This is a genomic window from Bradyrhizobium sp. 2TAF36, from assembly GCF_052114925.1.
GTDB classification, from domain to species: Bacteria; Pseudomonadota; Alphaproteobacteria; order Rhizobiales; family Xanthobacteraceae; genus Bradyrhizobium; species Bradyrhizobium barranii.
On sequence record NZ_JBFRFR010000005.1, the window covers coordinates 54,767 to 137,127 of the forward strand.

At 64.7% G+C, this 82,361-nt stretch carries 81 protein-coding genes and 2 pseudogenes (1 of these 83 cut by a window edge); 39 read left to right on the forward strand and 44 right to left on the reverse strand.

Features of this window, described 5'->3' with window-relative positions; translation table 11 throughout:
- The 5 genes in view from AB4Z51_RS03940 to AB4Z51_RS03960 are tightly spaced (at most 10 nt apart) and all read right to left on the reverse strand, a layout consistent with a single transcriptional unit that may run on beyond the window.
- Positions 1-322 carry the beginning of an amino acid ABC transporter ATP-binding protein gene (locus AB4Z51_RS03940; protein ID WP_439034764.1) on the reverse strand. The gene continues 437 nt to the left of window position 1, outside the view, so only the first 322 of its 759 coding nucleotides appear in the window; it begins with the start codon at positions 320-322; its stop codon lies off the left edge, out of view.
- Position 323: 1 nt separating this feature from the next.
- On the reverse strand, positions 324-992 hold the full coding sequence (locus AB4Z51_RS03945; RefSeq protein ID WP_439034765.1) for an amino acid ABC transporter permease: 669 nt from the start codon (positions 990-992) through the stop codon (positions 324-326).
- Positions 993-999: 7 nt separating this feature from the next.
- The gene (locus AB4Z51_RS03950; RefSeq protein WP_439034766.1) at positions 1,000-1,683 is read right to left on the reverse strand and encodes an amino acid ABC transporter permease; all 684 of its coding nucleotides are present in this window, start codon (positions 1,681-1,683) and stop codon (positions 1,000-1,002) included.
- A 10-nt stretch (positions 1,684-1,693) separates the two neighbouring features.
- Positions 1,694-2,647: an NAD(P)-dependent oxidoreductase gene (locus tag AB4Z51_RS03955; protein ID WP_441268838.1), complete on the reverse strand. Its 954-nt coding sequence runs from the start codon at positions 2,645-2,647 to the stop codon at positions 1,694-1,696.
- A complete protein-coding gene (locus AB4Z51_RS03960) occupies positions 2,647-3,387 on the reverse strand; it encodes a FadR/GntR family transcriptional regulator (protein WP_208086404.1) in 741 nt (246 codons plus the stop codon). The genes AB4Z51_RS03955 and AB4Z51_RS03960 overlap by 1 nt, the downstream gene beginning before the upstream one ends.
- 180 nt (positions 3,388-3,567) lie before the next feature.
- Here AB4Z51_RS03960 and AB4Z51_RS03965 point away from each other — a divergent pair, with 180 nt between their 5' ends.
- The 3 genes from AB4Z51_RS03965 to AB4Z51_RS03975 all read left to right on the forward strand — a co-directional run bounded on the left by AB4Z51_RS03965 (position 3,568) and on the right by AB4Z51_RS03975 (position 5,244).
- Positions 3,568-3,885 carry a hypothetical protein gene (locus AB4Z51_RS03965; RefSeq protein ID WP_208086405.1) on the forward strand — a complete coding sequence of 106 codons (318 nt, stop codon included), beginning with the start codon at positions 3,568-3,570 and terminating at the stop codon, positions 3,883-3,885.
- A 77-nt stretch (positions 3,886-3,962) separates the two neighbouring features.
- Positions 3,963-4,331 (forward strand): GFA family protein, encoded by a 369-nt coding sequence (locus tag AB4Z51_RS03970; protein WP_441268198.1) that lies wholly within the window; start codon positions 3,963-3,965, stop codon positions 4,329-4,331.
- 100 nt (positions 4,332-4,431) lie between these two features.
- Positions 4,432-5,244, forward strand: a complete 813-nt coding sequence (locus AB4Z51_RS03975; RefSeq protein ID WP_208086406.1) for a DUF4886 domain-containing protein — start codon at positions 4,432-4,434, stop codon at positions 5,242-5,244.
- Positions 5,245-5,386: 142 nt separating this feature from the next.
- On the opposite strand, the gene AB4Z51_RS03980 is transcribed toward AB4Z51_RS03975, so the two are convergent.
- Both AB4Z51_RS03980 and AB4Z51_RS03985 read right to left on the reverse strand, forming a co-directional pair.
- Positions 5,387-6,163 (reverse strand): exodeoxyribonuclease III, encoded by a 777-nt coding sequence (locus AB4Z51_RS03980; protein ID WP_208086407.1) that lies wholly within the window; start codon positions 6,161-6,163, stop codon positions 5,387-5,389.
- 68 nt (positions 6,164-6,231) lie between these two features.
- Positions 6,232-6,612, reverse strand: a complete 381-nt coding sequence (locus tag AB4Z51_RS03985; protein WP_208086408.1) for a hypothetical protein — start codon at positions 6,610-6,612, stop codon at positions 6,232-6,234.
- 50 nt (positions 6,613-6,662) lie between these two features.
- Here AB4Z51_RS03985 and AB4Z51_RS03990 point away from each other — a divergent pair, with 50 nt between their 5' ends.
- Positions 6,663-6,887, forward strand: coding sequence for a cysteine rich repeat-containing protein (locus AB4Z51_RS03990; RefSeq protein WP_071914679.1), 225 nt, complete (start codon positions 6,663-6,665; stop codon positions 6,885-6,887).
- Between the two features lie 150 nt (positions 6,888-7,037).
- Here the strand turns inward: AB4Z51_RS03990 and alr are convergent, their stop codons facing one another.
- On the reverse strand, positions 7,038-8,315 hold the full coding sequence (gene alr, locus AB4Z51_RS03995) for an alanine racemase (RefSeq protein WP_441268837.1): 1,278 nt from the start codon (positions 8,313-8,315) through the stop codon (positions 7,038-7,040).
- Between the two features lie 46 nt (positions 8,316-8,361).
- On the reverse strand, positions 8,362-9,870 hold the full coding sequence (locus AB4Z51_RS04000; protein ID WP_063983703.1) for a replicative DNA helicase: 1,509 nt from the start codon (positions 9,868-9,870) through the stop codon (positions 8,362-8,364).
- 1,057 nt (positions 9,871-10,927) lie between these two features.
- Here AB4Z51_RS04000 and AB4Z51_RS04005 point away from each other — a divergent pair.
- From AB4Z51_RS04005 to AB4Z51_RS04015, 3 genes are all read left to right on the forward strand, one after another.
- On the forward strand, positions 10,928-11,890 hold the full coding sequence (locus tag AB4Z51_RS04005) for a hypothetical protein (protein WP_441268197.1): 963 nt from the start codon (positions 10,928-10,930) through the stop codon (positions 11,888-11,890).
- A 108-nt stretch (positions 11,891-11,998) separates the two neighbouring features.
- Positions 11,999-12,595 carry a TetR/AcrR family transcriptional regulator gene (locus AB4Z51_RS04010; protein ID WP_441268196.1) on the forward strand — a complete coding sequence of 199 codons (597 nt, stop codon included), beginning with the start codon at positions 11,999-12,001 and terminating at the stop codon, positions 12,593-12,595.
- Positions 12,596-12,605: 10 nt separating this feature from the next.
- Entirely contained in the window at positions 12,606-13,073 is a 468-nt protein-coding gene (locus tag AB4Z51_RS04015; protein ID WP_441268195.1) for a PaaI family thioesterase, read from the forward strand.
- Between the two features lie 36 nt (positions 13,074-13,109).
- Here AB4Z51_RS04015 and rplI read toward each other — a convergent pair whose 3' ends face one another.
- The 4 genes from rplI to rpsF all read right to left on the reverse strand — a co-directional run bounded on the left by rplI (position 13,110) and on the right by rpsF (position 15,618).
- A complete protein-coding gene (rplI, locus tag AB4Z51_RS04020) occupies positions 13,110-13,712 on the reverse strand; it encodes a 50S ribosomal protein L9 (protein WP_063983702.1) in 603 nt (200 codons plus the stop codon).
- A 48-nt stretch (positions 13,713-13,760) separates the two neighbouring features.
- On the reverse strand, positions 13,761-14,738 hold the full coding sequence (locus tag AB4Z51_RS04025) for a hypothetical protein (protein ID WP_063983701.1): 978 nt from the start codon (positions 14,736-14,738) through the stop codon (positions 13,761-13,763).
- A gap of 128 nt (positions 14,739-14,866) precedes the next feature.
- The gene (gene rpsR / locus AB4Z51_RS04030; RefSeq protein ID WP_007592020.1) at positions 14,867-15,106 is read right to left on the reverse strand and encodes a 30S ribosomal protein S18; all 240 of its coding nucleotides are present in this window, start codon (positions 15,104-15,106) and stop codon (positions 14,867-14,869) included.
- A 5-nt stretch (positions 15,107-15,111) separates the two neighbouring features.
- Positions 15,112-15,618: a 30S ribosomal protein S6 gene (gene rpsF, locus AB4Z51_RS04035; protein WP_014495806.1), complete on the reverse strand. Its 507-nt coding sequence runs from the start codon at positions 15,616-15,618 to the stop codon at positions 15,112-15,114.
- A 344-nt stretch (positions 15,619-15,962) separates the two neighbouring features.
- Between rpsF and AB4Z51_RS04040 the strand changes: the two genes are divergently transcribed.
- The 9 genes from AB4Z51_RS04040 to gmk all read left to right on the forward strand — a co-directional run bounded on the left by AB4Z51_RS04040 (position 15,963) and on the right by gmk (position 24,569).
- Positions 15,963-16,667 carry a TetR/AcrR family transcriptional regulator C-terminal domain-containing protein gene (locus tag AB4Z51_RS04040; protein ID WP_282522315.1) on the forward strand — a complete coding sequence of 235 codons (705 nt, stop codon included), beginning with the start codon at positions 15,963-15,965 and terminating at the stop codon, positions 16,665-16,667.
- Positions 16,668-16,670: 3 nt separating this feature from the next.
- The gene (locus AB4Z51_RS04045) at positions 16,671-17,696 is read left to right on the forward strand and encodes a fatty acid desaturase family protein (RefSeq protein ID WP_441268194.1); all 1,026 of its coding nucleotides are present in this window, start codon (positions 16,671-16,673) and stop codon (positions 17,694-17,696) included.
- 172 nt (positions 17,697-17,868) lie between these two features.
- Positions 17,869-18,828 (forward strand): ACP S-malonyltransferase, encoded by a 960-nt coding sequence (fabD, locus tag AB4Z51_RS04050; protein WP_441268193.1) that lies wholly within the window; start codon positions 17,869-17,871, stop codon positions 18,826-18,828.
- A gap of 12 nt (positions 18,829-18,840) precedes the next feature.
- On the forward strand, positions 18,841-19,578 hold the full coding sequence (gene fabG / locus AB4Z51_RS04055) for a 3-oxoacyl-[acyl-carrier-protein] reductase (RefSeq protein ID WP_028147729.1): 738 nt from the start codon (positions 18,841-18,843) through the stop codon (positions 19,576-19,578).
- Positions 19,579-19,885: 307 nt separating this feature from the next.
- Positions 19,886-20,125, forward strand: coding sequence for an acyl carrier protein (locus AB4Z51_RS04060; RefSeq protein ID WP_441497068.1), 240 nt, complete (start codon positions 19,886-19,888; stop codon positions 20,123-20,125).
- Between the two features lie 108 nt (positions 20,126-20,233).
- Complete coding sequence (gene fabF / locus AB4Z51_RS04065) at positions 20,234-21,499, forward strand: beta-ketoacyl-ACP synthase II (protein ID WP_135215283.1); 1,266 nt, start codon at positions 20,234-20,236, stop codon at positions 21,497-21,499.
- Positions 21,500-21,624: 125 nt separating this feature from the next.
- Positions 21,625-22,902 (forward strand): endolytic transglycosylase MltG, encoded by a 1,278-nt coding sequence (gene mltG / locus AB4Z51_RS04070; RefSeq protein ID WP_441268192.1) that lies wholly within the window; start codon positions 21,625-21,627, stop codon positions 22,900-22,902.
- Positions 22,903-23,018: 116 nt separating this feature from the next.
- Complete coding sequence (locus AB4Z51_RS04075) at positions 23,019-23,906, forward strand: YicC/YloC family endoribonuclease (RefSeq protein ID WP_071914661.1); 888 nt, start codon at positions 23,019-23,021, stop codon at positions 23,904-23,906.
- Positions 23,907-23,909: 3 nt separating this feature from the next.
- Positions 23,910-24,569, forward strand: a complete 660-nt coding sequence (gmk, locus tag AB4Z51_RS04080) for a guanylate kinase (RefSeq protein ID WP_063983694.1) — start codon at positions 23,910-23,912, stop codon at positions 24,567-24,569.
- Here gmk and AB4Z51_RS04085 read toward each other — a convergent pair.
- The 17 genes and pseudogenes from AB4Z51_RS04085 to lptF form a co-directional block, all read right to left on the reverse strand.
- Positions 24,502-25,752, reverse strand: coding sequence for a hypothetical protein (locus AB4Z51_RS04085; protein WP_441268191.1), 1,251 nt, complete (start codon positions 25,750-25,752; stop codon positions 24,502-24,504). The genes gmk and AB4Z51_RS04085 overlap by 68 nt on opposite strands.
- Before the next feature lie 151 nt (positions 25,753-25,903).
- Entirely contained in the window at positions 25,904-26,410 is a 507-nt protein-coding gene (locus tag AB4Z51_RS04090) for a hypothetical protein (protein ID WP_441268190.1), read from the reverse strand.
- A gap of 28 nt (positions 26,411-26,438) precedes the next feature.
- Positions 26,439-27,785 (reverse strand): caspase family protein, encoded by a 1,347-nt coding sequence (locus tag AB4Z51_RS04095; RefSeq protein ID WP_441268189.1) that lies wholly within the window; start codon positions 27,783-27,785, stop codon positions 26,439-26,441.
- Positions 27,786-27,974: 189 nt separating this feature from the next.
- Positions 27,975-28,196 carry a hypothetical protein gene (locus tag AB4Z51_RS04100; protein ID WP_441268188.1) on the reverse strand — a complete coding sequence of 74 codons (222 nt, stop codon included), beginning with the start codon at positions 28,194-28,196 and terminating at the stop codon, positions 27,975-27,977.
- Positions 28,197-28,256: 60 nt separating this feature from the next.
- Complete coding sequence (locus AB4Z51_RS04105; RefSeq protein WP_441268187.1) at positions 28,257-28,433, reverse strand: hypothetical protein; 177 nt, start codon at positions 28,431-28,433, stop codon at positions 28,257-28,259.
- 34 nt (positions 28,434-28,467) lie between these two features.
- Entirely contained in the window at positions 28,468-28,659 is a 192-nt protein-coding gene (locus AB4Z51_RS04110) for a hypothetical protein (protein ID WP_063983688.1), read from the reverse strand.
- A 106-nt stretch (positions 28,660-28,765) separates the two neighbouring features.
- Positions 28,766-28,981: a DUF6894 family protein gene (locus AB4Z51_RS04115; RefSeq protein ID WP_441268836.1), complete on the reverse strand. Its 216-nt coding sequence runs from the start codon at positions 28,979-28,981 to the stop codon at positions 28,766-28,768.
- A 48-nt stretch (positions 28,982-29,029) separates the two neighbouring features.
- Complete coding sequence (locus AB4Z51_RS04120) at positions 29,030-29,740, reverse strand: Crp/Fnr family transcriptional regulator (protein ID WP_441268186.1); 711 nt, start codon at positions 29,738-29,740, stop codon at positions 29,030-29,032.
- Between the two features lie 242 nt (positions 29,741-29,982).
- A complete protein-coding gene (locus tag AB4Z51_RS04125; RefSeq protein WP_028157550.1) occupies positions 29,983-30,219 on the reverse strand; it encodes a hypothetical protein in 237 nt (78 codons plus the stop codon).
- 72 nt (positions 30,220-30,291) lie between these two features.
- A pseudogene (locus AB4Z51_RS04130) lies at positions 30,292-30,454 on the reverse strand (Flp family type IVb pilin).
- A 168-nt stretch (positions 30,455-30,622) separates the two neighbouring features.
- Positions 30,623-31,681 (reverse strand): alcohol dehydrogenase, encoded by a 1,059-nt coding sequence (locus tag AB4Z51_RS04135; protein ID WP_441268185.1) that lies wholly within the window; start codon positions 31,679-31,681, stop codon positions 30,623-30,625.
- Between the two features lie 22 nt (positions 31,682-31,703).
- Positions 31,704-32,561 (reverse strand): 16S rRNA (adenine(1518)-N(6)/adenine(1519)-N(6))-dimethyltransferase RsmA, encoded by an 858-nt coding sequence (rsmA, locus tag AB4Z51_RS04140; protein ID WP_085402860.1) that lies wholly within the window; start codon positions 32,559-32,561, stop codon positions 31,704-31,706.
- On the reverse strand, positions 32,561-33,595 hold the full coding sequence (gene pdxA / locus AB4Z51_RS04145; protein ID WP_441268184.1) for a 4-hydroxythreonine-4-phosphate dehydrogenase PdxA: 1,035 nt from the start codon (positions 33,593-33,595) through the stop codon (positions 32,561-32,563). Before pdxA ends, rsmA begins: the two co-directional genes overlap by 1 nt.
- Entirely contained in the window at positions 33,595-34,530 is a 936-nt protein-coding gene (locus tag AB4Z51_RS04150; RefSeq protein WP_439034779.1) for a peptidylprolyl isomerase, read from the reverse strand. Before AB4Z51_RS04150 ends, pdxA begins: the two co-directional genes overlap by 1 nt.
- A 68-nt stretch (positions 34,531-34,598) precedes the next feature.
- Complete coding sequence (locus AB4Z51_RS04155) at positions 34,599-37,085, reverse strand: LPS-assembly protein LptD (RefSeq protein ID WP_441497069.1); 2,487 nt, start codon at positions 37,083-37,085, stop codon at positions 34,599-34,601.
- The gene (gene lptG, locus AB4Z51_RS04160; protein ID WP_063983680.1) at positions 37,085-38,182 is read right to left on the reverse strand and encodes an LPS export ABC transporter permease LptG; all 1,098 of its coding nucleotides are present in this window, start codon (positions 38,180-38,182) and stop codon (positions 37,085-37,087) included. Before lptG ends, AB4Z51_RS04155 begins: the two co-directional genes overlap by 1 nt.
- Entirely contained in the window at positions 38,179-39,348 is a 1,170-nt protein-coding gene (gene lptF / locus AB4Z51_RS04165; protein ID WP_135215292.1) for an LPS export ABC transporter permease LptF, read from the reverse strand. Before lptF ends, lptG begins: the two co-directional genes overlap by 4 nt.
- A 341-nt stretch (positions 39,349-39,689) precedes the next feature.
- On the opposite strand from lptF, the gene AB4Z51_RS04170 reads away from it, so the two are divergent.
- From AB4Z51_RS04170 to AB4Z51_RS04195, 6 genes are all read left to right on the forward strand, one after another.
- Entirely contained in the window at positions 39,690-41,189 is a 1,500-nt protein-coding gene (locus AB4Z51_RS04170; RefSeq protein WP_441268182.1) for a leucyl aminopeptidase, read from the forward strand.
- Positions 41,190-41,195: 6 nt separating this feature from the next.
- Positions 41,196-41,648 (forward strand): DNA polymerase III subunit chi, encoded by a 453-nt coding sequence (locus AB4Z51_RS04175; RefSeq protein WP_441268181.1) that lies wholly within the window; start codon positions 41,196-41,198, stop codon positions 41,646-41,648.
- Positions 41,649-41,814: 166 nt separating this feature from the next.
- Complete coding sequence (locus AB4Z51_RS04180; protein ID WP_441497070.1) at positions 41,815-42,303, forward strand: hypothetical protein; 489 nt, start codon at positions 41,815-41,817, stop codon at positions 42,301-42,303.
- A 483-nt stretch (positions 42,304-42,786) separates the two neighbouring features.
- Positions 42,787-45,636 (forward strand): beta strand repeat-containing protein, encoded by a 2,850-nt coding sequence (locus AB4Z51_RS04185; protein ID WP_441497071.1) that lies wholly within the window; start codon positions 42,787-42,789, stop codon positions 45,634-45,636.
- Positions 45,637-45,663: 27 nt separating this feature from the next.
- Positions 45,664-47,796: a type I secretion system permease/ATPase gene (locus tag AB4Z51_RS04190; protein WP_441268179.1), complete on the forward strand. Its 2,133-nt coding sequence runs from the start codon at positions 45,664-45,666 to the stop codon at positions 47,794-47,796.
- Complete coding sequence (locus tag AB4Z51_RS04195; RefSeq protein WP_441497072.1) at positions 47,783-49,231, forward strand: HlyD family type I secretion periplasmic adaptor subunit; 1,449 nt, start codon at positions 47,783-47,785, stop codon at positions 49,229-49,231. Before AB4Z51_RS04190 ends, AB4Z51_RS04195 begins: the two co-directional genes overlap by 14 nt.
- A gap of 106 nt (positions 49,232-49,337) precedes the next feature.
- Here the strand turns inward: AB4Z51_RS04195 and AB4Z51_RS04200 are convergent, their stop codons facing one another.
- The 3 genes from AB4Z51_RS04200 to AB4Z51_RS04210 form a co-directional block, all read right to left on the reverse strand.
- Positions 49,338-51,200, reverse strand: a complete 1,863-nt coding sequence (locus tag AB4Z51_RS04200; protein ID WP_208086444.1) for an ABC-F family ATP-binding cassette domain-containing protein — start codon at positions 51,198-51,200, stop codon at positions 49,338-49,340.
- A gap of 57 nt (positions 51,201-51,257) precedes the next feature.
- Positions 51,258-51,431, reverse strand: a complete 174-nt coding sequence (locus AB4Z51_RS04205; RefSeq protein WP_441268178.1) for a hypothetical protein — start codon at positions 51,429-51,431, stop codon at positions 51,258-51,260.
- A gap of 216 nt (positions 51,432-51,647) precedes the next feature.
- Entirely contained in the window at positions 51,648-51,902 is a 255-nt protein-coding gene (locus tag AB4Z51_RS04210) for a hypothetical protein (protein ID WP_014495771.1), read from the reverse strand.
- A gap of 310 nt (positions 51,903-52,212) precedes the next feature.
- Between AB4Z51_RS04210 and ndk the strand changes: the two genes are divergently transcribed.
- The 4 genes from ndk (at position 52,213) to AB4Z51_RS04230 (ending at position 57,385) form a co-directional block, all read left to right on the forward strand.
- Complete coding sequence (gene ndk / locus AB4Z51_RS04215; protein ID WP_027535388.1) at positions 52,213-52,635, forward strand: nucleoside-diphosphate kinase; 423 nt, start codon at positions 52,213-52,215, stop codon at positions 52,633-52,635.
- 41 nt (positions 52,636-52,676) lie between these two features.
- Positions 52,677-53,537, forward strand: a complete 861-nt coding sequence (locus tag AB4Z51_RS04220; RefSeq protein ID WP_135215298.1) for a TerC family protein — start codon at positions 52,677-52,679, stop codon at positions 53,535-53,537.
- 623 nt (positions 53,538-54,160) lie between these two features.
- Positions 54,161-56,206: a TonB-dependent receptor gene (locus AB4Z51_RS04225; protein WP_441497073.1), complete on the forward strand. Its 2,046-nt coding sequence runs from the start codon at positions 54,161-54,163 to the stop codon at positions 56,204-56,206.
- A 12-nt stretch (positions 56,207-56,218) separates the two neighbouring features.
- Complete coding sequence (locus AB4Z51_RS04230; protein WP_441497074.1) at positions 56,219-57,385, forward strand: PepSY-associated TM helix domain-containing protein; 1,167 nt, start codon at positions 56,219-56,221, stop codon at positions 57,383-57,385.
- A 97-nt stretch (positions 57,386-57,482) separates the two neighbouring features.
- On the opposite strand, the gene ppx is transcribed toward AB4Z51_RS04230, so the two are convergent.
- The 4 genes from ppx to AB4Z51_RS04250 all read right to left on the reverse strand — a co-directional run bounded on the left by ppx (position 57,483) and on the right by AB4Z51_RS04250 (position 62,670).
- On the reverse strand, positions 57,483-58,985 hold the full coding sequence (gene ppx / locus AB4Z51_RS04235; RefSeq protein WP_041957841.1) for an exopolyphosphatase: 1,503 nt from the start codon (positions 58,983-58,985) through the stop codon (positions 57,483-57,485).
- Between the two features lie 15 nt (positions 58,986-59,000).
- Entirely contained in the window at positions 59,001-61,193 is a 2,193-nt protein-coding gene (locus AB4Z51_RS04240) for an RNA degradosome polyphosphate kinase (RefSeq protein WP_247311566.1), read from the reverse strand.
- A gap of 144 nt (positions 61,194-61,337) precedes the next feature.
- Positions 61,338-62,015, reverse strand: coding sequence for a chromosomal replication initiator DnaA (locus tag AB4Z51_RS04245; RefSeq protein WP_441497075.1), 678 nt, complete (start codon positions 62,013-62,015; stop codon positions 61,338-61,340).
- A 112-nt stretch (positions 62,016-62,127) separates the two neighbouring features.
- Complete coding sequence (locus tag AB4Z51_RS04250; protein WP_063983669.1) at positions 62,128-62,670, reverse strand: CDP-alcohol phosphatidyltransferase family protein; 543 nt, start codon at positions 62,668-62,670, stop codon at positions 62,128-62,130.
- 154 nt (positions 62,671-62,824) lie between these two features.
- Here AB4Z51_RS04250 and purM point away from each other — a divergent pair, with 154 nt between their 5' ends.
- Together purM and purN are read left to right on the forward strand one after the other, a co-directional pair.
- Positions 62,825-63,898: a phosphoribosylformylglycinamidine cyclo-ligase gene (purM, locus tag AB4Z51_RS04255; protein WP_354179782.1), complete on the forward strand. Its 1,074-nt coding sequence runs from the start codon at positions 62,825-62,827 to the stop codon at positions 63,896-63,898.
- Positions 63,899-63,912: 14 nt separating this feature from the next.
- Positions 63,913-64,566, forward strand: a complete 654-nt coding sequence (gene purN / locus AB4Z51_RS04260) for a phosphoribosylglycinamide formyltransferase (protein WP_038957360.1) — start codon at positions 63,913-63,915, stop codon at positions 64,564-64,566.
- 94 nt (positions 64,567-64,660) lie between these two features.
- On the opposite strand, the gene AB4Z51_RS04265 is transcribed toward purN, so the two are convergent.
- Entirely contained in the window at positions 64,661-64,867 is a 207-nt protein-coding gene (locus AB4Z51_RS04265; RefSeq protein WP_007591938.1) for a cold-shock protein, read from the reverse strand.
- 372 nt (positions 64,868-65,239) lie between these two features.
- On the opposite strand from AB4Z51_RS04265, the gene AB4Z51_RS04270 reads away from it, so the two are divergent.
- Positions 65,240-66,394, forward strand: coding sequence for an autotransporter outer membrane beta-barrel domain-containing protein (locus AB4Z51_RS04270; protein WP_441497076.1), 1,155 nt, complete (start codon positions 65,240-65,242; stop codon positions 66,392-66,394).
- A gap of 20 nt (positions 66,395-66,414) precedes the next feature.
- Here AB4Z51_RS04270 and AB4Z51_RS04275 read toward each other — a convergent pair whose 3' ends face one another.
- Positions 66,415-67,455, reverse strand: a complete 1,041-nt coding sequence (locus AB4Z51_RS04275; protein WP_071914600.1) for a LysR family transcriptional regulator — start codon at positions 67,453-67,455, stop codon at positions 66,415-66,417.
- A gap of 71 nt (positions 67,456-67,526) precedes the next feature.
- Here AB4Z51_RS04275 and AB4Z51_RS04280 point away from each other — a divergent pair, with 71 nt between their 5' ends.
- The 4 genes from AB4Z51_RS04280 to AB4Z51_RS04295 are packed head-to-tail and all read left to right on the forward strand — an operon-like array spanning position 67,527 to position 69,546.
- Positions 67,527-68,144, forward strand: coding sequence for a hypothetical protein (locus tag AB4Z51_RS04280; RefSeq protein WP_208086453.1), 618 nt, complete (start codon positions 67,527-67,529; stop codon positions 68,142-68,144).
- Positions 68,131-68,751, forward strand: coding sequence for a GNAT family N-acetyltransferase (locus tag AB4Z51_RS04285; RefSeq protein ID WP_063983664.1), 621 nt, complete (start codon positions 68,131-68,133; stop codon positions 68,749-68,751). Before AB4Z51_RS04280 ends, AB4Z51_RS04285 begins: the two co-directional genes overlap by 14 nt.
- Before the next feature lie 25 nt (positions 68,752-68,776).
- Entirely contained in the window at positions 68,777-69,340 is a 564-nt protein-coding gene (locus AB4Z51_RS04290; protein WP_441497077.1) for an isochorismatase family protein, read from the forward strand.
- A gap of 17 nt (positions 69,341-69,357) precedes the next feature.
- Positions 69,358-69,546 (forward strand): hypothetical protein, encoded by a 189-nt coding sequence (locus tag AB4Z51_RS04295; RefSeq protein ID WP_441497078.1) that lies wholly within the window; start codon positions 69,358-69,360, stop codon positions 69,544-69,546.
- 30 nt (positions 69,547-69,576) lie between these two features.
- On the opposite strand, the gene AB4Z51_RS04300 is transcribed toward AB4Z51_RS04295, so the two are convergent.
- The gene (locus tag AB4Z51_RS04300; protein WP_441497079.1) at positions 69,577-71,169 is read right to left on the reverse strand and encodes an FAD-dependent monooxygenase; all 1,593 of its coding nucleotides are present in this window, start codon (positions 71,167-71,169) and stop codon (positions 69,577-69,579) included.
- 100 nt (positions 71,170-71,269) lie between these two features.
- The gene (locus tag AB4Z51_RS04305; RefSeq protein WP_208086455.1) at positions 71,270-72,016 is read right to left on the reverse strand and encodes an IclR family transcriptional regulator; all 747 of its coding nucleotides are present in this window, start codon (positions 72,014-72,016) and stop codon (positions 71,270-71,272) included.
- A gap of 155 nt (positions 72,017-72,171) precedes the next feature.
- Here AB4Z51_RS04305 and AB4Z51_RS04310 point away from each other — a divergent pair, with 155 nt between their 5' ends.
- Positions 72,172-73,503, forward strand: a complete 1,332-nt coding sequence (locus AB4Z51_RS04310; RefSeq protein WP_208086456.1) for an MFS transporter — start codon at positions 72,172-72,174, stop codon at positions 73,501-73,503.
- Positions 73,504-73,698: 195 nt separating this feature from the next.
- A complete protein-coding gene (locus tag AB4Z51_RS04315) occupies positions 73,699-75,081 on the forward strand; it encodes an aspartate aminotransferase family protein (protein WP_208086457.1) in 1,383 nt (460 codons plus the stop codon).
- 255 nt (positions 75,082-75,336) lie between these two features.
- Here AB4Z51_RS04315 and rnd read toward each other — a convergent pair whose 3' ends face one another.
- Positions 75,337-76,506 (reverse strand): ribonuclease D, encoded by a 1,170-nt coding sequence (rnd, locus tag AB4Z51_RS04320; protein WP_085402881.1) that lies wholly within the window; start codon positions 76,504-76,506, stop codon positions 75,337-75,339.
- Between the two features lie 353 nt (positions 76,507-76,859).
- Positions 76,860-77,756, reverse strand: coding sequence for a LysR family transcriptional regulator (locus tag AB4Z51_RS04325; RefSeq protein ID WP_441497080.1), 897 nt, complete (start codon positions 77,754-77,756; stop codon positions 76,860-76,862).
- Between the two features lie 103 nt (positions 77,757-77,859).
- Here AB4Z51_RS04325 and AB4Z51_RS04330 point away from each other — a divergent pair, with 103 nt between their 5' ends.
- Positions 77,860-78,849: a zinc-dependent alcohol dehydrogenase family protein gene (locus AB4Z51_RS04330; RefSeq protein ID WP_441497081.1), complete on the forward strand. Its 990-nt coding sequence runs from the start codon at positions 77,860-77,862 to the stop codon at positions 78,847-78,849.
- Between the two features lie 30 nt (positions 78,850-78,879).
- Here the strand turns inward: AB4Z51_RS04330 and AB4Z51_RS04335 are convergent, their stop codons facing one another.
- Positions 78,880-79,557, reverse strand: coding sequence for a FadR/GntR family transcriptional regulator (locus tag AB4Z51_RS04335; protein WP_259257836.1), 678 nt, complete (start codon positions 79,555-79,557; stop codon positions 78,880-78,882).
- A 250-nt stretch (positions 79,558-79,807) separates the two neighbouring features.
- Here AB4Z51_RS04335 and AB4Z51_RS04340 point away from each other — a divergent pair, with 250 nt between their 5' ends.
- The 3 genes and pseudogenes from AB4Z51_RS04340 to AB4Z51_RS04350 form a co-directional block, all read left to right on the forward strand.
- Entirely contained in the window at positions 79,808-80,947 is a 1,140-nt protein-coding gene (locus AB4Z51_RS04340; RefSeq protein WP_441497082.1) for an ABC transporter substrate-binding protein, read from the forward strand.
- A 66-nt stretch (positions 80,948-81,013) separates the two neighbouring features.
- Entirely contained in the window at positions 81,014-82,078 is a 1,065-nt protein-coding gene (locus AB4Z51_RS04345; protein WP_441497083.1) for an ABC transporter ATP-binding protein, read from the forward strand.
- A gap of 11 nt (positions 82,079-82,089) precedes the next feature.
- Positions 82,090-82,361: pseudogene (locus tag AB4Z51_RS04350) on the forward strand (ABC transporter permease); the annotation flags it as partial.

An 82,361-nucleotide genomic window follows, 5' to 3' on the forward strand; every position in this document is an offset into this window, starting at 1 on the left:
TGTTCTGTTCGATGGTGAGGTGCGGAAACAGATTGTAGCTCTGGAACACAATGCCGACGTCCTGGCGCAGCGCGCGCAGATCGACATCAGGGCGGTCGACGCGATGCCCGCACACAACGATCTCGCCGCCGTCCACCTTCTCGAAGCGGTCGATGCAGCGCAGCGCCGTGCTCTTGCCGGAGCCGGAGCGGCCGATCAGTGCCAGCACCTCGCCGCGTTCGACGGCAAAGGAGACGCCATCGAGCACCCGGAGCGGGCCAAAGCTCTTCTGCACGTCGCGGAGCGACACGATCGGTTCGGAGGAGGAGGGGTTTTTCTGCATGTCAGGCTGGTGCGAGGTTGGACCTGCCACGCCCCATCCGCCGTTCCAGCTTCTGGCTGAACAGGGATAGGGGATAGCACATGGCGAAATAGACGACGGCGATGATCGCGTAGATGGCGAACGGCTCGAACAGCGAGTTGTTGACGATCTGGCCCGACCGCATCAGCTCGACGAAGCCGACCACGGAGGCGAGCGAGGTATTCTTGATGATCTGCACCATGAAGCCGACGGTCGGCGGCGTCGCGATGCGGATCGCCTGCGGCAGGATCACCTTCAGCATGCGCTGGGTCCGGCTCAGCGCGAGTCCTTCGGCGGCCTCCCATTGCGGCTTCGGCACCGACTGGATGCAGCCGCGCCAGATCTCGCCGAGATAGGCCGAGACATAGAGCGTGAGCGAAGCGCCGGCGGCAGCTAACGGCGAGACCTTGAGGCCGATCGCGGCGAGGCCGAAATAGCCGAGGAACAGGATGACGAGCAGCGGCGTACCCTGGATCAGCTGGACGTAGACGCCGCTAGCGATCCGCACCGATTTGAGCGGCGAGATGCGCGCGAGCGCGATCACGAAGCCGACGATGCCGCCGCCGATCAGCGCGATCACGGACAGGCCAATCGTCCACAGCGCGCCCTGGCCGAGGAACATCAGATGATTGATGTTGAGATGTCCGCCCATGGTCATCTCACAACGGCGTGCCGAGCCGGCGCCGGCGCGGAAACAGCGCGAGGCCGAGGCCCCAGAAGCCCGCGCGCATCACCAGCGACAGGATGACGTAGAGCACGGCGACGATGATGTAGGTCTCGAACGCGCGATAGGTGTCCGACTGGATGTAGTTGGCGACGGCGGTGAGTTCTTCCGCCGAGATCTGCGAGCAGACCGAGGAGGCCAGCATCAGCAGCACGAACTGGCTGGTCAGCGCCGGATAGACCTTCTCGATCGCCGGCAGCAGGATGATGTGCCAGTAGATTTGCAGGCGCGACAGGGCCAGTCCTTCGGCGGCCTCGATCTGTCCGCGCGGGATCGCTTCGAAGCCGGCGCGCATGATCTCGGCAGTGTAGGCGCCGACATTGATCGTCAACGCGGCCACCGCCACGGTGAAGGCGGAGAATTTCAGGCCGAGGCTGGCGAGGCCGAAATAGACCAGGAAGATCTGGACCAGCAGCGGCGTGTTGCGGATGGTCTCGACATAGACTTTGCAGGCGCCCGCGATCAGCGAGCTTCGCGAGCCGCGGCCGACGGCCGCGAGCGTGCCGAACAGGGCGCCGAGCACCGTCGCAAAGGCCGCCAACTCCAGCGTCAGCGCCGCGCCGGCCAGAAAATTCGGCCAACGCTCCAGCACCGCGGGAAAGTCGAGTTGGAGGCTCATCGTATCGGCTTCAGCCCGTCACCTGGTTGGTCATGCGGTCATAGACGCGGAACAGCGCTTGATTGCCGTTGCTGCCTTCGCCATGGGCGCGCGCATCGACATATTGGCTGGTGACGAGCGCGGTGCCGGGCAGCGGCACGCTCAGCACCTGTGCGTGCTCCTGCACCAGGCGGAGATCCTTGAGTTGGAGATCGATCCGGAAGCCGGCGGAGACGTCGCCCGCGATCATTGCGGGGCCGAGCTTGTCAAGCATCCAGGACGCGGCGGAGCCGCCGAGCAGAACGCGACGCAGCAGATTGAGATCGATGCCGGAAGCGCGCCCGAGCGCTAGTGCCTCGCAGATCGCCTGGATGTTGATGCCACAGATCAACTGATTGCAGAGTTTCACGGTCTGACCGGCGCCGGCCGCGCCGACATGCGTGATGGTCGTGCCCATCGCGCGGAAGAACGGTTCGGCCTGGGCGAAAGCGGCCGCATCACCGCCGGCCATGATCGAGAGCGCGGCGTTCTTGGCGCCCACCGGCCCACCCGAGACCGGTGCGTCGATGAAGCTGACGCCGGCCTTTTGCAGGTCGGCATGGATGCGGCGGACGGCGACCGGCGAGATCGTGCTCATGTCGACGATCAGCTTGCCGGGCGGGGGAGACTTCAGGAGACCATGTTCGCCGTAAACGGTCGCCTCGACATGAGGCGTGTCGGGCAACATGGTGATGACGATGTCAGCGCCTTGCGCGGCGTCGGCGGGGCTGTTGGCGCCGGCCGCGCCTTCCTTGACGCTGTCGGCCAAGGCTGCTTCGTTGAGATCGAAGACACGAACCGCATGCCCGGCCACCAGGAGGTTGCGCACCATCTCGCGGCCCATCGTGCCGATGCCGATGAAGCCGACATTGCCCTTGTCGTTCCGTCCCATGTCAGTCGTCCGTTTCTTGGTTGATTGGTTTCTTGCTTGTTGGCCTGCCGCGATCAGCCTGAGGCGCTGGTCTTGTCGATGTCGCCGACGACGGCGCGCCTGCGGTATTCGTCGCCGATGGCAAAATGCTTGCGCAGCGTCGCATCTGCTCGCTCGGGGTCGCGCGCGATGATCGCGTCGAAGATGCGCCGGTGGTCGTCGATCAGGTACGTCTTCATCGACGGGAAGGCCTGCACCAGCTCGCGGCGGCTGCGATGCGAATGCGTCAGCAGTCCCGCCAGCGAACCGTGCAGGACCGTCAGCGTTTCCGAATGCGATGCCACGACGATGGCGCGATGGAATTCGAAGTCGGCCATGCCGCCGGCATCCGCCTCGTCGATCGTCTCTCCGATCTTCGCGAGCGCACGCTGCAGGCGTTCGAAATCGGCGATGTTGGCGCGCTCGCAGGCGAGCCGGATCGCCTGACACTCGATCGCGACGCGCGCCTGCATGACGTCATCGAGCATGTCGGCCTGCTGGGCGAGCGCGAAGGTGAAGAAGTCGTTCAGCACTGAGACGTCCGGCTGTGTCACCACAGTGCCGATGCGGTCGCGGATCTCGACGATGCCGAGCACGGTGAGGGCGCGCAGCGCTTCGCGGACGATCGGCCGGCTGACGCCGAGGAGGGTCGCCAGCTCGCGCTCGGAAATCAGGCGGTCGCCGGGCTTGAGCGAGCCCGCAAGCAGGCGTTCGCGCAGGAAGGCGAACACCTTCTCGAACCCTTTTTCGCCCTCAGCGGCCCGCTTCACTTCCATCCCGGTCTCTTTTTGGTCTGATCTTGGTCAGACCAGTAGGCTAACCAGAGCGTCGGCGTCAAGAGCCTTGGTTAATTGCGGGTGTCGCAGGCGCGGCCAATCCGATCGGTTCCCCGGCCGGATCCTTCAAATTTGAGGCGTATTGATCGGAGCGCTCACTCAAAGAACTTGAGGTCCGCGATGCCCGATCATCGTTCTTTCTCCGCCCTCGACCGTCATGCGGCGCTCAGCGGATCCGACAACGGCTTTCCCTGGTATGCGAGCGCGATGCTCGCGGTCGAAGCGAGCGAGGTGGTGCGGCTGCGCTGCGAGAAGCTCAGCCACGGCGACGAGGGCGCCCGGCAGGAGGCCGCGCTGATGGTCAGCGAGAAGATCGCCGCGGCTTTCGAGGCGGCCGCGAGCCTGCTTGCGGGAGCAACGCCGGCCGCCATCGTCCAGCGCTATCGCGAGCACGTGGCCGCGAACGCCAGGCGGCTGTCCGCGAACGAGGCTCCATGACCGAGTTGCGCTGCTGACAGCATGTTGGCAGCAGGGGCAGGCTACGACCATCTCCTGACAAAACGGAGAGCGGGTCCATGCCGATCGAGGCAAGCTGTCATTGCGGTGAGACGGTGTTCGAGGTGACGGAGGTGCCGGCGAGCGTGACGCGCTGCACCTGCTCACTCTGCGTCAAGCGGGGCGCGTTGTGGGCCTATTACACGCCGGCGCAATTTCGCCTGCTGTCGCCGCCGGAAAATGTCGCGACCTATCTCTGGGGCAGCCGCACGGTCAAACATCATTTCTGCGCGAGCTGCGGCTGCGGTACCTATTCGGAGTCGCCGGACTGGTCGACCGGCAAGGCCGATTTCGACAATCCCAAGGTTGCCGTGAACGCGCGGCTGTTCGACGATTTCGATCTCGATGCCGTGCCGGTGAATATGATCGACGGCAGGAATTTGTGGTGAGCATGCAGGGCGCGCGCATGTCCGCTGCGCGTTTGTGACCTTGAGGCGATTTTGAAAAGCTGATTTGGTCCGGCCCCAGAGAAAAAGGGGGGAAGCCACGATGCGTCTTTTTGCGCGAGTGATGCTCGCAATGTGTCTGGCCGTTGCAGCCGGCTTCAACGCGCAGGCGCAGACCAAACCGAAGGTCACGACATCGGGACCTGACTTCCTCAAGGCCGCGCTGTTCGTCGGCAACAGCTTCTTCTACTACAACAACGGCATGCCCGGGCATCTCTCCTTCATGGAGCGCGCGGCTGATGCTGACAACAAGGCGGCGTACCGCAACACCATGGCCACGATCGGCGGCTCCGGCCTCGATTGGCACGACATGGACAACCTGCTGCGGCCGGGCGGCATCGGCGCCTATTCCTTCGACGACCAGAACAACGTCGTCTTCAACAAGCCGGGCAGGCAGTTCGATGCCGTCGTCATGATGGATTGCAGCCAGTGCCCGATCCATCCGCAATTGAAGGACGCGTTCGCGACCTTCGCCAAGAAGGACAGCGAGATCGTCCGTGCCCACGGCATGCGGCCGGTGTTCTTTATGTCCTGGGCCTATGCCGACAAGCCGGAGATGACCGAGGCTCTGGCCGAGGCCTATACGACCGCGGGCAATGCCAACGATGCGCTCGTGATCCCCGCAGGCCTCGCCTTCGCGCGCGTGCGCAAGCTCCAGCCGGAACTCAATCTCTATGCGCCGGACAAGCGGCACCCGAGTCCGGCGGGCACGTACCTCGCAACCTGCGTGACCCTCGCCGCGCTGACCGGGCGCTCGCCGGTCGGCAACTCCTATACGATAGGCTTGGATGCGGAGACCACCCAACTGCTGCAAAAGGCGGCGTGGGATACGGTGCAAGACTATTACGGGCGGTGATCTCGGGTGATCTCGTAGGGTGGGCAAAGCGACTTGTCCACCGTAGCTCGAAGAGCGAAGGCGGAAGCGTGCCCGCCACCTTACTCGCGATAGAAGATGGTGGGCACGGCGCGAGAGCGCCTTTGCCCACCCTACGGCACCGTCAACGCTCCTTCAGCACCACCCACGCCGGCGCGTGATCGCTCGCACCATCTTCGCCGCGCACCTTCTTGTCGACACCTGCCCTGGCCAGCCGCGAGACGAGGGCAGGGCTGAGCAGGAGATGATCGAGCCGCAGGCCGGCATCGCGCGGCCAGCGGTTTCGCTTGTAGTCCCAGAACGTGTAGATGCGCTTGTCCGGATTCAGTTCGCGGATCGCATCACACCAACCCTGTTCAATGAGCGAGGCAAATGCAGCGCGGCTCTTCGGCTGAATCAAGGCATCCTTGTCCCATGACCGCGTCGGATAGATGTCGATCTCATCAGGCGCGACGTTGTAGTCGCCGGCGAGCACCACGGGCAGATCCTGCTTGATGAAGGTCTTGGCGTGGCGCTTGAGCCGCGCGAACCAGTCGAGCTTGTAGTCGAATTTCGGTCCCGGCTGCGGATTGCCGTTCGGCAGGTAAATGCTGGTGACGATGATTCCGCGCACGGCGGCCTCGATGTAGCGGGCTTCGCGATCATCAGGCTTTCCCGGCAAGCGATCGCGCGTGAGAATGGGCTCGGCATTGCGGGCGAGGATGGCGACGCCGTTCCACGTCTTCTGTCCACACCACACCGCGCCGTAGCCGGCCCTTTCGATGGCTGCCGCCGGAAATTCGCCGTCGGCTGCCTTCAGTTCCTGGAGCGCGACGACATCAGGCTTCGCCGCGCTCAGCCAACGCAACAGGTTGGGCAGGCGGCGGTTGACATTGTTGATGTTGAACGTCGCGATCCTCATGGGCCCAACGACTGGAAATCTTCAGAAATGACTCGCAACCGTTGTCATCGGCGTTCCACGATGTATGCTTACAACCCAAAATTGCCGATCGACACGATGGAGGTTTGACGATGACCAAGCTTTGCCTTGCCGTAGTCGTGGCCGCAACCGCATTTTCCGGAGTGGCTCTTGCTGCCGAGAAAATGGAAATCGCCTGTAGGGTGGAATATTTCAAATACTGCCCCAGTGTCGTGCCGGGGGGCGGGCGCATTGTTGCTTGCCTGAACAGGTACAGGAGCCATATCGGCAACGCGTGCAAAGAGAGCATGGATGCGTGGGTTATCGATAACAAGGTGCGCGGATAATCGAGCGCGATGAGATCGACGAAGCGTCATCGCCCCTAGCGACATCAGGCTTCGCCGCGCGGTCGTAGGACAGATTCGGTTGACGTTGAGTGCCGCAATCTTCATGTAGAGATTGCGGCCGCGGTCGTTTGCGCCGCCACCGGAGATCCAAATCCATGTTGAAGTCCAGTCTGAGCCTCGCCATCGTCGCATTCGTCGTCGCGTTCTCCGGTGTCTCGTCGGCACAATCGTCCGATCCACGCGGCGCGTGCAAGGCGGACTATGACAAATTCTGCGCCGGCATCGCGCCCGGTGGCGGCAAGATCATCGCCTGCCTCAACGCCAAGCGCGATCAGCTCAGCGCGTCCTGCAAGACGGCGCTCGACAGCCGGAAGAAGTAAGTCTCGTGTCCCGGACGCGGCGCAGCGTGTGACGCTGCTCCGCAGAGCCGGGACCCAGAAAGCGACAGAGTACGGTGCAAGGAGATGGCCCCGGCTCTGCAGCGCATTGCTGAAGGAGCGCTGCGCCGCGCCCGAAGAACGGTCGCGTCCCTAACTCGGCAGCGGCGGCGGGCTCGCGGGCTGCTCGATCGGCGGCGGGGAGGGCGGCTGCTCGGCCGTCGGCGCGGGCTCCGGCTTGACCAGCGGCTCCACCTCATTGCCGCCCTTGTAGACGCGGGCGTAGCGGTGGCCGAGGCTGGTCAGCACCTCGTAGCCGATCGTACCGAAATGATGCGCGAGCTCGTCGACGGTGATGCCTTCGCCGAGCAGCGTCACCATGTGGCCGCGCCGCGCCGCATTCGGGGCCAGGTCGGTGATGTCGATCGCGATCAGGTCCATCGAAACGCGGCCCGCGACCGGGCAGCGCTTGCCGGCGACAACGACCTCGGCGCCGCGGGTGCCGTCATTGGAGCTGGCGGCGCGGAAATAGCCGTCGGCATAGCCGACCGCGATGATCGCGAGTTTTGTCGGCCGCCGCGCGGTCCAGGTGCCGCCATAGCCGACGGTCTCGCCGCGCTCGACATTGCGGGTTTGCACGATGCGCGCCTTGAGGTCGACCACGGGCTGCATCGGGTTGTCGGCCTCAGGCGTCGGGTTGACGCCGTAGAGCGCTGCGCCCGGCCGCACCAGGTCGAACTGGAAGGGCGCGCCGAGGAAGATTCCGGAGGAATTGGCAAGCGCAGCCGGCACGCCGGAAAATTCGCTGGCGATACTGCGGAAGGTTGCCAGCTGTTTTGCATTCACGGGACTGTTGAGCTGCTCGGCCGAGACCAGATGGCTCATCACCAGCGTGATGCCGTGATCGCCGGCGTTGATGCGGGGGATGATGGCCTGCGCGTCCGCAAGCGTCAGCCCGAGCCGGTTCATGCCGGTGTCGATGTGAACAGCGGCGCCTCCGGTCCAGCCGGTGCGGCGGCAGAACACGTCCCATTCGGCAAGCTCGTTGAGATCGCCGATCACCGGCCGGCAATTGATCCTGGCGTAGTGCTCGCCGGTGTTCTGGAAATAGCCGCCGAGCACGTAGATCGCGGCCTCCGGCACGGCTTCGCGCACAGTGCGCGCTTCCTCGATGGTGGCGACGAAGAAGGTCTTGCAACCGGCCTTGCTAAGGGCCCGCGAGACCTGCGCGGCGCCGCAGCCATAGGCATCGGCCTTGATCACGGCCGAGCATTCGGCCGGCACGGCCGTCTTCTCAAGCTTGCGCCAATTGGCGATGATGGCGTCGAGATCGACGGTGAGCACGCCGCCATAGGCTGCGAGCGCGGCAGCCTGATTGGCCTCCGCGGAGAGGAGGCCGGATTGCGGGATCATTTTCGGGTCGGACGCCATTGTCATGGCGCCGTTTTACGCAAGAGGCCGGTCTGGTTCAAGGAACTCAGTAGTCGTTGCCGCTGCGAACCGGCAACTGACTGTCAGGCGCGAGGTCGCCGAACCTGGTGACCGAGGCTTCGAACGCCAAATCGACGGTGCCGGTCGGGCCGTGGCGCTGCTTGCCGATGATGACCTCGGCTTTTCCGTGCGCAAGACTCATGTCAAGCTGCCACTTCTCGTGTTCAGGCGTGCCTGGGCGGGGCTCCTTCATCGCGAGGTAATATTCCTCGCGGTAAACGAACAGGACGACGTCGGCGTCCTGCTCGATTGATCCGGATTCACGCAAGTCGGAGAGCTGCGGCCGTTTGTCGTCGCGGGATTCGACTTGGCGTGAGAGCTGGGACAGCGCGATCACGGGAACGTTGAGCTCCTTGGCCAGCGCCTTCAGGCTGGTCGTGATCTCCGTGATTTCCTGTACTCGGTTGTCACTCCGCTTGCCGGATCCGGAGAGCAACTGGATGTAGTCGATCACGAGGAGATCGAGGCCCTTCTGCCGCTTCAGCCGGCGCGCGCGTGCCATCAGCTGCGCGATCGACAGGCCGCCGGTCGCGTCGACATAGAACGGCAGCGACTGCAGCTCGATCGAGACTTCCCGGATCTTGTCGAAATCGGCTTCCGAGATGCCGCCGCGGCGGATGTGGGAGGAGGGAATGCCGGTGCGCTCGGCGACGATACGCGTGGCGAGCTGGTCGGCCGACATTTCGCAGGAGAAGAAGCCGATCACGCCGCCATTGGCGGCCTTCATGGTGCCGTCAGCCTGGACCTCGCCGACATAGGCCTTGGCGACGTTGTAGGCGACGTTGGTCGCCAGCGAAGTCTTGCCCATGCCCGGGCGTCCGGCCACAATGATGAGGTCGGAGTGCTGGAGGCCGCCCATCTTGGTGTCGAGGTCGCGCATGCCGGTCGAGATGCCGGACAGCTTTCCATCGCGCTGGAACGCTTTGGCCGCGAGATCGACCGCGACCGCCAACGCCTGCGAGAATTTCTGGAAGCCGCCGTCATAACGGCCGGATTCGGCGAGTTCGTACAGGCGGCGCTCGGCGTCCTCGATCTGCGCCCGCGGTGCGAAGTCGACCGGCGCGTCATAGGCGACATTGACCATGTCCTCGCCGATGCCGATCAGGTCGCGTCGCAGCGCCAGATCATAGATGGTGCGGCCGTAGTCCTGGGCGTTGATGATGGTGGTCGCTTCCGCCGCGAGCCGCGCCAGATATTGCCCGATGGTCATGCCGCCGACATCGGTGTCGGCCGGGAGGAACGTCTTCAGCGTGACGGGCGTGGCGATCTTGCCCATCCGGATCAGGCTGCTGGCCGTCTCGTAGATGGTCTGATGCAGCGGCTCGAAATAATGCTTCGGCTCGAGGAAGTCGGAGACGCGGTAGAAGGCGTCGTTGTTGACCAGGATCGCGCCGAGAAGGCTCTGTTCCGCCTCGATATTATGCGGCGCGCTCCGATACGCCGGAGTTCCGGGCTCGGGCGCGAGTTTGAGGACGTTCGAATCAGTCAGGGCCATGGTCGAGCGTTAGCAATTTTCTGGGGCGGATACGGGGCCGGGATAAAGCGCCGCCTCAGGCCAAAGCGGAAGCAAAAGCTGACCGCTATCAACCGCTCAGTTAAAATGGTGGATGATTGGCAGCCGCGGCACGCGCCGCGCTTGACGGTTTTTGCGGAACTCGCCCGTCCCGGAAGCGGCCGTGACCGCCCCACGGAAAACTCCGGGTGACATGAACCTAATGGATTGGCGCGCAGACGTATCAAGAAGCGCGCGAAATGACGCACGCCGGGAGCTTTGGGCTCGGATTCAGACCAGCAGGAGGTAGACCAGCGCAACCAGGGCCGCTCCGACGCCGGTGGCGATCAGGGCGTAATCGGTGCGGAGGTCGTCCTGCACGTCGAATGAGGTTTGGGTCCGCTTGCTCATGGCGACGGTCTAAGCCGGGCCCGACGAGACTTATGTGAAACAGATCACATCTCCCCGGATTCTTTCGGGGTACGACCCGGAACAGGAAGGCGGGCGGGGGGTTGTCTCCCGCCACCAGGGAACGAGGCGAGCGATGCGGCCAGAACGGCAGCAGAATTGGCGAAGCGAGGCGGCCAGCCGGCTTTGGCTGTCGTGCCTCATCGCGGCCATGCAGCACGCCGAGCGGCCCGAAGTGCGGCGCGAGCCGGTCTCGCCCGAGACTCTTGCGGAGCTGAGGGCGCAGCTGGCGTTAACAGCCTCTTTCCGATCGTCCCAGATCTCGACCCTGCGTCATTAGGATTCATTCACCAACCAGCGTCAGGCCCGGGTTCGGCGTTGCCTTCGCGCGCACGATGACGGGTGTCTGCGGCGTCGTGACTTTGCGACGATGTGCCGCTTCCGACAGGCGACGCGTCGTCTCACGAGGCCACCGGCACTCGAACGAGCTGCAGCGCTATTGCGCTGTGATCACAGCCGATATTCCAAAAGCGCTTAATCACATCCTTGCGTATGGAGGCTGCTTCCATTCGCGGCTCAATCCGCTAAAAGGTGACCCGCCGCCGCGCCTTATGCCGGCTGCATTCGCGTAAATTCAATGGAGATGATGGGAATGTCGAGCCGAGCGCTCAGCCTCGCGACGGTATTGCTTCTGATCGGCTTCGGCGCGACCGATACCGTCCTTGCGCAGGCGACGAACCTCGAGGCCGGCAAGGCCCCATCCCAGCTTTTCGCGCAGACCTGCAGTGCCTGCCACAAGAGCCCGCGCGGCCTGTTGAAGACGGTGGCGCCGGGCTCGCTGCCAGGCTTCTTGCGCCAGCACTACACGACCAGCTCCGACATGGCCGGCGTGCTCGCGTCCTATCTCGTCTCCAACGGTGCCACCGACACCCGCTACCAGGCCAAGGACGGCAAGGACAAAAAGGACGGCGCCAAGGAGAAGGAAGCCAATACCGCGCCGGACCATCAGGGGCGCCGCCAGCGCTCCCAGGACGCAGCCAAGCCGGACGGCGAGGCTGCCGCTCCCGCGTCCGAGGGGGCGCGTCAGAAGCGCGCGGCACGGCCACCCGAGGAGGGATCGAAGGAAGGTGCGAGGCCCGAGGGCCAGGCAGCGCCCGAGGGACGCAAAGCTAAGCGTCGCGCCAAGCCCGGGACCGAGGAAGCACCGAAGGTCGACGCCGCCGCGCCGGCCATTGAAGACAAGAAGAGCGAGCCGAAGGCCGAGACCAAGCCCGACACGGCCAAGGTCGAGCCCGGCCGTGACGAGGCGAAGCCCGAGAACAAGCCGGCGGAGAAGCCGGCTGAGGCCAGGCCGGATAGTGCCAAGGTCGAGCCGCGCGGCAGCGATACTCCGGCGCTGCGGCCCGATCCGGTACCGCAGGTCACGCCTGCTGCACCGTCTGCCGCCGCGAAGCCCGCCGAGGCCAAGCCGGCGGAGGAGGCTGCTCCCAAGCCGGCCGCGAGCTCCGAACCGGCAGCCAAGCCGCAGGAGCCTGCACCGCCCGCGACCGCTGCGGCCCCGCCCGCGGCGCCAGCCGACTCGTCCGGTCCGCCCACACCGCCGATTTCGCGCTAAGCGAGCCAGATTTTCCGTCGATTTGCGAAGGCCGCACGCATCGTGGCCTTCGCATCGTCTTGACCACAATTGGAGCGTTACTCTAGAGTAATGCTCTAGGAGGCGTCGATGACGACGAGCGTGCGTGACGACCTGTTGGCGGCCGGGCTTTTCGTGTTCGACCGCGTCGGCTTCGAAGCCGCGACGGTGGCAGCGATCCGCGCCCGGGCACGCGCCTCCAACGGTAGCTTCTTTCATGTCTTCGGATCGAAGAAGGAACTGGCCGGTGCGCTGTTCCTGGAGGTGCTGCGGCACTATCACGCCGCGGTGCTGGCCGCGCTCGATCCGATGCCCAGTGCCGGGCAGGGCATCGATCGGTTGATCCGGGCCCATCTCGACTGGGTGGTGTCGAGCCGGCGCGAGGCCCGCTATCTCTTCGAGATATCGCGCAGCGAATGGAGCGAGGACGTCCGCGACGCTCAGCGCGCRCAGAATGCGCGCCTTGCCGAAGGCATCGAGCGCTGGCGCGCGCCGTTGGTTGCCGGTGGCGAGCTTTTGCCGATGACGCCGGTGATGTTCGTCAGCCAGCTCATCGGCCCTGCCCAGATATTCTGCCGCGCCTTTCTCTCGGGACGTGACCGCGCCGATCCGCGCTGCGAAGCCGACACGCTTGTCGCCTGTGCCAACCGTGCGCTTCGCCCGCCCGATCGCATCCACAAGCAATAGGAGAAGCCGCATGCGAGCCGAAGCAGATCCCGAATTCGGTCCGATCGCCGAGCGCATCCACGCCAATGTCGGCCGGCAGGGGTTTATGAACCTGGTGGGMGCCGAGCTCTCGGAATTGTCGCGCGGCACCTGTACGATTGCGGTCGCGCGCCGGCCCGAGCTGCTCCAGCAGCACGGCTTCTTCCATGGCGGCGTCACCGCCTTCCTGGTCGACAACGCCACAACGATCGCAGCGGCGACCTCGCGCGGCCAGCCGGCGTTGACGGCGGAATACAAGCTCAATCTGTTGTCGCCGGCAATCGGCGAGAAACTGATCTGCCGGGCCAGGGTGATCAAGCCGGGCCGCCAGGTTTCGGTGGTCGCGGCCGACGTGTTTTGCGTCAACGACGGTGTCGAGAAGCATACGGCAACTGCGCTCGCCTCGATCGCGATGCTGAGCGAGGACGTCGCCGCGAAAACAAAAAGCCCGGCCGCCTGAGGCGGCCGGGCGTCGCAACCTGCGCGAACGCGGGTCTTACTTCTCGGTCTCGTCCGCAGCCGGCGCCGGCTCGTCGTCCTGCTGGGCTTCCGGATCGAAGAACTCGCCGGCGGCGGCGATCGCTTCGGCGGCCGCATCGCGGTCCTCGTTGCGGGTCGAGATGTCCTCGCCGCGGTTGATGCGCTCGGCCTCGTCCTGGCTGCGCGCAACCGTGACGGAAACCTCGACCTCGACCTCGGGGTGAACGGCGACGGTGATGGTGTGCTTGCCGATGGTCTTGATCGGCGCGTCGAGCTGCACTTGCGGGCGCTCAAGCGAGACACCGTCGGCTTCGAACGCAATGACGACGTCGCGCACCGTGACCGAGCCGAACAGCTGGCCGGCTTCGGAAGCCTGACGGATCACGATGATGTTCTTGCCTTGGATCTTCTCGGCGACCTTGGACGCCTCGCCCTTGGACTGGAGGTTGCGAGCCTCGAGATCGGCCTTCATGCCGTCGTACTTGGCGCGGTTGTCGGCGGTGGCGCGCAGCGCCTTGCCGCGCTTGAGCAGGAAATTGCGGGCATAGCCGTCGCGAACCTTCACGACTTCGCCCATCTGGCCGAGCTTGCTCACGCGTTCCAGCAAAATGACTTCCATATTCGTTCTCCTTTGAAGTGTTGAGTGAGTTGGGTTTTGGGGTTGAACTTAAGAGGTTGGCAGCGGCGGTGGCTGGCGGCTGCGCAGGAAGCGCTCGCGGAAGCCGAACACGGCATCCGCAAGGCCGAGGATCACCATCGCGATGACGGGCCAGCCGAACACCACGACGACGGCATAGGTCGAACCGAGCCAGAAGGTGCGGCTCTTCAGCGCCAGCGTCAGCGTATGCAGCACGGCAAATCCGGTCAGCGCATAGCCCATCATCAGCGCCGCCGTCGTGATCTGCGCGACCATCGCGAGCAACCCGCCGGTGAAGCAGAACGCGAGCGCGATGCAGAGCGCCACCAGCGTCATCGGCGGCAGCTCGGCCGTCATCATGTCCGGCCACGGACGCAGCAGGCGGCCCGATGTCGCCGTTATCTTGCCGCTGAGCCAGAGATTGAGGGTGAGCGTCATCATCGCGACGATGGTGGCGGCGGCCGGAGCGATGAGCACCAGCGCGTCGACGAACTGACCGGCTTCGCCTGACGTCTGCGGGTCGGCGGTGCGGAGCAGGCGCATCAAGCCGCGCCGCAGCGTGCCGGTGATGGTCTCGGCGTCGGTGCCGAGGGTGAGCAGGGCGGCGATCGTGGTCAGCGCGGCGAAGCCCGCGATCCACAGCAGGATGCGGCCGACCGGATACCATTCGAGCTCGGGCTCGGCCGGCGGCTCGGTGGTGGCTTCCGGCGCGACGGGTCCAACCCGCCGGCTGAGCAGGACGAGATGGCCGAGCCACCACGCGGGCAGCGCGACGGTCACGGCAAAGGCGATGCAGTAGGGCAGGCCGAACAGGGCCCCGAGGCCGATCGCAGCTGCGATGCCGCCGAGGCTCGCGCAAAGCGGGCCCCAGCCGATCGAGGCGACCATCAGCGGTAGCGGCGCGAGATAGAACAGGACGAGCGAGATCAGCGCGCCCGATACGATCGAGGCGAACATCAGGGCCGACGCAGCGCCGGCGATCAGAGCTATCAGTCCAAGAGTCATCATCAGCTGTCCCGCTCCCTTCGAGCGGTTAGAGGCATCTTGCCCCAACCATCGGCGACCGGACGACCCGGAAGCCTTATGAAACCAAAAAAGCGCGGCCGGCGGCGATGTCGCCGCCGGCCGAATTCGTCTTAGCGAATGACGTAGGGCAGCAGGCCCAGGAAGCGCGCGCGCTTGATGGCGCGGGCGAGCTCACGCTGCTTCTTGGCCGACACCGCGGTGATGCGGCTCGGCACGATCTTGCCGCGCTCGGAGACGTAGCGCATCAAGAGCTTGGAGTCCTTGTAGTCGATCTTCGGAGCATTTGCGCCCGTGAACGGGCAGCTCTTGCGACGACGGAAAAACGGACGGCGTGCACCAGCTTCAGCCATTGATCTTACTCCGCATCCGGCGTTGTCGTTTCAGCTTCGTCGCGCGGACGGCGCGGACCGCGGTCACCGCGGAAGCCACCACCGTCGCGATCGCCGCCACGGAAACCACCCTCGCGGTCGCCACGGAATCCACCGCCTTCACGATCGCCGCGGAAGCCGCCGCCACGGTCGTCACGCTCGCGGTCACGGTCAGCCTTGCGCATCATCGCCGACGGACCTTCCTCGAGCTCCTCGACGCGAACGCTGAGATAGCGGATCACGTCTTCGCTGATGCGCTCCTGGCGCTCGATCTCGGCAATCGCCGCGGACGGCGCGTCGATGTTGAGCAGCACGAAGTGCGCCTTGCGGTTCTTGTTCATGCGGTAGGTGAGGGAGCGAACGCCCCAATTCTCGGTCTTGGTGACCTTGCCGCCGAGACCCTCGACGATGCCGGTCATCTGCGCAGTCAGCTCTTCGACCTGCTGCGTGCTCGCGTCTTGGCGCGCGAGAAAAACATGCTCATAGAGAGCCATAATGGTCCTTTCCTCATGTTGGCGCATCGCCCGGCGTCAAGCCCTTAAGAGGCCTTCGGAAAGGACTCTGGGATTAAGCTCAGAAGGCGGAAACACGGGACGACGGGCCGACTGGCCCTGCCACACCAAAATCACGAATGATTTGCTGAGACCGTCCGTTCAGCTCCCGGCCGGGGTCTGCGGATGGCGCGCTTATACGGATTTTGGCCGGCTTTGCAAGGTTGGAGGCCGTGCTTTCGGCCCGGATGGTTCCGGTGCGGGCAGCGGGACCGGTCCTCCCGGGCCATACCAGCTTGATTTGTTTGTTTGTATAGCATACAAATAAATCAACGCAGAGGACCCCGATGGCGGAAAAGTCGGTCCATGAGCCGTTCGAGGCGGCTGGCGACCCCAAGCATGCGGCACGGGCCACACGTTCGGCCGGCCGCAAGATGCGGTCGCTGCTGTTGGATGCGGCGAGCCCGCTGTTCAGGGAGCGGGGGCTGTCCGGCACGGCCATCACCGACATCGCCGCCGCCGCGGACGCGTTCCCGAGCCAGATCACCTATTACTTCCGCACCAAGGAGGCGCTGTTCGTCGAATGCGCCTGCCGCGAGCTGCTGTATCTGGCGCGGGCGACGGAGCAGGCGGCGCTGAAAGCGCGCACGCCGCGGGACTACACCCGTGCGCTGGCCGAGACCGTGACGGCGAGCGATTCGGTCGCCTTCTTCGCCGAGGCGCTGACGCTGACCCGGCGGCGCCAGGATCTTGCGCCGCTGGTCGAGCGCACCATCGAGCGCCTGCACGGTGAAGGCGCACGCGCCTATGCGAGCCAGGTCGCGCGGCACGGCTGGCGCTCCCTGCGTGCGCCCGACGAAAGCTCGCGGCGGTTCTGGGCCGTCGCCATCGGCGTCATTCTCGAGGGGTACGCGATGGGCCGGTCGCCGGATGAATTGTGCGCCGAGATGCTGCGTGTGCTCGGCGAGCAGGCGAAATCAGCCAGCGACACGGCGCGGCTCCGTCTGGTCGACGAGCGCGACGCATCTGGCAGTTCAAATGAGGAGGGTTAGGCCATGACCGCACTTCGCATGCGTGCCCGCGATTTGCTGACCGACGACCAGCTCGCCGACGTGCGCCAGCGCGTGACCTGGAAAGGCGTCGCGCTGATCGCCCACGCCTGGGCACTCATTGTCGCAGCGATCGCGTTGGTCGCGTGGTGGCCCAACCCGATCACCTACATTCTCGCCGTAGCCATCATCGGTTCGCGCCAGCTCGGGCTCGCGATCCTGATGCATGACGGCGCGCATGGCTGCCTGTCCGCTGACGAGAAGACCAATCTGGCCCTGAGCCAATGGTTCTGTGCCTATCCTCTCTTCGCGGAGACGCGCAGCTATCGGCGCTACCACCTTCAGCATCACGCGCGCACCCAGCAGGAGGACGACCCCGATCTCGTGCTGTCGGCGCCGTTTCCGATCACCAGGCTGAGCTATCGTCGCAAATTCATTCGCGACATCACCGGGCAGACCGGCTACCAGCAGCGCAAGGCGCAACTGCTCAATGCGCTCGGGCCGAAGGACTGGACGTTGCGGCAGCGCGCGGCGCATTTCTGGGAGAAACTCGGCCCGCAATGTCTCGCCAACGCCGCGATGTTCGCAGCGCTCGCGGCAGCCGGCGTATGGTGGGCCTATCCGCTGCTATGGCTGGTGCCGCTATTGACCTGGATGATGGTCATCACCCGTATCCGCAACATCGCCGAACACGCCGTCGTGCCCGACAGCAGCGATCCCTTGCGCAACACCCGCACCACGCATGCGAATTTCCTCGAGCGGCTGTTCATCGCGCCGTACTACGTGAACTATCACCTCGAGCATCATCTCTTGTTCTACGTGCCCTGCTACAATCTGCCGAAGGTGCATCGGCTGCTGAGTGCGAGCCGGCACGCAGATCGCATGGAGGTGCAGCCGGGCTACGCCGCGGTGCTGCGGCTGGCGACCGCGAAGCCGGACCGGGATGACCGGCCGGGGCAACTCGTGAACAGCGCGCGCCGCGCGCAGGCAGGGGCGGCGGTCGACGCCAATCAGACCAATGGTGGATTTTAGGGCCAGCATTCCCCGTTGAATCCCGGGCGAAGTTCCTATCTTGGCTTGACATTCCGGCCCCGGACAGTGTCTACGGCCCCCTTTGGAGCATGATCCGGAACCATGGCCTAAGGCCGTGCGTCATCGGCTGCCGGTTCTCGCAGGGATCACGCCCGACAAGCAGGGAGCGCCGATGACGGCAGCATTCACATTTCCAGGGCAGGGGTCCCAGGCGGTTGGCATGGGCAAGGCCCTGGCCGACGCCTTTCCGGTGGCGCGCGCCGTGTTCGACGAGATCGATGCCGCGCTTGGGGAGAAGCTGACGGCGATCATCTGGGATGGTCCTGCAGAAACGCTCCAGCTTACAGAGAACGCCCAGCCGGCGCTGATGGCGGTATCTGTCGCCACCCTGCGCGTGCTGGAGGCCGAAGCCGGGTTTTCCGTGGGACGGGACGCGGCCTTCGTCGCCGGCCACTCGCTCGGTGAATATTCGGCGCTGGCTGCGGCCGGCAGCCTGACGATCTCGGATACCGCGCGGTTGCTTCGCACCCGCGGTCTCGCAATGCAAAAAGCCGTGCCGGTCGGCGCCGGCGCGATGGCCGCTCTCCTTGGTCTCGACTACGAGGCCGCCATGGAGGTCGCAGGCGAGGCGGCACAGGGCCAGGTCTGCCAGGCCGCCAACGACAATGGTGGCGGGCAGGTTGTCGTCTCCGGCGACAAGGCTGCGGTCGATCGCGCCGTCGAGATTGCCAAGACCAAGGGTGCCAAGCGCGCAATGCTGCTGCCGGTGTCCGCACCGTTCCATTGCAAGTTGATGCAGCCCGCCGCCGACGCCATGGCGGAGGCGCTGGCGAAGGTCACGATCAAGGCGCCGGCGGCGCCGCTGGTGTCGAACGTGCTGGCGAGCGCCATCACCGATCCCGACGAGATCCGTCGCCGCCTGGTCGAGCAAGTCACCGGCACAGTGCGCTGGCGCGAGTCGGTTGCCTATATGGCAGGGCAGGGCGTCAACCGCTTCTTCGAGATCGGCGCTGGCAAGGTGCTGTCTGGTCTCGTCAAGCGCATTGCGGACGGCGCTGTCGGCGTGTCGGTCGGTGGTCCCAACGACATTGCCGCCGCCAAGGATGCATTGGCCGCTGCGAAGCAGGCCTAGAGGAGTTTTTCAATGTTCGACCTGACTGGCAAAAAGGCGCTCGTCACCGGCGCGACCGGCGGCATCGGCGGTGCGATCGCGCAGGCGCTGCACGCGCAGGGTGCTACCGTTGCGATTTCCGGAACGCGCAAGGAAGTGCTGGATGAGCTTGCCGGCAAGCTCGGCGAGCGTACCCATGTGCTGCCCTGCAATCTCTCCAAGGCCGACGAGGTCGAGGCGCTGGTGCCCGCTGCGGAAGCCGCGATGGGACAGGTCGACATTCTCGTCGCCAACGCCGGCATCACCCGCGACAATCTCTTCGTCCAGCTCCGTGACGAGGACTGGGAGGAGGTCATCAACATCAATCTGACCTCGACCTTCCGCCTGGCGCGCGCCGCGACCAAGCTGATGATGCGCAAGCGCTTCGGCCGTATCATTGCCATCACGTCGATCGTCGGCGTCACCGGCAATCCCGGGCAGGGCAACTACACGGCATCGAAGGCCGGCCTGATCGGCATGATCAAGACGCTCGGTGCCGAATACGCCAAGCGCGGCGTGACCGCGAACTGCATCGCGCCGGGCTTCATCAAGACGCCGATGACCGATGCGCTCAACGACAAGCAGCGCGAGACGATTCTGGCCAAGGTTCCGGCTGCCCGCCTGGGGACGCCGGAGGACATCGCAGCCGCCGCCGTCTACCTGAGTTCGAACGAAGCGGCCTACGTCACGGGACAAACCATCCACGTCAACGGCGGCATGGCCATGATCTGACGTCTCCTTCCGCACTGCCCACATGGGCGGTGCGGGATGCGGCAAACGGCCGTTTCCGGTGCGAAATGAGGCTTGTAGTCAAGGCAGTTGAAGTATGATAACCGGACGCTCAACGGATGGGCAAAGAACGCCATTGCAGGTTTTTGAAACCCTGTATATTGGCGATGCGGAGCCTTGGCCGTCTCGCCGGGCCTGCATCGGTTAAGATGGGGCCAATCAAAGTTCGTAAGCGAAGGCAGTCAACGACCACGACGGCTCGTATCGTCCCGGGGGGTCGGGTCTACAGGGAACAACACGAGGTTATGCAATGAGTGACATTGGCGAGCGGGTTAAGAAGATCGTGGTCGAACACCTTGGTGTTGAACCCGAGAAGGTTGTCGACGCTGCGAGCTTCATCGACGACCTCGGCGCCGACAGTCTGGACACCGTCGAGCTGGTGATGGCGTTCGAAGAAGAATTCGGTTGCGAGATTCCGGACRACGCCGCGGAGACGATTCTCACCGTCGGCGACGCCACGAAGTTTCTCGAGAAGAACGCGAAGAGCTAAGGCTCTTCATTTTCGCGGGGACAACATTGAAACCGGACGGGCCGCTGACCAGCGGTCAGCCGGTTTCTTGTTATTGGCCGTGAATCTTTCGATGCGGAGTTTTCGAATATGAGGCGGGTTGTCGTCACTGGTCTCGGCATGGTGTCGCCGCTCGGCTGCGGCGTCGAACCGACCTGGAAACGCATCCTCAACGGCGAAAGCGGCGCACGCAGGATCGAGAGCTTCGATGTCTCCGATCTTCAGACCAAATACGCCTGCACCGTCGTGCGCGGCGACGGCACGAACGATACTTTCAATCCCGATACCTGGATGGAGCCGAAGGACCAGCGCAAGGTCGACGACTTCATCATCTTCGGCATGGCCGCAGCCGGCCAGGCGCTCGATGATGCCAACTGGCATCCCGAGACCGAAGAGGACAAGTGTGCGACCGGCACCATGATCGGTTCCGGCATCGGCGGCCTCACCGGCATTGCCGAAACCGCGATCCTCCTGAAGGAGCGCGGACCGCGCCGGGTGTCGCCGTTCTTCATTCCGGGCCGCCTMATCAATCTTGCCTCCGGCTACGTCTCGATCGCGCACGGCCTGAAGGGGCCCAACCATTCGGTGGTCACGGCCTGTTCGACCGGTGCACATGCGGTCGGCGACGCCGCCCGTCTGATTGCGCTGGGCGATGCCGACGTCATGGTTGCCGGCGGCGCCGAGTCGCCGATCAGCCGGATCGGCATTGCCGGCTTCAATGCCGCGCGCGCGCTCTCGACCGGCTTCAACGAAACGCCCGAGAAGGCATCGCGCCCCTACGACAAGGACCGCGACGGCTTCGTGATGGGCGAGGGCGCCGGCGTCCTCGTCCTGGAAGAACTCGAGCACGCTCAGCGTCGCAGCGCCAAGATCTACGCCGAGGTGATCGGCTACGGTCTTTCGGGCGATGCCTATCACATCACCTCGCCGTCGCCCGATGGCGATGGCGGCTTCCGCAGCATGGCGGCAGCGCTCAAGCGCGCCGGCCTCACGGCATCCGATCTCGACTACATCAACGCCCACGGCACCTCGACACCGCTCGGCGACGAGATCGAGCTCGGTGCGGTCGAGCGGCTGCTCGGCAACGCCGCTTCCAAGGTCGCGATGTCCTCGACCAAATCCTCGACCGGCCATCTCCTTGGTGCCGCCGGCGCGATCGAGGCGATCTTCGCCATTCTCGCGATTCGCGATAATGTCGTGCCGCCGACCATCAATCTGGACAATCCGTCGGTGGAGACTGCGATCGATCTCGTGCCGCACATTGCGAAGCAGCGCGAGGTCAACGTCGCGTTGTCGAATTCTTTTGGTTTTGGCGGTACCAACGCGTCGGTGATCTTCCGCCGTCTGGTTCATTAGTTTGCGTTTGAAACGAATCCACCGTTTTGCCGTATTCAGCGATAGTCATACCCCGTGGGCGCGTGCATTGGCTCGACAAGCGATTGTCTGGCCGCGATTGAACCGGCAGGATTCAGGTTGCTTCGATGAGTGAAAGGCCGCCCATTTCGCCCCGGAGTCCGCGGGCAGCGCTGGAGCCCGAGCAGGTTCCGCCGCCGCCGAGGCGATCGGACCGGGCGCGCAATCCCTTCGTGATCGTCGGCAACGCCATCATCACCCTTCTGCTGATCGCCATGCTCGGCGCCGGCGGCGTCTACTATTACGGCCGGCAATTGCTCGAGGCGCCGGGGCCGCTGAAGGAAGACAAGATCGTCAACATCCCGCAGCGGGCCGGCAAGCGCGACATCGCTGAGACGCTGAACCGGGAAGGCGTGGCCGACGTCAATCCGTGGGTGTTCATCGCCAGCGTCGCCGCGCTGAAGGCGAGCTCGGACCTGAAGCCGGGTGAGTATTCGTTCCAGAAGAACGCCTCCTTGCGCGACGTCATCGCCACCATCGTCGAGGGCAAGGTGGTGCAGCATTCCGTCACGATCCCGGAAGGCCTGACCTCCGAGCAGATCGTGGCGCGGCTGTCCGACAACGACATCTTCACCGGCAGCGTCCGCGAATTGCCGCGTGAAGGCACGCTGCTGCCCGAGACCTACAAGTTCCCGCGCGGGACCCCGCGCGATCAGGTGATCCAGCGCATGCAACAGGCGCACAAGCGCGTGCTGGCCGAGATCTGGGAGCGCCGCAGCCAGGACATTCCGGTGAAATCGCCGGAGCAACTGGTGACGCTGGCCTCGATCGTCGAGAAGGAGACCGGCAAGCCGGACGAGCGAAGCCGTGTCGCTGCCGTATTCGCCAACCGGCTCAAGCAGAAAATCAAGCTGCAGTCCGATCCGACCATCATCTACGGCCTTGTCGGCGGCAAGGGTACGCTCGGCCGTCCGATCAAGCGCAGCGAGATCACGCAGCCTTCGCCCTACAACACCTATGTGATCGAGGGACTGCCGCCCGGGCCGATCTCCAACCCCGGCCGCGCCTCGCTGGAAGCCACCGCCAACCCGGCCCGCACCCGCGACCTCTATTTCGTCGCCGACGGCACCGGCGGGCATGCCTTCACCGAAACCTACGACGCGCACCAGAAGAACGTCGCCAAGCTGCGCGCGATGGAGAAGCAGATCCAGAACGACACGGTCGAGCCGGTCGAGGATGCGCAGCCGCCGGCAGCCGCCGCGCCCGGCGCTGCCGCGGATCCGCCGACCGCGACCACGCCGGCGCGGCCCAATCAGCAGAAAAAGCCGCCAGCCGCTCGCCCCGCTGGTCCCGCGCCCGCCCGCCAGGGCGCGGTGCAGCCGTCGCCGCCGGTGGTCCAGCGCTAGGTTCGCGCAGACCTGCCTGCGGGACTTTGCGGATTCCACTTTCCTGCAAAATAGTCTTAAGATTCGCGTGGCCTGATGGGCCTCGCGAATCCTGTGTTTCCGGAGAAATTGACCTGATGGCGCTGTCGTCCATGACCGGCTTTGCCCGAAGCCACGGCGCTAGCGGGCCGTATACGTTCGAATGGGAATTGAAGTCGGTCAACGCCAAGGGCTTTGACCTCAGGGTGCGGTTGCCGCAGGGGTTCGACGAGCTCGAGGCCCACGCCAAGAAGCGCGCCGGCGAGCTTTTGTCGCGCGGCACCGTCTACGCCAATCTCAACGTCAAGCGTGCCAACGCCGCAGCCTCCGTCCGCGTCAACGAGGACGTGCTCAACGCCGTCCTGAAGGCGGCCGCGATGATCGCCGGCAAGGTCGACGCGGTTGCGCCGAGCGTCGACGGCCTGCTCGCCATCAAGGGCGTCGTCGAGGTCGCCGAGCCCGAGGGTGACGAGGAGGAGGACAAGGCCGCGCGTGCCGCGGCCGCGGAGGCCTTCGACAAGGCGCTCGCCGATCTTGTCGAGATGCGCAAGCGCGAGGGCACGTCGCTCGGGCAGATCCTGACCCAGCGGGTCGACGAGGTCGAGGCGCTGGCGAGGAAGGCGGAAGCTGCGCCTGGCCGCAAGCCCGAGGCGATCAAGGCGAGGCTCGCCGAGCAGATCGCGACCCTGCTCGACACCTCCGACCGTTTCGATTCCGACCGCCTGATGCAGGAGGCGATCCTGATCGCCACCAGGGCCGACATCCGCGAGGAGCTCGACCGCATCGCCTCCCACATCGCGCAGGCGCGCGAGCTGATCGGCAAGGGCGGCCCGATCGGCCGCAAGCTCGACTTCCTGGCGCAGGAGTTTCATCGCGAGGTCAACACCTGCTGCTCGAAGTCGAACGACATCGAGCTGACCAATACGGGCCTGGCCATGAAGAACGTGGTCGAGCAATTCCGCGAACAGGTCCAGAATCTGGAGTGATCGATGACGACGGGCGGTCACGGAACTGACGGTGTCGAGCGGCGTGGTTTGATGTTCGTGCTGTCCTCGCCGTCGGGCGCGGGCAAGACGACGCTGTCGCGTCTACTGATCGACCGCATGCCCGGCCTGCGGATGTCGGTCTCCGCGACCACGCGGGCGATGCGGCCGGGCGAGGTCGACGGCCGCGACTACCTGTTCGTCGACAAGGCCAGGTTCGGCGCGATGGTGAAGGGCGACGAGCTGCTGGAATGGGCGACGGTGTTCGACAACAGCTACGGCACGCCGCGTGCGCCGGTCGAGGCGGCGCTGTCGGCCGGGCAGGACGTGCTGTTCGACATCGACTGGCAGGGCACGCAGCAGCTCCGCGAGAAGGCGCGCGCGGACGTCGTCAGCGTCTTCATCTTGCCGCCCTCGGCCGCCGATCTCGAGAAGCGGCTGCATTCGCGCGCGCAGGATTCCGACGAGGTGATCCGCAAGCGCATGAGCCGCGCCAGCCACGAGATGAGCCACTGGGCCGAGTACGACTACATCGTCATCAACCACGCGGTCGACGAGGCGTTTGCCGAAGTGCAGTCGATCCTGAAGGCCGAGCGCCTCAAGCGCGAGCGGCGGACTGGCCTCGTTGGTTTCGTACGAGGTTTGCAAGGCCAGCTTCAAGGTTAGGCTTCGCGAGGCGCGGTCCTTCCTGCGCCAGCCGTTCCAGCATCGCCGTGATCACGTCGACGTCGACGGCATCCTCGATCTGCACATCGTCATCGCGATCGGCCGACCCCTTGTCATTGATGTCGTTGGCCGCGAGCCGGGGGGCCGATGCCTCGATCTCGAACTCTCCGTTGAACATGTTGGCCTCGTCGAGCTCTGCGACCTCGTTGCGGGCTTGGGGCGCCCGCTGATCGACGGCATCGATCGCGTGATCGATCGCCTCGAGCTGCGCGGCTTCGCGCTGAGTGGCTTCGCGTTGGGGGGCTTGGCGACGCGCGGCCGCCTGGGGACGGGCGGCATCGAAATCCACCGGGCGCGGCTGCTGCGCGCGCGGCGCGGCAGTCGGCATCGCCTCCTCGAGCCAGGGTGCGCGGCCGTCGTCGTGCGGCTCCCGATTGTCCCAATTGACGCGACGATCCTGGACGCGGACGCGTCGTCCGCCTGCGAAGCGATAGATGATGCTGGCGAGGAGGCCGGCGAGCGCCAGCGCGCCACCGATCACGAGCAGCAGCGTCTGGAGCGAGCCGGTCGCTTTATCGGTGGTGGCATCTGCTGCGGCAAGCGCGACCGGGGCAGGGGATTTTGACGGCTTCGCGCTCGGCGGTGCCGGCGAGGCGACAGGAGCGGGCGCAGCCTGCGGTGCGGGCGACGGAGCCGCGGCGGAGGCATCGGGCCAGCGCGTGGCGACCGGGGGCTGCTGCGCGTTGCTGTCGGCGGAGGGAGTGGCAGCTTGTTGCATCGGCGCCGGTTTCGCTGGTGCGGGCGCATTCGGCGTCGTCGGCGCGGTATTGCCCTGCGGCGTCAGATATTCGGCGCGTGCGTCCTGCACTGGGTGCTGCTGCTGCGGCGCTGCTGAATCTGCCGTCGGTGCATCGGGCGCAGCCTGCGCGGTCTGCACGGCCTTGGCGCTGTCCTTGCTGCCTTCGGCGCGCAGATACCAGCATTGCCGCTTGCTCCCGCGCTCCAGGCGATAGTACCAATGCTGCCCCTGCGGCGCGACGCCCTTTGGCGAGGCGAGGCAGTCGCTGGCGGCATTTGCCGAGCTCGTTGCCTCCGGCGCATTCTGCGACACGGCGGCCAGTGGTGCGCCGGCGATGATGCTGCCGACAAGCGCAGATATGAACTTCGCGGTGCGGTTGCCCATCCTGGTCTCCCGATTACGCATAACGCAACTCTTTACCTTCCCTTTGTCATCAAAGACTTGGGTGGCAATGAGCCGCAAATCCGGAGAGGATGTGGCTTGAATCGGGCCTGCGCGGCGTTCGTTCCGCTGCGAATTCAGGCGTTTCCGAGGGCTATTGCTTCGCCGAACTCCAGGTTCCGCCGCAGCCGTCGGAGCGGCGCCACGTTCCGGAACCACTGCGGCCCGAGAGCCGGCCTGTGCTGGTGAAGGTCACGCCCTGGCCCTGGCCGAACGTGCTGACCGAGCCGCCCGTGCTGACGGTTCCGCGAACGCCTTCGCCGATGATCTTGCCCGAGCTCACGACGACAGCGCCGCTCGTGCTGCCGCCGCAACCAACGCTGACGACCGCCCAGGCACCGTCGAAACCACCGCCGCCACCTCCACCTCCGCTTCGCCGAGGCGACGAGCGTTCCTCGGTCGCCGGCTTGCTCCGGCGTGAGGGCGCGGCCGGTTCGGCCGAGCGGCCTGAAGAAGTATCCTGGCGCGAGCCGGACAGCGACTTTTCGTCGTTGCCGATCGAGCCGCCGGCGCTGCCGGACTGCGCGAAGGCGGACGACGAGGCGAGGGCGAGGTTGAGGAGGGACGCAAGGGCGATCGTACGGACGACGGCATTGGGCATGAGGAAACAATCCGAAATGAAAAAGGTATCAGCGGCCGGAGCCGTCGGCGCAGACGGATCCGATAATGCGGCAAGCTTTGCCAGCCTTGCCGCATTCGTCAAGCGCGGCATCCCTGGCGTGCTGGATGCTGTCGCGCTGGACCAACGACCAGGATTTGTCTGATATCGCGAACGCGCCGCAGCGGTTGCCGTAGAAGGAGAGCTCGATCGGACATTTGGCGCCGGCGCAATTGCCGCGCGCATCCGCCACCGCCGCGCGCCGCGAGGCGTGGTTCCACGATATGCCCCATTTGCTGCTGTCGGGACCGTACACGATCGAGCCCCACGGCTTCAGATCCTCCATCTTGCGCATCCGCAGCAGCAGGCCTTCGGTTGCCTCGCCCGTCGGCGCCATCGAGATCCGCTGCTGGAGCTTGGTGATCGCACGGGTCAGTCCATCGGGCGTGTCAGGATCGAAATTGAGCTCGTAGAGCCGCTCGCTCAATTCGCTCAGCAGCGCGGCATCGCGCAGCGGCACGCGATCGGGATCGGCGCGCAGCCGATCCGCCGGCAGCGGATCGGGCTGCATCGCGGCGACCTGCGGCGGCGGGCTTTGCGTCGGCGGCACGAAATAGAAGGTGCCGTCGATCGGCGAGGACGACACCCAGGGCTGCTGCGCGCCTGATGTGGCGCGCTTCACGGCGAGGCCGACCTGGTTGAAGGTCTGGAACACGTCGAGGCCCGCGGTCCGGACCGTCGCCGCCAGCGCCTTGGTGTAGGGGCTGTGGCCGTCGCTGCCGTCCTGCGCGACGTTGCCGGGCTGCGTCGCGTAGGAGATCAGCGTGCCCTCCGGCGCGCGCATCTGCGCAAGGCCGCCGTCGGAGGATCGCAGGCCGCGCGAGCCAAACGGGTTGTTGCGGCAGGCGTCGAGGATCACGAGGTTGAGGCGCGTACCCGATCCCTGCATCTGCCGCAGCACGAGGTTGACGTCGGTCATCTGGAAATCGACATCGGCCTCGCGCGTCGGATTGGCGCCGACAGGCACGAGATAGTTGGAGCCGGCGACTTGCACGCCGTGGCCGGCATAATAGAACAGCGCGACGTCGGCGCCCTGGACCTGCCGGCCAAAGCTCTGCACCGCGATATCCATCGCGCCCTTGTCGAGATCGAGCTGGGGTCGCCCGCCGACCAGCGTGAAGCCGAGCGCGCCAAGCGTCTCCGCCATCAGGCTCGCGTCCTTGGACGGGTTGTCGAGCGGCGTGATGTTCTTGTAGGCGGAGTTGCCGACGACCAGCGCAATGCGCTTCTCGGCCGAGGCCGGCGCCGCCCCGGCGACAAGCAGGGCTGCAGCCAGCGCCGCCAGCCCCACGACGCGATTGAAAATCCTCGCGCGCATGAAAACCCCCAAAGCGAAAACTCTTCAAGGCAATGACGCCAATCTACCAGCCCGGCGCCCCGGCGAAAAGCGGTGCGACATTCTGTGCAGGGCAATCGCATGGGAGCGTTGCAGGCCGTCATGCCCGGGCTTGTCCCGGGCATCCACCCCGGGCCACGCACGCCGGAATGATGAGGGATGGATCGGTGTTTACTTCCAGACCCGCGCCAGCGTCAGCGCTAGACACCCCAGCGCAGTGCCGATCAGCCCCACCATCGCGTAGGACTGCGCGAATACGCCGGTCTGGATGAAGACCTGACAGGCGATGGCGATGCAGATCGCGGCCAGCAGCAGGCAGGCGCAGCTGACGATGGTCGACAGATAGCGCATCGCGGTTGCGACGGGCCCTGCGGGTGATGCGGGATCGTTCATGCGGGGATACAACGGCGCGGCCGGCGGCGGTTACTCCGCCGCGGCGTGCACGCAAGAGCATCAGTCGCGGGCGCAGCAATCGACAAGTGCGCGCCAGATGCGGCGAACTTCGATGGTCCGCTGCAGCTCAAGGACGTGGTTCTCGCTTGCATCAGAGGATTTTTCCTCCAGTCGTGATTCACGTGGTGCGATCCAGCGCTCGGATATCGGATCGTACCATTTGCCGAGATCGACCAAGTTCGTGTCTCCTCTCTTCGATCCCCCTGGTCTTTTAGCCCATGCGCCTGTTCGTGGTGTTCTGGGTGATGTTGCCGTGCTCGGCCTGTTCGCGAATGTTCTGCTTCTCGTCGTCGCGATGGCCCTTGGTGGTGTCGAGCGGAATTGACGGCGTGCTGCCGGGACCCTTGTGGCTCTGGTTCTCCGCGGGAACAGGCTTGACCGTTTTCGTCAGCGGCTTCGTCATGGGCTTTGACTCCGTCGTTGCCTCACGAGATGCCAACGCATGGGACATTCGCGGCGTTCCAATTGGTGGTCTGATGTGATCGGTGCGGAGGCGACGGGAAGGGCTGTCAGCGAAACCGCCGTGTCACCATTGCAAGCACGAAGACAGGCTCGCTTCCGTCAAACACGCTGAGCGTCCAGCTGTCGCCGGGGCGCAGCGCATGCTCGACGTCGCGGGAGAGGTGGACGGCTTCGCGCCAGGCGGCATCGTCGTCGAGGAGCGTTTCACCGGTCGTGTCGGTGTGAGGTTGCTGGCCCTCGAAATGAAAGAAGTACCGCGCCATGTCGGGCAATGCGGGCCACGCGAATATGTTCCGGCTGCGCGGATTGTTCTAGCCCGCCGAGCGTCCCAGCACTTCGCGAAAGTGCTTCTTCACCGCGCCGTTGCAGGTGCAGGCGCTTGTCTCGAGTGCCGGCGCATCGAGAATCAGGATGGCGCCGCGGCGGGTCGCGAGGATGCGCCTGGCCTTGAACGTCTGGATGACGCGGCTGGCATAGCTGCGGGAGACGCCGAGCATGCCGGCGAGCTGCTCATGGGTAAGGCGGATTTCGTCGCTGCCGATATGCTCTCGGGCCGCAATGATCCATTTCGCCGCGCGTTGCTCGATCGAATGCGCCGCGTTGCAGGCCGCGGTCTGGAGCAGCTGTGCGAACTGGCAGGCTGCGTAGCGCGAAAAAATCTCATGCATGCTGGGCGATCGCTGCTGCGTCTGCTCGAGCGCGCGCAGCGGCAGGCGGACCAGCGTGCCGCCGACCTTCACGACGACGCGGGAAAAGGCCAGCGACGGGCTGCGGCCTGCGGAAAGACCGACCCCGCCCTCGCGGCCCACCAGGAGACTTTCGACCTCGCGGTCATCCTCAACCGGCACCGCGAACGACACGAACGCAGGGCCGCAGGGGAAGTGGACCACGGAGATGCCGTCGCCGGCGTGATGCAGAACGTGGTTCGCGGCGACCTCGACCGATTGCAGGTGCGGCGCGAGCAGCTCGAAATCCTGGGCGCTGAGCCTTCGCAGCAGATCGTTCCTGGGCCGGCCGGTCACTCTTCTTGTCTCTGGGCTCTTCGTTGGCCGGGAATCGGCGTCTCCAGGAAAAACCCTACGTTTCCGCGCAGGAACCGACAGTTCCAAAGTGAACGCAAGTGCTTGCGGGAAACCGAAAAGTTCGCAGCAGCGAGGCGTCGCGCCGTCCGGCGTTGCCCGCAGGACACGCTGCGAACTTTGTTCTCATCCGGAGAACTACGGAATTTCCAAATGAGCCAGCGCTTGTGGGGCGCCGCGGGCTCTTATCCGAGACGGATCTGGCGTTCGGCCAGGAGGCGGCTTTGGGCCACCTGCTTGCGGTAGGCACCGATCGCCTTGTTGGCGAGCATCAACTGCCGGCGCTCACCGGTCCTGAGCTGCGCTTCGATGGCATCCAGAATGGTGTTGGCGGTCTCGTCCGGAGGTCCGAGCTCGCCGCTCTGCTCCAGGAAGCTCCAGGCGATGAAGAATGCGCTTTCGACGGTGCAACGAATGGACATGCGCTGCCAACGCGGTGTGGTCGCAGCCGTTCCGCGCGGTGACGTGCCTTCAGCGCGCGGGCTGGATTCGCGCTACTTCAGCGAGGTGCTGATCGAGCCGAACTTCAACTTCAACGACGAGCCGAGATTGTCGACCACGGCGATGATCGCGAGCAGCGATGCCGGCTGCGATCAGGCCGTTTTCGATCGCAGTGGCTGCGGTTTCATCGGCCAGGAAGCGGCGGATGGTCTGCATGGCCTCACCAGAATTCCAAAGAGAAAGCTGGCGAGGACTTTAGTTCGCGGCTTGCCGGTTCCCCTATTTGGAACCGGGGCTTGCGTCAATTCCGGGTTAATTCGGCGGAGGAAAGCGCGGCGGCGAGACCTCGTCCCGCCGCCAAGCCTGCCTGGATTTTCCTGCGCATCAGTTCTTCAGCACGATGCGGCCGACGACCTTGCCGGCGCGCAATTCGTCGATCCATTTCTGGACGTCGCCCATCGGCTCCTCGCGCATCGGCGTCGGCTTGATCTTGCCGGCGCGGGCGAGCGCCATCAGCTCCTGGGCTTCCGCGAGCGTGCCGACCATGAAGCCCTCGACGGTCAGGCGCTTGTAGACCCATTGCACCATCGGCAGGGTGAACTGGCCGCCCATCAGGCCGGAGACGACGACCTTGCCGCCGCGCGCGGCGACCGCCACGGCAAAGGCCATCGACTTCTCATTGCCGGCGAAATCGACCACCTCGTCGAAGCCGCCCTCGGTTTCCTTCAGGATGCGCTTGATCACGTCGGGCTCGGACGGATCGTAGGCGACGGCTGCGCCGTTCTTCAGCGCGGTCTCGCGTGCGGCCGGCGAGAGATCGGCCACCGTGATTGGCTGCTTGAACATCGCCTGCGCAAACGACAGGCCCATCATGCCGACGCCGCCAAGGCCGATCAGCAGCAGATTGCGCTGGCGCGGACGGTCGACCAGGCGCTTGAGCGCGCCGTAGGCGGTCACGCCGGAGCACATCAGGGTCGCGGCCTGGTTGACGGGCAGGGGATCGTAGTCGAGCAGGTACTTCGCGTCGGGCACCAGTACGTGGGTGGCGAAGCCGCCATCGATGGAGACGCCGAGGAAGCGCTGCTTCACGCAAAGGTTTTCGTCGCCATTGGCGCAGTCGCGGCACTGGCCGCAGCCGATCCACGGGAACACCGCCTTCTTGGCTCCGACGAGGTTCGCCGGCACGTCCGAGCCGACTTCGTCGACCACGCCCGCGATCTCGTGGCCGAGCGTGAACGGCAGCGTCATGCCGCGCGTGGTGTCGAGCTTCTTGCCGCCGCCGAGATCGGCATAGCCGTCCTGGATGTGCAGGTCGGAATGGCAGAGGCCGCAGCGCTCGATGCGCACCAGCACCTCGCGGTCTTTCGGCTTCGGCGTGTCGACGATGGTCTCGCACAAGGGCGCATCGAACTTGACCAGGGACTGCCGACGCATCAACGCCATATTCCTTCCTCCGAAATTCCTGTTATCCAGCTTGCTTTCGTATATCCGCCAATTCACGCGCCATGGCAACAAAGCCTGATATCGGAATGGTTTCGGCGCGCCGCGTCGCATCGACACCTGCGGCGGCGGCAAGGCGAGCGGGATCCGCTTGAAGCGATTTCAGGCTTTGCCGCAGCATTTTTCGGCGCTGCCCGAAAGCGGCGGCTGCGACCTGTTCGAGCAGCTTGCGATCGCAAGGCAGAGGCTCTGCGCGCGGCACCAGCCGCACGACGGAGGAGGTGACCTTCGGCGGCGGCACGAAGGCGGAGGGCGAAATGTCGAACAGGATCTTCGTCTCGCAGCGCCAGTTGGCGAGCACGCCGAGGCGGCCATAGGCCTCCTCGTCCTCGCGTGCCACGATCCGCTCGCCGACCTCGCGCTGGAACATCAGGACCATCATGTCGTACCAGGGCGGCCAAGGGTCGGTGGTGAGCCAGCCGATCAGGAGCTGGGTCGCAATGTTGTAAGGCAGGTTCGCGACGATCTTGGCTCTTTCGCCATTGAGCAGCGGACGCGGGTCGAAGGTCATGGCATCGCCATGCACGATCTCGAGCCTATCAGGGTAGCGCGCGGAAATATCCTGCAAGGCAGGGATCGCGCGCTCGTCATGCTCGATGGCGATGACGCGTTTGGCGCCGAGCGCGAGCAACGCGCGCGTCAACCCGCCCGGGCCGGGACCGATCTCAACGATGGTGGAGTCCTCGAGCGGCGCGGCGGCACGCGCGATGCGCGCGGTGAGATTGAGGTCGAGCAGGAAGTTCTGCCCCAGCGATTTGCGTGCCGACAGTGCGTGCTGGCGAATGACCTCGCGAAGCGGCGGGAGGTCGTCGATCGCGCTCATCAGCTTTGCGCAGCCGCCATGCGGCTTGCGAGCTTGAGCGCAGCGATCAGGCTTGCCGGATTGGCCTTGGCCGTGCCGGCGATGTCGAACGCGGTGCCGTGATCGGGCGAGGTGCGGATGAAGGGCAGGCCGAGGGTGACATTGACCGCGTCGTCGAAGGCGACCGTCTTGATCGGGATCAGCGCCTGGTCGTGGTACATGCAGACGGCGCAGTCATAGGTGCTTCGCGCGGCTTCGTGAAACATGGTGTCGGCAGGGAGCGGTCCCTTCGCCTCGATGCCGTCGCCGCGCAACGCCTTGAGCGCTGGCGCAATCACGGTCTGCTCCTCGTGGCCGAGCGAGCCGTCCTCTCCGGCATGCGGATTGAGGCCGGAGATCGCGATGCGCGGCCTTTCGATGCCGAAGCGGGATTTCAGCTCGGTCGCGACGATGCGCACGGTCGAGACAATGAGCTCGCTGGTGAGCTGGGCCAGCGCATCGCGCAAGGAGACGTGGATGGTCACGGGCACCACGGCGAGCCGCGGCGACCACAGCATCATCACCGGCTGCGGCACGCGGCCGTTCTCTGCGGCAAGCTCGGCGAGGTATTCGGTGTGGCCGGGATGGCGGAAGCCTGAGCGGTAGAGCACGCTCTTGGCGATCGGGTTGGTGACGACGGCGCTGGCGCGGCCTTCACGGACATCGGTGACCGCCTGCCGGATCGAGGCGAGCGCGGCCGGCGCGCTCGCGTCATCGGGCTTGCCGGGCTCGGCTGTCGCACTCTCACCCGTTGCGACCACGGGCAGGGCCTCGGTGAACGCGGCTGCGGCCTCGCCGGCGCTTACCGAGGCAATCCGGATATCGGCGCCGAGGGCCTTGGCGCGGCGAGCGACGAAGGCCTCGTCGCCGAGCAGATAGAAGGCGGGCAAGTTCAGTTCGCGGCGTCTGAGCCAGGCTGCGATCGTGATGTCGGGGCCGATGCCGGCGGGCTCTCCCAGGGTCAGGGCGAGGGGCTTCGAAGGCTTGATGGAAGGTTCTAAGGCGAAGTTGGCCATCAGCGGTTGCGATATTCGATCATCGCCGCTTTCCGGAGATCATCGAGATAGGCCTTCTGGGTCTTCTCGTATTTCTCCGAATACATCTTCTCGCGGACCTCGCGCTTTTTCGGCGTGTCGATCATGGTCGGCTTGCGCGAGCACAGCACGACCATCTCGATGCCCGCCTTGGTGACCTCCGGCGCGGTCAGGTGGCCGATCTGGGTGTCGTCGAGCACCTTGCGAAGCGCCTCGGGCAGTTCCGCGGTGGTCTTGGTGACGGTGTCGCGGATGGTGGCGTTCGGCGTTGAGCGGAACAGCGAATTGGCTTCCTCGCAGCTTCCGACACGCGAGCGATAGGTCTCGGCTTCCTTCTGCCGCGTCTCCAGGAACGCCGGGGACGAGCCGCGCGGCACGATCAGCACGATCGGCTGCATTTTGTACTCGGTGCCCTCGATCTGGAGCTTGTCGCCGGTCTGGGCCTGCACGGCCTGCGCGACGTCACGCTCGCCGACCATCAGCTTCTCCTTGAAGCGGCCGCGTACGAGGCTGGTCCAGACCATCTCGGCCTTCATGCGGCCCTTCAGCGTCTCGGGGCGGACGCCCTTGACCTCGAGCGACTTGGTGAGCTGATCCGGCGTGATGCGCATGCGCTGCGCCATGCCCTCGTAGGACTGGTTGATGTCGGAGATGCCGGGGTCGACGCCGTATTTCTTGCCTTCCTTGAGCTTCACCTTGTCGTCGATCAGCTCGTTGATGACCTCCTGCCGGCTCGGGGTCTTCTGGGTCGTCAGCTGGTCGAGCTTGGAACGCTGCTCGATGTCGAAATCGGTGATCGGGTCGCCGTTGACCATCACGACGATGTTCTGCGCGCGCGACGGCGCGGGCAGGCCGGTGAGGATCAACCCGGCACCGATGGCGAGGAGGAGGCGAAAAACAGGCAATTGGGTCGTCATGATTATCGCTCGCATGTCAGCCGGGATGAGCTCGCTCTCGGGAGAGCCCGGCCGTCATTTCAGACGGTTCATTGGTAGCCGGCGGACGAGCTGGACCCGGTCGAGGTCGCCAGCGTGCGCAGGCCGATCTGGAACATGAACGCGTGGTTCAGTACGGGCGGCGCCGTGCCCGCAGAGTAACTATACGAAGTTACATAGTTCACGCCGAGCACGAAGCAATCGTCGACATAGCCCGCTCCGAGCACATACTGGTTGATCTTGTTGGCCTCGAGGTCCCAGCGCGCCGAGCCGGTCACCACCCAATTGGCCGCGACCTTGATCGAGCCCGAGGTCAGGATGCCCTCGCGCCGCGTCAGATAGCCGAGCTCCGGCTGCTCGGCGTAATTGCCGTACATCATGCTGACCGACCAGCGATTGAAGTTGGCGCGGCCTTCCGCCTCGAAGCGCTGCACGTTCCAGGTCTGCTCGTCCATGCGGGAGCGGACGCTGAACGTGTAGGTGCTGTTGGGTGAGTAGCTGGCGCTCGCCACGTAGTCCGAGCGCGGCTTGTCGAGGCCGGAATCAAGGCCGGTGTTGATGGTGTCCTGGACCGTGTAGGAGTTCAGGCCGAACAGCTGGTAGGACTGGCCGAACAGCACCTTGACGGCGCCGCCCTTGTCGAACTGCGTGGTGGACTGCACGCCGACATTGGCGCGGCCGCCGCCCTCGACGCGGTCGTAACCGGAGAACTTGTCGACGCTGAACAGGTTCGAGGTGTCGAACACCATGCTCTGGGCGTCCTCGTTCGGGAACTTGCCGGCATAGGGCTCGTTCGGCCGGATGATGACCTGCGCGATCGGCTCGATGGTGGTCGAGCCCCAGGGCTGAACGTTGATGAAGGGATAGCGGTATTCGAGGCCGACGGTCGGCATCAGGCGGAACGCCTGGGTGTCGCCGACCGGCAGGTAGTTCGACACGCCCGGCTGGTTGGAGATCGAGGCGTTGATCGCGTCGGCGCGGAGGCTGGCGAACGGTGTCCAGATCTCGCCGAACGGGTCGGTGTAGGACTTGCGCCACTGCGCTTCCGCCGTGAGGCGGGTGTAGGTGCCGGGGACGCCGCGCAGCAGGCACTGCGACGGCGTGCGCGCGAGCGGATCGGCCGACGTCGTCGTGCACAGGCTGTTGGTATTGGCGAGCGTGGTGATCGGATCGAACACCGCGGTGTCACGCGACAGGTTCGTGAAGTTGGTCTTGTAGCTGAACTCGCCGCCGAACACCGGATAGTTGAGCACGTTCGAATAGTCGATCACGGGATAGACGATCGGCACCTGGCTCTGGTTGCCCGAGTAGCTCAGCCAGTACATCGTGCGCGCATCGAAGAAGCTGCGATTGCCGACGCCGGTCAGATAGAGCTGCGACAATGCGTCGGTCGGCAGATACAGGAACGAGCCCAGCGGATCGCGGTATTGCGACAGGCGGTAGTCCGAGAAGAAGTAGTAATCGGACATGACGACGCCGTCCCAGCCCCAGACCCACTTGTCGTTCAGCGCGAACTGACCCTTGGTGTCGACGGCGCCGCGGAACTGGCGGTCGCCGGGCTGGCCGGCGAGTGCGCCGGGGTCGAGTTGGTCGATGCCGTAGACTCGGATCTGGTAGGCGCCGTCCATCAGGCGCTGGCGGTACTCGGCCTGGAACAGCACGCCCTGCCTGGAGGTGATGCGCGGGCTGAAGGTCATGTCCATATCGGGCGCGATCGCCCAGTAGAACGGAACTTCGACGCCGTAGCCGAACGGCGTGTTCGACGTGAAGCCCGGCATCAGGAAGCCGGTCTTGCGCTTCACGGTCGGGTCGGGCGTCGAGAAATAGGGCATGTAGGCGATCGGCACGCCGAAGAATTCGAGCTGTGCCGTCTCGAAATACAGCATCTTCTCCTGCTGGTCGTGGATGATGCGCGCACCCTTGACCTGCCACAGCGGCGGCTTCTTCGGATCGTCCTTACACGGCGCGCAGGCCGTGTAGACGCCGTTCTCGAACACCGTGTAGTTGCCGCTGGAGCGGTCGGCGCGGCTCGCGGCCATGCGGGTCTGGTCGGCGGTGTCCACGCGCAGCGAATCGACGAAACCGTCGCGGTAGTCGTCGGAGAGATCCAGGATCTCGGCATAGGTGATCTTGCCGTCGGCATCCGTCATGCGGACGTTGCCTTCGGCATGCAGCCGCTTGGTCTTCTGGTCGTAGATGACCTTGTCGGCCTCGACGCTCGTGCCGTTGTAGAACAGCTGGACGTTACCGACCGCGGAGACGCGCGAATTGTTGTAGTCGTAGTCGACCTCGGTCGCCTGAACCAGCATCTGGTTGTCGTTGGCGACCTTCGGCGGCTTCGCGCGCGGCGGCAGCGGATTGTAGGTGAAGCTCTGAGCGGAGGCCGGCGTCACGGCGGCAATGTCGATCAGCCCGCCGAGCGACGCCACGGCGGCGACAGCCAGCAGGAGCCTGCGAATGGACAAGCCGCATCCGTTCGCGCGCACCACAGTACGCTGCGTCAAACGAGACACGAGCCCTCGATGGACGGCAGTCACTAACCGTCCTCCTGATACAACAAGGCCAAAAAGCCGGTGAGGCCGCCCACCACCGCGGGCAACCACGCCGCAGCGATCGGATGCATCAACTCAGCCTTGCTCAAGTCTTCAGTCACTTTCGACAAAACGTAGAGCAGAAAGCCTGCGCCCACGCCACTCAAAACCATCTTCTGCACGCCGCCCATCCGGAAGAAACGCAACGACACGGAAGCCGCCAGCATCACCATGGCGGCCAGCAAAAACGGCTGTGCCAGGAGCTTGTGATACTGGAGTCGATAGCCGGCTGTCGCGAAGCCCGAGCTCTCCGAGGAGCGGATGTAGCTCGGTAGTTGCCAAAAGGACACAGTCTCGGGTGTGGAAAAGCTGTTGCGGATCTGGGCTTCGGTCAGCGTCGTCGGAATCTCCAACGTCGCCTGGTCGATCGGCGGCGAATCCAGCGAGAAGCGGCGCACCGATTTGAACAGCCAGTGACCGGACTCCAGCGCCGCCTCGCGCGCCTCGATCCGCTCCTTGAAATGCCAGTCCGTATCGAATCGGAACAGGGTCAGGCCGGTCAGCCGGACGCCCTGCTGTTCGCTGCGCGCCGCATTGATGATGACCTGGCCGTCATTGGTGACCTGGTTGAGCCAGAAGCCGGAGGCGTCCTGGATGCCGCCGCCGGGGGCCGAGCCGAACAGCTCGGCTTCCATGCGCTTGGACAGCTCGCGCAGGTTCGCCGACATCGGATTGTAGGCGACGGTCGCGATCACCCCGATCAGGAGCGCGCTGCCGAGAGCCGGCGAGATGAATTGCCATGCGGAGATGCCGGCGGCGCGCGCGACCACGAGCTCGAGCCTGCGGGAGAGGGCGAGATAGCAGGTCATGGCGCCGATCAGCATGCAGAACGGCGTCAGCTTCTCGAGCAATTGCGGGACCCGGAACAGCGAGGTCTCGGCCACCATGATCGCGGAGGCGGATGCGAGTCCTGAGGTCTTGCGCACCATCTCGATGTAGTCGACCAGCACCAGCAGCAGGAAGATGCCCGCGAACACGCCGAGCGCCGCGACGACGAAGCGTCCGGCGAAATAGCGCCCGAGGGTGTTGGTGAGCATGCTCATGCGGCGGCCGGCCGTCTGAACAGCCGCGCGATGCGCGCGTTCGACCTGTTGATGGCCTCCATGAGGCGGGGCGGCGGCTCGACCACGATGCCGCCGATGATCAACCACAGCCCGACGCCGATGGCGCCAAGGACCATCGCGTACTGGAACAGCACCGGGCCAGGCGACTTTACCGCCATCACCGAGCAGGCGAATCCTGCCATGCGCAGGCCGAACACGGCGATCACCGAGCCGCCGATCGAGAAGTTGCGGCTTTGGCGCGTGGTGCGCGGCGCGCCGAGGAAGGCGAAGGTCAGCACGGCAAAGGCGAAGGGATAGATCGGCGCCAGCAGGCTGTCGTGCAGAGCCGAGCGGAACTGGCCGGGAATCTGCTTGTAGACCGGATCGTCCTCGGACGGGGAGAACAGCTCCCAGAGATAGCGCTCGCGGATGCCGAGGGTGACGTCGTGACCCTGGCCCGAGAATTTCGACATGTCGAAGCCGTAGCGGCCGAACGCCACCAGCGCGGGATCGCGCTTGCCGGCCTCGAAGCGCTGCAGATTACCGTCCTTGAGCACCAGGAACGAGCCGTTGTCGTTCTTCACGACCTCGCCATGCTCGGCGACGATCGAGACGCGCTCGTTGGGATCGCGGCGATCGTCGATGAAGATCCCGGCGAGGATGCCACCGGGCTGGCGTTCGCGGATCCGGATCGTCAGGTTCTTGTCGAGCTGGGCGAAGCGGCCGGGCTGGAGGATGTTGGTGAGCACGTCGGCGGTGATCTCGGCGTCCCACTGCTTGATCCGCCGCATGCCGTCGGGGGCGAGATAGGCCGCGATGAAGGCGACCAGCAGCGCCACGACACAGGTGGCGTAGAAGAACGGATAGAACAGCCGGAACGGCGAGAAGCCGGCGGCATTCATCACGATGATCTCGGAATCGGTCGCGAGCTTGTTCAGCGTGTGCGAGATCGCGATCATCAGCGCGATCGGCGAGATGATCAGGACCAGTGCCGGCACGACGAGGCTGGTGATGCCGAGGAAGGTCAGGATGGTCTGACCCTGGCTCGTCATCAGGTCGATGCCGCGCAACGCCTGCGTAATCCAGATCACGCCGGTGAGGCTGACCAGGACCAGCGCAAACGACGCCAGCGTCGTGCGGAAGATATACCTATCGATTGACCCCATGCGCTACCGCACGAATCCCCACCAGCGCCCCAATGCAGGCCGGAAGTCCGGCTGCCCAACCAATCCCCGATCAGGGGATCCCCAAGGTCGGCCAACCACCTCTACCACCGGCTTACTCTCTCACTACCATCCCTTTGATCCATCAACAAAATGGCTGCCCCGTGGCGCCGTCAATATATGGTTAATATTTCCCTCGTTGTGGCCCGGCGGCCACGGGGGTGCTTGGCAGCCACCGCGCCGGTGGCCCATAGTGGGGAAAGTCCAGTGAATCGTCGTTCAGCTCCGGCCCGTGGCCGGGTCCGCCCAGCGACGAAAAGCCCGATGTTTTGAAGGAGTTACCCATGTCCGATGCCATCAAGGTCGGCTTTGTCCCGTTGTCTGCTGCCGCCCGTGGCATCCTGGTCGTGTTCTGCGACGACACTCTGAAGCTCGGTCCGGCGACGGCCAAAGCACTCGGCGGTGCCACTGAGCTGGTCAAGCGGGCGGCCTCCGCCGCCGGCTTCAAGGGCAAAAGCGGCGCCGCGCTGGACATCCTGGCGCCGGAGGGGGTGAAGGCTACCCGCCTGGTCGTGATCGGCGCCGGCAAGGCGGCGAGCCTGAAGGCGAACGACTTCCTCAAATTCGGCGGCGTGGCGGCGGGCAAGCTTTCGGCCGCGGCCGCTGCCATGACCATCGTCGCGGAACTTCCTGATGGCGCCATGACCAGCGAGCAGGCGGTTGCGATCGCCTCGGGCCTGCGGCTGCGCGCCTACAAGTTCGATCGCTACAAGACGAAAAAGAAAGACGGCGAGGAGGGCGGCTTGCGCGCCGACGTCTCGCTTGCGGTCGGCGATGCCACCGCGGCGAAGAAGGCGTTTGCCTCGGCCGGCCATGTCGTCGACGGCGTGATCATCGCGCGCGATCTCGTCAACGAGCCGCCGAACGTGCTTTTCCCCGAGGAGTTCGCGCGCCGCGCGGGCCTGCTCCGCAAGCTCGGCGTCAAGGTCGAGGTGCTCGACGTCAGGGCGATGGACAAGCTCGGCATGGGCGCGCTGCTCGGCGTCGGCCAGGGTTCGTCACGGCCGAGCCGGACCGTGATCATGCGCTGGGACGGCGGCAAGAAGGGCGAGGCACCGGTCGCCTTTGTCGGCAAGGGCGTCTGCTTCGACACCGGCGGTATTTCGATCAAGCCGGCCGGCAGCATGGAAGATATGAAGGGCGACATGGGCGGTGCCGCCTGCGTCGTCGGCCTGATGCATGCGCTCGCCGCGCGCAAGGCCAAGGCCAACGTAGTCGGCGCCATCGGCCTCGTCGAGAACATGCCCGACGGCAATGCGCAGCGGCCGGGCGACATCGTCACCTCGATGTCGGGCCAGACCATCGAGATCATCAACACCGACGCCGAAGGCCGCCTCGTGCTCGCCGACGTTCTCTGGTACGTCGCGAAAAAGACCAAGCCGAAATTCATGGTGGATCTGGCGACGCTGACCGGCGCGATCATGGTCGCGCTCGGCACCGAGCATGCCGGCATGTTCTCCAACAATGACGAACTCGCCGACCGTCTGCTCGCGGCCGGCATCGAGAGCGGAGAGAAAGTCTGGCGCATGCCGCTCGGCCCCGAATACGACAAGCTGATCGATTCCCAGTTCGCCGACATGAAGAACACCGGCGGCCGCCATGGCGGCTCGATCACCGCGGCGCAGTTCCTGCAGCGCTTCGTCGACGGCACGCCGTGGGCGCATCTCGACATCGCCGGCACGGCGATGGGCGCGCCGAAGACCGACATCAACCAGAGCTGGGGAAGCGGCTACGGTGTCCGTTTGCTCGACCGTCTGGTCGCCGACCACTACGAGCGCAAATGATCTGAGATGACCGAAGTCCTTTTCTACCATCTGCAAAACATGACGGTGGAGAACGTGTTGCCGCCGCTTCTCGAGAAATCGCTCGAGCGCGGCTGGCGCGTCGTGGTGCAGTCGACCTCGCCGGAGCGTGCCGACGCGCTCGACGCGCACCTATGGACCTATCGCGACGATTCGTTCCTGCCGCACGCGACATGGCGCGTGAACGATGCCGCCGATCAGCCGATCGTGCTGGCGATCGAGGAGGACAATCCCAACGGCGCCAATGTCCGCTTCCTGGTCGACAACGCCGCGCTGCCGCAGGACGTGCAGGGCTATGAACGCATGGTGCTGCTGTTCAACGGCGACGATCCGGATGCGCTGGCGTTTGCCCGGAGCGCCTGGACGGATTGCAAGGCTCGGGGATTTGATGTCACCTATTGGCAGGCCGACGAACGGGGCCGTTGGCAGCGCCGGAATTAGCGGTCGTCTGCAATTAATGATAATTTGCACTTTTCGGGCGATGCTGGCTTTTGTCACCTTCGTGCCGCAAAGTGATGTTGGGACAATCGCTTAGGGCCGGTCCTTCATGCGGGGAATTTAGTTTATCGTGCGACATCAAAAGCTTCCCAGCTCGCTCATAGTTGCGTTGGCTGCCGTAGCACCGCTGCTCGCGGGCTGCTCGGGGACCGACCTGTTGTCCAAGGATGCCCAGTGGTTCAACACGCCGAGCCGCCTGTTCATCAAGAGCATCTCAATCGAATCGCCGCCGTTGACCCCCGACAAGCCCGTGACGGCCGAGGATCTGGTCAGCGCCGACGGCGCCTGTCCCGGCATGACGCCGCCCCCCGGGCCGGCCGACGCCAATGCTTCGTCGACGGCGCCGGCGCCCATGGGCGGCACGGTCGCGCTCGGCCACACCGAATGCGACGTGGTGCGCGGCATCGGGGCGCCCTCGACCGTCAATCTCTCCAGTGATGCCGCCGGCCGGCGCGTTGCCGTCGTCACCTGGAGCACAGGTCCGCGCGCGGGCATCTACACCTTCACGTCCGGCCGTCTGTCCTCGATCGAGGGCACGCCGGAAGCGCCTGTCATGCCGAAGGCGACCAAGCCGAAGCCGAAGAAGAAGTCGGCGTAAGGCGAACTCTCGCGTCCCGGACGCGCTGCAGCGCCATCAGCGCGTTCACGCGCGTCTTCGACGCGCTATGCGCTGCTGCGCTGAGCCGGGACCCGGTCTCTCTCGATCCAGTCTCTCTCGATCATGAGCCCCGGCTCAGCAGCGCACCACTATCGTGCTGCGCTGTGTCCGGCGCACGAGAGCACCGATCGAATTCGCCATCTCATCAAAACGAATGCGTCGTCGCTTCGAGCTGTGGCTTCTGCGCGTGCATCAATGCGTTGGTGGGATTCGCGCGCGCCTTCGAAAGTCACGCTGCCGTTATACGTGATCGGCAATTCGTGATGTGAGAGCGTTTGCATCCGCTGTCGCAACCAGCCCGGAGGAAAACTGGAGGAAATCTCCAGAATAATCACGCGCGTCTAAAGCAGTGCTTCAAGTAAGACATCCGCACCACTGCTACGCATCGAGGGGAGGGGCTAGATCGATCGAAGGAATATTTGAATGTCTACTACCTCTGTTTTCTCCCCGGTTACGGGCCAGCTCACCATTTTCGGCGACAGCGCCAATAACGGCGTCGTGATCAGCCGCGACAAGTCGGGCCGCATTCTCATCAATAACGGGCAGGTGAAGACGATCGGTGGCGATCCCACTGTGGCCAACACCAATGAGATCGACATCTTCGGTCAGGGCGGCGACGACACGATCACCGTTAACGAATCCAACGGCCCGATGCCCGCGGTGCACATTTTCGGCGGCGACGGCAATGACAGGATCACGGGCGGCTCGGGTGCCGATTTGCTGTTTGGGCAGGCCGGCGACGACACGATCAAGGGCGGCGGCGGCAACGATCTGCTGTTCGGCGGCGCGGGGAACGACACGCTGGACGGCGGCAGCGGCGACAACCAGTTGTTCGGCGAAGCGGGCAACGACCTCATGATCTGGAATCCGGGGGGCGGCACCAACCTGTTCGAGGGCGGTGACGGCAACGACACCGCGCAGGTCAACGGAAGCAATGACCCGGAGACGTTCACGATCACGGCGAACGGCACGCGCGTGCGATTCGACGGGACGGGCGCGGCGCCATTTTCGCTCGACATCGGCACGACGGAGAATCTTGTGCTGCACGGCGGCGGCGGCGACGACGTCATCACCGCAAGCAATGGACTCGCCAGCCTGATCTCGCTGACGCTTGACGGCGGCGCCGGCAACGACAGGATCACCGGCGGCGACGGCAACGACCTCCTGATCGGCGGCAGCGGCGACGACATCGTCAATGGCGGACGCGGCAACGACGTCGCGCAATTAGGGACGGGCGACGACACCTTCATCTGGAATCCCGGCGACGGCAGCGACACGGTCGAAGGCGGATCGGGCAACGACAAGCTGCTGTTCAACGGCGCCAACATCAACGAGACCATCGACATCTCGGCCAATGGCGGCAGGGTGCGCTTCACCCGCGACGTCGCCAACATCACGATGGACCTCAACAGCATCGAGCAGATCGAATTCGATGCACGCGGCGGCGCCGACAACATCACCGTCGGCGATCTCTCCGGGACCGGCGTCAAGCAGGTGCTGGTCGATCTCGGAGCCGTTCCCGGCGGCACGCAAGGCGACGGCGCGGCCGACACGGTGACCGTCACCGGCACCAACGGCGGCCAGCACATCGAGGTCACGTCCAACGGGACGACCGTGACGGTGACGGGCCTGCCCGAAGTCGTGACGATCGCGAATGCGGAAGCTGCCAACGACCGGCTGGTGATCCAGGCGCTCGGCGGCAACGACGTCATCGATGCATCGCTACTTGCTGCGGCGATTGGGCTGACCATCGACGGCGGCGCGGGCAACGATACCATCACCGGCAGTCAGGGCGCCGACACCCTGATCGGCGGCGACGGAAACGACAAGGTCAACGGTGGCCGCGGCAACGACGTCGCTCTTCTCGGCGCAGGCGACGACCTCTTCACGTGGAATCCCGGTGATGGTAGCGACACCGTCGAAGGTGGCGCGGGAACGGATACGCTGGTGTTCAACGGCTCCAACGTCGCCGAGAACATGTCGATCTCGGCGAATGGCGGCCGCGCGCTTCTCACCCGCGACGTCGGTGCCATCACCATGGATCTCAACGGCGTCGAGCATGTGCAGATCGCTGCCGCCGGCGGCGCCGACAACATCACCGTCAACGATCTCTCCGGCACCGGCGTCACGCAGGTGGCGATCGACCTCAGTGCCGGCCCCGGCAGCCAGAGTGGCGACGGTGCGGCAGATCGTGTGACCGTGAACGGCACCGCAGGCGATGACAACATCTCGGTCACGACCTCTGGCGGATCGATCGTTGTCAACGGCCTTGCGGCGCAGGTGACCATCGCTCACGCCGATGCCGGTGACGTCCTGACCGTCAACGGCGGAGGCGGTAACGACGTCATCAATGCCTCGTCCATCAAGGCGGGGCAGCCGTTCAGCCTCAACATCAACGGCGGTGACGRCAACGACACCATCACCGGCAGTGCCGGCAATAACATCGTGAACGGCGGCCGTGGCAACGACGTTGCCAATCTCGGCGCCGGCGATGATACCTTCGTCTGGAATCCCGGCGACGGCAGCGACATTGTCGAAGGCGGCAAGGGCACCGATACGCTGCTGTTCAACGGCGCCAACATCAACGAGAACATCAACATCTCGGCCAATGGCGGCCGGGTGCTGTTCACCCGCGATGTTGCTGCCATCGCGATGGACCTCAACGGCGTCGAGCATATCAACTTCAACGCCCTCGGTGGTGCCGACAACATCACGGTCGGCGACCTCTCCGGGACCGGCGTGAATCAGGTCAACCTCGACCTCGGCGCCAATGACGGCGCCGCGGATACGGTGACGATCAACGGAACCAGCGGCAGCGACGTCATCACGGTGACCGAGCACGACGGCATCATTACGGTGTCGGGGCTTGGTCAGGACATCAACATCACCGATGCCGGCACGGGCGACAGGATCGTGATCAACGGGCTCGATGGCGACGACGTCATCACGGCCTCCGGTCTGCACGGCGGCATCCAGCTCGTCGCCAATGGCGGAAATGGCGATGACGTCCTGATCGGCAGCCCCGGCAACGACACGCTCGCGGGCGGTGCGGGTGACGACGTGCTGATCGGTGGCGGCGGACAGGACGTCCTCGACGGTGGCCCCGGCAACAACGTCGTCATCAACGGGGGCGGCGCGATGGCGGCCGCGATGCTGCTCAACCAGGCCATGGCGGCGAACCTTATCCCGGCAGGTGACGGTCACGGCGAGATGCCGTTGCCCGATCCGCACGCGGCGCAGAGCCAGACCCTCGCACCGCCGCAACACGCCTGACACTAGGCTCCGGCCGGGAGAACGCCCATGACCACGAACGCGGTCTCGACCGATACGGGGTTGGACGCGCTGCTCACCCTGCTGCATTTGCAGGGTGTTGCGGCCGACCGCGACCAGCTCAGGCACCGGACCGGAACGGCTATCTTTGGCGCAGCGGAGATCATCCGCTGCGCCAAATCTCTCGGCCTCAAGGCACGAACCTATCGAACGCAGTGGAGTCGTCTATCGGGCAGCCCGCTGCCGGCGATCGCGATACTGCGCGACGGCAGCTTCATGGTCATCGCGAAAGCCTCCGCCGACAAGGTGCTGGTGCAATCGCCGCAGGCCCAGCGCCCGGTGCTGATGGAGCGCGACGAGCTGTGCGCGATCTGGGACGGCGGATTGATTCTGATGGCCCGGCGCGCCGGGCTCTCCGACCTCGGGCGCCATTTCGACATCACCTGGTTCATCGGCGCGATCGGCAAGTACCGGCGGCTGTTCGGCGAGGTGCTGGCCGCCTCGTTCTTCCTCCAGCTCTTTGCGTTGGTCTCGCCGCTGTTCTTCCAGGTCGTGATCGACAAGGTGCTGGTCCACCGCTCGCTGTCCACGCTCGACGTGCTCGTCATCGGTCTCGTCGTCGTCTCGCTGTTCGACACGGTGCTGGGTATCCTGCGCAATTATCTGTTTGCGCATACGACCAACCGCATCGACGTGGAGCTGGGGGCGCGGCTGTTCCACCACCTTCTGGCATTGCCGATGGCCTGGTTTCAGGCGCGGCGCGTCGGTGATTCCGTGGCGCGGGTTCGCGAACTCGAGAACATCCGCAACTTCATCACCAGCTCGTCGCTGACGCTGCTCATCGACCTGTTCTTCACCTCGGTATTCCTGGCGGTGATGTTCGCCTATTCGCCGTTGATGAGCTGCATCGTGCTGGCATCGTTCCCGTTCTACATCGCGATCTCGGCGGTGGCGACGCCGCTGTTTCGCCGCAGGCTGGACGAGAAATTCCGCCGCGGTGCCGAGAACCAGGCTTTTCTGGTCGAGAGCGTCAGCGGCATCGAGACATTGAAGGCGATGGCGGTCGAGCCGCAGATGCAGCGCCGGTGGGAAGAGCAGCTGGCCGGCTATGTCTCGGCGAGCTTCGGTGTCACCAGCCTCGGCAACACCGCAAGCCAGCTCGTGCAGTTCGTCAGCAAGGTCGTGACCGCCGCCATTCTCTATGTCGGCGCGCGCCTCGTGATCGGCGACGCATTGACCGTCGGCGAGCTCGTAGCCTTCAACATTTTTGCGGGGCGCGTTTCGGCGCCCGTGCTGCGGCTGGCCCAGGTCTGGCAGGATTTTCATCAGGCGCGGCTCTCGATCGCGCGGCTTGGCGACATCCTCAACAGCGCGGCAGAGCCGGCTTATTCGGCGGCGCGTGCGGGGCTGCCGCCGATCCGGGGCAATATCCGGTTCGAGCACGTGTCGTTCCGCTACCGGCTCGATGGGCCGGAAATCCTGCATGACGTCTCGTTCGATGTTCCGCCCGGGCAAACCGTCGGCATCGTCGGATCGTCGGGCTCGGGCAAGAGCACGTTCGCCAAGCTGGTGCAGCGGCTCTACGTTCCGCAAGGCGGCCGCGTGCTGATCGACGGAATGGATCTGGTGATGACCGATCCGGCCTGGCTCCGCCGCCAGATCGGCGTGGTGCTCCAGGACAACATGCTGTTCAACCGCTCGGTGCGCGACAACATCGCGCTGGCCGATCCGACCCTGCTGATGGACCGCGTCATGGACGCAGCAAAACTTGCGGGCGCGCATGATTTCATTCTGGAGCTTCCCGAAGGCTACGACACGGTCGTCGGCGAGCGCGGCTCGACGCTCTCGGGCGGGCAGCGCCAGCGCATCGCGATCGCCCGCGCATTGGTGACCAATCCCCGCATCCTGATCTTCGATGAAGCGACCAGCGCGCTCGACTATGAAAGCGAGCGGATCATCCATGAGAACATGAAGGAGATCGCGAGGGGCCGCACCGTTCTGATCATCGCGCATCGGCTGTCCACCGTTCGCGGCGCCGATCGCATCTTCACGCTGGAGCGCGGCCGTCTGGTCGAGGACGGCACGCATGACGCGTTGATCAAGACCGGTGGCCGATACGCGGCCCTGCATCGTCTCCAGGGAGGGATCTATGAGGTCGGCTAGCGCGGCGCCGGCCCCGCGGCCGGAGCAGACCGTCGTTCCCTTCCGGAAAGCGAAGGGGCGGCGCACGGAAGAGATCGCTTTCCTGCCCGCGGCGCTGGAGATTRCCGAGGCACCACCGTCACCGATCGGCCGGGCCATCGCGATCGCCCTGATGCTCCTTGTCTGCGCGGCACTCGCGTGGTCGGCATGGGGCACGATCGATATCGTGGCGTCCGCAACCGGGAAGGTGGTGTCGAGCGGGCGAAGCAAGGTGGTCCAGCCGTTCGAGACCGGGGTGGTGCGCGCCATCCACGTGCAGGACGGGCAGGCGGTCAAATCGGGCGACGTGCTGATCGAGCTCGATCCGACCGTGAATGCCGCGGAGCGCGATCACCTGCACGACGATCTCATGGCCGAACGGCTCAATATGGCGCGTCTCCGCGCCGCACTGGCAAGCGGCGAAGATGCCTCCACCGATCTCGTCCCGCCTGCGGATGCCGATCCCTCGCTGGTCGCGACACAGCGGCAGCTTCTTGCCAATCAGGTCAGCGAGCATCGCGCCAAATTAGCGTCGCTTGCGCGCCAGCAGGCGCAGAAGGAGGCCGAGCATCAGACCATTGCGGCGACGATCCACAAGCTGGATGCGTTGCTCCCCGTCACCCAGCAGCGCGTCGATATCCGCAAGATTCTGATGGAGAAGGAAATCGGCTCGAAGCTGACCTATTACGAGACCCTTCAGCTCCAGATCGAGCAGCAGGAGGAGCTTCGCGTCCAGAGCAGCCATCTGAAGGAAGCCGAGGCAGCCGTCGCCGCGATCCGGGAGACCCGCACCCAGGCCGTGGCGGAGTATCGCAAGAGCCTGTCCGACGAACTCGCCAAGAGCGAGCAGAAAGCCAACGGCGTCGCGCGCGATCTGATCAAGGCGCAGCAGCGCACCCAGCTCCAGCGGCTGACCTCGCCGGTCGACGGCGTGGTGCAGCAGCTTGCGGTCCACACCGTGGGCGGTGTGGTCACGCCCGCGCAATCGCTGCTCGTGATCGTGCCGTCAGATACGCGGCTCGAGGTCGAGGCGATGATCTCCAACCGCGACATCGGCTTCGTCGAGGCCGGACAGGATGCCGCCGTCAAGATCGACACCTTCAACTTCACCCGCTACGGCCTGCTGGAGGGGCGGGTGCTGAGCGTCTCGCAGGACGCCATCATCCGCGATCGTCCGCCGGGGAGCGACCGCGCGCTCGGGACGCAGCGCGACAGCAGCGAGCCCAACGGCCAGGAGCTGAGCTACAGCGCACGCATCTCGCTCGATCGCACGCAAATGCAGGTGGACGATCGCCTCGTCAGCCTGTCACCGGGAATGGCCGTGACAGTGGAGATCAGGACCGGCTCGCGCACCATTTTGAGCTACCTGTTATCGCCATTGCAGCGCTACCGGCACGAGATCATGCGGGAACGCTGATGTTTGCTGATTAAGCCAGGCGTTTCAACGGCTTGGGTGATCTCACCGACGCGCCGGCCGCACCAGCCCCGCTACTGTGCATGGGGTTGTTTTTCAGATTTTGAGTCTAGCCCGCTGCCTCGTCGAACTGCGTGCTCGCCTCCAGCCACTGTTCCTCCGCACGCGCCAGCGCGTCGGCGGCGTTGGCGCGGGCCTTCGACAGTTGCGCGGCCTGCTTGGGATCCCTGGTGAAGATGTCGGGCAGGGCGAGTGCGGTGTCGATCTTGGTGATGATCTCGCTGACGCGGGCGATCTCGCTCTCGGCTTCCGCGATGCGCTTCTTCAGCGAGCCGCGATTGTCCGATCTCGGGCGCTGCGGCTTCTCGCTCGCGGCGCTACGCTCGCGCGGGGCGGGCTCGCCGTTGCGCGCCGACAGCACCAGGCGGCGGTACTCGTCGAGGTCGCCGTCGTAATTGGTCACGGTCCGGTCGGCGACGATCCAGAGTTGGTCGGCGCAGGACTCAATCAGATAGCGGTCGTGCGAAACCATGATGACGGCGCCGGGGAATTCGTTGATCGCCTCCGCAAGCGCAGCGCGGCTGTCGATGTCGAGATGGTTGGTCGGCTCGTCGAGGATGATCATGTTCGGGCCGAAGAAGGTCGCAAGGCCCAGCAGGAGCCGCGCCTTCTCGCCGCCCGAGAGCTTTGCGACCTTGGTATCGGCCGCCTTGCCGGAGAATCCGATGGCGCCGGCGCGTGCGCGCACCTTGGCCTCGGGCGCTTCACCCATAAGCTTGCGGACGTGGTCGTAGGTCGAGGCATCCTCGTTCAATTCGTCGAGCTGGTGCTGGGCGAAATAGGCAATCGAGAGCTTGTCGGCACGCGTCACCTTGCCCGAGAACGGTGCGAGGCGGCCCGCGAGCAGTTTCACCAGCGTCGACTTGCCGTTGCCGTTGGAACCAAGGAGCGCGATGCGGTCGTCATTGTCGACGCGCAAGGTGACGCGGTTAAGCACGGGCGTGTTCGGATCGTAGCCGACCACGACGTTGTCGGCGGCGATGATCGGCGGCGACAGGATTTTCTCCGGCGCGGGAAAGTTGATTTCGCGCACATCCTGGGTGACCAGCGCCGTGATCGGCTTCAGCCGCTCCAGCATTTTTACACGAGATTGCGCCTGGCGGGCTTTCGAGGCTTTCGCCTTGAAGCGGTCGACGAAGGCCTGCAGACGGGCGCGTTCGGCTTCCTGGCGCTTGACCGCTTTGGCATCGAGCAGCTCGCGCATGGCCCGTTGCTCCTCGAAGGAGGAATAGGTGCCTTTGTAGAGCGTGAGCTTGCCGCGCTCCAGATGCAGGATCTGGTCGACCGAGCTTTCCAGGAGGTCGCGGTCATGGCTGATCACGATCACCGTGCGCGGATAATGCGCAAGGTGATCCTCGAGCCACAGCGTGCCTTCGAGGTCGAGATAGTTGGTGGGCTCGTCGAGGAGCAGGAGGTCAGGGGCGGCGAACAGCGTGGCGGCGAGCGCAACGCGCATGCGCCAGCCGCCGGAGAATTCGGCGCAAGGGCGAAGCTGGTCGGTGGCGGAGAAGCCGAGGCCGGAGAGGATCGCGGCGGCACGGCTCGGCGCCGAATGGGCGTCGATGTCGACCAGGCGGGTCTGGATTTCGGCGATCCGGTGCGGGTCGGTCGCGCTCTCCGCTTCGTGAAGCAGCGCGTCGCGTTCGAGGTCGGCCTTGAGCACGACGGAGATCAGGCTCTCGGGCCCGTTCGGGGCCTCCTGCGCGAGGCTGCCGACGCGCCAGCGTGGCGGCAGGGTGACCGTGCCGTGCTCGGCCGCCAGCTCGCCGCGGATCACCTTGAACAGGGTCGACTTGCCGGTGCCGTTGCGCCCGACCATGCCGACGCGCGCGCCGGGCGTGATCTGCACGGAACTCTGGTCAATCAGAAGGCGTCCGGCAAGGCGGATGGAGAGGTCGGTGATAGCAAGCATGCGGCCTTGTCACCGCAAGGCGCGTCGAACGCAACCCGTTTTTGCGTGAGCCTCACGTCAGTGCGAATCGCGGTCGCGCTGCTTCAACTCGTCGAGGAGCTGTTCGAGATGCGTCGGGAGCCGTGGTTCGGGGCGCAGGCTCTGCTGAAGCCGTTCGCCCACGGCATCGCAGATCGAGCGGCTGGTGCGCCGGTCGATCTGTTCGCTGTCATTGGCAAAAAGGCCAGGCATTGTGGGGTTCCGTGTTCTCAAAGTGATGACACGGTACCAAGTCCTTGGCCCCCCAAATGGTTTCGCCGCTCGCGGAGATTGCCCGGCACTCTAGTAAAAATTGCATGAAGCCGGGCAAAGGCCGCCCAAATACAAAGCCCCGGCGCAGGGGAACGCCGGGGCTTCGCTTGGAAGGTACCTGGGGGGCCTAGGTACCTCAGGAAGGTGCTGTCGGGCTCAGTAGCAGCGGTTGATCAGCCGCCAGCGGGGTCCCCAGGGGGTCGGGACCAGCCGGCGCACGTAGCAGCCGCCATAACCGTAGGAGACGGGGCCGCCGGCATAGAAGCGCGGTCCACCCCAGCCGTGATGCCAGCCACCGCCGCCGCCGTGCCAGCCCCACCCGCCATGCCAGTGAGCGGAGGCGGAGGTCGGCGCCAGCGCGGCACCCAGCGCAACCGCGGCGACAGCGGCAAGCGAAAGTTTCCTCAACATGGTGATCTCCTAAAGACTGCCGGCGCGGGGCTATCGCGTCGATGGAAAGGCCGCCGAAACGATCCGCCTAATGATCAGGCTTTGGTTTCGATAGGCCCAACCTTACGCCAGCGAGGCTGAACCAAGCCCTGAACGGAGCCTTCAGATTGGGTTCATCTGGGTGAAATCTCGGTAATCCATGACTAGATCCGGCGGGGCAGCCTGCGGCGAAGCGTCCGGGGGCGGTTTTGGCGGTCGCTTGCCGTCCGGCAAAGGCGCCGATATAAGCCCGGCAACTCCGAACCACCGCTTTCTTCTCAAGGACAAGATTATGGCCATCGAACGCACTTTCTCGATCATCAAGCCCGATGCGACCGCGCGTAACCTGACCGGTGCGGTCAACGCCGTGATCGAGAAGGCGGGCCTGCGCATCGTCGCACAGAAGCGCATCCGCATGACCAAGGAACAGGCCGAGACCTTCTATGCCGTGCACAAGGCGCGCCCGTTCTTCGGCGAGCTCGTCGAGTTCATGACCTCGGGCCCCGTGGTGGTCCAGGTGCTGGAAGCCGAGGGCGCCATTGCCAAGTACCGCGACGCGATGGGTGCGACCGATCCGTCCAAGGCCGCCGACGGCACCATCCGCAAGCTCTACGCAAAGTCGATCGGCGAGAATTCCGCTCACGGCTCGGATGCGCCGGAGACTGCCGCGATCGAAATCGCGCAGTTCTTCTCGGGCAACGAGATCGTCGGCTGATCAGCCGATAGGTTAATATCGACGGGGCGAAAGGACGTATTGTGAACTGGCTCTGGCAGGTCTTCGATCCCGCTACGATCGGGGCATTCTTCACCCAGTTTCGCAACGAGATGGCCGAACCGACCTTCTGGATTGCGGTCGGCAAGATCATCTGGATCAACATCCTGCTCTCCGGCGACAACGCGCTGGTGATTGCGCTCGCCTGCCGCGGACTCAAGCCGCGGCACCGGCTGTGGGGCATGATCTTCGGCGCCGGCGCAGCCGTGCTGCTGCGGATCATCTTCACCGGCATCGTCGCGAGCTTGATGGAGCTGCCGTATCTCAAGCTCGTCGGCGGTCTCGCGCTGATCGTGATCGCGGCGAAGCTCCTGGTGCCGGAGAACGAGGACGAGGAGGGCGTCGAGTCCGCCTCGCATCTGTGGCAGGCGGTGCAGATCGTCGTCGTCGCCGACATCGTCATGAGTCTCGACAACGTCATTGCGGTGGCCGCCGCCGCCAATGGCAGCGTGCCGCTGCTGATCCTCGGCCTTGCCATCAGCGTGCCGCTGATCGTCGCCGGTGCGGCCCTGATCATGGCGCTGCTCGCAAAGCTGCCGGTCCTGGTCTGGGCGGGTGCAGCACTGCTCGGCTGGATCTCGGGCGAGGTGATCGCGACCGATCCCGGCATCGCGCCGAAGCTGCACACGCTGTTCGACGGCCCGCTCGGTGCCTCGCTGGACAGCATGCTCGGCGCGCTTCGCATCCCGCCCCAATTCGCCCATGGCGGCGGAGGCGGCGAATATCTCTGCGCCGCTCTCGGCGTCGTCGTCGTGCTGGTCGTCGGCAGCATCTGGCGCCGGCGCAGCCTGAGCGCGGCCGCGCTGGAGTCCTCCGAGCGCCACGCCAAGGCCTCGGCGGAGTAATCTCCACGGCATGATCTGGTTTTGCTTGCCTCTTCCCGGCGGGGAGAGGTGTTGCGCGCGATCATTCTGACAGCCGCCGTCCCCACTGAACCGGTCATCATAGCTCCGCACGCCGGCGAGCATTGCCGCCTTATGGCGAACTCGCGCGTCAGGCGGTCACGCACAGTGCGGTCCGGCACTTCGTGGGTGACCCACAGCGCTCTCAACCTCTGCGCGATTTAGACTTTGACTTATTATAAACTACTGAAAATAAAGGCGTTTTTATTGACTTGGCGGCTCATGCCGCGGCACGTCGCTCCGGTATTTATTCCTGTCAAACCGGAAGCTGTTGAGAGATGCCTTCGAGAGCCACCTGCCGCCCTGCTGCTATTCTTGCCGCTACCGTCAAATCCCATTCGAAGTTCTCCAGACCGACGGCCTTCGCGGCCTCTCTGGTCTCCATCGCCTTGTTCGGCGACGGCTTCCTTCACCGCACCAGCGCGCAAAGCGCTGCGCCGGAGACGGCGACAGCCTTGCCGGCGGTGACCGTCACTGCCGACGTGCCGAAGCAGCGTGCACGCCCGCGTTTGAACCCAAGTCGAAGGGCGGGCCGTCAAAGCGCGCCCGCGAATGAGCGGGCCAGGATGCAGGCGGAAGCGAAGCCCGCTGCCGCAAGGCCCGGCGCACTCCCGCCCTCCTACCCAGGTGGGCAGGTCGCCCGCGGAGGCCAGATCGGCTTGCTGGGCAACAGGGATTTCATGGACACGCCGTTCAACATCACCAGTTACACGGCGAAGAAGATCGAAGATCAGCAGGCCAGCACGATAGCCGACGTCGTCAGCAACGACCCTTCGGTCCGTTTCACCGGTCAGACCGGCGGCATTCTCGACTCCTTCTTCATCCGCGGCTTTCCGATCGGCGAGGGGAATGTCGGAGAAATTGCCTTCAACGGTGTCTACGGTGTTGCGCCGAACTACCGTGTCTTCACCGACTACGTCGAACGGATCGAGATCATCAAGGGCCCGACCGCGCTGCTTTACGGGATGGCCCCGAACAGCAGCGTCGGGGGCACCATCAATATCGTCCCGAAGCGTGCCTCTGATGTCGATCTCACACGGGTTACGACCGACTACGCGACGAACAGCCAGTTCGGCACGCATCTCGACGTCAGCCGACGGTTCGGCGAGAACCGCGAATTCGGAATTCGCGTCAATGGCAGCTATCACAATGGTGATACGCCGCTGGACAACCAGAACCGGGAGGCGCATGTCGGCGCCGCCGCGTTCGATTATCGCGGTGAGAAATTCAGAGCATCGCTCGACTTCATCGATCAGGAAGAAAAGTTCGACGCGCCCACGAGACCGTTTCTGGTCGCAACAGGCGTAGCTGTCCCGACCGCGCCGGTCGGGAGGCGCAATGTCACGCAGGCCTGGGAATGGGCCAAGGTTCATGACAACTCGCTGCTGGCGCGCGCCGAATACGATGTGACGGATTCCGTGACGGTGTTCGCCGACGGCGGTGGCGGCAGGACCCAGGTCGATCGCTTGTTCGGCACGCCGACGATCCTGAACGCGGCCGGCAACACCACGTCGACACCGGGACGCKTCAAATTCGATATTGACAGGAATGTCGCCGACGCCGGTGTGCGCGCCCGGTTTGAAACCGGCGCGATCAGTCACGCCGTGAGTTTCCAGGGCAGCTACTACACGGATCAGATCTCACGGGGCTCTGTGTCCGGGACGCCGGTTCTGTCCAACATCTATGCGCCGATCGCCCGTCCTGAGCAGCTCGTTGCTGCTCCCGCGACTGTTCCGAAGCTTTCGGATACCGAATTGACCGGCCTTGCGCTGGCTGACACTTTGTCGGTTTTTCAGGAGCGCCTTCAGCTGACCGTCGGCGTGCGCCAGCAGGGGGTGAAGTCCAACAACTTCAATACCACCACGGGAGCGGTCACGTCCTCCTATGACCAGACGGCGCTCACGCCGATGGTCGGCCTCGTCGTCAAGCCCTGGAGCAACGTTTCGCTCTACACCAACTACATCGAAGGGCTCAGCAAGGGCGATGTCGCACCGACGACCGCGAGCAATCAGGGGGAAGTTCTTGCGCCTTACTTCAGCAAGCAGCACGAGGCAGGCGTCAAGGTCGACTTCGGAATGCTGGCCACCACGATCAGCGTGTTCCAGATCACCAAGCCGTCGGGACAATTGGGGGTCGACAAGATCTTCCGGGCCGACGCCGAACAGCGCAATCGCGGCCTGGAGTTCACCGTATTCGGAGAGGTGCAGCCGGGCATACGAGTCCTTGGCGGCGTGACGTTGATCGATGCAGAGCTGACAAAGACAAGCACGCCAACCAATCTCGGCAAGACGCCGATCGGTGTGCCTCAGGTGCAGGCAAACCTGTCCGCCGAATGGGACACGCCGTTCGCACCCGGACTGACGTTGGTCGCAAACACCATCTATACGGGACACCAATATCTGGATGCGGCGAACACGCAGGTCGTTCCGGCCTGGACGAGGCTCGACCTGGGTGCCCGCTACAACACGCGGATCAACAACCGGCCGGTGACGCTGCGGGCCCTGGTTCAGAACGTGTTCGATACCAATTACTGGGCTGGCGTGGCGAGCTTCTCCGCATTGTCGCAAGGTGTCCCGCGAACCCTGCTATTGTCGATGTCGACGGATTTCTGAGGCGGGTCGGCTTTGACGCGTGCAACGGCGATGTTGCCGGCCCCGAACCTCACCGGACGCGCACGGCGCGGGCTTCTGTGGGTTCATCGATGGCTCGGATTGCTCGGCGGCATCGTCGTGGTGCTGATCGGCCTCACGGGAAGCTTCATCGTCTTCTATCGGGAAATCGACGCCGCCCTGAACCCGGCGCTTTACGCTCCCGCCGGTCGGGAACGAGAGGCTACGTTGAGCGAGGTGATGCGCGCGGCCGCGGCAGCGGATCCCGCGCCGATAGCCACGATCCTCGCGCCGGATCGGACCTGGCCGGTCTGGGTCGTGATACATGCGCATGAAACTGCGAAAGGCCGCTACCCGAATCGCTGGACGACCATGGTCGATCCTTCGAACGGGAAGGTGCTCGGGCGGCGTGACTACGTCAACGCGTTCTCCCTTAAGGTTTATCGTCTGCACTACACGCTGCTGCTCTACGAGTGGTGGGGCAAAGAGCTGGTCGGCGTTGCCGGGTTCATGCTGCTCGGCCTGGCCATGTCAGGCGTCATCTTGTGGTGGCCGAGGCCGGGTCGATTCTGGCGATCGGTGTCGGTCCGGAAGGACGTTTCGCTGCTTCGATTTGTTTTCGACGTCCACGGCACGGCCGGCTTTTGGGCGCTGCTCGCGCTCACGGTGATCTCGATGACCGGCGTCGGGATCATTTTTCCCGACGTCGTGCGTCCCATCGTTGGCCTTGTGTCGCAACCGACAGCCGATCCGTCGCCGCGGATCGAAGCGCCGCCCCCGACGGGGACACCGCCGCTATCACCCGACGCGATCATGCGGAGCGCGCAAGCGGCCAAGCCGGGCATGGCGGTTGCCATGCTGAGCCCGCCCACCGAAACGCGCAACACGTGGCGGGTGCAGTTGCGGGCCGCGGGTGCTGATCCCGCGGTACGTGCCCGGGGGGCGATCTGGCTCGATCCATGGAGTGGCGCAGTGGTGCACGATCGCACTTCGGCCGCGATGTCGATGGGGGATCGCTATCTGGCCGAACAGCTCTGGATCCATAACGGCGCGACGTTCGGGCTGATCGGGCGCCTGTTCGTGTTCGCAGCCGGCTTCGCACCTCTCGCCCTGTTCATCAGCGGCGGGATCATGTGGCTCAAGAAACGTCCGGGGAGGATCAGGACCGGCCAGCGGGTCTAAAGCGCGATGAGCTTGGAATGAATCCTTATCGCGCTTTAGGTTGTTGTTTGAGCATGATCTTTTCGGAAAACCGCTGCGCACTTTTCCGGATCATGCTCTAGCGCCGCACGATCGAGCCGGAGCGGCCGATCAGGCGGGCGAGGGCGCGGAAGCGGCTGCCGACGCGGTCGGCGACGAGGTCGACGAGCCGGTGCTCGAAAACCAGCATCAGATTGCGGCCTTGGCTGCGGAAATGCGTGGCCGGCAGCACACCCGGGCGTGCCGCCGAGATCAGATGGGCGACGCGGAACGCCGCGCCCAGCAGACGGGCGCGTTCGAGCTGGGCCGGTGTCAGCAGCTCCTGCATGGTCACCGGCGGCTGGTTCTCCTCGCTCAGGCCGGCATAGCGGTAGAACACGGACAGGCCGACGAAGGCGCGCTCGGTGTGGGTGATTGCGCCGAAATTGCCGTTGACGACCAGGCTCAGCGTCTGCTCGCCGCGATGGTCGGGATGCACGCGCCAGCCGATGTCGGAGAGCAGGCACGCGGTGTGGCGCAAGCGGCGGTCCTCCTCGGTCTCGCGCAGCTTCACCACGCGCGCGAGGCGGTCGGTCCAGGCGATCAGCTCGCGGGCGTGCTTTGCCGAACGCGACAGCAGCTGATTGAGCTCTTCCGCGGCGCAGATCAGCCCGTCCTTGTTGCGCTCGGACTCCGATAGCTTCTCGTGCAAGAGGCCCTCGCGCACGCCGAAGGTCGAGAACACGATGGACTTGGGTTTCGCCACGCGGATGATGTGCTCGAGCACCAGCGCCGCATAGGTGAGGAGCGGGCGCCTGGCATCCGCGACGATCTCGATGTCGGCCAGCATGTCGGCGGCCGCAAGCCGGCGGAGCCGACGCGAAAAGTCCAGCGCTTCAGCTGCGGAAATGGAGTAGCCGTGCATTACCTGGAGCGGATAGCCGCTCTGGATGATGTGGATGCGCGCCAGCGCGCGCCAGGTGCCGCCGACGGCGTAGAAGGTGCGGCCGCGGCCGGCGGTGAGTTGCGGCACCTCGTCGAGCTCCTCGCGCACGATGCGGTCGGCGCGCTTGAGCGATTTGTGCGCGAGGTCCTGGAGCGCGAGGCCACCGAGCGGCAACGTCACGCCGCTGCGCACGCTGTTCTTGCGCACGTCGATCAGCTCGAGCGAGCCGCCGCCGAGATCGCCGACAATGCCGTCGGGATGATGGATGCCGGAGATCACGCCGAGCGCCGACAGCCGCGCCTCGCGCGGGCCCGACAGGATCTCGATCTTCACGGCGCAGATGCGCTCGGCTTTCGCGATGAAGTCGGGGCCGTTGGAGGCGTCACGGCAGGCTGCGGTCGCAATCGCAAACACGCGACCGACCTGCATGACGCGGCACAGGGCCCGGAACCGCTTCAGCGAGGTCAGCGCCTTGTCGACGGCATCGGGCGCAAGCAGGCCCGTGCTCTGCACCTCGCGCCCGAGGCCGCACAGCGTCTTCTCGTTGAAGATCGGAATGAGGCTCCGCGTCAGTCCCTCGTAGACGACGAGACGGACCGAGTTGGAACCGATATCGATGACCGCGACGCTCGAGCCGCGCTTACGCGGCCGCTTCACGTCCTCGATCCCGGATCAAGACTGATGACGTTCATTACGGCGCGTGAGACGGCGCGGCGAGGATTCCTTGAGCGACTTTCCACGGCCAGATAGACTCGGATTTGTCATGAAGTAGTTGTGGACGTTGAAAGGCTCCTCGCCCTTCGCGGTCTTCATACGCGTCGAGGACCCGTCCGGCAACAATTGCCAGCTCTGCTCATTGTCCTTCAGATTCGCGACCATGATCTGTTCGAGAACCTGCTGATGCACCGTGGGATTTTGCAGCGGACACAGCACCTCGACGCGGCGGTCGAGGTTGCGCGGCATCATGTCGGCCGAGGAGATATACACAGCCGCTTTCGCGCTCGGCAGGCCCTGGCCCATGCCGAAACAGTAGATTCGGCCGTGTTCCAGGAAGCGCCCGATGATCGACTTGACGCGGATGTTCTCCGACAGGCCTGGAATGCCGGGCCTGAGGCAGCAGATTCCGCGCACGACGAGCTCGACCTGGACGCCGGCTTGCGAGGCCTCGTAGAGCGCGTCGATGATGTCGGGGTCGACCAGCGCATTCATCTTCATCCAGACCGCGCCGGGTCGGCCATGCCGCGCATGCGCGGTCTCGCCTTGGATGTGCTCGATGATGCGCTTGCGCAACGTCAGCGGCGACACCGCCATCTTTTCCAGATCGCTCGGCGCGGCATAACCGGTGATGAAGTTGAACACGCGCGCCGCGTCGCGGCCGATGGTCGGATCCGAGGTGAAGTAGGAGAGGTCGGTGTAGATACGTGCGGTGACGGGGTGATAGTTGCCGGTGCCGGTGTGGACATAAGTGGTGAGGCCGCCGCCCTCGCGGCGCACCACCATCGAGAGCTTCGCGTGCGTCTTCAGTTCGAGGAAGCCGTAGACGACCTGCACGCCGGCGCGTTCGAGGTCGCGGGCCCAGCGGATGTTGGCCTCCTCGTCGAAGCGCGCCTTCAATTCGATCAGCGCGGTGACGGACTTGCCGGCTTCGGCGGCTTCCGCCAGCGTGCGCACGATCGGCGAATTGTTGGAGGTGCGGTAGAGCGTCTGCTTGATCGCGACGACATCGGGATCGCGGGCGGCCTGCTGCAGGAACTGCACCACCACGTCGAAGGATTCGTAGGGATGATGGACGACGAGGTCCTTCTGCCGGATCGCGGCAAAGATGTCGCCGCCATGCTCGCGCACGCGCTCGGGATGGCGCGGTACGTAAGGGGTGAATTCGAGATCGGGCCGGTCGAGGCGGGTGAGCTGCGAGAGCTCGTTCATGGCGAGCACGCCGTCGACCAGGAAGACCTCGTCGTCGGCGGCCGACAGCGCATGCTGCACGAAGCTGCGCAGCTCCTCCGGCATCTTGCCGTCGATCTCGAGCCGGATCACCGACCCGCGGCGGCGGCGCTTCAGAGCGGTCTCGAACAGGCGGACGAGGTCTTCGGCCTCTTCCTCGATTTCGAGCTCGGAGTCGCGGATGATGCGGAAGGCGCCCTGGCCGTGGAGATTGTAGCCGGGGAACAGGCGGTTGATGAACAGCCCGGTCGCCTGCTCGAGCGAGATCAGCCGCACGACCTTGCCCTCGGCCGGCAACCGGATGAAGCGGTCGATCTTGCCGGGCATACGAATCAGCGCGTTCATCTGCTTGCCGTCGGCGGCGCGCGTCAGCTGGAGCGCGATGGTGAAGCCGAGGCTCGGAATGAACGGGAAGGGGTGAGCCGGGTCGATCGCGAGCGGGGTCAACAGCGGAAACACGTTGTTGAGGAAGTAGTCCTCGATCCAGGTCCGTTCCGCCTTGGTGACGTCCTTGCCGTCGACCAGTGCGATGCCGACGTCGGCCAGCGTGCTGCGCAGGTCGCGCCAGATCGCCTGCTGGTCGGAGGCGAGCTGCGAGACGGTGCGGTTGATCAGCGCGAGCTGCTCGGACGGCGTCAGGCCATCGGGCGCGCGCTCGGCAATGCCTTCGCGCACCTGGGCCTTGATGCCGGCGACGCGAACCATGAAGAATTCGTCGAGGTTATTCGCTGAAATCGACAGGAATCGCACCCGCTCCAGCATGGGGTGGCTGGGATTGACCGCTTCTTCCAGGACGCGGCGGTTGAAGTGCAGCCAGGAGAGCTCGCGATTGATGAAGCGCTCGGGACTTGAGGCAATCGCCGGCAGGCCCTCGGTCTCCGGGGCTTTTTCTTTAATTTCAACAGCTTGCGCAGAGTCCATCAGAAGTCGATCCATCCAGTTCGCCCCAATTTGCGACTTATGCGCAAAACCGGCGGGAGCATGTGTTAGTCCGATGACGTTTCGATGACATTGATGTTCCGCCGCTGCGCCGCGTCAAGCGGCCTTGGAGCCAGGGTGGAAGGGTCAGGCGTCCCGAAGCAGCTCGGCGGCCAGCGCCCGCGTGACGGGGCGACCGAGGCGCAGGGCTTCGCTGTCGAGCAGCTCAACGGCCCCCCGTGCGGCCGCCGAAGACCGCTCCAGGCGGGTGGCGAGATAGCTGACCACGCTCTCATCCACGGTGAGCTGGCGGTCGGCGCAGAACTTGACGATCAGGCCGCGGAAGAGCTGGTCGTCGGGCGGCAGCAGCGAGATCACAGGAACCGCGCGCAGCCGCGAGCGCAGATCGCGCAGCTCGATCTCGAGCGACGCCGGTACCTCGCGGCCGGTGAAGAGCAGGTAGGCCCCATCCTCGCGGGCGAGGTTCATCAGATGAAACAGGGCCCGCTCGTCGAACTCTTTTGCCTTGAGATCCTCGACCACCAGCGCGCCGGTGGCGAGCGCGCCCGGGACGTTTTCGGCGGTCAGCCCATTGGCTGTGGTCGAGCGGGCGCCGGAATCCTCGGCCCAGATCGCGGCGAGATGGCTCTTGCCGCTTCCTTCCGGGCCGGCCAGCCACATGATCCGGTTCGGCCATTCCGGCCAGGCATCGATGAGGGCAAGACCGGCTTCGTTGGCGGGGCCTTCGRGGAAATTATCCCGGCTGAGGCTCTCCGCGTGCGGAAGAGAGAATGCCAATTGTCGGGGGTGAACGCGGCCTGCCACGCTTGCTGTGCTCCGTGCCGGCACGCCGGCTTCGTTTGAAGAGATTCGACTTCATCGAGCGGGAGTTGGCCTTTTGCGGGGCCGCATCCCGGCTCATTTGGCCTCGATCGTGCTACTTGGCCTCGATCGTGCTCATGTGCCGCAGCCACTCGACGAGATAGAGCGACACGGAAGAGAGCGTGAAGACCGTGACGAGGCCCATCAGGATCATATCATAGGGCGCCGGTTTGAAGCCGAAAGCGAGGGAGGCCAGCACCAGCGCCGCGTAGGCCACCTGGGCGGCGGTGTTGAGCTTCGACACCTTCGACGGCTTCATCTCGACCGGCTTGTCGAACAGCCAGGACACGATCACAGCGGCGACGATCATGATGTCGCGCGATACCACCAGGATCACGATCCAGCGCGGGATGTCGCCCCAGATCCCCAGTGCCAGATAGATCGAGACCAGCAGCGCCTTGTCCGCGAGCGGATCGAGCAGGGCGCCGAGCTCGCTCGTCATGTTGAAGCGCTTGGCGAGGAAGCCGTCGACCGCGTCGCTCACGCCGGCAATGAGGAAGACGGCGAACGCAACCTCCATTTGGCTCGACACGATGGCCCAGACGATGATTGGGACCAGCATGATGCGGCCCAGGGTAATGATATTCGGAATACTCACGCGGCGCTTCCTGGCACCCGGCCTGATCTCGAATCCGGCCCGTTTGAAGGCTGAACCGGTTGATATCTACATAGTATAGGGCGGGGCGCCACGCTTGCCATTGCGCGTCCCCGGAATTCGACGTAACCAGCCGCAAACCCACTGGAAATCGGGCATGACCGACCGCAAAAACGGCCTCACTTACGCCGATTCAGGYGTCGATATCGACGCGGGCAACCGCCTGGTCGATCTGATCAAGCCGATGGTGCGCGCCACCGCGCGGCCCGGCGCCGACGCCGAGATAGGCGGATTCGGCGGCCTGTTCGACCTCAAGGCGGCCGGTTTCAAGGACCCCGTCCTGGTTGCCGCCACCGACGGGGTCGGCACCAAGGTCAAGATCGCGATCGAGACCGGCCTGCATGGCGGGATCGGCATCGACCTCGTCGCCATGAGCGTCAACGACCTCGTGGTGCAGGGCGCCGAGCCGTTGTTCTTCCTCGACTATTTCGCCTGCGGCAAGCTCGACCCGGAGGCGACCGCCTCGATCGTCGCCGGTGTCGCCGAAGGCTGCCGCGAATCCGGCTGCGCCCTGATCGGGGGCGAGACCGCYGAGATGCCCGGCCTCTACAAGGACGGCGACTACGACCTCGGCGGCTTTGCCGTCGGCGCCGCCGAGCGCGGTACCTTGTTGCCGCGCAAGGACATCGCCGCGGGCGATGCCGTGATCGGCCTTGCCTCTTCTGGCGTGCACTCCAACGGCTTCTCGCTGGTGCGCAAGATCGTCGAGCAGTCCGGCCTCAGCTTCGAGGCGCCGGCCCCGTTCGCGCCGGTCATGACGCTCGGCGGCGCGCTGCTGACGCCGACGCGGCTCTACGTCAAATCCTGCCTGCGTGCGATCCGCGAGACCGGCGCGGTGAAGGGGCTCGCCCACATCACCGGCGGCGGTTTCACCGACAACATTCCGCGCGTGCTGCCGAAAGATCTCGGCGTCGGTATCGATCTGGCGCGCCTGCCGGTGCTGCCGGTGTTCAAATGGCTGGCTGCCCAAGCCGGCATCGCCGAGCTCGAGATGCTGCGCACCTTCAACTGCGGCATCGGCATGATCGCGATCGTCGAGCCCGACAAGGTCGATCAGGTCGTGCAGGTCTTCAGCGATGCCGGTGAGACGGTCGCGCAGCTCGGTACCGTGATTCCGGCCGAGGGCGAGCATCGCGTCGTCTATAACGGCCACCTCGACCTGGCACCGTGATGACTGGCGCTGTGATGAAGCGGCGCGTCGCCATCCTGATCTCCGGCCGCGGCTCCAACATGTCCGCGCTGATCAGGGCCGCTGCTGCGGCGGAGTTTCCAGCGGAAATCTCGCTCGTCATCTCCAACAAGGCCGACGCTCTCGGGCTCGAACGCGCAAAGGCGAGCGGCGTCAACACGCTGGTGATCGAAAGCAAGCCGTTCGGCAAGGACCGCGCCGGCTTTGAAAAGCTGCTGCAGGCCGCGCTCGACCAGCACGGCATCGAGCTGATCTGTCTCGGCGGCTTCATGCGCCTGTTCACGGCCGAGTTCACCAAGGCCTGGTATGGGCGGATGCTCAACATCCATCCGTCGCTGCTGCCGTCATTCCCTGGTTTGGACCCGCACGGTCAGGCTTTGCGCGCCGGCGTCAAACTGTCTGGCGCGACAGTGCACTTCGTGATCCCCGAGACCGATGCTGGCCCGATCGTGATGCAGGGTGCAGTCCCCGTCAGCGACCACGACACGGGCGCTACGCTGTCGGAGCGCATTCTCGAGGTGGAGCATCGCATCTATCCCGAAGCGCTGCGGTTGCTAGCGACCGGCAAGGTCCGGATCGAGGGCGATGTGTGCAAGACGGCGGGTAGCGGGCCGTCGGAGAATTTTCTGGTTTCGCCGGTGGTGCGCTGAAGCGCCGTCGCACCGTGTTTCGTCTTCGCAAACAAAATCCCCCGGCAGAGCCGGGGGCATCGTCATGATCTCTCGCGCTAAGCTTTGAGAGACATCAGGAGACCTTGAGGTTCTCCGCGGATGCTTTGCCGCGGTTCTCCACGAGGTCRTATTCAACCACCTGGTTCTCATTAAGGGTCGAGAGTCCGGCACGCTCGACGGCCGAGATATGGACGAACACGTCCTTATCGCTGCCGTTCGGCTTGATGAACCCATAGCCCTTGGTCGGGTTGAACCATTTGACGGTGCCCTTTTGCGGCATCGCTCATCTCCTCCACTAGATACAAAAAAGACGCGGCCGCAGTTTCGCGTGCCACGCCACAAACGGGCTTCCGGTAGTCTGTTCGAGTCTCAATGTCGCGAAACGCACAGCCGAGCGGCCAATTCCGATTGTGTCCAATATTGCAACATGAAATTCGCGCGTTAGCAAGCGGTGCACGGCTTTCAAGATCGCGGCGGTTATCGCTGTCTGCTATTTGCGACCTGTGGCAAGGGAACCACAATCGAGGCAATAGCCCCGCTCCAGCGCGCCAACCGGTTGACCCTGCGTGGCAGTTCGGCACAAATCGCCGCAAGCGCGCGCCGTTCGTGTTGCATTTTTGCGCTCCGCCACTTTGCTTCGGGATTAGTCGTCATGCGCTGCGCCTTGCAGCTCTCCGGGACACGGCAGACGGTTGGGCTGGGCCGTGTCCGCCGGATCGCGGCTGCGCTCGTCATGGCGCTTGGACTCGTCGTGACGATGTCGGCGACATCAGCCTTCGCGCAGAGTCCGACGCCCACGCCGACCCCGACCCCGACACCCACGGCGTCACCGACCCCCATGCCGACCGCGACCAATTACGACCAGTCGGCCGGCAACAGTGCGCTCAATCTTGGCTCCAATTTCCTGGAGCGGCTCGGCAACCAGGCCTCTAGCGGCGTCAACCGTGCATCGCGCACCAATCCCGGTGGGGGCGGCGCCTCGGCGAGCACGGAGGATCCGCTCTACCGCACCTGGTTCGAAGGCTATGGCATCTCGGTCCGGACCGACGCGCAGGGCGACTTCGTCGGAGACAAGCGCAAGACCTTTGGCGGCGTCGCCGGTTTCGGCGCGCGGGTCGCGCCGGGCGTCAATCTCGGCTTCTCCGTCGACCAGAGCCATACCGACATCGACGTACCGCTGGCACTGCAATCGGCGACGCTCGACCTGACGCAAATCGGTTTCAACGGCTCGGTCGACAAGGGACCGTGGACCTGGGCGTTCGCGGTGGTGCACGGTTTCGGCAAGGTCCGTTCCAGCAGGGACACGGGCGTTGGTCTTGCGACCGCGGGTTATCGTGCCGCGATCGACGGTGGCCTGACCGAGATCAGCTATTACTGGACCAAGGACCAGATGCGCATCGTGCCCAAGGGCGCGCTCGAATATGTGCGCGCCACCAGCGCCGCGTTCCAGGAGGCCGGAGGGCTCGATCCACTGAACGTCGGCTCCACGGCACTCTCACGCGCGCGCGTGATGATCGGCGCGGAGATCGGGCGCTACTTCATTTACGACCAGAAGATCCTGGACCTGTCGGCCTACGGCAAGTTCGTCGACAATTTCTACCAGAACCTGGGATCGGTTCAGGTCAGCCTGGGAACCCAGAGCATCGTCGTTCCCGGCATCGGGGAGAGCCGTTACGGCATGGATGCCGGCGCCTCGGCCTCGCTCAGCCTCACGAGCGTCGCGCGGCTCTACATCAACTATGACGGCAAGTTCCGCAACGAATTGACGTCGCATCAGGGCACGGTCGGCTTCGAGTACAGATGGTGAGGGCGAAGCGCGCCCTGCGTCTACGTCGGCGTTGCCGCGACATAACCCGTTAGCCCAAAGCCCTCGCGCGCGGCCGTCATCATTGGCACCAGCGCATTCGGATGGATGAACTCGTCGCGGAAGCAGGGATAGGTCTTGGCATCGAAGATCTTCTTCAGCCAGTCGACCACGATCTTGTGGCGCTCGGAGTTGCGGAATTCCTTGTGATAGGTGAGCCAGAGATCGGCGTGGTGGCTGACACCGAGATCGACGGCAACGAGCGGTGCGCCGAGCGCGATCGACACGGTCGGCAGGAAGCCGATGCCGGCGCCGCGCTCCACCGCATAGAGCACGCCAACCGAGGAGTTGGTCTTGATCCCGACGATGCCTTCGAGCGACTTCAGTCCAAGCACGCGGGCGTAGGCGCCGTCGTCGACCTGCGGCGCGCTCTGCTTGATGATGCGATGGTTCTTCAGCTCGGCGAGGGACGCCGGCACGCCGTAGAGGTTCTCGTATTCCCTGGAGACGAAGGGATAGATGTGCAGGCGGCCGAGCTTGGCGACGATCAGGTCGGGATTGGTCGGCGGCTCGAGCTGGATCGCGATGTCGGATTCAAGCCGGGCGACGTCGGCCTGCTCCATCGCGCAGCGCAGATCGACGGTGATCTTGCGATAGGTCTTCTGGAAATCGATCAGCCGCGGCAGGATCCAGAAATTGCCGGGGCCTTCCGTCACCGCAACGCGCACCGTGCCTGACGTGTCGTTCGACGATCGCGAGGCACGCCGGAAGACGTTGAAGGCATGACGCTCCATATGCGCGACGTCGGCGATCATCGCAGCGCCTTCATCGCTGAGCGTCAGTCCGCTCTGGTCGCGCAGGAACAGCTTGCAGTCGATGCTCTCTTCGAGCCGGTCGATCCTGCGCATCAGCGTGGTGGAGGTGAGGCCGAGTTCTTCGGCCGCGTTGCGGAAACTTTTATATTTTGCGCACGCTAAAAAGAGTTTCAAATCGTCCCAGGACGCGTCCAGGGCTTCTTCACGGTGCTGCATCAAAGCAGCACCCCGGTGCAATAACTGCTGCATACGCCAGATCCCCAACCGCTAAGGTCATCGTCATAGCGGGGCACTAAATCCTCGGAGGATAGAGGGGTGACATGAGTATGGAAAGGGGCTCCTTTGCCGCAAGGCATGATTTCGATGCATTGCCGCTCAGTCCGGACGTCGATGTCCGATGTGCGCAATCTTCCGAAATTGCTGCGCTTTCTGAAATGGCGCACCGGCTGGTGCCGGGTGTGCAGATCGGAACGGCAGAGCTTGCGCGATATTTCACGTTCGATCCTCAGAGCATCCTGACATTCAGTCGCAAGGGCAATCTGGTCGGCGGCATGGCCTTCTTGTTCCTCAACGACCGCGGACACGATGCGCTGCTGCTCGACGAGATCTGCCTGACCGCACCCGAAACGCGCTATCTCGCTTCCGCGAAGGAAGACGTTGCAGCGATCTACATCTGGGCGATCGCGGCGACAGGCCGGGGTATCGCCGGTCTCGGCAAGGCCGCGGCTCATCTACGTCAGGTAAGGTTTCGCGGCGCGGATTGCTATGCGCAGCCGTCAACCGTGGCCGGACGCGACATCATGAAGGCGACGGGATTCGACCCCGTCCCGAGCTTCCAGCCCGATCTCTGGTGTTACGAGCGGCCCTGGCATCGGCAGCCGATGCGGATGCCGGGCGCGATCATCCAAACAAGGAGTTTTGCAGATGCACGGCACTAGGATTCCCCTCGCCAAGCCCGACTCCCGCGCCATCACCATTCGCCTCGCGCGCGATCCCAACGACCTCATGCTGGTCACCGCCATTCGCGCGGCGGTCTATCTCGCCGAGCAGGATTGTCCGTTCGACGAGGAGTTCGACGGCAACGACATGGTCGCAGCGCACTTCATCGGCTACGTCGGCAACGAGCCTGCGGGTTGCCTGCGGGTACGCTTCTTCGGGGATTTCGCCAAGGTGGAGCGGCTCGCGGTGCGTCATCAATATCGGCGCTCGCGCGTCTCGTTCAAGCTGGTTCAGGCGAGCGTCGACTATGTGAAGCGCAAGGGCTTTCGCAAGATCTACGGCCAGGCGCAGGACCGGCTGGTCGATTTCTGGGCTCATTTCGGCGCCAAGCCGCTCGGTCACAACCGCAAGATCACCTTCTCGGATTTCTCCTACACGGAGATGCTGCTGGAGATCGAGCCGGGGCCGGACGCCATCACGCTGGACAGCGATCCCTATGTGATCATCCGTCCCGAGGGCGATTGGGACCGGCCCGGCGTGCTCGACGCATCCGCGGGGCGGGCGGTGACCTCGCCGCTACGGGACCTCGCACTCGCCGATCACTGAAATTGGTGCAGCTCTGCGCAAGACAATGCTGGCTTCCATTACCGATGATCCGTCGATCCTGGTCTGTGCGGATCTCCAGGTCGAATATCTGACCCCCGGGCGTCGCCATGTCATCCTCGACGGCGAAGCCGCCACCGTGCGCTGCCTGGAGCTCCTGACACTGTGGCGCACCAATCTCTGGCCGGTGATGCATCTGAAGCGCATCGCCCAGGCGGCGTGGTTCAATCCGGCATCCAGGCTGACCGATTGGATCGCGGAGGCGAAGCCGCGGCCCGGCGAAATGACTTTCGAGCACCCGCTGCCGTCGGCCTACAGCTCTTCGCGGTTCGTGGACTACATGTCCAATATCCGCAATGTGCGCTGCATTCTGGTCGGCTTTTCCCTGGACGAAACCATCCTGGCCACCGCCGTCGACGGGTTTCACCGCAGCCATCGCTACCAGATCGCCACTGACGCCGTGGCCTGCCGGCAGCCGGGCACGGGCGATGCCGCCGTCTACAAACAGTCGGTGGTGAATGTGATCGGGAATTTTGCTACAGTCCATGCCAGCGCCGAACTGATCAGAACCAGCGGCGCCATCGCGGTCTAGGCGGCCGTGGTCGGCGGATGGATGGGGTGGGACATTGTCACGGGGGGGACGAGCTCAAGGAGCTGGCAAGCGATTTGTCGCGTGCTGTGGAGACGGCGCGCAGCGTCGGCTTGCCCACGACGGTCTATCTGCTCTCGATGGCGCTGGTGGAGGTGAGGGAAGCCGCTCGCGCTGCCGACGAAGAGGATGACGACGGCGCGGCGTAGGGTTTCGGGCCTGCGGCGAAAGCGTTTCTCTCAGGATCGGCCGATGGCGCGCATCAGGATATCGGATGCGTCATCAGCGTTGTCGCCCGCGTAGGCGACGAATTGATCGGGCCGCACCAGGATCAGCCGCGCCTCGTATTTCTCGCGTCCGCCTGATGCGGTGTCCCTGATCACCGTCAGCGGGATGCCAAGCCGCGCGGCGGCTTGCTCAAGAGCTGTTGCCGCGGCGCCGTCCGTCAGATCGATCAAGGTGAAGCCGTCGCCCAATTCCTCGAACACGTTTTTGCCTGACGACAGAGGTTGCGGGGTGAGATGATGACCTGCGCGCGCCGGATAGGCGTGCGAGCCGATCGCGCTGCAGACAGCGCCGGCCGGACCAAAGACGATTGGTGACCCCTCGTAATTCGGCTCGAAGGCGTTGACCTCGGCGCGCGCGCCGGAGTGCCGCTCGTGCCAGGCGGCCTCGAAATCCGCCCGATCGCGCGCCGGATCGTGCCGGCGAAGAAAATCGCGGTCGCGGAAGATCGGAGTCTCGATGAAATCGCGCGCAGTGGACGCAAACACCGGACGCCGCTCGGCATCGTAGCTGTCGAGCAGACCGGCTGGCGCCCAGCCTTGCAGCGTCGCGGCGAGCTTCCACGCCAGATTTGCGGCGTCCTCGAAGCCGGTGTTGATGCCATAGCCGCCGTAGGGCGGATGGCTGTGCGCGGCATCTCCGGCGAGGAAGACGCGGCCGGCGCGGTAGCTGTCCGCGACCGTGAAGCGAAGATCCCAGAATCCGATGTGCTCGAACTCGATGTCGAATTGTGCGCCGGCGGCATCGTGCAGCAAGCGTCGGAAATCGAAATTGTCGGCGGTGGCGTCCGCGGGAACGGGGGCATGGAAGAACCAGGTGCTGCCGAGATCGACCCGGCCGAAGAACTTCCAATAGCCCTCGAGGTCCGGATGCAACACGCTGTAGAACGACTTGCCTGGAAAGGCCTCGAGCAGTCGATGCAATTCGACGGAGCGAAACACCAGCAGCACCATCAGCCGGTCGTGGTCGGAGCGGGTCTGGGTGATGCCGGCGCGTTCGCGCACGATCGATCGGCTGCCATCGCAGCCGATCACGTAGTCGGCGCGAAGGCTCTGCATCATCCCGTCGCGATTTTCGATGTCGAGGCTCACGCCCTCGGCGTCAGGCCGGATATCCCGGCAGGTCCAGCCGTATCGCAGGTCATTGGAGGGAAGCTGTGCCGCCCGTTGCCGCAACACGGCTTCGGTCGCGTATTGCGGCAGGCGTTCGTTGTCGGTGAAATAGAAGGGGCGGACGAGTTCGCGCTGCAGCCAGTTGTAATTGTAGCCGCTGAGCAGCGTCCCGTAGCTGGTCATTCCGCCGATGCCATAGTCGGGAGGAATGGTGCGGGCCGCGCGCAGCGCTGCCTCCGCGCCCCAGAAATGGAAATGCTCCATCGTCCGCTGCGTGAGGTTCTGTCCCTTGGGGATCGGCTGCGGCTGTTCGTGGCGTTCCACGACGATGGTCTTGATGCCGCGCTGGCCAAGGCCGATCGCCAGACCCATCCCGACCGGTCCGCCGCCGACGATCACGACGGGCGCGTCGCTATCCGCTGAAGCCTGCCTCACATCGCTTCCCCACGATTGTCATCGCGCGAGGCGCGATCGCTCGTCCTCATGAGATGTCGCACGGATCTCGTCAAGTAAAATCTCAAATAATGAGATTAGATTACGATGTCATTACCTCGGAGATTTGCCGGGCCGCTTCGCTGACCTCCGCGCTGATGCGATCGATCAACTCGCCCTTGGCATGTGGTCCGGCGATCGTGATGCAGAGGCTTGCGATCGGGTAGCCCGCATCGAGGATCGGCGCGGCGATCCCGACCGCGCCCGGTGTCACTTCGCCAAAGGCAACCGCGACGCCAGCGCGCCGCACGCGTTTCAGCGCTGCCAGGATTTCGTCGGAGGTGTCGCCGACGCCGACGCTGCGCAGATCGGCGGCATAGCGCGTCACCAGTGGCATTACGCGTTGCTTGGGCAGAAAGGCCATGATCGAGCGCGCGATTGCCCCACGTCCCATCGCCATCGGTCGGCCACGCGGATAGCTGCTTACGGGATTCACGACGGAGGCGATTGAAGCCACGCACAGCATCTTTTCGCCATACCAGCGCACGACCAGGGCCGTACAGGGGTGCGCGGCCGACAGCCGCTCCAGATGCGGGGTGGCTGCTGCGATCAGCGGATCGGAACGGCGGCTGAGATAGTCCATCTCCACCACGCGCGGGCCAAGCGCGAACCGGCCGCCGCGCGTCGGCATCACGAAGCCGCTGTCCTTCAAGCTCTTCAGATAGCGATACAGCGTCGGCCTTGTGTAGCCGAGCTCCTTCATGAGCTCTTCGGGCGACCATTGCGGCCGTGCCTCGGTGAAGAGATCGAGCACGGCAAGAACCCGATCCTGACTGTTTGCTTTGACCAAGTGAGATTCGATCCAGCTTCGCGTATTCGCCGTGATACCCGCATTCGCGTCGGCCGCAAAACGGCGGCACGGCAGTGGCTTGCCTTCGTTATAATCTCACTATAAGAGATTTTAAGAAGAATAATAGTGCGTGAGCTGCCGGGGAGGGGTTGGGCATGGCCGTCACAGCTACGGATGGGATCGTGTCGGGCACGGTCGACGTTCCCGCCTATGTCGATCGTCAGCCGGTCGGCGCCTTTCAGATCCGGGTTCTGCTCGTCTGCGCCGCGGTGCTGTTCATCGACGGCTTCGACACCCAGGCCATCGGTTATGTCGCGCCTGCAGTCGCGCAGGAATGGAAGCTGGCGCGTGGCAGCCTGGGTCCGGTGTTCAGCGCGGGGCTTCTGGGTCTCATGATCGGCGCCCTGATCTTCGGTCCGATGGCCGACAGGATCGGTCGCCGCCGCATCATCCTCGCAAGCACGCTGGTGTTCGGCATCGGGACGCTGCTCACCGTGTTCGCGGTGGATACGACCTGGCTGATCGCGTTGCGCGTTCTGACCGGTCTCGGTCTCGGCGGTGCAATGCCCAATGCGATTGCGCTGATCTCCGAGTTCAGCCCGCATCGCCGCCGCGCCACCATGGTCATGATCATGTTCGCAGGCTTTTCGATCGGTGCGGCCCTGGGCGGGCTGCTGGCGGCCGCCATGATCCCGGCTTTCGGCTGGCGCTCGGTGTTCCTCGTCGGCGGCCTCGTGCCGCTGCTGCTTCTGCCTTTCCTCTTCAAGGCGTTGCCGGAGTCGATCCGGTTCCTGGCGATGATGGGCGGCCGCGACCGCGAGGTGGCGAACCTCCTGCAAAAGATAGCCCCGGGGGTATCCTTCGCCGGCAATGCCAAATTCGTGGTCCAGGAGCCCAAATTGTCGGGATTGCGCGTCGCGCATTTGTTTGCAGAGGGCCGCGCATCGGTGACGGTTCTGCTCTGGGTCGTGTTCTTCATGAGCCTGCTCGACCTGTATTTGCTGTCGAACTGGCTGCCCACCGTGCTGAACGATCTCGGCGTGTCGGTTTCGGGGGCGGCCGCGATTGGTGCGATGCTCCAGGTCGGCGGCGTGGTCGGCACGTTCACGCTCGGCCAGTTCATCGACCGCTTCTCGTTTCGCGCGCTGTCGCTGACCTATCTCGCTGCGGCGGTCGCGGTGGCCGCCGTTGGGATGGCCAGCCATTCGATCGTCCTGGTCACGATCGCGATCTTCGCGTCGGGATTTTGCATCGTCGGGGGACAGATCGCCTCGAACGCGCTGACGGCGACCTTCTATCCGACGGCGATCAGATCGACCGGCGTGGGCTGGGCGCTGGGCATCGGCCGCATCGGCTCGATCGTGGGGCCTCTGATCGGCGGCGTCATGCTGGCCCGCGACATGGGACCGCAGCCGCTGTTTGGCGCTGCGGCCGTCCCGGCATTGATCGCCGCGGCGGCGGCCTTCGTGCTGGCACGGCGAGGCTAGCCGAGGCGATATATCCTGCCGAAGTGCCAGCGCTGCTTTCCTGCAACGCTCGTGTGCGCTTGTTGCCAACGAAATGACGTTGCAAGTTGCGGCCTGCCGCAATAGCCAAGATGTCGACGTTTTCTTTGGACAAGCTCGTCGTTTGGACAGGTCTGCGTCATGACCTCCAATGACGCACCGTTGAGGAATCCCGCAATGTCCATGCTGCCCAATTCGCAAGAGGCCCGGGACGTGGCCTACCAGCTCCATTCCTATACCAATGCGCGCGCGCATCAGCAGGCCGGTCCGCTGGTGATCGAGCGTGGCGAGGGTCCTTACGTGTTCGACGCGTCGGGCAAGCGCTATTTCGAGGCCATGGCCGGCCTGTGGAGCGTCGGGCTCGGCTTCAACGAGAAGCGRCTGGTCGAGGCGGCGCACAAGCAGATGCTGGCGCTGCCGTTCTACCATACGTTCTCCGCCAAATCGCACGGGCCCTCGATTGACCTCGCCGAGAAGCTGGTGGCGCTCGCGCCGGTGCCGATGAGCAAGGTGTTCTTCACCAATTCCGGCTCGGAGGCCAACGACACCGTCCTCAAGCTGATCGCCTATCGCTCCAACGCGCTTGGCCAGCCGCAGCGCAAGAAGATCATCAGCCGGATGCGCGCCTATCACGGCGTCACCATTGCCTCGGCAAGCCTCACCGGCCTGCCGAACAACCACCGCTCGTTCGACCTGCCGCTGCCCAACATCTTGCACACGGGCTCGCCGCATTTCTACAAGGACGGCGCGCCCGGTGAGAGCGAGGAGGCGTTCGCAACGCGCCGGGCCGAGGAGCTCGACGCGCTGATCCAGAAGGAGGGCCCGGATACGATCGCGGCCTTCTTCGGCGAGCCGGTGATGGGCGCGGGCGGCGTCGTCGTGCCGCCGGCGACCTATTGGGAGAAGATCCAGGCAGTCCTGAAGAAATACGACATCCTGCTGGTCGCAGATGAGGTCATCTGCGGCTTCGGCCGTACCGGCAAGATGTTCGGCTGCGAGACCTACGGCATCAAGCCGGACGTGATGGTGGTCTCCAAGCAGATCACCTCGAGCTATTTCCCGCTGTCGGCGATCATCCTGAACGACCGCATGTTCGAGCCGATCGCGGACGAGAGCAACAAGATCGGCGTGCTCGGCCACGGTTTCACTGCGGGCGGCCATCCCGTCGGCTCGGCCATTGCGCTGGAGAATCTCAAGATCATCGAGGAGCGCGGCCTGGTCGCGCACGCCGCCGAGCTCGGCGGCTACATGCAGGGCAAGCTGCGCGAGCTCACCAGCGATCCGCTGGTCGGCGAGGTCCGCGGCGTCGGCATGATCGCGGCGATCGAGCTCGTGCTCGACAAGGGACGCAAGACGGCCGCCAGCACGCCCGGCGCCGTCGGCGGCATCGCCAGCCGCATGCTCCAGGAGCGCGGCGTGATCTCGCGCAACATGCTGGATGCCATCGCCATCTGCCCGCCGCTGATCGTCACCAAGGCCCAGATCGACGAGCTGATCGCGGCCATTACGGGCGTGCTGAACGACATGAAGCCGGAAGTGGCGAAGCTGACGCCGGCGTAGGCTCTCTCCTCGTCATTGCGAGGAGCCCGCAACAAAATTGCGAAGCAATTTTGCGCTGGCGACGAAGCAATCCAGACCGTCTCCGCGGAAAGATTCTGGATTGCTTCGCTTCGCTCGCAATGACGGCGTTGATGCAGTGAGCCTCGATTTATCACCGTCACCCTGAGGTGCTCGCCTCTTCGGCGAGCCTCGAAGGGCGACGGCCGACTGGCCGCAGCGGGGGCCGCTCATCCTTCGAGGCTCACGCCTCGCGCCTCAGGATGACGGTTTAACCGGCTCCACCCGTTGGACCCCGATCACGCGGCCTTTCTCGATCGCGAGCGCCAGCTCGCCGCGCTTGAGCTTCAAGGCGGCGTCGCCGAACAACTCGCGGCGCCAGCCGCGCAAGGCCGGCACGTCGGCCTCGTCGTCCGCTGCGATCTCTTCGAGATCGTCGACAGTGGCGATCACCTTGCTGGCGACCGCGTGGCGCTCCGCGGTCATGCGCAGCAGCACCTTCAACAGCTCGACGATGGCGGCGCCATTGTTGTTGTTGCGCGGCTTCTCCAGCTTCGGCAGCGTCGCGAAATCCCGCGCCAGCCCGCGCTCGACCGCGGCGACGATGTCCGCGCCCCATTTGGATTTCTCGAACCCCTTCGGCACCGAGCGCAGATGGGCGAGCTTCTCCAGCGTGTTCGGCGCGTGGGTCGCGATGTCGCTGATGGCTTCATCACGCAGCACGCGGCCGCGCGGCACGTCGCGGCTCTGCGCTTCCTGCTCGCGCCAGGCCGCGACCTCCATCAGGACCGCGAGGTCCTTGGGCTTGCGGACCCGCGTCTTCAGCCGTTCCCAGGCGCGCTCGGGGTGGAAGTCGTAAGTGCGGGGCGAGGTCAAAACCTCCATCTCGATGGAGACCCACTCGCTGCGGCGCCGCTTCTTGAGGTCGGCATCGAGCGCGGCGAACACGTCGCGCAGGTGCGTGACGTCGGACACCGCGTAGTGCATCTGCTCTTTTGTCAGCGGCCGGCGCGACCAGTCGGTGAAGCGGTGGGTCTTGTCCGGGCGGTGGCCCGCGACCTTCTCGACCAGCGCGTCATAGGCGATGCTGTCGCCATAGCCGAGCACCATGGCCGCGACCTGGGTGTCGAACACCGGGTGCGGGATGATGTTGGCCTGGTGCCAGATGATCTCGATGTCCTGGCGGGCGGCATGGAATACCTTCAGCACGCCCTCGTTGCCCATCAGGTCGAAGAACGGCTTGAGGTCGATCCCCTCGGCCAGGGTGTCGATGACGATCGCTTCCTCGGGGCTGGCCATCTGCACCACGCACAGCAGCGGGTAGTAGGTGGTTTCGCGCAGGAACTCGGTATCGACTGTAATAACGGGGTGCTTGGCCAGCCGGCTGCAGGCAGCCGCGAGGTCAGCGGTGGTGGTAATCAAATCCATGAACGGCCCATGACACTTGGTATCAGCCGTTCTGCCGAAAGCGCTGTGATGTCAAGGGGCTCTAAGCGAATTCGAGCATTGCATCAGGCCGGAATCGTCTCTTTCCGACGAAATTCCTATTCGTAACGGATCCGGTGCGAGGATTTGCGCGCGCAGGGCAGCGCCACCACGACCACGCACATGGCGACCAGCGCCAGCCCCAGGAACTCGAAAACCAACAGATCCACGGCGAAATCTCCAGAAACATTGATAGATTTGTCGGGGGTACGTTGAGGGTCTGTTAATGCTCGTGGTTACCGGCCGCCCGGCAAGCCGGATGGTGGACGGGGAGTTAACGGGGGCGGGCTCGACCATCACCCCATGAGCTTCGGCAAGGCGGCGAGCGCGTCCACGGCGGCACGCACTTTTGGCGGAATCCGGGGCGAACGGGGCCACAGCGCGTGGCAGTCGTAGAGGAATTCGGGCTGGCCTTCGAGGAGGCCGACCAGCGCGCCGCTGTTGAGACGCTCGCGGACCAGCCAATAAGGCAGCCAGGCGAGCCCCATGCCCTGTGCGGCGGCGTCCGCGATCGCCTCCATATCGTCGAGCCTCAGCCTGCCTGACGGCATGATCTCGCGTGCCGGCTGGTCGGCTTGTGGAAACAGCCATGGCCGGACGCGTCCAGAGCGGCGATAGATGATCGCCTGATGCGCGGCGAGATCGTCGAGCGATTTTGGTTTGCCGTTGGCGCGTAAATAGGACCGCGCGCCGCACACCACCATGCGCTGGCTTGCGATGCGCCGCGTGATCAGACCGGACTGGTCGTCGAGATCGCCGGTCCGGATCGCAAGATCGTAGCCGGCCTCGATGATGTCAGCGATGGGATCGCCGAAGGAGAGGTCGAGCTCGAGATGCGGATATTTTCGCGCGAGCTTCATCAACAGAGGGGCGATGCAGTGCCGTCCGAGCAGGGCAGGCATGGTCACGCGCAGCCTGCCGCGCGGCGCGGAGAGTTCATCGGCCACGACGGCGTCGGCGGCTTCGGCCTCGCTGAGTACCGCGCGGCAGCGCTCGTAGTAGGCCTGGCCAGCCTCGGTCAGGCTCTGGCGCCGCGTGGTGCGGTTGAGGAGGCGGACGCCGAGACGTTCTTCGAGGAAGCGCACATGCTTGCCGACCATCGGCCCCGACATCTCCAGGGCGTYGGCCGCGGCCGCGAACGAACCGAGATCGACGGCCCGGACGAATACGGCCATGCTGGTCAGGCGGTCCATGATTGAAAACTCCTGGTTTCGACTGTTCGCGTATTCGGGCCATTTATCCACTTCGGTGGGATCGGCATAGCTCCATTCAGTTCAATTGTTTTGGAGTGTATCCATGACCCGCGTCGTTCGCTTTCACCGGCATGGCGGTCCCGAAGTGCTGTGCATCGAGACCGTCGACGTTCCACCGCCGGCAAAGGGCGAGGTGCAGATCCGGGTCAGGGCGCTCGGTCTCAACCGTGCGGAGGCGCTGTTGCGGACGGGCACCTATATCGAGACCGCGACATTTCCGTCCGGCCTTGGCCTGGAGGCGGCAGGTATCGTCGAGGCGATCGGTGAAGGCGTGGCCGGCTTTGCGCCGGGCGATGCAGTCAGCATCGTGCCGCCGCTGTCGATGGTGCGATGGCCGGCCTATGCCGAACTCGCGACGTTTCCGGCCGAGCTCGTCGTGAAGCATCCGCCCGAGCTTGGCTTCGAGGCGGCGGCTGCGGTGTGGATGCAGTATCTGACGGCCTACGGCGCGCTGGTCGACATCGCCGGACTTGGGCGAGGGGATGTCGTCGCAATCACGGCGGCATCGAGCAGCGTCGGGCTTGCGGCCATCCAGATCGCGAACCGGATCGGCGCTGTCCCGGTCGCCCTGACGCGGACCTCGGCCAAGCGGCGCGCCTTGCGCGATGCCGGCGCCGCGCACGTGATCGCCTCGGACGAGGAGGACATCGGAGCGCGGTTTGCGGAGATCGCCGGTTCAAACGGCGTCCGCGTGGTGTTTGACGCCGTCGGAGGTCCGGCATTCGAGCCGCTGACCGCGGCGATGTCACCGGGCGGAATCCTGATCGAGTATGGCGGGCTGAGCACCGCGCCGACGCCGTTCCCGCTCTTCAACGTGTTGACCAAGAGCCTGGTCCTGCGCGGCTACCTCGTGCACGAGATCATCCGCGATCCCGTGCGCCTTGCGAAAGCAAAGGCGTTCATCCTCGACGGGTTGTCAGACGGCAGCTTGAAGCCGGTGATCGCCAGAACGTTCCCGTTCGAGGAGATCGTCGAGGCGCATCGCTTCCTGGAGTCGAACAATCAGTTCGGCAAGATCGTGGTGACGATCTAAGCGCGCGGTGCGTGGCTCACATCGCGGCGATCAGCCCCCCTCGAATATTCTCTTGCGGGCATTTTCGACATGCGTGCGCATGGCGCGGCGGGCGCCGTCCTCGTCTTGTGCCTCGATGGCCTCGAACACGCGGCGATGCTCCTGCTGCCCCCTGAGAATGCGGCCGCGCGGCTGAATGAGCGACAGGTTGCGGTTGAGATTGACGCCAATGGCGATCTGCTCCCTCAACGACGTCAGCGTCTCGACAAAGAACCGGTTGCCGCTCGCCTCCGCAATCGTGCGGTGGAAGAGGAGATCTTCCTCGACACCAAGGCCGCCCTCGCGCCCTTGGGCAACCATCGTATCCAGCCTGGTCAGGACCTGCTGAATGCGGCGCAGGCTTTGTCGGTCCCGGTTGCGGGCGGCGAGGGCCGCGGCATCGCCTTCGACCGCCATCCGGAAGATGAAGCAGCGCTGGATGTCGGGGATGCTACTGACGGGCGCGAAGTCGAAGGCATTGGCGGCCGGGCGCCGCGTCACGAACCATCCCGCGCCCTGGCGTGATGCGATCAGCCCGTCGTCGCGCAATCGCGTCAGCGCCTCGCGAACGACGGGCCGCGACACGCCGAGGAGTTCGGCAAGGCCATTCTCGGGCGGTAACCGGCAGTTCACGGGAAGGATGCCGATCGCGATCTGACCCAGCACATGGTCGTAGATCCGGTCGCTCAATCGTCCCGTCGAGGACGACAGCGGCAACTCCGCGGATTTCATCGCAGGCTTTTTCAAGTCCGGCTCCGTCCGGTTTTGCGTTCGGCTTCCAAACAAGTTTTTGACATTTCAGTCCGTGCACAAGGCACTCGGGCGGCAGTTCGAAACAGCCACAGAACAGACCGCTTGACAACCAGCGAAGATTTCGTCGATGTTTGCCTTACAAATAAATAACAAGTTGCGCAAAAAATAAAGCGCGTGGGAGGCGAGAATGAAACCGAGGTCAGCAACCCCAATGGTCGCCGTCCTGTTGGGGGCGTGTCTTTGCAGCGGAGCCCTGGCCGCTCCGGTCAGTCTTTCGATCATCGATACCGGCGGTGACCTGGCCTCGGTGCAGACCATCATCGAGAACTACAAGAAGGCGAATCCGGACAAGGTCAGCGAGATCAGGATCCAGCGCGCGCCCGCGCCGGAGCTTCCGGCCAAAATCAAGGCGCAGCAGGATGCCGGACGCCTCGATATCAATCTGGTGCTGACCGGGCAGGATGGCGGCGCGCTGCTGGCCCAGAACGGCCAGCTCATCGCCATCCCCGATTATCAGAAGAACTTTCCGCGCGACGGCCTCACCGACGCGGGCAAGGCGCTTTACGACGAGGGCAAGGGCGTCCTCATTCCGTCAGTCGGCAATGCCGGTGGACCGGTGCTGATCTACAATCCGGCGAAGGTGCCGAGCCCGCCGAAGACCGCGCAGGAACTGCTTGCCTGGGTGAAAGCGAATCCGGGCAAGTTCATGTACGCGCGTCCGGCGAACAGCGGGCCGGGCCGCGCGATCCTCCAGGGCTTTGCCTTCATTCTTGGGGACTCCAAGCCGCTCGACCCCGAAAAGGGCTGGGACAAGAGCTGGGATTTCCTGAAGGAGCTCGGCAAGTCCGTCGAATATTATCCGACCGGTACCGCGATCACGTTGAAGGAATTCGCCCAGGGGCAGCGCTGGATGATCGCCGGGATCATGGAATGGGACATGAAGCCGCGCGCGCAGAGCGTGATCCCGCCGGACTCGAAGATCGCAATTTTGGAGAACACCRCGTTCGTGGTGGACGGTCACTATTGGTGCATCCCGAAGGGTGTGCCGCAGGAACAGGTCGATGTCATCGTCGACCTCATGAAGTTCATGTGGAAGCCGGAGCAGCAGGCGCTCACCTGGAAGGCCTTCATCGGTCCGGTCGTGAAGGCCGCAGCCCTCGCATCGGCGCCCAAGGAAATTCAGGACGAGGTCAAGGAGTTCTGGCGTCCTGAATACGATCAGATCGGGACCAAATGGAAGGTATCGCCTCCACTGGGCGTGACCGAGCTGAGCTACGCGATGGAACGGTGGGACCGTGAGGTCGGTGCCGATCAGGTCAAGAAATAACAATAACCGGGACCAAGACGCGAGGGCGCGCAGGTGCGGCCCTCGCGCGCGTATGCGGGGCGGGGAATGGCCGACTCTATCGATAAGCTGCAGATGTCGATCACCAAGCGTTATGGCGGCAAGGTGGTGCTCGACCACTTTCCGCTGGAGATCGGCGGCCGCGAGTTCGTCACCTTCCTGGGGCCGAGCGGGTGCGGAAAGTCCACGGCGCTCGGCATCATCGCAGGCCTGGTGCCGCCGAGCGACGGCGAGATCCATCTCAACGGACGACGGATTGACGATGTCTCGCCCGAAAAGCGCGGGTTCGGCATGGTGTTCCAGAACTACGCGCTGTTTCCGCATCTGACTGTGTTCGGCAACGTCGCCTTCGGCCTCACTCTCCAGAAGCGGCCGTCTGTGGAAATCGAGCAGCGCGTGCGGGACATGCTCGGTCTGGTGCGTCTTGCCGGTTATGAAGACCGCTATCCCGGTCAGCTCTCGGGCGGACAGCAGCAGCGTGTCGCCATTGCGCGGGCTCTTGTGCTGCACCCTCGGTTGATGCTGTTCGACGAGCCGTTGTCCAACCTCGACGCGAAGCTCCGCGTCGAGATGCGCGCCGAGATCAAGCAGCTGCATAGGCGGCTTGGCCTGACCTCCATCTACGTCACCCACGACCAGGCCGAAGCTCTCTCGCTCTCCGACCGCATCGTCGTGCTACGCGAAGGTGTGCTCATGCAAGTCGGGACGCCGCAGGAAATCCACGACCGCCCCAAGAACGTCTTCGTGGCGGATTTCATGGGCTTTCGAAATTTCCTCGATGTGACACTCGGCAAGGAAGCGGGCGGTATGATCGAAGCCGGTTTCAAGGGGCAAATCCTGCAGGCCAGGGCCAGGGATAGCTTCCGCCTGGGCGAGCACGCCGTTCTGGCTATCCGGCCGGAAGATGTGCGTCTCGGCAAGTCTGGTGATGGCGTCAACGTGCTGCGCGGCAAGGTCGAGCTGGTCGAATATCTCGGACGCGAGCAGGAGGCCGAGATCGCGCTCGATGGCGGCGCACGGCTCTGGGTCCGTTCGCACGAGAAGCTCGTTTTGAGCGAGATGCTGGATCTGACCTTGCCGGCGGACAAGTTCGTCCTGCTGCGTCGCGAGTGAGGGGACAGATCGTGGGCCGCATCCGCTCTGATTCTCGCAGCGAACTGGACCTCGTCGCGATCCTCTGCCTTGCGCCGTCGCTGCTCTACGTGCTCGCGATGTTCGTCTACCCGTTCCTCTACGGGATCTACATCAGCTTGCAGCCGAAGAAGCGCGACGCCGGGATATTCTCGAACTATGTCGCGTTCTTCAACGACGCCTACCAGTACAATACGATCAAGACGACCTTCATGTTGGCGTTGCCGACGACGGTCGCGGTCGTGTTGGTTGCGCTGTTCCTCGC

Bases quoted from the DNA above. Each gene is read 5' to 3' on its own strand.
- AB4Z51_RS03945 (WP_439034765.1), bottom strand. From the start codon at position 992: ATGGGCGGACATCTCAACATCAATCATCTGATGTTCCTCGGCCAGGGC.
- AB4Z51_RS03950 (WP_439034766.1), bottom strand. From the start codon at position 1,683: ATGAGCCTCCAACTCGACTTTCCCGCGGTGCTGGAGCGTTGGCCGAAT.
- AB4Z51_RS03960 (WP_208086404.1), bottom strand. From the start codon at position 3,387: ATGGAAGTGAAGCGGGCCGCTGAGGGCGAAAAAGGGTTCGAGAAGGTG.
- AB4Z51_RS03965 (WP_208086405.1), top strand. From the start codon at position 3,568: ATGCCCGATCATCGTTCTTTCTCCGCCCTCGACCGTCATGCGGCGCTC.
- AB4Z51_RS03970 (WP_441268198.1), top strand. From the start codon at position 3,963: ATGCCGATCGAGGCAAGCTGTCATTGCGGTGAGACGGTGTTCGAGGTG.
- AB4Z51_RS03975 (WP_208086406.1), top strand. From the start codon at position 4,432: ATGCGTCTTTTTGCGCGAGTGATGCTCGCAATGTGTCTGGCCGTTGCA.
- AB4Z51_RS03980 (WP_208086407.1), bottom strand. From the start codon at position 6,163: ATGAGGATCGCGACGTTCAACATCAACAATGTCAACCGCCGCCTGCCC.
- AB4Z51_RS03985 (WP_208086408.1), bottom strand. From the start codon at position 6,612: ATGAAGATTGCGGCACTCAACGTCAACCGAATCTGTCCTACGACCGCG.
- AB4Z51_RS03990 (WP_071914679.1), top strand. From the start codon at position 6,663: ATGTTGAAGTCCAGTCTGAGCCTCGCCATCGTCGCATTCGTCGTCGCG.
- alr (WP_441268837.1), bottom strand. From the start codon at position 8,315: ATGGCGTCCGACCCGAAAATGATCCCGCAATCCGGCCTCCTCTCCGCG.
- AB4Z51_RS04000 (WP_063983703.1), bottom strand. From the start codon at position 9,870: ATGGCCCTGACTGATTCGAACGTCCTCAAACTCGCGCCCGAGCCCGGA.
- AB4Z51_RS04005 (WP_441268197.1), top strand. From the start codon at position 10,928: ATGTCGAGCCGAGCGCTCAGCCTCGCGACGGTATTGCTTCTGATCGGC.
- rplI (WP_063983702.1), bottom strand. From the start codon at position 13,712: ATGGAAGTCATTTTGCTGGAACGCGTGAGCAAGCTCGGCCAGATGGGC.
- AB4Z51_RS04025 (WP_063983701.1), bottom strand. From the start codon at position 14,738: ATGATGACTCTTGGACTGATAGCTCTGATCGCCGGCGCTGCGTCGGCC.
- rpsR (WP_007592020.1), bottom strand. From the start codon at position 15,106: ATGGCTGAAGCTGGTGCACGCCGTCCGTTTTTCCGTCGTCGCAAGAGC.
- rpsF (WP_014495806.1), bottom strand. From the start codon at position 15,618: ATGGCTCTCTATGAGCATGTTTTTCTCGCGCGCCAAGACGCGAGCACG.
- AB4Z51_RS04040 (WP_282522315.1), top strand. From the start codon at position 15,963: ATGGCGGAAAAGTCGGTCCATGAGCCGTTCGAGGCGGCTGGCGACCCC.
- AB4Z51_RS04045 (WP_441268194.1), top strand. From the start codon at position 16,671: ATGACCGCACTTCGCATGCGTGCCCGCGATTTGCTGACCGACGACCAG.
- fabD (WP_441268193.1), top strand. From the start codon at position 17,869: ATGACGGCAGCATTCACATTTCCAGGGCAGGGGTCCCAGGCGGTTGGC.
- fabG (WP_028147729.1), top strand. From the start codon at position 18,841: ATGTTCGACCTGACTGGCAAAAAGGCGCTCGTCACCGGCGCGACCGGC.
- mltG (WP_441268192.1), top strand. From the start codon at position 21,625: ATGAGTGAAAGGCCGCCCATTTCGCCCCGGAGTCCGCGGGCAGCGCTG.
- AB4Z51_RS04075 (WP_071914661.1), top strand. From the start codon at position 23,019: ATGGCGCTGTCGTCCATGACCGGCTTTGCCCGAAGCCACGGCGCTAGC.
- gmk (WP_063983694.1), top strand. From the start codon at position 23,910: ATGACGACGGGCGGTCACGGAACTGACGGTGTCGAGCGGCGTGGTTTG.
- AB4Z51_RS04085 (WP_441268191.1), bottom strand. From the start codon at position 25,752: ATGGGCAACCGCACCGCGAAGTTCATATCTGCGCTTGTCGGCAGCATC.
- AB4Z51_RS04090 (WP_441268190.1), bottom strand. From the start codon at position 26,410: ATGCCCAATGCCGTCGTCCGTACGATCGCCCTTGCGTCCCTCCTCAAC.
- AB4Z51_RS04095 (WP_441268189.1), bottom strand. From the start codon at position 27,785: ATGCGCGCGAGGATTTTCAATCGCGTCGTGGGGCTGGCGGCGCTGGCT.
- AB4Z51_RS04100 (WP_441268188.1), bottom strand. From the start codon at position 28,196: ATGAACGATCCCGCATCACCCGCAGGGCCCGTCGCAACCGCGATGCGC.
- AB4Z51_RS04110 (WP_063983688.1), bottom strand. From the start codon at position 28,659: ATGACGAAGCCGCTGACGAAAACGGTCAAGCCTGTTCCCGCGGAGAAC.
- AB4Z51_RS04115 (WP_441268836.1), bottom strand. From the start codon at position 28,981: ATGGCGCGGTACTTCTTTCATTTCGAGGGCCAGCAACCTCACACCGAC.
- AB4Z51_RS04125 (WP_028157550.1), bottom strand. From the start codon at position 30,219: ATGTCCATTCGTTGCACCGTCGAAAGCGCATTCTTCATCGCCTGGAGC.
- AB4Z51_RS04135 (WP_441268185.1), bottom strand. From the start codon at position 31,681: ATGGCGTTGATGCGTCGGCAGTCCCTGGTCAAGTTCGATGCGCCCTTG.
- rsmA (WP_085402860.1), bottom strand. From the start codon at position 32,561: ATGAGCGCGATCGACGACCTCCCGCCGCTTCGCGAGGTCATTCGCCAG.
- pdxA (WP_441268184.1), bottom strand. From the start codon at position 33,595: ATGGCCAACTTCGCCTTAGAACCTTCCATCAAGCCTTCGAAGCCCCTC.
- AB4Z51_RS04150 (WP_439034779.1), bottom strand. From the start codon at position 34,530: ATGACGACCCAATTGCCTGTTTTTCGCCTCCTCCTCGCCATCGGTGCC.
- lptG (WP_063983680.1), bottom strand. From the start codon at position 38,182: ATGAGCATGCTCACCAACACCCTCGGGCGCTATTTCGCCGGACGCTTC.
- lptF (WP_135215292.1), bottom strand. From the start codon at position 39,348: ATGGGGTCAATCGATAGGTATATCTTCCGCACGACGCTGGCGTCGTTT.
- AB4Z51_RS04170 (WP_441268182.1), top strand. From the start codon at position 39,690: ATGTCCGATGCCATCAAGGTCGGCTTTGTCCCGTTGTCTGCTGCCGCC.
- AB4Z51_RS04175 (WP_441268181.1), top strand. From the start codon at position 41,196: ATGACCGAAGTCCTTTTCTACCATCTGCAAAACATGACGGTGGAGAAC.
- AB4Z51_RS04190 (WP_441268179.1), top strand. From the start codon at position 45,664: ATGACCACGAACGCGGTCTCGACCGATACGGGGTTGGACGCGCTGCTC.
- AB4Z51_RS04200 (WP_208086444.1), bottom strand. From the start codon at position 51,200: ATGCTTGCTATCACCGACCTCTCCATCCGCCTTGCCGGACGCCTTCTG.
- AB4Z51_RS04205 (WP_441268178.1), bottom strand. From the start codon at position 51,431: ATGCCTGGCCTTTTTGCCAATGACAGCGAACAGATCGACCGGCGCACC.
- AB4Z51_RS04210 (WP_014495771.1), bottom strand. From the start codon at position 51,902: ATGTTGAGGAAACTTTCGCTTGCCGCTGTCGCCGCGGTTGCGCTGGGT.
- ndk (WP_027535388.1), top strand. From the start codon at position 52,213: ATGGCCATCGAACGCACTTTCTCGATCATCAAGCCCGATGCGACCGCG.
- AB4Z51_RS04240 (WP_247311566.1), bottom strand. From the start codon at position 61,193: ATGGACTCTGCGCAAGCTGTTGAAATTAAAGAAAAAGCCCCGGAGACC.
- purN (WP_038957360.1), top strand. From the start codon at position 63,913: ATGAAGCGGCGCGTCGCCATCCTGATCTCCGGCCGCGGCTCCAACATG.
- AB4Z51_RS04270 (WP_441497076.1), top strand. From the start codon at position 65,240: ATGCGCTGCGCCTTGCAGCTCTCCGGGACACGGCAGACGGTTGGGCTG.
- AB4Z51_RS04275 (WP_071914600.1), bottom strand. From the start codon at position 67,455: ATGCAGCAGTTATTGCACCGGGGTGCTGCTTTGATGCAGCACCGTGAA.
- AB4Z51_RS04280 (WP_208086453.1), top strand. From the start codon at position 67,527: ATGAGTATGGAAAGGGGCTCCTTTGCCGCAAGGCATGATTTCGATGCA.
- AB4Z51_RS04285 (WP_063983664.1), top strand. From the start codon at position 68,131: ATGCACGGCACTAGGATTCCCCTCGCCAAGCCCGACTCCCGCGCCATC.
- AB4Z51_RS04290 (WP_441497077.1), top strand. From the start codon at position 68,777: ATGCTGGCTTCCATTACCGATGATCCGTCGATCCTGGTCTGTGCGGAT.
- AB4Z51_RS04295 (WP_441497078.1), top strand. From the start codon at position 69,358: ATGGATGGGGTGGGACATTGTCACGGGGGGGACGAGCTCAAGGAGCTG.
- AB4Z51_RS04310 (WP_208086456.1), top strand. From the start codon at position 72,172: ATGGCCGTCACAGCTACGGATGGGATCGTGTCGGGCACGGTCGACGTT.
- rnd (WP_085402881.1), bottom strand. From the start codon at position 76,506: ATGGATTTGATTACCACCACCGCTGACCTCGCGGCTGCCTGCAGCCGG.
- AB4Z51_RS04330 (WP_441497081.1), top strand. From the start codon at position 77,860: ATGACCCGCGTCGTTCGCTTTCACCGGCATGGCGGTCCCGAAGTGCTG.
- AB4Z51_RS04345 (WP_441497083.1), top strand. From the start codon at position 81,014: ATGGCCGACTCTATCGATAAGCTGCAGATGTCGATCACCAAGCGTTAT.